Source organism: Bacillus sp. MYb209, from assembly GCF_002975175.1.
Taxonomy (GTDB): domain Bacteria; phylum Bacillota; class Bacilli; order Bacillales; family Bacillaceae_G; genus Bacillus_A.
In genome coordinates this window covers 226,333-341,675 of sequence record NZ_PCNZ01000003.1, presented here as the reverse complement: position 1 = coordinate 341,675, position 115,343 = coordinate 226,333, and the positions used below count along the sequence as shown (strand labels likewise).

The following is a 115,343-nucleotide window of genomic DNA, read 5'->3' as shown; positions in this document are numbered from 1 at the left end:
CGTTTTCTTATGTGATTATATGTGTGAATTACTTTGAGGTTTTCTGTGAGAAACAAGATGTGTTTTGGAAGATACCAATCTTAGTTTGGTATCTATACTCACAATATTTTATTAAGGTAATAATGTTCACATATAAATCTAGAGTTTTTTATCAAAAGTTTGTTTATTTATTTTTGAGGATGAAATAGTAATTGGAGAACTAGGATTTGATGCTGGAGATGGTAATCTAGTCGCTTCAAATTGAGATAAAACGGCAAGGAATTGACCAGCTACACTGCTACTAGCAGAGATTCTGACTACATCCCCTGCTTGCAATTGGACGATAGTAGAGGGGTTTACAGCATTTAGAAAACCAGAATTTCCACCCATAAAATTATCGCTACCAGCTATAAAACTATTATTAACGGATATTAATGCTTGAGTTACATAATTTACTGATATATCTGTTGGTTCAAAAGTTACAGCAGCAATAATTAAATATACACCATCTTGTTGTGGTGAGAAAGTTGACATCCTATCATATTCGTTATTTAAATCAAATTCTATGGTTTCAAATGTAATTATCGAAAGGGCATTTGCGGATATGGACTGATCAGTAGTTTTAATGGCCCTAAATGCCGATTCAAGACCAGTATTTCCAGTTGGTCCACTTTCAGGTAATGGGATTAAACATTGAAAAGGTATATGTGGTTCTTTTTTATATCTACTCAAATATTTCACCTACTTTAAAGGGGCAGTTATTAATTTACATGATATAAGATATGAAAAAAATATATAAAAGATTGAGACAAGCGTTTATTAACAGCTTACTTGGAGTAAAGAGACAAGCTTTTTTTTTATGAAAGAAAACAAAGCTTAAGAATAAAAGGAATCAATTTAAGTTGGTAAATTGATTGTGGGTAGCTGGGATGTTGAAGGGGAAGACATTTAAAACAAAATCCTTATTTAAATAAAAGAAACCCCGTATGTCTGCGGGGCTCCTAAGGGTAATCGTCAAGTAATGACGTACTCGACTAATTAACAATATCATGAATTTTTTGGTGAAAATACTGGTAAATTTGTCCAAATAAATAGGGTCATCATTTGAAAAAAACGTTATTTTAAAAGAAGAGAGTATTAAATTCTTAAAAATAAATATGCCCTAGTATGGTATAAGACTAGGACATAAAAATTAGTTGGTAAATATCTTCGTATTAATACTAACATACTATTTATACGTAATGTTTAGAAGTTTGGATATTTAAATTTTTTTTTCGAGAAACGGTATGGAAATTTCATTTTTTAGAAAAGGAGAAACTAAAAAAGAGCACTTACTCACGGTGCTCTTTAAGATAGGAGGTAACTCTATGAGCGAAACGTCTAGGTTAGAAGTATATGGTGTGAAAAAGAAATAAGAACAAAATTTTATTATTAGATCAATACAAAAGAGCAGATAGCAAAAGCTAACTGCTCCGTTTTGGAGGAAAAATCAATTGTTACAGATTGGCGTATTCACAGTATATACGGGATTCAGATTTTTATTCTTTCAAACCTAAAAGCGCACTTTTCAAAAGGTATTCTTTGGATTAAGACTCTTATTGTAAAAGAATACATGATATCTTATGCAGGTATGCTGATGAAGCGAATTGTTTGAGCCAATACAGCTGAACCTTCCCCTCAGTCTTTTGTATTGGTTCAAACAAGGTGCCAGAAGAAATATACGCGTCTTGATATAAATCCTTTAAACGTTTTGTAAAAGATAGGTGAAAATAACATTAAGTAGCCGAAGTGTTTTGGGACTTGCTCTTCGCACAATTGAGTGCAAACTCCATGGAGTATAAAAGAGAAGACAAGAGAAAGAAACCTGATTAGGCAGTGGAAGTCTGAATTAAAGATTCTTGCTCTTTTCCCAGTCACCGATACAGGGCGTATAGACATACTATTGATGTGGTGGTTTGGAGAAGATTGAGCGTATCTAGAATACCAGTGACCTTAAATTGACTTATTTCGAAACCCCCTTTCGATAATATTTCTCCCATCCCATTTTGAGCTGTCACCTTACGGTGATGGCTTTTGCTTATTTAGATAAAAGGATGATGATGTTTTTTTGTCGAATAGATAGATAGTGGGAGGTGGAGAAAATTAAAAAATTTATAATAAGCTTAGAAGCAATCGATGGTAAACAACACGAATTTGAAGTTGAGTATAAAAAGACAGTAACCGTTACTGCTATAGAGAACTCTATACAAGCAAGAGAAGCTAGATTCTTCAGATTTGGAGACCGTATGATTAATTTGGACAATGTATTCTCTTTAGTGGTAAAAGAGAAGAAAGATTAAATGCAATAACATCTATAACAGGTGCTTTTCTTACGATTAGTCAACCTGTATTTATAGATTTTTGATGGATTGGGCAAAAATCTATATCGCACATGTATCTACGTATAACGCATACTAAATACCCCTAATATGGATTCGTTTTTTTACTAGGGGGAGATATGATGAATGAAACTATGATGTTAGGCCGTTAACCTATAATCATAGTGTATATCGTGTGTAATAAGATGAAAAAGAAGCTTTAGTAACTTATTTACACACGCAATGGACGCAACTATATGACATTTGTTATATGGTTGCGTTTTTAATTTATCGTAGTACTCTATAATGTGATTTCGCCCGTAACGTCGTTAGTTAATCATGTTTTGGATAATCAGGAAAAGTAGTTTTCGTAAATGTTTATTTCCACGTTTATTAATTTTATCTTTAAAAAAGTTTTACCTGATTGAAAGCTACGTATAGCAATATCGGCATACGCATTCAATTGCTTGTTATTGATATCAAATGCAATTACGTGTCTCATAAACTTCCTCCTGACGTATAGTTGAAGTCTTCACCTTACACTTATCGATTCCTATTTCTTATACACGATCTCGAGGACCAACATGCTAAAAACTGATTCAAATAAGGTAAGTGAAGAAGATCAGCTTTTTTACGGATTCAGAATCCAAAAGCACCCACGATCTTTTCTTCACTTCTACTATATAAAAAATAGTAGTGCAACCAAATGCCTTGGTCTGCACTACTATTCTTAGTTTAGTATGTTTTCTTTGTTATATAGAAATTACACATTAAACCAGTGAACATTCTAATAAGACAAACATATGATGAATTCGTGGGACGAGTTATCATATGAGGTGGAACTTGGAGCGCCATACTTATTTGTTGAAGAGTACCTAATGGCGGGTACTCTTTTTATTCATGATCTACATCAGAGATTTCAGGTTTATACTCTAAAAGATCCCCAGGTTGGCATTCTAATGCTTTACAAATAGCATCTAAAGTTGAAATTCTAATTGCTTTTGCTTTTCCATTTTTTAATATAGAAAGGTTAGCCATAGTAATTCCAACTTTCTCTGAAAGTTCAGTTACACTCATTTTTCTTTTCGCTAGCATTACATCAATATTCACGATAATTGCCATGTTATTCACCTCAGACCGTTAAATCATTTTCTGATTTTATATCTATCGCATCTTTTAAAAGTCTTTGGAGAACAGCAGCAAAGACTGCGATAACCATTGAAGAAAAGATCATGAGCATGCCAAGTATAATAATACCAGGTGCATCATCTCTTTCCGCCACAAGATAGAAGAGTGGCATACCTACCACATATAAAATACTGATTGTTACTGCGCAGTTTTTTATCTTTTTTAAAGCTCTAACAGATAATTTCGAGAAGGCGTTACCCTTGTCAATGAAGCTTACAAGTTTAAAAGCTTGATACAGAGCAAAATAAAAAGGTAGCACCGTTGCATACAGATTGATTAAAATAAGATATTTTATATATGCAATATCGGGATACAATTCCGCTGCATAATTCCCTATGTTAGGAACTAAAAATATACACAAAGCAAGAACAGGGATTCCAATCAGAATAATAGCTGTCTTTAAAAAGAGTGTTGATCCTTGTTTCATATAAAGCACCTCATTTATTAATTATCTATTTAATCTAACATGAAATTTATCGTTTAACAATAAATTTTTATTTATTATAATCGTGTTTTTATTGTTAAGCAAATTTGAATTTCAGATAAAAATAAAAAGTACTGCTCTTTATAAAAAAGGGCGACTTCCTGTAATAAAAAAGTATGATGAATATAACAAGGTGGTATATATCATTGTTCCTTTGACGAAATATAGTAAAGATAATCGTTCCTTCTTTCTGTAAATGATGTTATGTTAAAAGTAACGATTAAGTCTTTCTTATAATAAGAGTTTTTAGAAAATCAATATTTTTCGTAATTTGAAGAGGTGTTAATGAAATGAAATCGTACACGCAATTTGAACGAAGAAAACACATACTAGATGAGTTAGAAAAGTACAACCGAGTTATGGTAAATGATTTAGCGAAGGTATTAAATGTTACAACAGAAACGATACGAAGAGATTTAGATATGTTGCACAAGGAAGGGCAACTTACGAAAATACATGGTGGTGCAATTAAGAAAAAAGATCAAACACTAGAATTTCATTTTGATAAACGTCGAGCTGAGAATATTGAAGAAAAACGAAAAATTGCAATGGAAGCAAGTAAACTCGTAGAAGATAATGATATTATCGCAATTGAAATTGGGACAACCACAATGCAAATTTTAGATTACATACACGATAAAAAGAATTTGACGATTTTAACAAACTCGATACCAGCTGTAAATAAAATTATTGAGCTTAAAGAACAATATGATTCCTTTGATTGCAGGTTAATAGTCATTGGAGGAATATTGAATACAAATTCATTAGCATTGTCTGGAGAAATGACGTTAAACTATCTTGACCATTTCACTGTTAATAAGTTATTTGCTTCGTGTGACGGAATTTCTTTAGAAAAAGAACTAACATGTTCGTATATTGAAGATGCACAAATATATAAGCAGTTAAAGAATAATGCCAAACAAGTTGTAATGATGGTAGATGAGTCAAAGTTTAATTTAACAAAGTTTTATAAAAGCGGGAGTTTTAGTGACATAGATGCATTATATACAAATGCTAAGCTTGATGAAGAGTGGGAAAATATGTTAAAAAGTAATGGGATTGAAGTGATAATAGTATAGAAATAAAATTTTAAAGTAGACTATTTCTTAGTAGATAAGAAATAGTCTTTTTTGTTTATATGTTGTTTTATTTTGTTAATTTGTTGTTTTTACAATTAGTTAACAAATTAACAACATTGTGTTAATAATATACTCGTACAATATGAATTAGGAGGTGGCAAGAATGCAAATAAAACTATCAAAAGCTGTGTTCTTTTTAATACCAGTTGGAATACCTCTAATATTGTTTTGGATTATTCCGAATTTCATTAGTTTAGGTATTAGTTTTACTGATTGGGATTTTATGACGAATGATTTTAATTTTGTTGGTTTAGAAAACTATTTCAATTTATTTACACAAGATTCTTTTATGCAAGCATTGCTAAATACGTTTTATTTCGGAATTGGAACAGTCATTCCGACGATTGCATTAGGTTTAGGATTCGCATTATTCTTCCGAAATAAATTCAAAGGTTCTGCATTGTACCAATTAATGATTTTTTCACCTTGGGTAACGCCAACAATAGCTGTATCCATTGTGTGGTCACTTTTATATGAACCTCAATTTGGAGTTATTAATAAAGTTCTAAACTTTTTCGGGATACCAGGTTTGGATTGGCTTCAGAGTAGTCAAACAGCGATGTTAGCAGTCATTATTGTGACAGTTTGGAAATTAGTTGGTTGGACGATGATCTTCTATATTGGCGCATTAGAAAAAGTTCCAGATAGTTTATATGAAGCAGCTAGTATTGACGGAGCAAATTCATGGCAGAAATTTAGATATGTAACATTGCCAATGGTTTCATCAACAACTTTCTTTTTAGTTGTTGTCAATACAATTTCTTCAGTGCAGGCTTACGATCAAATAAAAATTTTAACACAAGGTGGACCTAGTGGTTCGACGCGTACGTTACTTTATTTATTCTTCCAACAAGGGTTTGAACAATTTGATATGGGATCTGCAACAGCAATCGCATTTATCATACTAATCATTACAATTTTACTATCTGTTATTAACAAAATAATAGGTGATAAGTGGGTGAACTATTAAGGTGAATAACATGAAAAAAGGTCCATTAATCGTAAAGCATCTCTTTTTAGCATTATCAAGTATACTATTTGTTTTTCCGTTCATATGGATGGTACTTGGCTCGTTTAAAACATCTAGTGAAGTATTACAAGGAGGTTTTTGGCCTAAAGAATTTCACTGGGAAAATTATCGGCAAGTATTAGACATACTACCATTTAACACATATTTATTTAATAGTTTTTATACATCTTTCATCATTACTATATATGTGCTTGTTTCATCTGCACTGTTTGCTTATATGTTGGCATTTTATAAGTTTAAAGGTAAAAATCTTACATTTAGTGTTGTGATGGCAACCTATATGATTCCTGGAGCTGTATCGTATGTTCCTGTATATGTAATGTTAGGGAAGTTTGGTCTACTTGATTCACATTTTGGATACATGATTTCTATGGCTGTTAGCGTATTCGGTATTTTCTATTTAAAACAAACGTTCCACAAAGTTGGTTTTGAAATAGTAGAAGCAGCCAAAATTGATGGAGCGAGTGATTGGCGAATTCTTTGGAAAATCATTTTTCCGATGACACGATCATCATTTGTAACATTAGGATTGGTCACATTTATTGGTAACTATAATAATTACATCTGGCCAGCTCTTATTTTGAAAGATAATACACAAAAGTTAATTACGAATGGAATTGCTGATTATTTCATTAATAGTTCTTTAGGACGAGATTGGTCACACATTATGGTTGCAAGTACAATCGCAACAGTGCCGCTCTTAATCGTATTTTTAATTCTACAAAAATGGTTCCTATCTGGTGTTACTGATTCAGGAATAAAGGGGTAATTAAATAGTAAAGGGGATATGTGGGATGAAAAAAATATTCATGCTTCTAACAGTTTTAACATTGTTTGTTAGTGCACTTGCGGGTTGTTCAGGCGGTAAAGGAAGTACGGTTAAAGCAAGTAAAGAAGGCGAGAAGGTTGTTGTTCCATTCATTAATGGAGTAGGTGGTTCGCTTGCAGATGGTGTAGACAAAATCGTGGAAGAATACAATAAAAGTCAGGACAAATATGTAGTGAAAACGACGAAAGCAGGTAACTACGATGAGTCTTATCAAAAGCTACAAAGTGGATTTGCAGCGAATAACCAAGAAGCAATCGCATTACTAGGTTCAGACGTCATTCAAGAATATGTTAAAAAACAGTTAATCGTACCTTTAGATGAATCTGTTAAAAATGATACGGATTTTAAAAAAGAAGATTATGGAAAAGGTTTTATGGAGCAAGCAACAATTGACGGGAAGTTATATGGAATTCCGTTTTACGGTACAACACAAATCTTTTATTATAATAAAAAAGCATTAGCGGAAAATGGCTTTACAAAAGATGATTTAAAGACGTGGGAAGGTGTAGAAAAGGTAGCAAAAACAGTCGCAAAACGTGGTGAAAACGGAAATGTTTCATATGCAGGCTGGATGCCAATGTGGGGGACGTCAAACTTAATTGATGCAGTCCGTAGTGCTGGTGGCAATGTATTAAGTGAAGATGGTAAAAAAGTATTAATTAACGATGATACTTGGGTTACGGTATGGGAGAAATTCCGTACATGGCTTCATGAAGATAAAATTATGAAAATACATTCAGGTGGTACTGGATGGGAATATTGGGATAAAACAGTAATTGATTTAGTCGAAGGTAGAACATTAGGGTTCACAGGATCATCTGGTGACCAAGCATTTGTTTTTAAATCATTAGGTAAAGGAATGACGGAAGAAGAACGTCTTAACACTTTTGAAGCATTACCTCAACCAGCTTGGGGGAATAATAAACCAGCGCCAAAATTAGAAACATACTTATTCACATTAACGAGAAATATTGACCCAGAAGTAGCAAAAGGTGCATATGACTTTATGAAATTTGCGACAAGTACTGAGAAAACGGCTGAATGGTCCATGGCAACAGGCTATATCCCTGTTCGTAACAATGTAACAGAGTACGGTCCATATGCTGAATTTGTTAAAAAACAACCACAAGCATTAGTTCCGTTAGAACAAGCAAACAATAATGGAGTGGGACCATTTGTAGATCCAACGGGCGGGAAAATTAATGACGCTTTAAATGTAGCTAAAGATAAAGTAGAGATTGAAGGAGTTCCAGCAAAGAAAGCATTAGATGAAGCAGCTAAAGTTGCGCAAGAAGAATTAGATAAAGTGCTGAAAAAGAAGAAATAAACCTGTTTGCAGTACGAACGTGAGGTGCTTTTGAACGAAGGAAGTGCCTCTAAAATACCTTCATTAAAACTTAAAAAGGTGTGAGAACTATGATCGAAATAACAAGTACGATAACACTTTCTCCATTCGTAAAAAATAAACATTGCTTCCAAATGGATGAAACTGATATTACAAACTTTACATTAACAATTGATCAAGGGGATAGCCGAAAAATTCCGCTTTTATTAATCTTGAGAGATCCTAACGGTTATGTACGTATACAATATCAAACGCCAATTATAAATGAAAAATTAGTCGTTTCGAAAGATTCAAAGTTTTGTTCCGCTGGTTGTATTGGAGGAGAAATACAGTCAGGTAATTGGGAATTAGAAGTCGTGTATATCCCTCATTGTGCAAAGAAAGTAGTAAAGTTTACCGGAGAAAAAGTTGACTATACAGTAAATATAGAAGTGAATGATCAGTTGGAGCGAAAGTATAATAGAGAGCATTTTTGTAAGGGAAATGTTTTTATCGATGATGACCGTTTTAATAAGGTAGTAAATGAAGAACATCGCTGGTACAAAGGGGATTTTCATGAACATACAGATTTAACAGATGGCGAGATAGATGATGAACTTGGAATGAAAGTATGTGAAAAACAAGAATTAGATTTTTTATATGCGACGGAGCATAATATCGTTATGCCATCTTATGAAAAAGGAAACACATTAATTATACCATCTATGGAACTTACAACTCCTTTCGGTCATTACAACATATTTGGTATAAGAGAATTCGTTGATTTTACAGAGTATGTAGATGAATCATTTAGCGCTGAAAAAATGAATGCACTATTTTCACTCATGAAAGAAAAAGGTTATTTATTGAGTGTGAATCATCCATTTATGAAGCCTTGGGCGAACCAAGTTAATATTAACTTAGAAAATGTTCATACGATGGAAATTATGTGTGATCCAACTTATAAAAAAAGTAAATCATCTACTTTAGAAGCTTTGCGTTGTTTCGATCAAATGTGGTCAAATGGTCTTAAAATCTGGGGGATAGGAGGAAGTGATTCTCATTTACATCCGTCTAAAACATTCCCGGGATCAAAAAAACCATCAATTTACGGTGATCCAGGAACATATGTATTATGTAACGGTTTATCTATTAAAAACTTAAAATTTGCGATTCAAAAAGGAAGAATTTATTTCTCTCGATTTAGAAAACTAGCGATAGATATTCAAAACGAAGGTGAAACGATTTATGTCGGCGATGAGGCTAAAGGAAATATTATTTATAACGTTCAAACAGATAAACCGTGTGAGTGGAGACTACTTATAAATGGACGAACGATTGAAAAAGAATACGGCAGCGACATAACCTTTGCATTCTCTTTAAATGAAGGGGCGTACGCTAGAGTTGAGGGATGGGAAGAGGACGAATTAGTAGCGTTTATTAATCCTATTCATAATAAAGTTCAGTATAAAAATATGAAAACATGGAATGAAGTTATAGGGGGAATAAAAGGTGAATAAAGCGATTATTTTTGATAAAGATGGAACATTAATACAGTTAGATTCAGTTTGGTACAAAATTGTGCATCGTGTGTTAGATGATATATTTCAAACGTATCCAAATGAAGAAAGTAAACGAGATGACTACTTAACGATTATTGGTATGAATGATAACGATTTTGAGAGTACGAGTTTACTAGCTTGTCGCACAAATTACTTTATTGCGGCTGCATGGTATTCGTTGCTAGAAAATCAACATGTGGATAAAGATAATTTTATTCATAATGTATGTCTTCTATTCAAAAAGTACTCTACAGCAGATGATCTTGTATTTACAGAAGTGGAAGGTGCAAAGGAAACGTTACGATATTTAAAAGACAATGAATATATTATTGGGGTTGTTACGGCAGATGATGTTGATGCAGCTATTCATTCTCTGAAAATGACTGAGTTATATGATTACGTAGATTTTTTAGGTGCAGATGATGGTGTGAATAGAACAAAGCCTGAAAGTGATTTTTATCATATGTTTAAAGAAAAATTTTCACTTACTGAAGAAGATGTGCTTATGGTAGGTGATACATTAACAGACGTTACATTTGCAAGAAATAGTAATATTAAAGTAGTGGGCGTCTTATCGGGTGCGAGCAGGAAGAAAGATTTAGAAGGAAAAGCGGATTATATTTTAGACAGTATGAAGGATATTTCGAAGATCTTATAAACTGTTTACTGAATATTTTAAATAGAACATATAAACATAGCTCGAATTCTAGGAGGATATTATGGCTCAACTATCATTCAAAAACATTTACAAAAAATATGATCATGATGTGACAATCGTAAAAGATTTTAACCTAGAAGTAAATGATGGAGAATTTATCGTATTGGTTGGCCCTTCAGGGTGTGGGAAATCTACAACATTACGTATGATTGCAGGACTTGAGGAGATTTCAGAGGGCGACTTTTATATTGATGGAAAGCGTGTAAATGATGTTACACCGAAAGATAGAGATATTGCAATGGTATTTCAAAATTATGCGCTTTATCCGCATATGAGTGTTTATGAAAACATGGCGTTTGGATTAAAACTACGAAAATATAGTAAAGAAGAAATTGACCAACGTGTGCAACATGCAGCAAAAATTCTTGGGCTTGAGCAGTATTTAAGCCGGAAGCCAAAAGCACTTTCAGGTGGGCAGCGCCAGCGTGTTGCCTTAGGCCGAGCGATTGTTCGAAATGCAAAGGTATTTTTAATGGACGAGCCTTTATCAAACTTAGATGCGAAGTTGCGTGTTCAAATGCGTGCTGAGATTACAAAATTACATCAACAGCTGCAAACAACAACTGTGTATGTTACACACGATCAAATAGAAGCTATGACGATGGCAACGCGCTTAGTTGTGCTAAAAGATGGTATTGTACAACAAGTCGGTACACCGAAAGAAGTGTATGATAATCCAGAGAATGTATTTGTTGGAGGATTCATTGGTTCTCCTGGAATGAATTTTTTCAAAGGAGTATTAAAAGAAAATGCAGTTATGATTGATAAGTGGAAAATTGAAGTGCCGGAAGAGAAGATGAAAGGCTTGCGAAATAAGGGCTATGTGAATAAAGAAATCATAATAGGAATACGTCCGGAAGACTTTTATTATGGAAAAGCAATCGAGGCTTTACCGTATAACGCAAAAGTAACGGTATCTATTGATGTAGCAGAATTAATGGGAGCAGAAACATATCTATATTCTAACATTAATGGACAATCTTTTGTTGCACGTGTGGACACATCTTTAGATGTGCAAAGTCAATCTAATATAGATCTAGTTTTGAATATGGATAAAGTTCATTATTTCGACTCTAAAACTGAGAAGCGAATTATTTTATCCCGCATTAACAGGCAGTAAACTCCCACCTCAAAATTCGGTGAATACGAGGAAGTCAGGTGGGAGATAACTGCCCGTAAAAGCCCGATTGGTTCAACTAATAATCAGAGGGGGATGGACCCCCCCCTCTGATTAAAGTTTCACTTTATAGATAATAATTAATATGATTATACCTTTAGAATTTCTTCAACTACTACAAATAAATGCATAGTAACACGGCCGATTATCCTTTAGATTACAGGAAATCGGTTTTTTTATATAAAAGATCGCTTAGCCTTTTTGTTGGCAGTGCCCTGTCACAATCAAGCCGAGAAAAACAAATAATCCAAAACGAGAAAATTCTTAAGTTGATGGATGTGTGATGCTACTCCTATGTTAAGATTCGAGTCATTTAAAAAGCAACCTCTATATTGAGTTGTGTTAAAGCGACGTATATGATAAAAAAGATGTATCACTTGTAAAAAATTTGCATCACCTTGAATGAGCTAATACGACAAGAATTCGTGTCGGGCCTAATTAGGGAATGCAGTATAGATCAGTATATAGTATACAAGCATTCCCTTTCTATAATACGGTATGTTTTTAATATAATTAAAAGAAAAGTTTTATGTTCTTTAATATGATGTGACATAATACCAGTGTTTTTCTATTTTTGTGATTTCTTTATATTCATTATTAAAGTCGTATTTGTTTGGTCTAGTATCATTTGGTGTGTAAATAAATCCTGAAAAATTATCTAATATACCACGATAAGTAAAAAAGAAAACAGAAATACCATTTTTATTTTGTTGAATAATTACATCCCCACCGTTTTTGGAAGTGGATGCAAACTGTTTAGGTAAATGAATTTGTCTACTATCATAATGAACATTAGGAGTTAACTCTTTATGTTCTATAAGTGCTATAACTTTTTCACGGTCTTCTTTATAGATAATAAAATCTAAATTTATATAAATCGCATTAAATGGTATACATATCCAAGTAATTACTATGATTAGTTGAATAATTAACGGTTTCCAATTTTTGTATTTGATGAGATGTATGATTGTGAAAATTAATATTAAGAAAAACAATCCATGAACTATTATTGAAAGAAATGGCATAACAAATGGGGTAAGGAATTCAACTAAATACCATTTGAAAAAATGATAAAGTATAAGAGCGATACCGCTTATTAATGTAATTTTGGTTAAATTCTTATTCAAATTTTGAATCTCCTTTCTATACTAAAAACTATGTGATTTTAGTATGAATATAATATATGTTTTTTCATAAATTGCCCTTGTTTTCATTTTATTAACTTTGTGATGATTAATATTTTGAATATATCATAGGTTTGAAATTAAATAAACGGACATTAAATTTTTATATTTTATATAGAATAACAGTTAAATAAAAGTGAGGGAAGTTTTCAAAATAGACTAGTTTTTTATTTTAAATGTAATTTGATTTGTTTCATAAAATAGATCCAGTTCCGGTAAAATCAGTTGCAACAAGTGAACATTACGTTCATTGTGTATGTTATTCGTTTTTTAACGTTTTAGAAAACTGGTTATTGTTAGTTTCGTGACAATGGGGAATTAATAACAAAAAAGAATAAATATAAGCTTGCGTAAATGTTATGTAAAATAAAATCCTTGTTTACATACGAATGTTACATTGAGGATGTTGAAAACAGCTTATGGAGGTACAACAATGAAGAATCTTCGTAAAAAGATAATGAGGCTAGCATTAATAGAAGCTATTCTGGACGTAAGCAATTTGTAAGGAATGAGTAAGAAAAAAGAGATTTTCATAGTATAAAATATTTATTATACCTGCGTATAACACCTACTACTAATAATGTGTTATAATACGAATTAGCAACATAAAGGAAAGGAATTAGAAAAAATGACCTTACAAAATACTAAAAATTTAAAAAAACAAGTTGCTCCTTTTGAAAAATCAACGGCAAAAAAAAGTGTTTGGCAAATCATCAATACGGTAGTGCCATTTATTATCTTATGGTACCTTGCTTATAAAAGTTTGTCCGTTTCTTATTGGTTAGCATTAGTTCCAGCTGTATTAGCCGCTGGATTTATGACACGGATTTTCATTATTTTTCATGATTGTACCCATCATTCTTTTTTTAAAAGTCGTCGTGTAAATAGAATAGTAGGGACATGTATGGGTGTTTTAACTTTATTCCCATTTGATCAATGGGGGCATGAACATTCCGTTCATCACGCTACAAGTGGTAATTTGGATAAGCGAGGTACAGGAGATATTTGGACGCTTACAGTGAATGAATATTTAGCAGCGCCATTTAGACTCCGTTTAGCATATCGTTTATATCGCAATCCATTGGTTATGTTTGGGTTAGGTCCGATTTATGTTTTCCTACTTAAAAATAGATTTAACAGAAAAGGTGCCAGAAAGAAGGAACGCATGAACACCTATTTGACGAATGTTCTAATCGTTGCTTTAGTAGGGTTACTATGCTGGTCACTCGGATGGCAATCGTTTCTTTTAGTGCATGGTACTATATTCTTAATAGCAGGTTCAGTAGGTATTTGGCTGTTTTACGTACAGCACACGTTCGAAGACTCTTATTTTGAAGAAGATAAAGAGTGGGAATATGTGAAAGCGGCAGTGGAAGGAAGTTCTTTCTATAAACTACCTAAAATTTTACAATTCCTTACTGGTAATATTGGATTTCATCATGTTCACCATTTAAGTCCAAGAGTACCTAACTATAAACTAGAAGAGGCACACAATAATACGATTCCTTTAAAAAATGTACCAACGATTACTCTTGCTACAAGTTTGCGGTCAATCCGTTTCCGTCTTTGGGATGAGCAAAACAACAATTTTGTTAGCTTTAAAGACGTCAAAAATTTAGTGAAAAACAATGTTTCTATTCCAGTAAAATCAGAACTATAACTTCATCATATATGACTGACTCCCCTTAACCATTTTCGATTTAAGGGGAGTCTTTGTTTGACTAGTAGATGCAAAACTTAAATGATTTAAATTGTAATTGCGGAGGATTAGGAAATAGTAGGTATTAATATAAGAGGACGATAAAAATATTATGTTAACAATTTGAGGCGATTGATATTACTTTTTTCAATAGATATTATACTTAGTCTCTGAGTATATTTCATCTGGTGTGCATCATGTCTTACAAGAAACGTATGATTTAAAACTTAATACAATCTGCAGCAAATACATATGAAAATGATGTTACCTTAATAATAAAAGGGTATTACGCTATGAAATAAATGATAATAAGAACAGCAAAATTATTTTAGAATAACAAAATACGAAACGGACAAACTCAATTATCCTTGAATTTGTCCGTTCAGTTATTGGTGAAAAAGGAGGAGTATGTAAATGAAATGTGCATATAGTCTAAAACTGTTTAAAGATATGTGAATGTATTTAAAGTGGGTTTCATTAGATTTATTTATTACTTTTTAGTTTGCCTAGATAGTTCAACAGACTTTTGCGTACAACGCTGCATAGCTGAAATGATGGCTGTTCGTAAGCCTTTTTCCTCTAATGTTGCTACAGCTTCTATTGTTGTTCCGCCTGGGGAACAAACCATATCTTTCAATGCACCTGGATGCATTCCTGTTTCTAGTACCATTTTTGCAGAGCCTAACACAGCTTGAGCTGCGAATTTATATGCTTGATTTCTTGGCATACCATCTAGTACAGCAGCATCTGCCATCGCTTCTATAATCATATATACGTATGCTGGCGAAGAACCACTTACAGAAGTTACAACATCCATTAATTTTTCGCTTACGATCTCTGTTTGACCAAAACTATTAAAAATGTTTAGTACATCTTCTAAATCTTTTTCTGTCACCATTTCATTAGGACATAACGCAGACATTCCTTCTCCAACAAGAGCAGGTGTATTAGGCATTACTCTTACAACCCTTAACTTTTTATGAAAGGCATCCTCAGTACTTTTAATGCTTTTCCCTGCAGCGATCGTTACGATGATAACATCGTTTTTAATCACTTCTTTTATTTCATTAATTATTGATGCGTATAGGTCTGGTTTAATTGATAAAATTAAAATATCAGCATTTTTAGCTACTTCATTGTTGTCAGTTGTTGTAGTTAGTCCATATTTTTCACTAGCATGTTTTAAATTAGTAGTGTTTAAATCTGAACAAATGATTTTATTTGAAGACACTATATTTTTGTTTATCATCCCGCCAATCATAGCCATTCCCATATTTCCGCATCCGATGAATCCAATTTGTTTGTCCATAATAACTCAATCTGGCTCCTTTTATCATAAATTATATCGGTCTGATATTGTTATTCTAAAATAATAATGATATCTCCATGCAATATAAAGAAACATTTTAAGAGAGTGTGTGCCTTTTTGCAATACAAAATATAAAAATAAATTATATTCGACATTATGTAAGTACACGCATTATATTTAAAGATTTTATGTTATATACCTTGGTATGGAGAACAATATATGTTATTAATCGCATGAATGACAGGAGAGATTTTTTAAAAGATTTTATGTTTATGAATATGAGTATAGTTATATCAATTTTCACTATCATCCAGTATGTCCATAATCTCATACAAGAAACTTGTCATCATATTCATTTTGCAAAATACCTCTTGACACAAAAACGAACTATATAGCATAATATAAAAAATTAAATTGAAAATCGTTGAAGGGAACTAGTACATATGTCTTCTTGCGAAAGAGAGTGGAATTCACCGGCTGAAAGATTCCTCGTATAGAAAGTATCGAACCTATCCCCGAGTCTTAAATGAAAGTTTAGGCGTACGCCTGCGTTATAGGCGCCAAGTGGATATCTATGTATATCAATTAAGGTGGTACCGCGGAACAATGACCGTTTCGTCCTTTTTATTTTATTAAGGGCGAAGCGGTCATTTTTATTTTGCTCTTTAATACTATAGGTGCAGCACTGAAGAGGATAGACAGAGCTGCAAACTGTATAAATAAAAGTGTAATTTATAAAAACCTTTGATTTTAGACTTGGGGGATACAAAAGTGAGAAAACAACGAATTGTTGTAAAGATTGGGAGCAGTTCCTTGGCAGCAAGTCATGGAGGCATCTGTAAAGAACAACTTTCAGATCACGTTGCCGCATTGGCACGATTGAAAGAGGAAGGGCATGAAATTTTGCTAATTACATCTGGGGCAGTCGCTGCAGGTTTTTCTGCTCTAGGGTATCCTAGTAGACCTGTGACAATTAAAGGGAAACAGGCTGCTGCCGCTGTCGGGCAAAGTTTATTAATGCAGGCGTACACGGAGGAATTCCGTAAATATGGTATCGTTACTGCACAACTTTTACTAACGAGAAGTGATTTTTCTAGAAAAGAACAATACAGTAACGCTTACGCTACTTTAGGAGAGCTATTAAACCGTTCCGCTCTTCCTATAATCAATGAAAATGATTCCATTTCTTTAGAAGAGCTGACGTTCGGTGATAATGATATGCTGTCATCTTTAGTAAGCGGACTTGTTTCGGCAGATATGCTCATGATTTTTACCGATGTGAACGGTTTATATGACCAAAATCCTCAGAAAAATACGGATGCAAAAAAATATCATTTCCTTCCTGAGGTAACGGAAGAAATTGCTTCTCTGGCAGGAGATGCTGGCTCAAAACTTGGGACTGGCGGTATGAAATCAAAAATCGATGCTGCAAAGACGGCACTATCTCTTGGGGTGAGTGTATTTATCGGAACAGGACGTGGACAGGAGAAGTTTTTAGATGTTTTGAAGGGCAAAGGTGATGGAACGTATATCGGGAATGCTCCTCAAAAAGTGATTAAGATGAACAAGCAATGGATCGCCTTGCATTCGCTTGTTAGCGGACAAATTGAAATAGATGCCGGGGCGGCTACTGCTATCATTCAGCATGGAAAGAGTCTTCTTCCTGCTGGTGTTACTAATGTGTCAGGATTTTTCCAAGCGGGCGAAGTCGTGGAAGTAATTACGCAACAAGGGCACGTAATAGGAAAAGGACAATGCAGATATAGTGCAGAGGAACTGAGGGATCTAAAAGGTATGCAGAGCCATGATATTCAAGCAAGAGGCGAAAGGCATAGTTATGAAGTTATCCATAGGGATCATTGGGTTTCAGTTTAAGAATAGAGAGCGCTCTAATTCTAATAAGCAGGAAAGATTTAGATGATAGTGCATTACTAGAGTTAAACGGCTCTCAAATTTTATACTGATTAACCTTAAAAAGGAGGAAATAAAAATGAATGAAGTGTTAGCAAAGGGACAAAAAGCGAAAAAAATCGCTAGAGAACTTGTGCTTAAATCTACAAATCAAAAAAACGAAGCACTTGCTGCGATTGCTGATCAGCTGATAGTAGAAACAGCTTATATTTTAGAGGAAAACAAACAGGATATCGAAGAAGGTAAGGCAAAAGGATTTTCTGATTCTCTTCTTGATCGTCTTATGCTGAATGAACAGCGTATCATTGATATGACTGAAGGTATTAAGCAACTAATTGATTTACGTGATCCTGTTGGAGAATGTGTAAGTGCATGGGAAAGACCAAATGGATTATCTATTCAGGAGATGCGCGTACCACTTGGTGTTGTCGGAATGATTTATGAGGCAAGGCCGAATGTGACAGTGGATGCTGCTACAATTTGCTTAAAAACAGGAAACGCAGTAATATTGCGTGGTAGTTCTTCTGCTGTCTATTCTAACAAAGCTATCGTTGCTGTTATTCACCGAGCGCTCAAACAAACAAGTTTGCCTCCAGAAAGCGTACAGCTTATAGAAGATACATCACGAGATAGTGCAAAGCAGTTGTTTACATTGAATGAGTACTTGGATGTTCTTATCCCAAGAGGCGGCAAGCAGTTAATAGATACTGTAGTGAGAGAAGCATCTGTTCCAGTACTTGAAACAGGTGCGGGAAATTGTCATATTTTCATTGATGAAACAGCGGATAAACAAATGGCATTTGATATTATTATAAACGCAAAAACGCAGCGTCCATCTGTATGTAATGCAATTGAAACGATTATACTTCATGAGAATTGGGCGCAGCGATTTGGTAGCGAGCTGTTTTCTTCCTTGAAGGAAAGAGGCGTGGAGCTACGTGGTGATAATAAAGCATTGGCAATTGATTCTTCTATTGCATCAGCTTCAGAAGAAGACTGGGAAACAGAGTTTTTATCTCTCACACTGGCAGTTAAAGTGGTTTCCACTCCAGAAGAAGCAATTCATCATATAAATACGTATGGATCCATGCATTCCGAAGCGATTATTACAGAGAACGAGGAAAACGTCAGCAAATTTTTCACATCTGTTGATGCCGCGGCGCTTTATCATAATGCATCAACGCGTTTTACTGATGGATTTGAATTCGGATTCGGTGCAGAAATTGGCATCAGTACACAAAAGCTACATGTAAGGGGACCAATGGGGCTACCTGCACTGACTTCCACAAAATATGTGATTCGTGGAAATGGACAGATTCGGAGATAAGAATTATAAAGGAACAATCAAAATAATTTAATGAAGACACCCAATTTAATTCGGGTGTCTTTTGTAATTAAAACGAAATCAATATTCATTTACCACACAAAAAGCCCCACGAGCATAGCACTTAATAAGGAAACAGCCATTCCGCTAACAAGAAGCTTCCAAACATTTTTACCGATTATTGATGATTTTTCCCCGCCAAATAATGAATTGTAAGTTCCATAAATCATACCAACTGTACTAAAGTTTGCAAAAGAGGCTAGAAATGTTGTTGCAACCGCAATCGTATGTGGTTGTAAAGACTTTAAGTTTGATTTTAAATCCATCATTGCAACAAATTCATTCGTTGTTATTTTTATCCCCATTAATTCTGCTACATACATAGCATCATTGCCTGATAAACCAAGTAAAAAAGCGAAGGGACTAAAGATAATCGAGAAGATTTTTTGAATTGTTAAACCTGCTACAAAAAAGCTTAAAATACCATTTAAACATGCTGTTAATGCTACATACCCAATTACCATCGCTAAAATAACAATAACCATATTCATCCCGACTAACATACTGTTTGAAATAGTAGAAAAGAAATCTTTTTTTTCATTTTTTGAAGGTGAATAAATAACATCATCTTCTTTAGTAACTTCTACAGGATTTAAAACATTAGCCAAAATTAATGCGTTAATACAGTTTAAAGGAATAGCGCTGAAAATATATGTTGCTGGAACCATTGATAGATAAGCACCAAGAATGGATCCGCTGACGCTACTCATACTCATAATTCCAAAAGTCAACAAACGATTTTCTTTTAACACAGATAATTGATCACGAACAACTGCAAGTGCTTCCGTATTTCCTAAAAACATCATTTGAATGGAAAAGAAGCTTTCTAACTTTGGTAAACGAGAAATCTTTGAAATGATTGCACCTACTTTATCAATAATCCAAGTTAAGATTCCAAAATAAGAAAGAATATCGAAAAAAGTGATAACAAAAATGATTGGAAGTAATGCGCTAAAGAAGAAATCAACTGTTTGATTTTCCATAGCTGAAGGAAATGCAAATCGAATACCTTCATTCGCACATGATAGTAGCCAGCTGAAAAATGACGCAATTTTATTAATTATGATACTGCCCAATTTGGTGCCTAACATAAACCATGTAATAAAAAGCTCCAATATTATTAGAATAATGATTGGTCTCCATTTTATTTTTCTTTTATTAGGCGAACATAGGAAAACGAATAATATTACAATGAAAACCCCTAACATATTTAATATGAAATGCATGTCAACAACTCCTTGAGCTTTATCCCGCTATTTGTGGGCAGTAAGACTCCCACCTCAAAATTCGGCGAATGCGAGCGAGTTAGGTGGGAGATAACTGCCCGATTGGTGAGGGCTAATAATCAGTGGGGGATGGACAAAACTCCCACTGATTAAAGTTTCACTTTATTATTTGTATATAAAAAAGCCCCTATTCTTCCAAATTTAGATTATGATTAGAAGTTATGAAGAATGTAAATTATGTTTGGGATCAATCTATTTCAATTTATATTGTTTTTAAATTCTAAAAAAATAGAGTTTAATACATAGCAAACAAGGAGGGAATCAAATGGACGTCTTTCACGTAACGAGTAGAAAAAGGGAAACATACAACGTTCACATGAGGTATTCGATACTTTTTGAATGTGCACTTGGCATTGCGGCAATTACTCATAAAAGGCTAATCGATATTCTTGAAAAGACTCAAAGTGAATGGGGATAAATTGGAAAATATTTACCTTGTGAAATGATAGAGCATTACAATTTTTCGAGAAGCATAATACAATGTAAAGCAACAAAATAAATCTATTGGTAGAACGAAGGACAACAATTATTCGAAGTATGATAAAATTTTCTAAACTAATAACTGTGTCCATTTTTAAATTGTTTAGGTGAAATACCAGTATGTTTTTTAAAGACCTTTGTAAAATGACTTTGGTCATGGAAATTTAATAGTGTGGAGATTTCTGATATAGAATGTTTTGTATAGGTCATTAAGCTTTTTGACTCATCTATCTTAGCACGCTGAATATATTCGCCTAATGAAATTCCAACCTCTTTCTTGAAAAGGGAAGATAGATAACTAGGATTTAATGCGACTATTTCTGCTAGATGGGATAGTGTAATATCTTCGTAAAGATGAGTAAATATATAATTTTGACATATGTTTATAGGCTTTAAATGTTTTTGCATTTTCCCGTTTTTAACTCGTTCTGAGAACTCAAGTAGAGCATTCTCTAAAAATGGGGAAATGGCTTCACTTTTTTTTATTTCTTCGAGTTTTTGAATTAATAAATCACTGAGGGTATATGCGATTTCAGGGAATAGTCCACCATCTATAGCCGACCTTGTCGCAAGTGTAATTGCTGCGATGGCAGAATTTTTCTGGCTTCGCAGGTGGCTTGTTTTTGACAACACCCCAAGATCGCCTGATTCAGGTAATTTTCTTAAATTTTTAATTAAATCATCCTTTTTTCCTTCCTTAATACACTCAAATATTTTCCTTTCAACTAGTGGATCGATATGAGTTAATGTACTTTGACGTTGCTCCGATATATGTATATCGGGCTGTTCAATCTCAAAATCATCCTTTTTTAACAGTATATTTTTTTGCAAAATATCAGCAATCTCTAATTTTTGTTGATACAGCATGTAATAAAGAATCATGCTTATATTTAAAAATTGCAAATTGCTTAAGACGGGGAGAGATTGATAATATCGAATCATTTCCTCTTTGTCTATTTTTAGTTGAAGATCATTAACAATTCCTTTAATTGAGGTTTCTGATAATCTGGAATAAAGGACTGGTCCAACGATGATATTCCCACTCAGTTGATCGTTTAAACGTAAGTTAATTGAGAAAAAATTTTCAAGAAAGGCAGTCTCTTCAAGTACCGGAAAAGTATAGGGTGGATTTCCCCTAAATAGTTGATTAAATAACGCCTCTTTTGAAGAATACAACGGGTTATACTGAAAATCGGGCGAGATTTCAAATGCCAAATTCCCTTTGTTATCAATGAAAAAGATAGGTGTTGTATGTATGTCAAAGACCAACTTACAAATATAATATAAATCTTCAAGTTTGGAGCAATTCATTATTTTAACCTCTATTCTTTAAAAATCAGTCAATATGTGTACAAGTTAAAAACAGCAGAAACACCTAGGAGGAAAAAGTATTTTTCCCTCTGCATAGTAACCACATATATAATAAGCTGAAATTTTTACAAGTATTCTAAAAAATATACCATAATATTTGAAAAATAATAACTATAATAATATTAAGAAAGCGTTTACTTAATTATTTTTAGGAGGGCTATCATGAAAAGGGATATTAAGAAAATCATTTCACAAATGACATTAGAAGAAAAGGCAAGTCTATGTTCTGGATTAGACTTTTGGAATACAAAAGGGATTGAGCGATTGGGTATTCCTTCCATTATGGTAACTGATGGGCCACACGGCCTTAGAAAACAGGCAGAGGGAGCAGATCACTTAGGGATTTATAATAGTATTCCATCGACTTGTTTCCCATCAGCAGTAGGATTAGCAAGTACATGGAATAAAGAATTAATAAAACAAGTAGGAGTTGCATTAGGAGAAGAATGTCAGGCCGAAAATGTAGGAGTTCTCCTTGGACCAGGTGCAAATATTAAACGTTCGCCGCTATGCGGAAGAAACTTTGAATATTTTTCAGAGGACCCGTATTTATCATCACAAATGGCTGCAAACCATGTTAAAGGCGTACAAAGTCAAGGGATTGGAACGTCATTAAAACATTTCGCTGCTAATAATCAGGAGCATCGCAGAATGTCAGTAGATGCAATTGTTGATGAAAGAACATTGCGTGAAATCTATCTTGCTAGCTTTGAAGATGTCATTAAGGAAGCACAGCCTTGGACAGTAATGAGCGCATACAACAAGGTAAATGGTGAATACGCTTCGGAAAATAACTATTTATTAAATGATATTTTAAAAGATGAATGGGGATTTGAAGGTTTTGTCGTTTCTGATTGGGGTGCAGTAAATGAGCGTGTTGCAAGTCTAGCGAACGGTTTGGAGTTAGAAATGCCTTCAAGCTTTGGAATTGGTGAGAAGAAAATTGTTGATGCAGTTAACTGTGGTGAGCTATCCGTAGAAAAGCTTGATCAAGCAGCAGAGCGTCTACTTTACATTATTTTTAAAGCTTATGATAACCAATTAGAAAACGCTGTGTATAGTAAGGACGCGCATCATCAGCTTGCAAGAGAAGCTGCAAGTGAAAGTATGGTTATGTTACAAAATGAAGATTCCATTCTTCCGCTGAAAAAAGAGGGAACGATAGCGGTAATTGGAGGCTTTGCAAAGCAACCACGATATCAAGGTGGCGGAAGCTCTCATATTAACCCAACAAAGCTTGAAAGTATTCTCGAAGAAATTGAAACTGTATCAGGTGAAAAAACGAACATATTGTTTGCACAAGGTTATGATATTGCAAGTGATGATGTAAATGAAAGCATGGTTAATGAAGCGAAAAAAATAGCAGAGCGAGCAGATACAGCGGTCCTTTTCGTTGGACTTCCAGATCGTTATGAATCTGAAGGCTTTGATCGAAAGCAATTACAGATGCCAGAAAATCACGTGCAATTAATTGAGGCGATCGCTGAAGTTCAAAGTAATATCGTTGTAGTTTTAAGTAACGGTGCTCCAATTGAAATGCCATGGATAGGTAAAGTAAAAGGAATACTTGAAGGCTATTTAGGTGGACAAGCATTAGGCGGAGCGATTGCTGATTTATTATTTGGTGATGCGAATCCAAGCGGGAAATTAGCGGAAACATTCCCGAAAGTGTTAAGCGATAATCCTTCTTACTTAAACTTCCCTGGTGAAGGTGACAAAGTAGAATACAAAGAAGGTGTGTTCGTCGGATACCGTTATTACGATGCAAAAAATATTGAACCGTTGTTCCCATTTGGTTTTGGTTTAAGCTATACAAACTTTGAGTATAGTAATCTTTCAATAAATAAGAAAGAGATAACGGATACGGACACTGTTTCTATCAGTGTAAACGTGAAAAATACTGGTAGTACGGCAGGGAAAGAAATTGTTCAGCTTTATATAAAAGATGTTGAAAGCAGTATGATTCGTCCTGAAAAAGAGCTAAAAGGATTTGAAAAAGTAGAATTGCAGCCGGGAGAAGAAAAAACGGTTAACTTTACTTTAAATAAAAGATCATTTGCTTATTATAATGTTGAATTAAAGGACTGGCATGTTGAAACAGGTGAATTTGAAATTTTAGTAGGAAAGTCTTCAAAAGAGATCGTTTTACATGATAGCATGTATGTTCAATCAACGACCATAATTCAAAAACCGGTGCATCGTAATACTTTACTTGGGGACATATTTACGAACCCAATCTTAGCACCAATCGCAAAAGGGCTTATGGAAAAAGCATTAAAAGACAGTCCGTTTGGTAGTATGACTGAAGGGGATAGTGATGCCTCTGAAATGATGGACGCTATGCTGAACTATATGCCATTACGAGCATTAGTGAACTTTAGCGCAGGTGCTTTTACAGAAGAAATGTTGAGTGAAATAATAGGGCTATTGAACGATGCGCAGATGAATTAATAAGTGTGAATGAATTGTATTAATGGGCGGTAAGACTCCTACCTCAAAATGCGGCGAATGCGAGGAAGTGAGGCGGGAGATAATGGCCCGGAAATGCCCAATTGATTTGGGTTAATAATTAGTGGGGGATGGACAAAATCCCATTGATTAAAGGTTTGCTTTATCAATTTGAACATTCTTTGTTGAGTTTTAATTAAGGTTAATAATTCATTGTAGGATGTTTCTCCAGTATACAAAAAAGGCAAATGAGAGTTAGAATCTCATTTGCTTTTTTTGTACTTATTCTGCTAAATGTAGAATCATATGCTTGTCTATCATCTTTAATCATTGTTTATAAATATGAACGATGAGCTGGCCATGAACCTTGGAGTTTACGAAGTTGTATAATTTGTCCTGTATGATAAGCATCATGCAAAAGGATATTCAGATATTGCTGCCAAACTGGTAGAGAAGGACTTGGTTGATCCAGTTCTGCTTCTTGAAGGGATGTTAATGAAGATTGTAAGGCATCATGTACTTGAAGCGTTCGCTTCACTGTCTGTTGCCAAGCATCATCATCATTAGGTCCACCTTGGACAAACGTGTCATCATTATTTCGTGGAGCAACAAATGTATCATCTTGATGTAAGCGGGAAAGTAAGCGCTCTTTAAAGGTTAGTAAATGGTTTGCATTTTCCCAAATCGTATTACTGGCCTTTCCTTCTGGTTGCCAACATGCTTGTGCAGCAGTAAGATTCTTTAACGCTTCTGATATCGGTGGGTACCATTCTTCTTCGTAAAAAACTTGATTGACTCCATTTTGTAACATTTCTTTTTTACTCATTCGTATAGCCTCCTTAACTATGAGATTGACCAACAATAAGTGTTAGAGAAAACGTACCTACTTATCATTTGATTGATGTTTGGAAGTTTTTAAAAGAACAATACGGCGTCGTTGTAGTAATTGCAGAAATAAACTTATGCTTTCTAAATGTAATAAATTCTCCTTTCTCTTCAATAAACCTGCCTCATAGTTGAACAAGGAAATCAACTGCAGCTTAAGTTTAAAAATTTGTAGCAATATAAAGTTTCGGAAGGTTTTAAAATTCTAAAAAATCAGAAGGTATAATTCGATAAATATAGAATTCAATACTTAGAAAATAAGGAGGGGATTAAATGGAAGTCTTTCACGTAACGAGCAGAAAGAGGGAAACGTACAACGTTCAAATGAGGTATTCGATACTTTTCGAATGTGCACTTGGCATTGCGGCAATTACTCATAAGAGGTTAATCGACACGCTTGAAAAATCTCAAAGCGAATGGGAAGAAATTAGACAATCATTATCGGTAGAGATGAAAGAGCATTTACAGTTTGTAGAAGGAAATAATACATGGAAAGCATTGCTTCAGTTATTGTATGAGGGAGATTTTCAGGATCTATCACAGTTTATTGCAAATATCGATTCACTTTCAGAAGAAGATTTAAAGTATATATGTTTACCGTTTTTAGGAGAGAAGTATGAAGAAAAAAGACGTTTAGCAGCAAGCGGAGAAGTATCTGTAATACATGAACTAAAGGAACTGACACATGATCATCAGTTTTTTTCTACGTATATAGAGTTTGTATGTCATGTCGATGTGCGAGAACTAAAAACGCATTTAATCGCCGTTATGACAGGGTGGTATGACAGTGTTGTTAAAAAAGAGGCAGAAGAAATTGTTTCTATACTACAGCGAGATTATGAAGCGAAAAATGAAATGAATAAAAAGATGAAACCGGAAGAGTTTGTCGAGTGGGCGACTGGTGGAGTGAACTATATGCCAGAGCCAAGTGTCCATCACGTACTTCTTATCCCGCAAATGACGTACAGACCGTGGAATATAGAAGCGGATATTGAAGATACGAAAGTATTTCATTATCCAGTCGCGAACGAAAGCATACATCCTGAAGATCCATATGAACCGAATTATTTTTTAGTTCATAAACATAAGGCGCTCGGGGATGAAGCGAGATTACGAATTGTAAAAGTGCTGTTTGAAAAAGAACGTACATTGCAGGAAATTACAGAAAGACTGCAACTTGGTAAATCGACAGTACACCATCATTTGAAATTGTTACGTTCAGCGAAGTTAGTAGATATATATGACGGGAAATATGTATTAAGAAAGAAAGCAGTGCAGTCGTTAGCGAAAGAATTAGATACATTTTTGAATAGATAATATACAACGAGAATGTACATAAAGGGAGGAATTTAATAGAAAAGTTGGTGAGCTATAGTGAAGAGTGTATTGAAAAATCGTTCGTTTTTTTATATGTGGATTGGTAGCGCGATTTCAGAATTAGGCGGGGCTTTCGGGACGTTATGTAATTCGATACTTGTATATGAGTTAACAGGATCGAAAACAGCATTAAGCAGTATGTGGTTATTATATTTTATCCCGTCTCTCATACTGCAACTAATAAGTGGCCCATTTATTGATAAATGGAGCCGAAAGTGGATTATGATTTTTTCACAATGGATACGGGCATCTGTTTTCTTACTACCTTTAGTCATGTTAGTTACTAGTAGTATAGAAGTTTGGCACGTGTATGTCGTTCAAATTATAATAGGGCTCATTACGCCGCTTTATACACCCGCCAGTCAAGCAATTACACCGAGCATTGTAAGTAAAGAGCAGCTTCAAGATGCAAATGCGTATATAGATGGAATGACCCGTCTTATGATGTTTATTGCGCCAGTATTAGGTGGCATCGTTATTAAATTCATTGGAATCAAATTAACAATGTTGTTCGTATGTGTTTGTCTATTCATTAGTGGAGGATTGTTACTTTTCATAAAAGAAAAAAGAGTAAAACAAGAATTGAGAAAAACGTGGCTAGAACAGTTTCTTCACGGTTTTACATACTTTTTTACAAAACCAATAATCGTTTGGCTCGGTGTATTTCTTACTTTCGTACAGTTTGGAGTAGGGGTAACGATGGTCACAAACCTTCCTTATATAAAAGATGACCTGGCAGCGGGATATGCGGAGTACGGTTACTTCATGGCAGGTTTCCCGCTTGGCTATGTAGTTGGTTCCATATTAGTCGGAAAAGTAACATATAAAAGTCGGCGTATACTTATGCTCGGAGGATTGTTTATAGGGGGCCTCACATACATTTCTCTAGGGTTCAATCATAGTATTATAATCGCGGTAATAATTGAAGTAATTGCAGGTATATGTATTGCATTTTTCAATGTCCACAACACGACGATATGCCAACAAACTGTCCCGAACAATATGATAGGAAAAGTATTTTCAGTGCGATTATTTTTCATACGATCGGCTATGCCATTAGGTGTGTTATTAGGGGGAATACTGAGTGAAATGTGGGGAGTGAGAGTGCTATACTTTATTATCGGTTCGATTATATGTGTCACGTCTTTAATAGGAATATTGCTTCCGTACTTTAAATTTTTAGATGAGGCGATTGAGGAGAAATCAGCATAATTCTAAAAATTAGAAACTTTATAATTGAAAATAATTATCATAATCAATTATGATAGAGGAATACTAGTATTCGGATTACAAAGAGGGAGTGGAATATATGTTTATCGAAACAAAGACATTTACAGTAAAAGAAGGTACATCTAATATAGTTGTAGAACGTTTCACTGGAGAAGGAATTATTGAAAAATTTGAAGGATTCATCGACTTAAGTGTTCTCGTAAAAAAAGTAAGACGCGGAGATGAAGAAGTTGTAGTTATGATTCGCTGGGAATCTGAAGAAGCATGGAAGAACTGGGAAACGAGTGAAGAGCACTTAGCTGGGCATAGAGCAGGCCGCGGTAAGCCAAAACCAGATCATATCATTAAGGTTGAGCACGGGGTTTATTATGTGAAATCATCGAAATCGGCTTATCAGAAGTCATAATAATATAAGCAGAGGATACATGTTGTAGAAGCTAACATGTATCCTCTTTTTTAGTACTGGGGGGATATAAATGAAAGAAAACCTTTCATTCATTACATATGAAAAACATAAAAAATTGGTACAAACAATATTAAATGAAAGTTTATATATGTATAAGGTAAATGGATTAATGCTCATCGGATCTATCGCAAGAGGTGACGCATACCCCGAATCCGATTTAGACTTATATGTTCTTTTAGAGAATGGACAAAAGAAGGATTTTCATTCAGAAATGAGAGAAGGTATTTTAATTGAATATAAGTATGCAGATTTTAATCAAATTCAATTAAACTTTAAAAATAATTCAATGGAATTATACTCTTTTTTAGAAGGGGAAATTGTATTTGATAGTAACGGTGAGTTGGAAAGGTTAAAGGAAATAGCTCAACATAAATATGAAAATTATTCTGTTTCTAGTGATAAAGTAAAAGGCATTTCTCATTGGTTAAATAGTTCGCTTATTAAAATTCAGGCTGCTTTGAAAGCAAAAGATGAGTTAAAAGCTTCATACATAGTTCACACATCAATGTGGACATTGCTAGAGGGAATATGGGCTATTAATAATAAGCCAGCCCCTCCAGCTGGAGCTGTTTTAAGGTATATTCAAGCATTACCTATTAGACCGACTAATTTTGATGAGTTACTTAATAAAGTGTTCTTAGGGGATACGACAGAGCGGATTTCTTCAGCAATTTTCTTGATTGAGTGGGTTTTAACCAATTTGGAGAATAAACAATAGGGCTACTACGATTCTCAATCTTTATCAGTAAAGTGATATTCCGTGTCGGATTGTTCATATAATTTCATTCATTGTATTCCAAATGTGGCATTAAAAAAACGTTCTAGACTATAGAAAAAAGTATTAGACTGTTAAAAAATAGTTGTAGACTGAACACTTGAATTCCTGCCCTTAAACATTCAAGTGTTATCTATATGGGTCAATATACTTCTGTATAATCCCTGTTTATAAGGAGATGAGTGAATGAGGTTGAACCATTTGAATCTTTGTGTTGATGATTTATCAGAAGCTAGACATTTTTTTGAAACATTTTTTGATTTTCAATTTTTGGAACAAAAGGGAAAGGCACTTGTAGTGATGAGTGATGAGAATGGATTTATACTTGTGTTAAGTGATCCAAAAGCGTTCAAGGGGAAAAAAGGCGTTACATATCCTGAAGCTTTTCATATTGGTTTTTTGGTGGAAACTTCAAGTGAAGTTGATCGAGCATATAATCGTTTAGTAGCTGGGGGCATTGAAATAGACAAGGAACCTTATACAATGAGAGGTAGTAGTTATGGCTTTTATTTTACAATATTTAATGGATTATTAATTGAAGTTTCTTGCCTTGACTATAGAGAAGGTAAAAAAGTTTCAAAACCCAATGGCACTCATCAAGAATAATTGTTTGAAGGTGTATATCAAGCCCCTTATCCAGTTTGGGAAGGGGCTTGATCATTTTATTTGCTTATTTAATGGAACACCAAAGTAAAAAATAAGCGTCTTTTAGTCAGAAATCTGACTTGTGAGACAGCTTCTTTATTTATCTATAATGTAAATGGTCTCCATTCTAGTATGAAACAATGGATAGACCGATTTAAAGGCGTGGTTACAAAATATCTCGATAACTACTCGCTTGGTTTTTATTTATTGATAGTTGCAGTAACGAAAGCACTAAACACAATATAAAAGAGTTTCTCCTATCGTCATTTGTGTATGAAATGATTGATACGTATGAGAGCTTACGTTTATCTAAGTTTATCGTGTAATTGTTCATTCTTATGCAACAAAAAATAATTATCGTTTAATTCTTAAAATGGTAAAATTATATTTGGAGGTAAAATTGTGAAAAAATTCAGTGTATTGTCAATAGTCTTGATGTTTGTAGGGATATTATTATTCGGATTAAATTGGATAATAGATGGATATTCTGAGCCGATTGTACTGTTTAGTTTTATTTCTTTTTTAGTTGGAATTGTACTAAGTTTTATAGCAGTTGCTAAACGGGAAAAAGGAACATTAAAATTCATATCACTGATTTCTTTCTTCGTTGTGATGTTTTTAATTACTTGGTTTGAACCATTTCAGGTACTTCGAATTATTACTTGGCTAAAAAATGTCTCTTAACAGCGAAAAGTCGAAAGTATAAAAACGAGAAACCCTTATATTTGGGTTTCCCTCTAATTTACTCAATTTTCAACATTAAAATTTAACAGAGCCAAAAATATAAATATTAAGCGTGAATATAGTAAGGATACACCGATTATGGCAGCAAATTATTGGGAGTTTATCATTATTTTAAGAAATAGAGGAAGATGTTTTGTAGGATAAGTGAAAATCTAAAACAAATCATTTATGAACGAGAGTGTAGTCACTTTAAACCAACTGTTGTAGATTTTAAATAAAGTTTGATAAAAAGGTCTATTTTGTAGGGGAATTACTTATGCATAAAAGAATACTAATTTTTTGTATACTGTTGCTATAAAATTTCACGAATCAACCGGGTTTCCGATCTGATGTGGTGATGAGGTGCGAAGCTATTATGAGTACAGTGACATAAATAGGAGGTTGCTACTATGACAGCTTTATTTAAAGCTATGGCGTTTCAACTGAAAACTGAACGAATTGACCTGAATATGTGGGAGGAATCCGATTCAGTCTGGATGAGAAAATTAATTGGCGAACGTGGTGTGGACACGCCATCCCTGGAATCCGTTCGTAGCGATCTTATCGAGATGCGCAAGAGAGCATATGAAAATGGTATTTCCCTTCTTACTATTCGCAGGCGAGACAAAGGCGATTTCATCGGGTATTGTGGCTTGATTATCGGTCGTTCCACGCTTGAAGAGCCGGAAATTGCATATGAGTTGTTCCGCAGTGTTCATCGTAATGGCTATGCGACTGAGGCAGCATCCGCTGTGCTAGAGGCTGCAATTGCTACCGGGCGCCACAGACTTTGGTCAACTGTAGGTGCTTGGAATGTTGCGTCCTTCCGGGTACTAGAAAAGATAGGATTTGAGCGGCATCACAGTACGTGGGACGAGCGCGGTGAGATTGTTTGGAACGTACGCGATCTTTAGAAATCCTGATCAAATTCGGAACAATGAAAAATGTAAAAAAGCCCATATGTTAGATTGTCAAGTAATCTAACATATGGGCTTTACCTTATAGTAGAATATTGACTTTGTATATATTGAAGTGTAATGGTCTATCTTTCACCTTAATTTTTCACATCATCATATAATTCAAGCGCTTCTTTCACATTCAATCTATTTTTCACAATACCATGTATCGCTTGAATCATTGCAGCAGGATGTTCGGACTGCCATATGTTTCGGCCCATATCTACCCCAATTGCGCCTTCTTGCAGCGCATTGTACGTAATGTTTAATGCGTCTTCGATTGAATCTAGTTTTGGACCTCCCGCGATTACGACTGGGGCAGGGCATGTGCTCGTAATTTTTTCGAATCCTTCGCAGTAATACGTTTTAATAATGTCAGCTCCCATTTCAACACATACGCGGGAGGCGAGTGCTAGAAAGCGAGCTTCACGTTTTTGTAGTTCTTTCGCAACGGCGGTAATACCGAGCACTGGCAGGCCGTAATCGTGAGCTTCAGAGACTACATTTGCGAGATTTGAAACAGTTTGTGTTTCATAGTCTGATCCAACGAAAACAGAAACGCCGACGCCAATTGCGTTTTGTTTTACTGCTTCTTTCACAGGTGTAACAATTGTTTCATTCGCTAAATCTTTGCCGACTACAGTTGCCCCGCCTGATACACGCATAACCATCGGTGTGTTGCAGTTTTCAGGAATGCAGGAGCTGAGTACACCGCGCGTTAAAAAGAGGGAATCTGTATATGGAAGCAAGTTTTTAACTGTTTCTAACGGTTGTTCTAGTCCGTGAATTGGTCCTAAAAAGTAGCCGTGATCTATCGCTAACATAACTGCTCTGCCGTCAGGTAAAATTGTGTTTAATCGATTTTTAAATCCCCAAGTCATTCGAAATCACTCCTTCGTTAATGTTGGATTTTCCGTTTGTACTGTATCTTTATTTGGTAAATGTGGTGACTTTATAAAAACAGCTTTAAAAGGCTTATCGGAATGGTTAATAAGATAATGAGATTCATGAGGTCGAACTTGCAAGACATCACCTTGTTTGATCGGAACTCTTTCGTTATTAACATAGAAATCTATTTTGCCTTCTAACGCATAGAAGACTTCTTCGCACGTTGTATGATAATGATTTTGAAACTCTTGCCCAGGCTGAATCACGACTAGGCCAAGATCGATATTTGGACCTTGTATTAAATATTTAGGACCGTTATCACCGAAGCGATAGGAGAAATCATTTTCGTTCACTTTAAGCATACCGTTCACTCCTTTATGTAATTTGTTACAATGCACCAGGCGCAATCCACATATGTGATGTAAGTCCTTTATCAGCTAAAGAAAGTTGACTTTCATACACTGTTTTCCATGTATCATAGTACCCTTTATATCGTTCATGATTTTCAGCGTTTGGCTCAAACGTTTTTTCCCACTGTACAAATTGCTCGGCGGTTTTCTCCATAGATTTATAAATCCCTACGCCAATTCCAGCTGCAATTGCCGTACCTAAAGCAGCTGCTTCTTTTACAACTGGTACTTTAACAGGGATTCCGAGGACATCTGCTAGTATTTGTGGCCAAAGTTTTCCTTTAGCAGCGCCGCCAGCAAAAATCACTTCAGAAGGAAATTTACCTGTGAGAGCCTCTATTAATTTCAAGTTTCCGAATGTAACGAAGGCGGCATTTTCTTCTATTGCACGGAACATTTCTTTTTTACCGCATTTTTCAGCATCTAAACTTAAATTTAAAAAGGATGGTGCAGCATGTCGCCAAGAAATATAGTTCATTACATTTGAAAAAGTGGGGATTATGCCATGTGAGCCTACAGGAACTTCTTTCGCTTGTTCTTCTAGTAATTCATAAGCATCTACACCGAGTTTTTCAGCGAGCCTTTTTTCTTCTTGGCAAAAAGCATCTCGAAACCATCTCATAACAAGGCCAGGGAAGAAAGCGATTGTTTCGTATTGCCATAGGTTAGGAATGACGTGGCAATTTACACGAATCGCCGCATTTGGATCAGTTTCTGGTTTTGTTATATTTACTTCTTGTTGCCAAAAACTGCCCCCGCATATAAATGTTTGTTCAGGCTTTACAACTCCAGTTCCAAGCGATGCCATTTGTGCATCTCCGCCGCCAGCAACGACCGGTGTTCCTTCATGTAATCCTGTTAATTCAGAACTTCGTTGTGTGATATTCCCGATAACTGTACCAGCTTCATTTACTTTTGGAGAAAAGGCTAGAGTAAGACCGCATTGCTCAGCAACCCAGTTATCCCAAGCTCTATTTTGTAAATCGAATATACCGGACGTACATCCATTTGAAGAATCAATTTGCAGTACGCCGCACAATTTATATAAAATCCAATCGTTTAACATCGTAAAGGAATGAATGTTTTTGTACACGTCTGGTTCATGTTTTTTAATCCAAAGTAAGCGAGGTAAAGCACCTAACGAAAAAGTTTGACCGGATTTTCTATATAAATCTTCTTCAATTTCGGAACGAATTTGTTTTAATTCACTAACTTCTGCTGATGCGCGGCCATCAACATTTGCACAAGCCCATATTTCTTGCCCGTTTTTATCGTATAAAACAAAACCTTCTCGCATACTCGTTGCACTAATACCTTTAATAGAAGAGGGGGACGTATTACTTTTTTGAATAACATCCTTCGTGCATTCTTGAACGAGCTGCCAGTTTTCTATTACATCAAAATTCATAGAACCAGAGTAACGACTATCTGATTTATGAATCCATTCTTTTTGACTAACGGCAAGTTGATTACCATTTAAATCAAAAAGAACTGCTCGAATGCTTCCTGTACCAGCGTCGTAAGCTAATAGAGTAGACATTAAGAGTCACCTTCCTTTCTTAATAAGGAGAGGGCAGTTTCTTCATCGGTAATTAATGTATGAATGAATTTTCCTTTTAAGGCGCCGTAAATTGCATCTATCTTTTCTGTGCCGCCAGCTACACCAACGACATGTTTCATATTTTGAAGAACAGAGAGTGGTGTGCCGATAAGACGGTTATGATGGGGAAGTTCTAATTGTTTTCCGTCAGTATTATAACATTGCCCTAAAATATCTCCGGCCCCGTTTTGACTACGTATATAAGTCATTTCACGTAGTGTTAATTTTTCTTCTTTCACAATTGTGGCGTCTTGAGATAAACCACCAATGCCAACTACTGCTGTATGAGCGAGTGAAGCGACATGAAGCATATCTTTCACGCTCGGTTCAGATAGAATAATTTGCGTCATTTCGTTTGTAGATGTTAGAAAAGGGGTAGGAATAATATGAAGATCGCCTTGCATGTAGTTTAAATAGCTTTGATTTCTTGGAATATAGTGATTTACGCCTCCCGTAAGAGAAACGATTGAAAGATTCATAGAGCTATCAAAATGAATGTTTTCTAGCATTTTACTTATCGTCTCTCCCCAGCCAATCCCAAGTAAATCACCTTGTTGCAATTGAGTTTCTAAATATTGTGCGGCAGCTTTTCCGAGTGAAGATGCATAATCCTCAGTTGGCGTTGGAATAACGAAAGCATCTTTTAGATGGAATTTTTTCATAAGGTCACGTTCGATGCTTAAACAGTGCAAACCAGTACCTTTTACGTGAAATGTGACGACACCTTCCGTCCGTGCTTTATCTAACAACCGGACGACTTTATTTCTTGAAATGTGAAGAAGTGAAGCAATTTCTTGCTGGGTTAATTGATCTTTATAATAGTACCAAGCTACTTTTGTTAACAAATTGTCTTCAAAGTTCAGCTGTGACATGCTCTTCATCCCTTTCAACAATTGACCACTGCTTAAACATATGTGTTCGCTATTTTGTTTATTCCAGTTGAAGCGATAAATAGTCCAGTGAAAATAAAGCGCAAAAATCTTTATCAGTAGGGGAGAGTATTTTAAAAACATATCCGGATATTAACGCAGTAATATGTCCAGATGCAACAGCACTTCCAGCGATGGCGCAAGCAGCTGAGAATTTGAAAATGGATAAAAAAGTAGTCGTAACAGGATTTTCAACACCAAATGTTATGCGTGATTATGTAAAACGAGGAACAGTACAACAATTCGGTTTATGGGATGTTAAACAACAAGGTGCACTCGCAACGTATGTTGCAAATGAAATTGTTGTAAAAGGGAAGAAGTTAAAAGTAGGAGATAGCTTTGAAGTAAAAGGAATCGGCAAAGTGAAAGTAGAACCAAATTCTATTCAAGGGTATGACTATGAGGCAGAAGGAAACGGTATTATCGCACTTCCTGAACGAGTTGTATTTACGAAGGATAATATTGATAAGTATAATTTCTAGTTGAGAGTTAATGGATGTTTGTCATTTATTGTCAGTAAATCGATATCCTTTGTCGAATCGCTGGCATATTGAAAAAATCGCCGATATAATTTTAGTCACTATATTTCTTCGTCAGACATAATAAAAACGTCCGGATATATCGGACGTTTTTATTATGTCGTTTTTTTAATCTATTCATTAATTGTGAACAGCTTCTTTTTCATTTAACCCAAGTGTGCGTCCTGTTGAAGCGTGAAGTTCTTGGAACAGTCTTGGATTTTCCGTAAGTGATATGCCATATGAAGGGATCATTTCTTTTATTTTTGGCTCCCATGCTAGTATACGTTCTGGGAAGCATTTTTCTAATACTTCAAGCATAACGTGAACAGCAGTAGAAGCACCTGGAGAAGCACCAAGTAACGCAGCGATTGATCCGTCATTTGCACTAACAACTTCTGTACCAAATTGAAGTGTTCCTTTACCACCTGCATCAGTATCTTTAATTACTTGCACACGTTGACCAGCAACGACAATATCCCAATCTTCACTTTTAGCGCTCGGAATAAACTCACGTAATTCTTCCATACGCTTTTCGTGTGATAACATAACTTGTTGGATTAAGTATTTTGTTAATCCCATTTCTTTGACACCAGCTGCTAACATCGTTAAGACGTTATTCGGTTTTACAGAACCGATTAAATCAAGATTTGAGCCAGTTTTTAAGAATTTAGGTGAGAAGCCAGCAAATGGTCCAAACAGTAAAGCTTTTTCGTTGTTTATATATCTTGTATCAAGGTGAGGTACAGACATTGGCGGAGCACCAACTTTAGCTTTACCGTATACTTTTGCATGATGCTGCTCTATAACTTTTTGGTTTTTACATACCATAAATAGTCCACTTACTGGGAATCCACCGATATGTTTTGATTCAGGAATACCAGTCTTTTGTAGTAGAGGTAGACTACCGCCACCGCCGCCGATAAAGACGAATTTTGCAGTATGATGTTCGATTTTACCACTATTCATATCATGTACTTTCACTTCCCACAAACCATTCTTCGTGCGTTTAATATTTTCAACACTATGTTTGTAGTTTAGCTCGACATTTTTACTTTTTAAGTAATCAAACAACATACGCGTTAACGCACCAAAGTTAACATCTGTTCCAGAGTCAATTTTCGTTGCAGCCATCGGTTCATTAGAGTTACGGCCTTCCATAATGAGTGGAAGCCATTTTTTTAATGTGTCAGGAGCGTCAGAAAATTCCATTCCTTGGAATAGCGGGTTTTTTGAAAGCGCTTCAAAACGATTTTTTAGAAACTCGACATTTTTTTCCCCTTGTACCAAACTCATATGAGGTAGTGGCATAATAAAATCTTGTGGATTACGAATTAAGTTTCTCTTTACAAGATACGCCCAAAATTGTCTTGAAAGTTGAAATTGTTCATTAACTTTTACAGCTTTACCAATATCTATAGACCCGTCAGATTTTTCGGATGTATAGTTAAGCTCACATAGCGCAGAATGTCCTGTACCGGCATTATTCCATTCGTTAGAACTTTCTTCTCCGGCATTTGCGAGTTTTTCAAATACTTTAATTTCCCATTCAGGTGCCAATTCTTTCAGTAATGATCCTAACGTTGCGCTCATGATTCCCGCGCCAATTAAGATAACGTCTGTTTTTTGCTGCATGTTGCTCATGATAATCTCTCCATCCCCTATATTGGCAAAAAAGAGTAGGTGTTTTTATATCTAAGCCGTAAAAAGAAAACACCGCCTAGGCCCCACCTAGGTATTTACCTTTTTTGTCTCAATTATATAACCATCTCATAGTCTATTATAATAATTAATAGACTAAAATATCTAGTGTTATCTGATAATTTTAAACTATTTAACGTTTTATTTCATAGAATTCTTCTGTCATAAGGGTAAAAAGCATAGTAGTAAAGCGGGATTTGGAGAAGAATTCCAGTTTGATGTTATCCCAAAAAAATTTCTATTTTTATGTTTTATCTTTGGAAACTAGTAAAATTCTATTTTTGTAACATCTAATTTGAAAAAATAGAGTAAATAATAAATTAATGATAAGATTATTCTGAAAAATAAACAGGAGGGATACCAATGCTTACAAAAGAACAAGTCGTAAACTTATTTCGGGGTTTTTCCGTAAATGAATGTAAAGGATCGAGTCCTTTATACGAATACTTATCAATAAAAATTTCTGAAGATGAGGAAGTTCTTACGTTAGCTTCCTACGCACAACCTGGTCAACCGGTTCCGAACTTATTATTAGGTGCGGTCCATTATTTATTGTTAAAAGGAAAAGAGCACAGTTTAAAAAAGTATTATCAAAGTTTAGTTGAAAATGCTGATATAAATTTTGAAAATGCCTTTTACCAATTTAAAGATTTTTGCCACGTATATCGAGAAGAAATTATCTCTTTATTACAAACGAAACTTGTTCAAACGAATGAAGTAAGACGATGTGCCTATTTATATCCAAGTTTCTGTTACATATTTAATAAAGTGAACAAACCATTGGCGTTAATAGAAATTGGTACAAGTGCGGGATTACAACTGTTTTGGGATCAATATCGTTATTCATATGGAACGGAAGAAGTGTATGGAAATAGACAATCAAATGTTCATTTACAATCAGAAATAAAAGGGGAGAAGAAGCCCTCCCTTTTAAAACAAAGTCCACCTGTCGTACAAAGAATCGGAATAGATTTACATGTGAACGATTTAAATGATGAAGAAGATTATTTATGGTTACGCGCGCTTATTTGGCCAGAACATAAAGAAAGACTTGAAAAGTTTGATCAAGCAGCAGCTCTCGTAAAAGAAAAATCAGTAAGATTAATAGAAGGAGACGGTGTAGTACTTTTTCCGGCCATTGCAGATCAAATCAGCGAAGATGCTGTTATTTGTATTTTTCATACACATGTGGCAAACCAAATACCTGGAAATGTAAAACATACGCTAGAAAAACAAATTAAAGAAATTGGTGCAAAACGTGATGTATTTCACCTATATAACAACATGTGGGATCGGGACCTTCATATTGATTATTATATTCACGGAAACGAATATTGTGAAACTTTTGGGGAAACGGAAGGGCATGGGAGATGGTTTAGTTGGAGGATTGGGAATGAGTCGTTTTGTTAATGTGATCTTAATCACTGCGGGCTCCATCACCTATATTTCTAATCAACAAGCTGAGGGAAGAATCGTAAGTAGGGCGAACAACGTGGAGAAAAAGCTAAAACAGGGTATAAATAGTTACAGGAATAGAAAGATACTTAGCATACAAAAATACTTGGGAGAAATCCCAAGGGGTTCTCAATCATTTTCTGAATTATTATGTAGTTCTTTTGAATTAAACCAATCGTTGAAGAGTCAAATTGTATTAAGTAATCGTACAGGATAAATACTGGAGGAAAAAACATATCAATTGTTGCTTTGAAAGAGTCAAGCGTTCTAGTTGTTGCGAAAGTACTAGTTTCTGTGATATCTATAAATGAATCTTTATAGATATCATTCGATTAGGATGTGGACCTTTTGTTTTAGAATTTAATTTTTCAGATTAATATGATAATATCATTATAACAAGTTGTATATAAAGATAAAATAAAAAGGATGATAAGCATGCAAAAGAGACCAGAAGCAAATGAATATAACCCGTATTATTCAAAGTACATAAACTTAATATCAGATGGAGATATCATACATATTCTAGAGCAACAAATGAAGGAAACGAATCTTTTATTGAAGGATATTTCTGATAGTGAGGGACATTTTCGATATGCTCCTAATAAATGGAGTATAAAAGAAGTAATCGGTCATATTGCGGATACTGAACGTATTATGGCATATCGATTGCTTTCCATAGCAAGAGGCGAGACAGCAGAACTTCCTGGATATAACGATGATATGTATGTTCTTAGAGCAGCGTTTGATAAGCAATTTATGCAAGATCTTCTTGAGAATTTAACAGTTGTTCGCCAATCTACTGTGCAATTGCTTAAAAGTTTAGATAAAGAAGCTTGGGTACAAAGGGGAATTGCGAACAATTCTGAAGTCACGGTTCTTGCATTAGCAAACATTATCGCTGGTCATGAGCTTCATCATCGTCAAATTATAAAAGAACGTTATTTGGGTTCTAATGCATATCCAGTATGTTAAAATATAAAAATAAAAAGAGGATGATTAGAAATAAAATTCTGAATCATTCTCTTTTTTATTTTTCTGCGTATCAGTGGAATTATAAATGCTTTTTTACAACAGTCGCTAGTCCATCAATTGATTTACGTAAATCTGTTTCTCCTTGTGCAAGATATACTTTTTCAATTGCGATTTCTGACATCTTATTTATTAGTAAATTCATCGGGAGTCCAAGTAGCAATTTCATTACCAGGTGTAGCAACTACAAGCCAATCCTCACATTGGACCCCAGCTTGCCAACATTCAAAATAGTCATGAAAACCATTTACAAATATGATTTTTCCGTTCTCAAGTAAGATAAACAAATGTGGAGTTTCCTTACCTAATTGCAGGTCTATAACTTTCTGCCTTCTCATGTTAAAAATTCTATTATATTTTTCTTCCTCGGAATAATCGTCAAATTCATCTTCATTAGAAGGGTACTTTTCTGGTGGATTATTAAATAAACACCATTTCGATTCGATGTTGACATATAACTGTCCATCATAATTAACTGCAGCATCAAAATTTGTAAAATGGATCTTTATAGTCGTTGGAGAAAGACCAAACTGTAGGCCATCAACTTGCGATCCTATAAAGAGATGTTTTAATACATTTTCAGCATGAATTTTGTCCTCTTTGTTCATTATACGAATCCTCCTTTCTGTAAAATATATATTATATTTTTATTGTAATAAATAAATTTTTATGTAAAATGAACTTTTTGTGAGAAACGGACGAATATAGTGTGAAGGATCATGAGAGGGGAACGTAATTTTGGATGAAGTAGAATTAAAAGAATGGCTGTATAAAATGGAGTCTGGGGACAAAGAAGCCTTTCAAGTTATTTATGAATTAACAAGTAAAGATATTTATAGAACAGTAGTATTTTTATTAGGGAATCAACACCAAGATGTAGACGATATAGTTAATGAGGTATATATCAAAATGTGGAAGTCTGTAACGAATTATGATATGAACCGTTCATTTCGTTTTTGGTTACATGGACTAGTTGTCAAGCAAGTACAGGATTGGCGTCGTAAATCGTGGCGGCGATTTCGAATCTTTGAAAAGAAGAAAATGTATGAACAAGATCGGTCTTACATAATGGATGAAGGTATTTTACATAAAGAAACACGAAGTGAAATAGTGGAAGTTGTACAAAAATTATCTTATAAGCATCGTGAAGTTGTTATTATGCGTTACTTCCATGAATATAGCTTGGATGAAATTGCTGCACTTCTTCAAATCCCTATTGGTACAGTGAAATCTCGATTACATATAGCACTAAAACGATTAAGAACAGAAATGGAGCATATGCCAGCCGTAAGGGAGGGAGAAGTAAATGGATTTTGAAAAATATATAACGGATGAATTGAAAAGAAAAGCAGAGACACTCGAACCCACACCTAATCTAGAAGATAAAGTACAAACCTCTTTTCATAAATACCAACAAATGAAAAAGAAAGGGAAAACTTCTATGAAGAAAAAGTTATTACTTGGCTTTGTAGCTGCGGCTGTTCTTATACCAACTGGTACTTTTGCGGGTACAACAATAATGGATAAGATTGTAGGTACACCAGAAGAAGCGAGAAAAGATATGGGGATGTCAGAGGACGGTTATATAGGATTAATGGAAAGGATAGAAGTCGCTAAAAAACTATTTGCAACAGAGGACTTTGAAAAATATGTAGAGTTATTACAAGAAACATATCATTTTTATAAGAAAGTTAGTGTCGTAGAGAATGAGGAAAGAAAATATACAGCTACAGACCGTCTAAATGCTGATGAAGAGAAAAGAGATAGTGAGGTAATGGAAGAGTTAAACAAATATGAAGAAAGATTAGATCAACATTTTACATATACATATGAACAAGCCGAACAAATAATTGGTTTTCCAATAAAGCGTCCTACATATATTCCTTCTGGGTATCAACTAGTATTTGAAGAAGCAAAAGCAAATGCAACGGTTGGAAAACCAATCCCTCTAATTACGATGAGATATGAAGATCGTAATGTGAAAAAAAAGCCATCTACATCGAATGCGGAATTAGGATTTACAATTCATCAATTAGAAATACTTGAAGATGATAAAAAAGATTATTTTATTGAAGAACCATTTGATAAAGCAACTGAAAAAGGACCAAATTTTTATAAAGACATTGTAACATATAAATTAAACGGATATGACATTACATTCGGTGAGTATAAAGAGTCAAATGTACGGGCTATGAAAATAGTTGTGCCAGCAAAAGAAGGAAGAAATGCATATCAAGTGTATGTAAACGATAGTATGTTGTCTAAAAAAGACCTTGAGAAAGTTTTACTTTCGGTGGTGGAATAGTGCATGGTATGTAGAGACTAAATGCAAAGCGATGAAAGTAATAACGGTAATAATGTTTGGATTTTAAAAACATAATATTATTATGTAAACAAATTTAATAGATGTACATTTGATAAATGATTCAATATTTTTGATTTTTCTATGGTCGTATAAGTATGATGTTCGTAGGGGGCGATCATATGAGCAAACACAAAAAGGTTATAGCGATTTCAGGCAGTATTAGGGAAGGGTCATCTAATACAAATGTATTAAAAACTTTAGCAGCATTTATTCCAGAAGGTATAGATTACACTATTTATAAGGGAATAGAGGAACTTCCTCATTTTAATCCGGATGTAGATCGAGTTGGAGCTCCTATTGTTGTTGAAGAATTTCGAAAGACATTAAGTGAAGCACATGCACTTATTATTTGTACGCCAGAGTATGCAAAAGGTATACCAGGAGTTTTAAAAAATGCGTTAGAATGGCTTGTTTCATCAGCGGAACTATATAAAAAACCAGTGGCTATCATAACAGCTTCACCGTCAATTGCGGGAGGGGATAAAGCCCATGAATCTTTGTTACTTACACTAGGCATGTTAGATACAGTTGTCGTTCAAAATGGCTCGTTATTAATCCCGTCTGTACGCACTAAATTTAGTGATGATGCAAAAGTTACAGATGAGGGAACAAAACAAGCTCTAATTTCTTTAATTCATAGTATAGTAGACGAAATAAGGGAATAATGATTTATTTTATATAAAGGCAATACTACTGTTAGTTTAAAGTAGTATTGCCTTTTAATTTTCTTTTGGTTGAAATTTTGTAATAACGATTAGGAAATCATGTCACCTATTTTAAGGTTTAGACAAAATATATATTAATTAAGGCTCGGGCTCGCGTCTTTTTTCGTCTTGGTCAAATAAATAACTAAGCTCAAGATTGTTAAGAGGAAGATTACGCTTGTTCCAACCGTACCGAGACCAAGACCACCGGCATCGTGAGGCTGTGATAGGTAGTCGCCAAAAGAGGCGCCGAAAGGGCGAGTCAAGATATAGGCGATCCAAAAGGCCAACACTGCATTTAGCTTGAAGCGGTAGTAAGCGACGGTTACAGCCCCAATTAATGCGGCGAATATGAGTGCTGAAATCCAGTAACCTAAGTTGAGACTCTCTGCTACGAGATCACCAGCTGCAGTACCTAAGGCGAAGGTGAATAGGATAGCCAACCAGTAGAATGCTTCTCGCTTTGTCGTGTAAATAGAGTGAATGGACAATGTCTTCTCACTCGCGTACCAAGCGGCAAAAGTCGCCAGTAGCGCGAGGGTGAAAACGATGGTGGTCGTCTTTAAAGCGACCCCGAAGTTGTCCGTAAGATTGTCGGTGACTAGCGTGCCGACAACACTAATCAGCAAGACAGTGAACCAGTAAATCCCTGGAACATACTTCTTCAACCTGAACTGGAAGAACAGTGTGATGAACAAGAGAGCACTCATAACAAAAGTCGTTTTGGTCAAGCCAAAGTTCAGGTTTGTATTTAAGAAGTCTGCGCCTGTCTCGCCCACAGTAGTTGCCATGATTTTGATAATCCAGAAGAAAATCGTGACTTCTGGAACCTTGTTCAGCATCTGCCAGCCTCGTGATGAAACGGAAGCGACTTCATCAGAAATGGATGGATTTTCTCTATTATTATCCTGATCCTTCTCATAATATTTCATGTAGGATTCCTCCTTACTAGTTTTTTATGGCCAACGCCAATTTATATACAGAGTGAAACTAATAAGAATGAGATTCAGATGAAATTTGGATGAAAAAATCATTAAAAGAGGATGAAAAAAGAAATTTCTAAAGTGTCTTTTTCATTTAACAAATACAGTTAAAAAAGTATATATTTTCTTTGTTCGCGACATAGAAAATACAGCAAAATTGACACTCTTCATTTGATATCCTAAGTTGGTCGTTTTCTGCAAAATAAAAGTACAGAGCGATATTAGTTTGACATGGAGTCTCTACAAGCATGACTCGCATGCCAAGAACGTCATAATAACAAGCATGTGGCGCTATTATACTTGTTTCTCCATGTTAAAGCATGTGTGACTTGTTGGTTAAGTTTCTTTTGTATTTAGGGGGACATTAAGAATATCTTATGTATTTCTCATCGTATTCTAATATTTTTTTAGTAGAGTATACCTTGTATCCTACAAGGAAAGAGGAAGAAGACTATGCATGTACTACATTTTTTAAGTGAATATATAAAGCACCCAAGAACTGTAGGAGCAGTATTGTCAAGTTCTAAGCAACTTGCAAAACAAATGGTAGCCCCTATAAATTTTGAACAAGCAAAATGCATTATTGAATATGGACCAGGAACTGGAGTGTTTACGGAACAGCTCATTCAACATAAACATAATGAAACAGTATTGCTAATCATTGAGAATAACGCACAGTTTTACCGTATACTTCAAGAGCGATACTCACACATGGAAAATGTGTACATTATTCATGACTCTGCCGAATATACGGAAAAGTATATTCAGCAATATAAAATTACCCAAGTGGATTATATTATTTCAGGATTGCCATTTACCAGTTTATCCCTTGATACTTCTACAAAGATATTACAGGTAACAAAAGAAGTATTAGGGGAAGATGGGAAATTTATTACTTTCCAATATACACGTTTTAAACACCAATTTTTCCGGTCTTTTTTTGCAAATATTGAGGTGAAGAAAATAAACTGGAATATTCCACCGGCTTTCGTGTTCACTTGCTTTATGTAAGGTGATGGGGAGGTACGAAACCAAATCACTATCATGCAAAAGAAATATAAACGATAACGGAATACTTTGCGGGAAGTTGAAAATATTTTTCGGATCATATTTAGCCTTTACTTCCATTAACCGGTCAAAGTTATAGCCTGTAGTAAGCATCTGGCCAATCTTAAATAGAGAGGTCGGGTGTATTAACGTAAACGCCTTTTGTGAGTGGTAGCATCGCCTTTTTATATAGTTAAATATATTTACTCAAAATCTCCCCAGGCAATCCATCAATTTCACAAACTTTCTCTGATGTAAAACCAACGTTTATTAAAATTTTTCGAGAGGGGATATTGTTTGGATCGATAATTGCTTTTAGTACGTTTACATCTGTTTGCTTCGCTATATCCATTAATTCTGCTGCAATCCCGCTACCGTATCTTTTTCCCCAGTGCTCCGGCAATATCATATAACCAAGTTCAGCTTCGTTTGTAGCATCCTCATTTGCTGTTACATGTCCAAGACCGATAAATTCATTTGTAATAGAATCATACACTTTGTAGGAGCCGAATAATTTATGTTTTTCATTGCGCGTTAACAGTTTTTTATAGTCGTTTTGCGCTTCGTCTAACGGAATTGCACGCTCTGTAATTTGTGCCATCACTTTTTCATTTGATACGAGCTGAAAGTATTGATTGAAATCTGTTGCTTCAAATTTTTTGAAATGTAGCTTATGCATAGTATTCCTCCAAACTAATCTTCATTTGTTCTTCAGAAAAGATAAAAGATAACTAAATAGTGATTTCTATTTGATTGCCTTCTGGATCGCTTATTACACTTTCGTAATAGCCATCTCCAGTGAAACGTGGTCCATTTAATAAAGAATAGCCTGCTTCTTTTAACGTTTTTGTCAGTTCATTTACACGTTCTTCACTTCCAACAGAGAAAGCCATATGTGCATAGCCAGTTATATTAAGATTAGGCTCGTTCTCTATACCTTTCTTACGCATAATTTCAAGGCGCGCTCCAGATTCGAACGTAATAAAATAAGATTCAAATTGTTTTGCTTCATTATGATATAAAGAGTTTGCTTTGCCGTTGAAATACTTCGTATAAAAAGTACGCATTAATTCTAAATCATTTACCCAAATTGCGATATGTTCGATTTTCATTCGTTTCACCAATCCTATCTTTATGTAAATTTAAAAATATTTACTCTGTAATAATTAGCGAAGGTGAACAACACTAATTAGATGTTCACTTTATTAAATCTGCAACCATATTGCAAGAAATAAGCATGGACGTTAGGGAAAATCAAGTAATAACGAAAAAGTTTTAATAATAATATTTGTTAATTTTTAGGTTGTATCATGCATACAATGTCTAATTAAGTGAATTAAGTACATACCAATTGTAAATAAGGAGGGGCTAATTTGTGGGGCAAATTGAACAAATGCTGATTGTCGGTATTTCCATGTCTTTTATACTGTCTATTATGATATTAGGGTCTTTGTATTATAATCCCCGTCTTTGGTTAAATGATTATCCGAAAGATATTCAAAAAATAGTTTTTCCAAAATCGATAAATGAAAAAAGGCAAACGATTTATTTCGGACTTATATATAATATTATTCTCTTCGGTACACCTTTTGTTTCTACATATATACTACATCACCATGAAAAATTATTGTATATTGAGGCTTATTTACATACTTTTGGCATTTTAATGATTTTCAATTTAGTAGATTTACTTATAATTGATTGGCTTATATTTTGCTGGATTACTCCGCGGTTTGTAGTTATTCCTAGTACAGAAGGGATGCAGGGATATAAAGATTACCAGTTTCATTTAAGAGGGGCTGTAGTGGGTACGCCTTTTTTAGCGATCGTAAGTTTATTTCTAGCAGGAATTGCGACAACTATTTAGTATAAAGAAGAAAGATATGAAACGTTTATTTTAAGGAGAAAATAATGAACCTTTTAATTAGAAAATTAGAAATAAATGATTTAGACTATTTACCTGCAATTGATGATAGTTTTACAGTGAATACCCGGTTAGTTCTTTCTGTTTCAAAAATAAATAACAAAATAGAATATACAGTCGAAAAAGTACCTGGCTATGAAAAAAGTTATTTAGAAGATAAGTATGATGACGATGAAGAGCTAGCGTACAATGAATATATGAATAATCCTAATCAAGTAATTTACATAGCGCTCTTATATAACCAGATCGTAGGAGTTATGATATTGAAAAAGAATTGGAATCGCTATGCATACATAGAAGATATAAAAGTGGATAAAGAATGTCGAGAACTCGGAATTGGTAGAAGGTTAATAGTACAAGCAAAGAAGTGGGCAAAAGACGGTAATATGCCAGGCATTATGCTTGAAACACAAAATAATAATGTGGCAGCATGTAAGTTTTATGAGAAATGTGGATTTGTAATTGGGGGATTAGATTTTCTTGTTTATAAAGGGATAAATGAGCAAAATGATGAAGTTGCGATTTATTGGTATTTAAAATTTGAAGTGTAATTATGTTATAAAGGTTAAAGGATAAGAATTTATTGATTTAAATGAAGCGAGGATTAAATATGACAATGGAATTATATGGCACACATTGCAATCAAATGAAAGGGTATAGAGTAATGGAAGGGAAAGATTCATATAATCATTATTTCGGTGGTCAAGATTGTGAATTACCACTATGTAAGTTATGCGGTGAGAAAATGCATCAAATCTTTAGTTTAGATTTGAAAGATGAGAGGCTTGCTGAACTTAAAAATGATGAAATGAATGTTTTACCATTCGTCTCTTGCTTGAATTGTGCGATGGTGTGGGAGCCGCAATATTTTCAATTAAGTAATGGTGGTAAAACGGTACAAATAATAAAGCAAGACAATACGGAAAAGTGGATTATGGAAGATGAGGATAAGCTACCGGTCAATCTTCCAAAAACTAATGTAAAGCTAACGAATATGAAAAATGAAGATATACCTACTGATGAAGATAGTTACTGGGAAGCTTTTGACTTATTCGGTTCGGAATATGTATGTAGATTGTTAGGAGCGCCCCTATACGATGATGTTCCAGAAGATTTAGGATGTCCAACTTGTTCGAAAGAGATGAAATATGTTGCTACAATTACACAAGATCTTGAGGAACGGGAACTTATTCCAGTAGTTGATTTTCAGTTCGGGGAAATGAATATACATTATTATTTATGTAAAGAGTGTTCCGCTATGAAAACTGAAATTCAAGGAACATAAAAAATAAGACTGACATAATGAGGTAGTCTTATTTTTTATGCGTCACATCATTAAGAATCGCATGAAATATGTCCTTTTGCGTGAAATCATCTGTAAAGACAGTCTCGCTACCGACCGCAATTGTATCGTTCGGATTATACCATTTACTTAATGAATCCTCTCCAAATTCATGTCGTTTTTCTCTCGTATTATGCCGTCTAATCGTTTCTTCAAGCGATAAATTGAAGTAATATGTATACGCGTTGCCGTCAAAATAATGTATTAATTCTTTCAGCATATCTCCATATCTGCGATTGTTTAGTATACCTTCTAAAATAACAAATTCGCATTTTCCTTTTCCGTACTTCGTAATTTCAAATAGTAAATCATGAGATAAGTTACCCATTGTGTCGTGCACTTTTAGCATATCTCTACGCACAACGTCTTGTGAGACTAGAAGTGTTCCCTGACCGAAATGTTCTTGCAGTTCTTTTGCGATTGTTGTTTTGCCACTTGCGGAGTTTCCTCGAAGAATGATTAATGTTGATTTCAAAGTCTCATCTCCAAATTGTTTTAGTTTTTTAGATTTTGTTACATAAGAACATCATTATGGGAAACATTCTTTTAGTTTGTTAAGTAATAGTTTATGATAATCAGTTTGAGTTGAACAGAATAATTTCTTATTTGGGGATTATGCGAGTAGAAGCAATTTTAAAAGTTTAATGTCCACATATAGAAAAGTTATTATAAGAGTAACTAATAAGGAGGTGACCTATGTTATTCCAAAAGGGACAATTATTAGTTAGATATGTAATAGAAGAAGATGCACCTATCATTTCAAAATGGTTAACAGACCCAGAAGTTTTACAATATTACGAAGGAAGAGATAATCCGCAATCTGTAGAAAAGGTACTTGATCATTTTATACATAATCCAAACAGTCTTGAAAAAAGATGTTTAGTAGAGTTCGATGAAATACCTATTGGTTACATACAAATGTACCCGGTGAATTCTGAATGGAAAGCGTTATATGGGTATAAAGAAACGCAACATGTATGGGGGATGGACCAATTCATCGGTGAAGCGACATATTGGGGAAAAGGAATTGGAACAAATCTTGTGCAAGCTGCAATTACATATATTCTAGATGAACTGAAAGTTGAAGCAATAGCGATGGATCCTAGAGTAAATAATGAACGTGCGATAAGTTGTTATGAAAAGTGCGGCTTTAAAAAGGTAAAAATATTAAAGAAACATGAACTTCACGAAGGGAATTTAGAAGATTGTTGGATGGTGGAATATAAACAATTATAATGAATATGCAGGGGGCTTATACAAACAAAGGGAGCTGTGTGAAATGAAAAAAGCATTAATAGTAATTGATGTGCAAGCGGGTATGTATACAGCAGGAATCCCAGTACATAATGGGGAAAAGTTATTAGAAACATTACAAGAGCTTATTGGGGAATGTCGTTCGAATAGTATTCCGGTTATTTATGTCCAACATAATGGGCCAAAAGGTCATCCGTTAGAAAAAGGGACAGATGGTTGGAAAGTACATGCGGCGATTGCTCCGCAAGAGGGTGATAGTATCGTTGAAAAGACGACACCCGATTCATTTAATAAGACGAACTTGAACGAAGTTTTACAAGAAAAAGGCATTGAGCACGTTATTATTTCAGGAATGCAAACTGAGTACTGTGTTGATACAACAACGCGTAGAGCGTTTAGTGAAGGATATAAAGTAACATTAGTAAGTGATGCGCATAGTACGTTTGATACAGATGTATTACGTGCTGAAGATATTGTGAAGCATCATAACGTAGTGTTTGGAGCATTTGCGGATGTTATTGCATTAAAAGATTTAAAAGTAGAAGCTTAATATAAGAAAGGACGTCATTATAGAATGGCGTCCTTTCTTTTACTTTTTCTTATCTTTAGCTAATATGTTTTGTTCTTCAGCAAACTCAGTACCATATGCCAAGCGGCGATTAACACGAATATTATCATTGTTGTGCCTTGTGTGGGCATTAGAAAAACGATGGACGATTACTTCTGATAATGTAAAGACGATGGCAGAAAGGATACTGCCCCATGCAATTTGCATGTAGTTGTCTAATAAAATATTACCGAAAATCCAAACGCTTAAATACGTAAGTAAGAAATCCGTCATAATGGCAGCGGAATTGCCAATTCGATTTAAAATAATTTTATCAACAAACATATAAGAAACGATTGTGACGAAGAGACTAAAAGAAATGATTTGGACGAGCGTTGCTGGGAAAAATAGAGCTAGTCCGATACTAAAAGCGATGATGCATGATATAAATTTGATAAGTATTACAGTAATATCACTCAATATTTACACCTCCCATTTATACATAGTTTTACAATAAATCCAGGAGTTCATACATTGGAACGGTTTAATTTAGATAAAACTTTATCACGTCGAAATTTTATCTAAATATTAAAAAAACAATTAAAAAATGTTATAGTAAAATGAGAGCGTATGACATTTTTAGGTAAGGGGGAATCCGGGATGTGGATTACTTCAGAAGTAGAAATTCCAGATGAGTTAATCGATCACCTTGAACAAGGGAAGTTAGTATTATTCGTTGGAGCAGGAGTTTCTATGAAGGGGAAATCAAACTTACCGAATTTCGATGATTTAGTTGATGAAATTTCGAAAGCTTTATATGTCGAAAGGCGTGAGATGACAGAACCCCACGATTATTATCTCGGTAAAATTGCGAAAACGAAAGATGTGCATCAAGTTGCAAGAGATCTAGTTCATATAGAAAAGTCAAAACCAAATCCGCTTCATTATGCAATTCCGAGGTTGTTTCCTTTAGATACAGAAGTCCGCATTGTAACGACAAACTTTGATCGACATTTTACAACTGTGATGAAAGAAATGAATAGAGAATTAAACGTTTATTACGCACCTGCTCTACCTACAGGTAGAGCGTTTAAAGGGCTGGCTTACATACATGGCAATATAGAACAGGAAAAAGAAGCTTTAATTTTAACAGATGGTGATTTTGGAAGGGCTTACTTAACGGAAGGATGGGCGAGAAGATTTTTAGTTGATTTATTCTCAAATTACACCGTTTTATTCGTTGGATATAGCCATAATGACCCAGTAATGAAATATTTAGCAACTGGTTTACCACCAAGTACAAGGCGTTATGCATTTGTCGCACAAGGGGAAAATACGTACCACTGGGAACATTTAGGGATAAGACCGATTGTGTATCCGAATAAAGCAAATAATCATCAGTCCCTTGTCAAAGCGGTGAAACGTTGGGCGGAATTAATGGGTGATAATTATATTACAAAAAGAATGCGTATTCGTGATATTGTAACCGTACCTCCATCAGTAGAGCAGGAGCAATTATCCTATATAAAACAGTCAATAAAAAAAATTGAAACTGTTCGGTACTTCGTTGAATTTGCCCGTGATTATGAATGGGTCGAATGGCTTGAAGCAGAAGGGAAATTACAAAATTTATTTTTACTTACGCCAAACTATGATGAAGTAGATGAGTTACTTGCAGAATGGTTAGTAGAACAATTTCTTTTTAGCCATCAGAAAGAATTATTTCAATTGATTTTTAAAAATCATTCTAAAATATCTCCATTATTATGGAAAACGATTTGTAGCTACTTAAGCGAAACGAAGATCAAGATGGACCCGTTGTTGTTTGCAAGGTGGACACTTCTTTTATTAGAAACAGCTGAAAAAGATAGTAGATCTATAGAAAAAATCTCTTACTTACTTCAAAAATGTTCTTTTCCTGAGCATAAAGAAATTGCTTTATTGTTACTCACGTTTATTTTGGACGGAAAACTTAAGTTGAAGCGTGAAAGAAAGTGGGGAAATGATACGCAAGAATCAATTGAACTCGAGGAATCGAGTCGTTTACCAGTGTCTACCTTTTCTCATGTGGAGCAAATTTGGAATGAGAAGATGAGACCGCATATCTCTTATTACGCTGTTCCAATTATGATGATGGGATTAGAGAAGATGCGAATATTGTCATTAAGACAAACAGCACTGAAAAAAAGAGATAAGGAAAATGTAGAGAAAGAGTTTCATCAAAATGACCTTGCATTTTTAATTCAAATTGTAAAAGAGTGTCTAACCTATTTATGTGAAAACAATGAGAAAAAAGGGAATTATTATATTACAGAAATGATAGAAGCAAATAGTGTACTTCAAAAGCGAATTGCAATTGATGCGATGAATAAAAATATATTTGTTAGCGTAGATGACAAAATGGAATGGTTGTTACAGGAAGGATTTCTTTTAGATGTCACATATAAACACGAAGTTTTTCAACTTTTAAAAAATCATTACGCACATTCTTTAGAAAAAACAAAGGAAGAAGTCATTCAAACTGTAATGAAGCACCTTGCAGAGGAGAGGGCATTTGATGTTTGTTTAGTCTTAGATGTATTATTCACTTGTGATTCGAATAGTCCAGCTACAGCAAAAGGGTATGAGTTAATGAAGCAAAAACATCCTCACTTCAATTCTGATCGATACAGTGTACAAAAGAAAGAGACTACAGAACAAAGCATTACTTGTAATGTAACTGCTGATGGATTATTACAACTGAAAGACGATGAAATTATGAAGCAAGTTCGTCAATTTTCTCAAGACGGTGTTTTTGAACAACGCCATTTTCTAGAGATGTTATCGAAAGCATGTAAATTGAATACAGAATGGAGTATTTCATTTGCATACCAATTAGTAGGTGTGCATGAAATAAGTAATGAAGTATGGTTCGTTTGTATAAGAGAGTGGCGAAATAACCGGGGACTGACAAATGAGCAAATCCCAAAAATTATTCCGCTATTGCAGAAATTTGTTAGAAATACTGCCTTTCATTGGTTAATTAGTAGTTTTCTATATGAAATTAGTAATCGATTAGAAGAGTTAGAGGAGAATAGTATACGGGTTGTAAAACGATTTGCTTTTTCAGTATTTCCTCAAGTTATGAAAAGCGATACAGATTTTAAGCTTGGAAAACAAGACTTTTACAATGAATCGATTCAGCATCCTGTCGGGAAAATGACAGCTGTATTATTAAAACTGTTATCATATGATCATTTATACGATCGTAATGTGTATGAATATTTATTTTTGTTTGAAGAACAAGTAAGAGTTAGTTCAGAACGGACAAACCTTATGTTTGCTCGATTAATAGCAGATATTACATTTTTATATCATATTGAGAAGCAATGGTGCCGAAAATATATGTTACCGTACTTAGATTTAAAGAAGGAAAATGAAATTACGAAATATGCGTGGGCGGGCTTATGTTACACGCAAATAAATTTACCTTTATTTACAGAGATGAAGCGATTTATTAAGTATGCGGTAGAACATTTGGAAGTATTACATCCGCATACGAGGGAAGCTTTTTTGAAGTGGCTAAGCTTTGTATTTATTAAATGTGTACTGTATTGGGAGCAAAAAACAGATTGGTTATATCCTTTACTCATACAAGAAAATGAAGAAAATAAAATTAAGTTCATGCAGTATTTATGCTATTACGTCAAAACGTTAAGTGTAAAAGAACAACAAAAATTTTGGACAGCTTGGCTCAGTATATTTTTACGAGAACGACCAAAAATGGGTGAGATAAAAACGAGAGAATATGTAATGCTTTTACGCATTATTTTATACATGGATGAAATTTTAGAAAAAGGATTATGTATTATATCTCGTACATTTTCGGGTGTAAATGGAAAATGTACGGGGGAGGAAATGAAACAGTTATTTATCGAAATGCTTGATAAGAAAGAGAGTATGAAAGCGCATAAAGAAATGTTTGCAAACGTGTTTTTTATTTTACTGCAAACATGTCAGGAAGCCGATTTACTTGAAAATGAAATAATACAAATAAAAGAATTGTTAATCCAATATGAAGTAGAGGAATGTGTTTTACATTTACTTGAAAATGAAATAATACGTATCGGAATTGTTATGGAGAATTTACAAGAGGAATCATAGGGCGAAAACGGAATTTTAAAAAATAAATAAAAAGTTGTTGACAGTGTTTTGAAAAGCGTTCTATAATACGAATCATACTTATTCAATTTCAAAAACATTTGAATAAACAAAGTGCAATGAAGAGATCACAGTAGTGGTTAGTCTTACTGTAACAGAGAGCTGGTGGTTGGTGTGAACCAGTACAGGGATAATCATGAATTACAGTCTTGGAGCATCTTTTTCATAGTAAAGATAGTATTGTCTTTATGAAGAAAAAGCGGTCAATTGATCGTTAACAGTGAAGAGAGGTAGACGGAAAGTTAGTCTACAACTAGGGTGGTACCGCGATAAATATCGTCCCTACTGATTTATTCAGTAGGGACTTTTTGTATTTTAGTGGTCCAACTTGAAAATAAAATAGTCATGCGTTGAAAGGAAAAGCAGTAGTTGTTGTTTCCCTGTAACAGAGAGCTGGTGGGTGGTGCGAACCAGTACAAAAACAAGAGCGAATTACAGTCCTGGAGCATCTTTTTCGTAGTAAAGATATGTATCTTTATGAAGGGAAAGACGGTCACATTGATCGTTAACAATGAAGAGAGGTAGACGAAAGAAGTCTACAACTAGGGTGGTACCGCGATAAATATCGTCCCTACTGATTGAATCAGTAGGGCTTTTTTGTACAAAAAAAGTGCCTTATTAACTAGTAGTTAGTGTCTTTATGGTAATTATTAGTTTAAAATAAGAAGAGGTATCGATTCCACTTTAAATTTGTATAATTAACCAGTTCAGAAAATAGAGAATTTTTTATTCTCTTACTATACTTTTAAAACATTAGAGGAGGATTTCCAAATGGCAAATCACGAATTAGATCAATTACGTAAACAGGTAGATGAAATTAACTTACAACTATTACACCTATTAAACAAACGCGGTGAAATCGTTCAAAAAATCGGGGAGCAAAAACAAGTACAAGGTACGAAACGTTTTGATCCAGTACGTGAGCGTGAAGTACTTGATATGATCGCAGAGCATAACGAAGGACCATTCGAAACGTCAACGGTTCAACATATTTTCAAAACGATCTTCAAAGCAAGCTTAGAATTACAAGAAGATGATAACCGTAAAGCGTTACTAGTATCACGTAAAAAGAAAAAAGAAAATACAATCGTTAATGTGAAAGGCGAATTGATTGGAAACGGAACACAAACGTTCATTATGGGACCTTGTGCGGTAGAAAGCTTAGAGCAAGTTCGCCAAGTAGGGCAAGCGATGAAAGATCAAGGGCTTAAATTAATGCGCGGCGGTGCTTTCAAACCGAGAACATCTCCATACGATTTCCAAGGTTTAGGAGAAGAAGGCCTGCAAATTTTACGCCAAGTAGCAGATGAGTTCGACTTAGCGATTATTAGTGAAATTTTAAATCCGAATGATGTGGAAATGGCGTTAGATTACGTTGATGTAATTCAAGTTGGCGCACGTAACATGCAAAACTTCGATTTACTACGAGCTGTAGGTAAAGTTAACAAGCCAGTATTATTAAAACGTGGATTAGCAGCAACAATTGATGAGTTCATTAATGCAGCGGAATACATCATTGCACAAGGAAACGACCAAATTATTCTATGTGAGCGCGGTATTCGTACATACGAAAGAGCGACACGTAACACATTAGATATTTCAGCAGTACCGATTTTAAAGAAAGAAACACATTTACCAGTTATCGTTGACGTAACACATTCAACAGGACGTAGAGATTTATTATTACCAACAGCGAAAGCGGCATTAGCAATTGGAGCGGATGCAGTAATGGCTGAAGTTCATCCAGACCCAGCAGTTGCATTATCAGACTCTGCACAACAAATGGATATTCCAGAATTCCATAGATTCATGGATGAGTTAAAAGGTTTCAAAAATAAATTATCTTAATTCCATATCATATATGCGCTGAAGAGGAAACAGTAGTGCTTATCTCACTGTTAAAGAGAGCTGATGGCCGGTGTGAATCAGTACAAAGGTAAGCATGAATTACAGCCTTGGAGCATCTTTCCCGCCAACTTTTGGAGGGAAAGACGGTCAAACGATCGTTAAAGAAGAAGAGAGGTAGACGAAAGTTGTCTACAACTAGGGTGGTACCGCGATAAACATCGTCCCTACTGAGCGCTCAGTAGGGACTTTTTTGTACAAAAAAATAGTAAAGGGGCAAGAGAAATGAGATACATTACAGCTGGAGAATCACATGGGCCGCAGTTAACAGTTATTTTAGAAGGTGTACCAGCAGGTTTAACATTAACAGCGGAACATATTAATAAAGAATTATTAAGAAGACAAAAAGGGCATGGACGCGGAAGACGCATGCAAATTGAAACAGATACAGTTGAAATTGTAAGTGGTGTTCGTCACGGGATGACACTTGGCTCGCCGATTACGTTAATCGTAAAAAATGATGATTTCAAACATTGGACGAAAGTAATGGGTGCAGACCCGATTTCGGAGCAAGAAAGTAAAGAAATGAAACGTACAATTACAAAACCACGTCCAGGACATGCGGATTTAAACGGAGCAATTAAATATGGCCATCGTGATATAAGAAATGTATTAGAGCGCTCATCTGCAAGAGAAACGACAGTTCGTGTAGCTGCTGGTGCAGTTGCGAAACAAATTTTGAAAGAATTAGGCGTGGAAATTGCAGGACATGTTCTTGAAATTGGTGGAGTACAAGCGAAGCGTATTTCAAACTTACCAATTGAAGAAATTCAAACGATAACTGAAAATTCACCAGTTCGATGTTTAGATAAAGAAGTAGAACAAGAGATGATGAATGCAATTGATAACGCAAAAAGTAGCGGAGATTCTATAGGCGGTATTGTCGAAGTCATTGCAGAAGGTATGCCAATTGGCGTTGGTAGCTACGTTCATTACGATCGTAAATTAGATGCAAAACTTGCTGGTGCTATTATGAGTATTAATGCATTTAAAGGTGCTGAAATTGGTGTTGGTTTCGAAGCGGCAAGACAACCTGGAAGTAAAGTGCATGATGAAATTATGTGGGATGAAGAAAAAGGATACACGAGAAATACGAATAATGCCGGCGGTTTAGAAGGCGGTATGACAACAGGTATGCCAATTGTAGTAAGAGGTGTGATGAAGCCAATTCCTACATTATACAAACCGTTAGCAAGCGTAGATATTGATACGAAAGAATCATTCCAAGCGAGTATTGAAAGATCGGATAGCTGTGCAGTACCTGCAGCAGGGGTTGTAGCTGAAGCTGTTGTTGCGTGGGAACTTGCAGATGCACTAGTCGAACAATTCGGAAAAGATCGCATGGAATTACTAAAGCAAAACATTTCGCAACATAACAAATACGCAAAAGAATTTTAATGAAAAGGTGGATTTAACATGCAAGTAAAAGATCAATTATCATCATTACAACCGTATAAACCAGGTAAATCACCAGAGCAAATGAAAGAAGCATACGGGAATCATTCATTTGTTAAGTTAGCATCAAATGAAAATCCATTTGGCTGTTCACCTCGTGTTTTAGGAGAGTTACAAAAATCGTGGCAGGAACATGCTTTATATCCTGACGGAGGTGCTGAAGTACTCCGTCAAACAATTGCAGAGAAATTACAAGTGCAAATGGAACAAGTGCTTTGTGGTAGTGGGCTCGATGAAGTCATTCAAATTATAAGCCGTGCAGTGCTCTGTAAAGGAGATAATATCGTAACTGCTGGCGCGACATTCCCTCAGTACCGTCATCATGCAATTATTGAAGGCTGTGAAGTGAAAGAAGTTGCTTTAAATAACGGTGTATATGATCTAGACGAAATTTCTTCAGCAGTTGATGAATATACAAAAATCGTATGGATTTGTAATCCGAATAATCCGACAGGCACATATGTTGATGAGCAAAAATTGACTCAATTTATTGAGGGAGTTAGTGAAAAGACGTTAATTGTCATTGACGAAGCATACTATGAATACGTAACCGCGAAAGATTTCCCAGAGACGTTACCACTATTAGAAAAACATAAAAACCTTCTTATTTTAAGAACGTTTTCTAAAGCGTACGGTTTAGCATCATTTCGCGTTGGGTATGCGATTGGACAAGAAGAATTAATCGAGAAATTAAATGTCGTTCGTTTGCCGTTTAACGTGTCTTCATTAGCACAAAAAGCTGCAACGATTGCCTTTAGTGATGAAGCGTTTATTGAAGAAATAGTACGTGTTAACGAAGAGGGATTACAACAGTACGAAAGTTTTTGTACAGAAAATGAAATCCCGTTTTATCCGTCGCAAACGAACTTTATCTTCTTACCAGTAGATGATGCTGGGGAAATTTATGAAGCTTGTGCGCACGCGGGGTTTATTATTCGTCCGTTTCCAAATGGTGTCCGTATTACAATCGGAACTAGGGAACAAAATGAGGGAGTGATTTCAGTGTTAAAACAGCACTTTGAAAATAAAAAAGGTAAGTCTCGGGATGAGGCAAATGTGTAAAAAGGTAGTATTAATCGGTACTGGATTAATAGGAGGCTCTCTTGCATTAGCGATTAAAAAAGAGCACGATGTAACGATTATCGGTTATGACATATTTAAAGAGCAAGTAGAGCGCGCAAAAGAATTACATGTAGTTGATGAAGTAGCAGTAGATTTACAGAGTGCATGTGAAGAGGCACATTTAATTGTTTTTGCCTCTCCAGTTGAAGAAACAAAAAAGTTATTACACAAACTTGCATCATTTCATTTACGAGAAGATGTTATTGTTACCGATGTAGGAAGTACGAAAGGGACAATCATGAATGAAGCGGAAGCTTTATTATCAAAGAAAGTTTCTTTTATCGGTGGACATCCAATGGCAGGTTCTCATAAAACTGGTGTTGAAAGTGCAAAGGCGCACCTTTTCGAAAACGCATTTTACATTTTAACGCCAATGAATCGCGTGCCAACGGATCAAGTAGATGAGCTGAAAGAATGGTTAAAAGGAACCGGATCGCATTTTCTCGTTTTAAATACAAAAGAACATGATTATGTAACAGGAATTGTTAGCCATTTTCCGCATCTAATCGCAGCAGGATTAGTAAAACAAGTTGAGAAACATGCAGGGGATAACCCGCTTATTCACCAACTAGCGGCAGGCGGATTTAAAGATATAACGCGTATCGCATCAAGTAGTCCGAAAATGTGGAGTGATATTGTAAAACAAAACCGTGAGCATTTATTGGAACTATTAGAAGAATGGGTTTCTGAAATGGAAGATTTATACAAGACGGTTTCTAAAGGAGATGCAGGTGAAATACAAAACTATTTTGCTGACGCAAAAGAATACCGTGATTCTTTACCGGTGCGAAAGAGGGGCGCAATTCCTGCTTATCACGACTTATACGTCGATGTTTTAGATAAAGTAGGGGCTTTAGCTCATATTACGAGTATTTTAGCAGAAGAAGAAATTAGCATTACAAACTTGCAAATTTTAGAAGCCCGTGAAGGATTACTTGGGGTGTTACGAATTAGTTTCCAAAGGGAAGAGGATCGCACGCAGGCAAAAATCGCACTAGGAAAAGCAGAATACCAAACGTATGAAACAATTTAATGAGGAGGGTAGCAACGTGAAAGAAAAAACAGTACAAACTGTAAATAACGGATTGAATGGCACAATTACAATCCCTGGCGATAAATCAATTTCGCATCGCGCTGTTATGTTTGGCGCAATCGCGGAAGGAAAAACAACAATTAAAGGATTTCTTCCTGGTGCGGATTGTTTAAGTACTATTTCTTGTTTTAAAGAAATGGGAGTAGAGATAACGCAAAATGGAGACGAAGTTACGGTAATTGGAAAAGGATTAGAAGGTTTACAAGAACCAAAAACTGTATTAGATGTAGGTAATTCTGGTACAACGATACGATTAATGTCAGGAATACTTGCAAACACACCATTCTTTTCTTGCGTGCAAGGTGATGCTTCAATTGCGAAGAGACCGATGCAACGTGTCACAAATCCACTAAAGAAAATGGGCGCAAAAATTGATGGCCGAGAAGAAGGAACGTTTACGCCGCTCACAATACGAGGCGGGAATTTAAAGGCGATTGAATATACTTCACCGGTAGCAAGTGCACAAGTGAAATCAGCTATTTTACTTGCAGGTCTTCGTGCAGAAGGTGTAACAACTGTTACAGAGCCTCATATTTCGCGTGATCATACAGAAAGAATGCTTGAGGCGTTTGGCGTTACAGTAACTCGCGTGGGGGAAACTGTAAAACTAGCTGGTGGACAAAATCTAAAAGGAACAGACGTTCAAGTTCCGGGTGACGTATCATCTGCGGCATTTTTCTTAGTAGCGGGCGCAATTATTCCAAATAGTAAACTACTATTACAAAATGTAGGAATGAATCCGACTCGTACAGGTATTATTGATGTTCTTGAGAAAATGGGGGCTACGTTTACTGTAGAGCCAATTAACGAAGGTGCATCAGAACCTGCTGCAAATATTACAATTGAAACATCGTCACTGAAAGGAATAGAAATCGGCGGGGATATTATTCCGAGACTAATCGATGAAATTCCAATTATCGCTTTAGCAGCAACACAAGCAGACGGAATTACAGTCATTAAAGATGCACACGAGCTAAAAGTGAAAGAAACGAATCGTATCGATACAGTCGTTGCTGAACTAACGAAACTAGGAGCTCGTATTGAAGCGACCGACGACGGAATGATTATTTACGGTAAATGTAAGCTAAAAGGAACTACAGTACATAGTCACGGTGATCACCGCATTGGAATGATGCTTGCGATTGCTGGCTGCATTGCTGAAGGAGAAACAATAATTGAAGATGCAGAAGCAGTAGGTGTATCGTATCCTACATTTTTTGAAGAGCTTCAAACGTTAGCTAAATAAATTGATGAGAAGCAGATGCGTAATGTATCTGCTTTTTTATATAAGACAGGTGTCGATATTTATCGGTAAGTCGATATTCTTTGTCGAAGCGTCGATATAATTTCATTCACCGTACTGAAATATTAAGAATTATGATATAATTCAAACAAAGGATGGAGGAGAAATATATGAACGTTATACAACTAAAAGAAGATAAATTCAGAGAAGCGCTAGCTTTATCAGAATACTCTTTTCAATATAAAGTAAATGAGGAACGATTGCAGCAGCAACTTACTCGAATGAAGGAAAGCCATCAAATATACGGCATCATGGAAGGTGACGAGTTAGCGGCAAAACTCCATCTTATACCGTTTCATATCTGCATAGGAAAAGAAAAGTTTAAAATGGGCGGCGTTGCAGGGGTAGCGACGTACCCAGAGTATAGAAGAAGCGGATATGTAAAAGAGTTGCTTCAGCATTCCCTTCAAACGATGAAAAAAGATGGATATAGTGTATCGATGTTACATCCATTTGCAGTTTCATTTTACCGCAAATACGGCTGGGAACTTTGTGCCAATCGCCATATATGTCATATGACGAAGAGCGATTTAATAATGAAAAAACAAGTGAACGGTACAGTGAAACGTTTTAATAAAGAAAACCATCTAGAAGAAATAGAGAAGATCTATGAAACATTTGCAGAACGTTTTTCTGGTATGTTAGTTCGAGACCGTAAATGGTGGCTACAAGCGGTATATCATGAATTAACATTGGCTGTTTACTATGATGAAAATAAAAATGCGGCGGGTTACATTTTATACAAAATAGAGAACTCTAAAATGACAGTAGAAGAGTTTGTTCCACTGCATAATGAAGCAAGAATTGGTCTTTGGAACTTCATCTGCCAACATGATTCTATGATAAAAGATCTTGAAATGATACTAAGTGAAACAGAGCCACTTCTTTACACATTACAAGAACCACGAGTAAAAGCAGAAGTAACTCCATATTTCATGGGAAGAATTGTAGATGTAGAACAGTTCTTCAAACAATATGAATGGAATGGGAGCAACGAAGAACAAGAAGTGATTTTACATATTACAGATTCATTTGCACCGTGGAATAACGTAACGGTTCAACTTAAAAATAATGAAATAACAATCATTAAAGAAGAAACAGCAAAAGAAAAAGGGATTCAAATGGATATTAACGCGTTATCTACTATTATGTTTGGTTATAAACGTCCGTTAGAATTAAATGAATTAGAGTTAATAAGCGGAAGCGAAGAGGAGATACGTGCATTTGAGAATTTAGTGCCCGTGCGTAAGCCGTGTATTTATGATTTCTTTTGATGTTTAAAGAAATTATTTTGTACCCAATACAATGATGATAAGATATACCTTTAGTTTGTTAAATATGTTATAGTAATTGAAGTATGTATATAAAAGTATCGAAATTGGAGGAAACACATGATTACAGTAAGTAACGTTAGTTTGCGTTTTGCGGATCGCAAATTGTTTGAAGATGTTAACATAAAATTCACGCCAGGTAATTGCTACGGTTTAATCGGAGCAAACGGTGCTGGTAAATCAACATTTCTAAAGATTTTATCTGGTGAAGTTGACCAATCAACAGGTGACATACATATTACGCCAGGTGAGCGTCTAGCAGTATTAAAACAGAATCACTTCGAATATGAAGAGTTCCCTGCACTAGAAACAGTAATGATGGGTCACACACGTCTTTATAAAGTAATGCAAGAGAAAAATGCAATTTACATGAAAGAAGACTTTAGTGATGAAGATGGCATGCGTGCTGCAGAACTTGAAGGTGAGTTCGCTGAGCTAAACGGTTGGGAAGCTGAGTCAGAAGCTGCAATCCTTCTAAAAGGATTAGGCATCGGTGAAGATATTCATGATAAAAAGATGTCTGAATTAACAGGGGCAGAGAAAGTAAAAGTATTACTTGCTCAAGCTTTATTCGGTCAACCTGACATTCTATTACTAGATGAGCCTACCAACCACTTGGACTTAAAAGCGATCCAATGGTTAGAAAACTTCTTAATGAACTTTGAAAATACAGTTATCGTTGTATCCCATGACCGTCACTTCTTAAATAAAGTATGTACGCACATGGCTGATCTTGATTTCGGTAAAATTCAATTATACGTTGGTAACTATGACTTCTGGTATGAATCAAGCCAATTAGCATTAAAACTAACGCAAGATTCTAACAAGAAAAAAGAAGAAAAAGTAAAAGAGTTACAAAACTTTATTGCACGCTTTAGCTCAAATGCATCTAAAGCGAAACAGGCAACTTCTCGTAAAAAATTGTTAGATAAAATTACATTAGATGATATTAGACCATCATCACGTCGTTATCCGTTCGTTGGTTTCACACCAGAACGTGAAGTAGGAAATGACCTATTAACAGTTGAAGGTATTTCGAAAACGATTGATGGCGAAAAAATATTAGATAATGTGTACTTCACTTTAAATAAAGGTGATAAAGTTGCATTTATCGGACGTAACGATATTGCGATGACAACATTATTTAAAATTCTTATGGGTGAAATGGAGCCAGATAGCGGTTCATTCAAATGGGGTGTAACAACATCTCAAGCTCATTTCCCAAGAGATAACTCTGAGTACTTCGAGAACAGTGATTACACTTTAATTGATTGGTTACGTCAGTTCTCTCCACAAGATGAATCAGAAAGTTTCTTACGTGGTTTCTTAGGCCGTATGCTATTCTCTGGTGAAGAAGTAAAGAAAAACGTTTCTGTTTTATCTGGAGGAGAAAAAGTTCGTTGTATGTTATCTAAAATGATGTTAAGCGGTGCAAACGTATTAACACTTGATGATCCGACAAACCATTTAGACCTTGAGTCTATTACAGCATTAAACAACGGTTTAATCACATTTAAAGGAACATTACTATTCACTTCTCATGACCATCAGTTCGTACAAACAATTGCAAACCGTATTATCGAAGTAACGCCAAACGGTGTAGTTGATAAGGTAGCAACGTATGATGAGTTCTTAGAAAGTGAAGAACTTCAAAAACAAGTTGATGTAATGTACAAAGGTCAATAATAAATGATTAAAACCCTCGCTTTCTTTTATGAGAGCGAGGGTTTTGTGTATTTTACTTCAAATAAAAAAATCTTCATTTTTATATGAAGTGGGGAGTATGCAAATGAATAATTATTCAAAAATAACATTAACGATGGTAAGGGATTTTGATGTTGCTCCTGAAGAAATTTTTGAAGCATGGATAAACCCTGAAATGATGAAGAAATGGTTTTTTACATTGGAAGGAACGAATAAAGTAGCGAAAAATACTCCTCGAGTAGGAGGAAGTTGGGAAATTGTTGACCATCGCGATGGGAATGATTATCGAGCTATAGGAGAATATATTGAAATTGACCAACCTAAAAAATTGGTGTTTACTTTCAAAATGCCACAATTTAGCGAATTAGAAGATATAATTACAGTTGAGATAAAAGATCATCAACAAGGATCTGAAATGATATTTTCACAAAACATTATCGTTCCTCATGAAGAAGATTGGACAGAACTTCATATTGAAAAAGCGCTTAAAGAGCATCATGACGGGTCTGAGCATGGTTGGAATTTAATGTTTATGGGGTTAAAGGAATTAGTTGCAATTGGGGAAGTTAGTTACAAAGGATAAGATTGTAGGAAAAGTGTAGTTTGAGCAATTACTGCAAACTACACTTTTTCTTATGTGAAATATGTACCAAAATTGGAGAAAGATTAGTTTGCAAATGAGGAAATAAAGGATTATAGTTTGTGGAGTCATAATTAGTGGATGAGCCTTGGGAGAAAACAGGAAATGTTACAAATGTATTTTGTAAAATAGAAACCAAAGTCAAACTGTTTAAAAAGAAATAGTTGAATAAATAAAAGCTACAAATTATAATTACTAATATTCTTCATATAGTTAAACAAATAAAATCTATTTGAAGAAGAAAAATTGAGAGAGACAGACTTATATAAAATAAGCCTTGGATGATCAAAAGAGGTGGAGAGATGCAACAATTTTTATTAAAGAGTAAACGAGTATTAAGTAATCATTTTGGATTTTTCGTATTTGCCGTTATTTTACTTTGGTTAAAAACATATGCAGCATATGTGACAGAATTTAATTTAGGGATATCGAACACAATCCAAAAGTTCTTACTGTTTTTCAACCCGTTAAGCTCAGCAGTTCTATTTTTAGGGCTCGCACTATTCGCAAAAGGGAAACGAGCTTACATTTGGTTAATTATTATTAATTTGCTAATGTCTATACTTTTATACGCAAACGTAGTATATTATCGCTTTTTCAGCGACTTTATTACGTTCCCGACATTAACACAATCGAATAACTTTGGAGATTTAGGTGGTAGTATTTTTGCATTGCTACACTTATATGATCCACTATATTTCTTAGATACAATCATTTTAATTGTTTTAGTCGCAACGAAATTTGTAAATCCTAAACCAATCCGTGTTGCGAAGCATAAATTATCTCTAGTATTTGTAGCAGGTATTTTATTCTTTAGTATTAACCTAGGTCTTGCAGAATCTGACCGTCCTGAATTGTTAACAAGAACATTTGACCGCAATTATATCGTGAAATATTTAGGGGCGTACAACTTTACGATTTATGATGGTATTCAAAGTGCGAAAGCTTCAACAGAACGAGCATTAGCTGATGGCGATAATATGACAGAAGTTAGAAACTATCTTACATCAACTTATGCAAGTCCAAATCCTGAGTATTTTGGTAAAGGAAAAGGAATGAACGTAATTTATATTCATTTAGAGTCATTCCAAAACTTTTTACTAAACTACAAGCTAAATGGTCAAGAGGTTACACCATTCTTAAACTCATTTACAAAAGATGCGAATACGTTATACTTTGATAACTTCTTCCATCAAACAGGGCAAGGTAAAACATCTGATGCGGAGTTCATGTTAGAGAACTCAATGTTTGGATTACCGCAAGGATCTGTTTTTACAAATAAAGCTCATAACACGTATCAATCAGCACCAGCTATTTTAGGTCAACAAGGATACACATCAGCAGTGTTCCACGGTAACTACAAAACGTTCTGGAACCGTGATGAAATTTATAAATCGTTTGGTTTTAATAAATTCTTTGATGCGTCATACTATGATATGAATGAAAAAGATGTAGTAAACTATGGCTTAAAAGATAAACCGTTCTTTAATGAATCAATTCCGTTATTACAAACGTTGAAACAACCGTTCTATACGAAGTTCATTACGTTATCGAACCATTTCCCTTATCCGATTGATAAAGCGGAAGCAACGATTGAACCAGCTAAAACAGGTGATTCATCAGTAGATACGTACTTCCAAACAGCACGCTATTTAGATGAATCTGTAAAAGGATTCATTGATTACTTGAAACAATCTGGTTTATACGATAACTCAATTATCGTTATGTACGGTGACCATTACGGTATTTCAGATAATCATAGTGCAGCAATGTCTCAAATAATGGGTAAAGAAATGAACTCATTTGAAAATGCTCAATTACAACGTGTACCTTTAATCATTCGCGTACCAGGAATGGAAGGCGGCGTACAACATCAATACGGCGGAGAAATTGACGTTCTTCCAACGTTATTACACTTACTAGGTACAGATACGAAAAATTATGTCCAATTCGGATCAGATTTATTATCACCAGAGCATAAACAAGTCGTTCCGTTCCGTAACGGTAACTACGTAAGCCCAACAGTTACAGCACTTAACGGCAAATATTATGATACAGCGACTGGGAAACCTGTAGAATTTACAGATGAAATAAAACAAAATGAACAAATGGTTCAAAAATCACTAAAATACTCCGACCAAGTTGTTAACGGTGACTTATTACGATTCTACACACCAGAAGGATTTACACCGGTAGATCGTTCTAAATATAACTATAACAATAAAACGAAGGTGAAGATGACTGAAGACGGGGAAACAAAATAAATAATAAAAAATCCTACTCGTATAGAAAACGAGTAGGATTTTTTATTTTAAGATTTACTTTCGGATTTTTGGAGTGCTACTTTTTTAGGCATGAAACATGCAAATATCAGTGCTACAAAGGATAAGACTAACATAAATGCGTAGGCATCACTTGAGCTGAAGATAGAAGATAATTTCGTTACTTGCATAGCTGAAATGCTTCCATTCTCACTAGATAACTGTGAAGTATGTGAAGTGGATTGAATTGTATACACAGTGATAATAACTGCTGTTCCAATAGCACCTGCTAATTGACGAAGGGTATTATTCACTGCGGAGCCATGTGAACCCAATTCTCTTGGTAAAGCGTTTAAACCTGCTGTATTTAAAGGCATCGAAATGAAACTTAGTCCAATGCGTAGAATAATGGTGCGAACCATTAAATACATATAAGTGGTGGATTCGGTCAAATCAATTACACCCCACATCGATATAATGATGCATATTAAACCTGTAATAAAGAGTGGTTTTGCCCCGTATTTATCAAACATTTTACCTGTGATAGGTGATAAGAAGGCATTAATTACAGCGCCAGGTAATAGAAGTAAACCTGATTCAAAAGCAGTGAAACCTCGTCCGTTTTGCAAGTAAATTGGTAAAAGAATTAAATCAGCATACATAATCATCGTAATGAGTACGTTAATGACTGATGTAAGAGTGAAAATTTTATACTTAAATACGGATAAATTTAATAGTGGATCGCTAGACTTTATTTGACGTAAACAGAATAGAGTTGTAACAATTATGCCGATGATAATTGTAGTAATAACAACTGGATGATCCCATCCTTTGCTCCCCGCACTACTAAATCCGAATATAATACAACCAAATCCAATCGTTGATAAAATGACACTTACGATATCTAATGTTGCTTTTGTTGTCTCAGCAACATTCATTAAATATTTTAGCGCGAGAATAATAACGATTAATACAAAGGGAGCTAATCCAATAAATAACCATCTCCATGATACATATTCAATAATAAAGCCAGATAATGTTGGAGCGATGGCTGGCGCAAAGGTTATGGCGAAGCCGATGGTCCCCATAATACTGCCACGCTTTTCACTAGGGTATAAATATAAAATAACTGTCATCATTAGTGGCATAATAATTCCTGCCCCAACTGCTTGAATCATTCTTCCTGTTAACAAAATGCCAAAATTCATGGCGCATGCACAAAGAACAGTCCCGATCAACAAGGAGAACATTGAGCTAATAAATAGCTGCCTTGTAGTAAATCGTTTCATTAAAAATGCAGTAATCGGCACTAGTACACCGTTCACGAGCATAAAGCCTGTTGATAGCCATTGCACTGTAGCAGCCGTAACATCAAATACTTCCATTAAATTACTCATCGCTACATTTAATAGCGTCTGATTTAATGTTGATAAAAAACAGCCGGCAATGAGCACAACTAATATAATTTTTTTATTTCTTTCTGATATTTCCTTTTGCATTGGTAAACTCCTTCATTGTTTTCTTGATTTATCGACATAGTGTCTATAAAATTAATGGTAACAAAATAAATTTTCTTTGACCATGAACAGTTTTGTTGAAAATGTTCACTACTCGACATAGAAGGTATGCACTGTCGAGTAAGTAAAGAGAAAATCTATAAAGGAGTTTCAAAATGTCTACACCTAAAAAAGAAGATTCTCGTACAGTTCGTTCAAGAGAAATGTTTAAAAATGCTGTTATTTCACTCTTATGTGAGAATTCTAGTATTTCAAGCTTAACAGTTCAGAAAGTCGCAACAAAAGCAGGATTAAATCGAACAACATTTTACTTACACTATCAAGATATTCAAGATTTACTAGAACAAATCACGAATGAGATTTTAAATGAGCTGTCTAATAAAATTGTTGATTTAATGCATGCAAAAGATTTATCAGAAAAACAAAAACTAACACAATTACTTGATTATTTATATCTCCACCGAAATTATTTATTTATATTATTTAAAATGAATCAATTTGAGGAGCAATTATTTTTATTTTTAAAGCAATTAATAGAAACGAGAAGAGAGAATACGAAAAAGGATTTGCCAGATGATTATGTTGCGGTTGATATTAAAACAGCTTCATTGGTAGGTATTATCATGTGGTGGATAAGGAATGGACTTCACTTTAGTTCAGATTATATTGCAAATCAAATTTATTTTATGTACAAATGATAATAAATTTAAACAATTCATCCGTATTAAAAAACGATTAGAATAACCTAGTATAATTTTAAGTATCGGGATTAATAAAACTTTATAAAACAAAAGACTCAGAGATAGAAGGGGGCTACTCATGAATTTTCAAAATAAAAAAGTATCATTACATTTAGAGGTTGTAAAATACCAATTTAAAGATGAGAAAGACGAGTGTGATAGAAACTGGTTAATAGTAAAGGCGAAACTGTTAGAAGAAAATAAAGTTTTTAAAACGATGGATCCTTTTTTACAAACTTATGACTTGCAGTACATGATAAAATGGTTTGAATCTTTACCAAACCCTACATATAATGAACTAGATTTCATAGAACCAAATTTGGCGTTTGAATATGTCGGAGAAAATGAAGAGGAGTTTCACATTGTTATTCGCTTATCGCAAGAACTTAATCCTGCATGGTGTAAGGAAGAGGAGTACGAATTTTCTATCAGTATAACTCAAGATGATAGAGAGAATATTATTCGTGCTATTGAAGAGCAGCAAAAGAAATTCCCAAAACGATAATAAAAAGACTTGATAACCTACTAGAGGAAATCAAGTCTTTTTCATTAAATACGATTATCATGCCAGAAGTTTAATGGGAAGTGTTCGTTCTCATGATAGCTTTCTAATTCATATCCTCTTTCTTTCAGTCCTTTAATAATTCCAGGTACTGCTTTAACTGATTGTGGATGAATATCGTGCATAAGAATAACTTCTGTTGGATTTGTAGCACCAGCTAGAACGTTTTCTACGATTTTAGCTGAAGCAGCATCAACTGGCATTTTGTTGTATTTCCAGTCTAATGAATCAATTGTCCAATCCCATACTTTTAAACCATTCTCAACAACTTTGTTGCGAAGAGCTTCATTTAATCCTGGCATTGAGCCGTAAGATGGGCGAGTTAATACTGGTGATTTACCTAGAACTCCAGCGATTAAGCCTTGGTCTTCCTTCATCTCATCAACGTAGTGACCTTCTGTATACAGTTTTTTGTAGTTATGAGTCATACTGTGCATCCCAACATAGTGGCCTTCAGCATCTTCACGTTTTACAAGATCAGGGAAAGCTTTCACGTTTGAACCAATTAGGAAGAATGTTGCTTTTGCATTTTCGCTCTTTAACATATCTAAAAGCTCAGCTGTGTATTTTCCAGGACCATCGTCAAATGTTAAGTAAGCGACTTTTCTAACTTGCCCGTTATAGTGCTTTGGAGCTTCTTTCGGAGCAAGGGATGTTTGAATTTCACTTACAAGTTGAACAGATTTAGCTTCATCCTCTGTACTTGCTAGAGCGATATGTGTTGATCCGTAAGCAGCTTCGTATGTAAATAATACCCCAGCGCAAATCAACAGAGCCCTTTTCACTAAAGTTGTCATCCGAATTCCATTGTGCATAATTTTCCTACTCTCTATAAAAGTTCTACTCTACTATATTAGCAATTTTAGAGGGGGAAATGCAAAAAAACTTTTTTACAAGCGCAAAAAAGTTTGTAAAAAAGTATGCAAGATTTCACTGTTTTGCAGGTTTGAAAAAATGAAACAAGAATTAAATGAATGGAACTGTATGTAAAATGGTTCATTCATGTTTTTTGCTTTAGAAAGGGAGGATAAGTATGGAAAAACTAGCTTGTTTACATGCTCATCATTCAAATATTGAATACATTGACCGAGCATTGCAATCTTTTGGAATCGAAATACTCCATTTTGTAGATCCCATCTTATCACGCATATTAAAAAAAGATTGTGATTTTGAAAAAGAACAAGCACGAAATAATTTAAAAGATATTATAAAGTATATAGCCAAAAGTGATGTAGATACACTTTTATTAACTTGTACAGATTATATTACGCTATTAGATGAAAATTTCGAAATAGACATTCCTATATTGAAAATTGATGAGCCATTCTTTGAAATGATTTGTCAGGTTGAAGAGCCACAGACCATACTTTTTACAAATAACCGCACTGTTTCAGGAACGATGGAACGTTTAAAACAATACGCTCGGCAGAATAATAAATCCATACATGTAAAAGTAGAAGTGATAGAAGGGATATTTGAGTTAATTATGCAAGGTCGTAAAGAAGAGCATGATGCTAAATTAGAAAAGTATTTATATGAAATTATGAAAGATAGAAACGAAATGCTTTCAGTTGCACAATTATCTATGGTAGACGCTGCTACAAGGGTAGAAAGTATAATAGGAAGGAACATAATAAACCCGTTGAATGCGCTAGAGGATGTTTGTTGTTTTAAAATACATCAATAAAAATTTCACATACCGCATTTGAAAAATAAATATAGGAAAACCAAAAAGTAATGTAGAATATATCGTACATGCATATATGGAGTCAACATAAAACATAAAAGAGGTGGGCATATGTTACTTGAAGAAGTAATGCAGCAACTAGAGGAATGTGGAACAGAACAAAATCGTAAAACGTTTAAAAATCATGGGGCGAAAGAGCCGTTATTCGGAGTTAGTTTTGCGAATTTAAAATTGTTAAAAAAGAAGATAAAAAAGGATCATGATTTAGCAATCTCATTATGGGAAACGAAAAATATGGATGCAATGACTTTAGCAACGATGATTTTAGATCCGAAGAAACTAACGCCAGAACAGCTAAATAGATGGGTTCAGGATGTTGATTATTATTGTTTAATGGACGTTCTTATGACAGCTATATGTACGTCGCCAATCGCGATAGAAAGAATGGAAGAATGGACGAAGTCTGATGATGAATGGATTGGAAGAGCAGGTTGGTCATTATTAGCGAATATCGCTATAAAAAATAAAACGTTAGACGATGACTTTTTCTTACCGTATTTAGAAGAGATTAAAGTTCATATACATAATGAAAAAAATCGAAAAAGAGAAGCGATGAATAGAGCTTTAATTGCGATAGGGGTTCGAAATGAAAGTTTAGAGCAACAAGCAATTGAAATCTCACGTGAAATTGGAAAAGTAGAAGTTGATCACGGTGCAACGTCATGCAAAACACCGGATGCAGAAGCTTATATCAAAAAGACACGAGAAAGAACTGAAAAAAAGAAACTAAAATAAGAGAAAGGGAAAGGATATGGAACCAATTGAAGCGGCATGAAGCATAATTGCATCACAATTTCCGAATTGTGATGTTGCTTTACTAGGGGGAAGTGTTGCTAGAGGAGAGGCTACGAAAACATCTGACCTTGATATTGTAATTTTCGACCAAAGTTTGTCATCTTGTTATAGAGAATCTTTCTATAGTAATGGGTGGCCTGTTGAAGTGTTTGTACATAATTTTGAAACGTATAAAACCTTTTTTAAAATGGATTGTGACCGCGGAAGACCTTCTTTACCGCAATTAGTATTAGAAGGGTTTGTTTTAAAAGGGAAGGTTGAAATTGTTGAGCGGTTAAAAAGAGAAGCGAATGATCTATTAATGAAGGGACCAGATAAATGGACCGAAGAAACGAAGAAGCAAAAGCGTTATTTTATTACGGATGCTTTGGATGACTTGATTGGTGCAACAAAGAGAGAAGAAGAGTTGTTTATCGCAAACTTATTAGCTGATTTAGTACATGAATATGTTTTGAGGGTAAATGGACAATGGCTTGGAAATTCAAAATGGTTCATTAGAGTGTTGAAAAGGTATGATGAAGTATATGCAGAGAAATTTGTTATGGTTTTCGATCACTTTTATAAAACAGGTGAGAAAAAGGAATTAATTGCTTTTATAGAAAAAACGTTAGAAGAGTATGGGGGAAGAATGTTCGAAGGATTTTCTATAGGGAAATGAGAAGGGGTAGCAAAATGAATTTACCAATTGTTCAATTAAGAGAACTATTACTAGATGATGTAGAAGATCGGTACAGGTGGTCATTAGATACAGAAGTAACAAAGCACTTAGTTGTACCAGATCAATATCCACCGTTCACTCGTGAAGATACGAGAAGGTGGATTGAAACGTGTATAAGTCGAAAGAATGGATATGAACAACGAGCTATTCTAACTGATAAGGGTATACACATTGGATGGGTAGATATTAAAAATTTCGATAAAACGAATAAAAATGCTGAACTAGGGATTGCTATTGGAAATAAAGAATATTGGGGTAAAGGATATGGAATGGCAGCTCTATACAGTATGTTACAAATTGGCTTTTCTGCATTCGAATTAGAAAAAATATGGCTACGAGTAGACGAAGATAATTTACAAGCTAGAAAGAGTTATGAAAAAGCAGGATTTGTTTGTGAAGGAATAATGAGAAATGATCGATTACGTCATGGTAAATTCATTCATCGCTATCGTTATAGTATGTTAAAAGAAGAATATCAATCAAATAGTCTATAAAAATATTATGTAAACTTAAAGGGGATAGAGAAATGATTCGATTACTTACTAAAGAAGATGCGGAAAAATATTGGGATTTACGCTTACAAGCATTACAAGTAAATCCAGAGGCGTTTATAACAACTTATGAAGAGGCAATCCGCCAGGAAAATCCTCTTGATCGAGTTGCAAGTAATTTAACATCTGCTACTAGTTGTACATTCGGTGCTTTTAATAAAGAAAATCAATTAATTGGAGTTGTCACTTTACTGACTGAAGAGAAAGAGGCATATAAGCATAAAGGTCATATCGTTGCGATGTATGTAGATGCACAAAACAGGCGGAACGGATTGGCACGTGAGTTAATAGCAAATGCCATTCAAAGAGCGCGAGATATAAAACTAGAGCAATTAACCTTAGGTGTTGTGTCCACAAACGAACCAGCAAAAAAATTGTACAAATCATTGGGCTTTAAAACGTATGGAATTGAAAAAAAAGCTATAAAGGTGAATGGTGTGTATAGTGATGATGAAAATATGGTGTTGTTTCTTTAAAGGAAGGATATTATCATGAAAGATCTCCATTTAGAAAAAGATATGAACCCCAACGTGGCAATTTTGTATGCGACTGTTCGGGATACATTTGAAAGATTGCAAAATTTAGTAGAAGGTACTGAAGAAAAAGAACTATCATATAAAGGGCCAGAAAATGATGAAAATAGTATTGGGCAATTACTTCAGCATTTAGCAGTTGTCGATTTGCATTGGGTATATCGTTTAAAGGGGGAAGAAGTGCCATCAGTATTTCAAAATACATATGGTCCTATGCTGAATGAAGAAGGAGAGCTTCCAAAGCTAAGAAAACATACGCTACAAGAGTTGATGCAAGACTATAAAGAAGTACAGATTATGTTTTATAAGGAATGTATGAAACTAATAGAAAATGATTTGCTTCGGGAGGTGTCCTATGAAAATAGCGAAACAGCGACTGTAAGATGGGGAATATGGCATATAGCGGATCATAATCGGTATCATCAAGCTCACATTAGTCGATTACGGAAGTTATATAAGAGAAGTAGACTACACGTGTGATGAGATTTTTGAATATTAATTATATTCATTTTGTTATATAGTAAAAGGAGAAACTATATAAGGGGTTTTAAGATGAAAGCTATTGCAATAGGGATATTGGCATCGTTTTTCTTTGCCTTTACCTTTGTGTTAAACCGATCGATGGACTTAGAAGGTGGAAGTTGGATTTGGAGTGCATCATTACGGTATTACTTTATGGTTCCCATGCTATTACTAATTGTCATGTATAGAGGGAACTTAAAGCAACTCTTTCAATATATGAAAAACAATCCGAAAGAATGGTTGTTATGGAGTATTGTTGGATTTGGTCTCTTTTATGCACCGCTTAGTTTTGCTGGTGCGTTTGGACCGGGGTGGCTCGTCGCTTCAACTTGGCAAATAACGATAGTTGCAGGGATTTTGTTAACACCATTTTTCGCGGTTGACCCATTACATAAAAAACTTCCAATGAAGGAATTAGTAATGTCAGGCATTATTTTATTCGGTGTTGTTCTTATGCAAGTAGAACACGCTTCTTCTTTAGGAATTCGTGAAACTGTTTTATGTGTAGTTCCTGTACTCATTGCAGCCTTTGCATATCCACTTGGAAATAGAAAGATGATGCAAGTTTGTAAGGGTGAATTAGATGTCTTCCAACGAGTTCTCGGTATGACATTAGCAAGTTTACCATTTTGGTTTTTACTATCTGGATATGAAGTTTCTACAAGTGGATTACCGTCAAGTAGCCAAGTTATCCAATGTTTTATTGTAGCGGTTAGCTCAGGTTTAATCGCAACAGTATTATTTTTCTTTGCAACAGATCTTGTAAAAGACGATCCGCAAAAATTAGCAACCGTTGAAGCGACACAGTCCGGTGAAGTTTTATTTGCACTAGTAGGAGAGCTTATCTGGCTATCTGCCCCAATTCCGTCTTCTTTATCTTGGATTGGAATGAGCCTCGTTATTGTCGGAATGATACTTCATAGCTATGTAGCTGTAGTTGTGAAAAAAGAAGAAAAAAGAACAGCGTAAAAAGATTAGCTCTTTTTTAATAAAGAGCTAGTCTTTTTTCATAAGAAAGGATATGGAAGTATGATGTTACAACGTGTTGAGCATTTAGAAATAGATCCGATTAAGAAAGTATTAAAGCATGCGACCGGTCCGAGTGAAGTAAGCTTAATTAAAGCAGTTTCATTGTATGAAAACGATCATGCAGTACTATATAAATATGGGAATATGGGGTGCATAGGTATTGTATTAATTGATACAAATAGAGCGAGAATGTGTCACATAGCTGTTGATGAAATATATCGTCATCAAGGAATTGCACTTCAAATGATAAGAGAAATAATTAGGAAGTATGAGTTGACATATATAGAGGCAGAGACAGACGAAGAGGCAGTCGAATTTTATAAAAAGTGTAGGTTTAAGATTAAAAGTCTGGGAGAAAAATATCCGGGGGTGGAAAGATTTCATTGCTATCTCGAGAATGAACAGTTTAAAAGTATGCGAAATATGTAATTTTACATATTTGGTTTAGTTTGAAAAAAACGATGATTACATTATATAATAAAGGTAATTGGTAAAATATAGATAAACAAGAAATTAGGTGTATAACACATGAGAATGGATAAAAGTAAATTTGTGAAAATTGCAGCTTCAATAGGAGTGTCATCTTTTTTATTAACAGGATGTGCTGATAATGATGAAGAGAGCGCACAAAAAGAAAGTAGTGCGGTAAAAACAGATGGTACGAAGCAAGAAAGCAAACAAGAAGCATTAAATTGTGATGATAAAGCGCCAACGACAGAAAATATAGAAAAAGAAGAATTATGTAGAGATAATAATTCACCTGCTTCATTTAATAATGAGAGCTCCCATCTGCCAATACTTCCGTTCGTTGCTGGCTATTTACTAGCAAGTAAGACGTCGAATATGTATAGTACTGCGAAACCAAATCTTACAAAGAAACCATATGCAAATAATATTATTCCATACCGTGAAAAAGATGAGCGAAGAAGTGGTGGGTATTACGGTGGCACTAGTAGAAATAATGATTCTTCAAAAAAAGTAGATTTAAATAAAGAACAACCGAATAGTTCAAATAAAGTAACAACAGATTCAAACACGTCAAAATCATCTACTACGCAAACGCCGAAAGTGAATTCTGGTTCAAGTGGAATTGGAAACGCAAAAGCACCAGCTGGATCCTAATTTGAAAGGATAATGGAGAAATGTATACAGAACAAGAACAGGAAGCGTATATGAAAGTATGGTTTTCTCTTGCAGAAGAGGCTAGTAGAAATGGATTTACGTGGCCAAGTCTTTTAGAGAATGAAGAATGGAATCAATATATGGCAACTGGTATGTACCGGATGCCAGTACGTACATATACTGCAATTTCTAAAGCGACGGAAGAAATTATGTATGTGTTATATAGAACGTATCAATATATTGTAAATACGACTGAAGATTTTCAAAAACTTGGATTCCCGCCTGAAACGTGGGAAATTGCGAGAATGAAACATACTGGTTTATTTTCATATTTTACAAGGTTTGACTTTATCGTAAATGGTGATGATATTAAATTAATAGAAGTAAATTGTGATACACCAACAGGTTATTTAGAACCGTCTGTCGCAAATGAAGTGTTGTGCCGTTATCACGATGTGAATCACCCGAATCACATTGAGGAGCATATTGTGCAGGCATGGGAACAAATTAAACACGACTATAATATAGGACATGAAGAAACGATATATTTTACTAGTTATGATTGGCACGATGAAGATCATCAAACAGTTCAATTTTTAAGAAGTTATTGCTTAGATCAGTCCACGGAATATGTTGGCATACAAGATATCGTCGTTGCAGATGATGGAATATATACGCCAAATGGAGAGCGAATCCATTATTTATATCGACTGTATCCAATTGAATATTTAGTTTCAGATGTTGATAAAAATGGGAAAAGAATCGGTCTACAATTTTTAAATCATATCGCACAAGGAAGAGTGCAAATTATCAATCCACCGGCTGCTTTTGTTATGCAAAACAAAAGTGTACTCGCATTAATTTGGAAGCTTTATGAAGAAGTGGTTTTCTTTGAAGAAGAAGAGCGTAATATTATTAATAAATACTTCCTACCAACATATTTTACAAATAAGCCATTTTTAGAAAGAAATGAATCATATGTTTCTAAACCTTTATACGGTCGAGAAGGTGGAGGAGTATCTATATACGAAAATGATGAACTATTAGCTGAAGATCAAACAGAGTATTATTTTGAACAACGAAAAATATATCAGCAATACGTAGACATGCCTGATTATACAATTGATACATGGGATGGACCGTATACTGGTAAACTTCTTATCGGTTCGCATTGTATTAGCGGAAGAGCAGCAGGACTGTTTTTACGAGTAGGAGAAAGAATAACCGGGAATTTATCAATGTTTACTGGGGTTACGATTGAAGGGTAGCAACAGTTGAATTAAAAAGTAATTAACAAATAGCCCATCATTTGTGATGGGTTATTTCATATTAGTATAAAGTATAAATTAAGATTGCTAGAGTGAAAATTTTTCATTGCTGTGATGTAACGCTTTCATTTTGTTTCATTTCAAAAATTTTCTTACCATCTTCATCTACTATTTTAATAAAATCTCTAAGTTTAGGCACACCGATATACATAACAGGGTTTTTATCTTTTCCTTTATTTTTTTCAATACGTAAGACGATAACTGATGTATCTTTTTCGTCTTTAACTTCTTTTACTGTAATTTTATCGTTTTTATACTTTTCTCCAAATGCTAAATATACCATTCTCTTTCCTTCACTAATACTATCATTTGAGTAATGAATCATAGTTGGATCTTCTTGTGCTTTTTCGTATAAGTTTGAAGGACCATATCCACCTTCGTTATATCTAGACTTTTCTAACACCCAAAAATCTTCATATTCATTATTAGAAAAAGTACAACCACTTAAGCTAATCATTCCTAATATGAAAAGGGGTAATATAATTTTCTTCATTGTGTTCACCTTCCTTTATTAATTTTAAATAAATATACCATAATTTAACTGTTTCAGATATGATAAGAACGATAGGTGTATAGTAATCTATATGATTATGTTAAAAATTAAGAAAAATATGATAATATATTTATGTATTAGTTTAAAGCAAAATGGGGGAACCATCGTGAAAATGAATGAAATAGTGGCGAGTACACAATTTCCAAATACAATTGAAACAATTACAAACGATTTAAAAGCATTAGGAGTAGAAAAAGGAATGACAATTATTGTTCATTCATCATTAAGTTCTCTCGGCTGGATATCCGGCGGGTCGGTGGCCGTAGTAGAGGCATTAATGAAGGTTGTTACGGAAGAAGGAACAATAATTATGCCAACACAGTCTTCGGATTTATCCGATCCGAAACATTGGGGAAGACCACCTGTACCAGAAGAATGGTGGCAAGTTATTAGAGATAGCGTTCCGGCATTTAACCCAAATACAACACCAACAAGGGCAATGGGGAAAATAGTTGAGTGTTTTCGTACATATCCGAATGTATCGCGCAGCAATCATCCGCTAGGAAGTTTTGCCGCATGGGGGAAAAATGCAGAGGAAATTACAATGAATCACTCGCTATCAATGAGCTTGGGAGAAGAATCACCGTTAAGAAAAATATATGATTTAGATGGATACATATTATTAATTGGAGTCGGATATGACTCCAATACGTCTATGCACCTATCTGAAGTACGTACAGGTGCACGGGAATTAATAAAAGTAGGTGCACCTATTATAGAAAACGGTGTAAGAGTATGGAAAGAGTTTGTTGAAATGGATTACGAGTCTGATACGTTTGTAGAAATTGGAGTAGAGTTCGAACGTAAAGGAACTGTTACTCTTGGGAAGATAGGAAATGCAACGTGCCGCTTTATGAAGCAACGTGATGTAGTTGATTTTGGTGTAGAGTGGTTTCGTACGAAAAATCAGTAAGGGATGGTTATGATGAAGGGGAAAAAGATATTAATTACGAGTGGTGGCTGCCTAGAAAAATGGGATCAAGTACGCGGACATACAAATTTAGCAAAAGGTACGATTGGGAGAATTATGGCGGAAGAGCTTATGGAAAAAGGAGCACATGTTATATATTTACACGGTTATTTTGCGGAGAAGCCAAGTGATGTAAATAACCAATTAGAATTGCACCCATTTGAGGGGATTATTGATTTACAAGATAAGATGAAAAGTATTATCACACATGAAAAAGTAGATGCAGTTATTATGGCTGCTGCTGGTTCAGATTGGGTTGTCGAAAAGATTTGTGACCAAGATGGAACTGTTCTTAATATGAACGGAAAGATTTCAAGTGATATCGCACCAATTATTCATTTTCAAAAAGCACCAAAAGTATTAAAACAAATAAAGAATTGGGATCCAGAAACGATACTCGTTGGCTTTAAACTTGAAAGTGATGTAAATGAAGCAGAACTTATTGAAAGAGCAAGCAAAAGGATGGAAGATGCAAAAGCGAGTGTAATGGTAGCGAACTCACCGCATTCTTTATATTCTCGCGGGGCTGTGCATCACGTTATTGGACAAGATGGTACTGTGAAGTTATGTAATGGGAAAGATGAAACTGCAAAAGAAATTGTCAATATGTTAGAGCATTTATGCAATCGTATTACTGCTATGGAAATTTAAGCTTTTAGAAAGAGCTGTAGTCGCATAGTATATAATGGAGTTAATATTAAATTAGTGGGGGAACGTATCTCTCATTAATTATTAAATTGAATCAATAGAATAGGCCATTAGCTGCTCGTAAATGTGTAATACATGATATATGCATAATGAACATTTTGTGAGGAGTGGATTCTATGGAACATTTATTAAAGCAAGCTATTAAACTTAGAAATGAAAAGAAATATGCGCAGTCTAGAGAGATCCTTATAGGATTAACAAACTTTACGAGGGATGCAGAAGTGCTATATCAATGCGCTTGGATACATGATGCCATGGGCCTTGAAATGGAGGCGGTTCCGTATTATGAACAGGCAATTGCGAACGGACTTGATGGTGAATCCCTTCGCGGTGCGTATATCGGTCTTGGCAGCACGTATCGTTGTATTGGGGAATACGATAAAGCGATCACAGTATTAGAAGCTGGGATGAAGAAGTTCCCAGAAAATGATGTGATGAAAGTGTTTTTATCACTAGCAAAATACAACGTGAAAGATCATGAAGAAGCGATGAAATTACTTTTAGAGACAGTTGTGAAAGCAGATGAGGTAAAAGAATTTGAACGTGCTATCTCATTTTATAAAGATAATTTAAATGAGGTCTTTAAATAAAGGAGAGAAGGAATGAATTCTTCAATTTCACGAAGGCGAAAAGGTGTGTGGATAGGGCTCGTAGCTGTAATTATGTTGTCGAATTATTTAGTATATGCCCTTCCAATTACACCAGCTGTACCAGAGGAAGTAGCGCTCGGTTCATTATTGGATTTTATATTTGTAATTCCAGTTATTACATATTTCATTATTATCCGAAAGCGATATTCGTTAACGTATATCTTTCCTGTCGTAATTGCTGGATACATATTCGCAAGATTTATTATCCCAAGCGATTATTTACAAGCCTATTCATTTGTTTCGTATATTATTGTGGCTGGAGAAATTGCCTTTATAGGGTTAGAGCTTTTCATCGTATATAAAATTATTAGAGCTCTTCCTAAAATAATGAAAATATATAAAGAGTACATAAGAGAATATCAATCATTCTCTTATGCGATTGATAAAGCATTTGACGCTACTATGAAAAGAAGTACAGCGGTGAATGTTATTCTTTCAGAGTGTAAACTACTTTATTATGCGTTTTTATCGTGGCGTGTAAAAGTACCAGAAAATGAATTCATATATTCATATCATAAAAAGACCGGTGCAATAGGTGTGTATATCATGATTATTCATGCAACATTAATTGAAAGTATCGGTTTTCATTATTTACTTCATCAATGGAATCCAATAATAGCTTGGATTTTACTCATCTTAAACATATATGCGATGTTTTATTTTTTAGCTGAAATACAAGCGATGCGTAAAAATCCAATTATCATTGCGGAAGAAAAAGTAATTATTCAAATTGGATTAGGAAAGAAAATCGTTATACCATTTACACAAATTGATAACATTGTGTTTTATAAAGGCGAACCTTTAACGAAAGAAGAAGAGAAAGAGGTTCTTGACGCAACTGTTATGGAATTTATAAAAGAACCTGCAACTTTTGAAATAACGTTAAAAGAGCCAATTAAAGCACAGTTGTTATATGGATTTTCTAAAACAGTAAGTCGTGTTCACTTAAATGTAGATGATGAACGGAAATTTTATGATGTTCTTAAGGGAAAGTTAAAACATGAGTAAAAATAGTGAGAAATAAAAAAACTCGCAGGTTACTAGCTTGCGGGTTTTCGTCGTAAACAATTAAAAAATATGATAAAATTAAGAGGTAACTTATGGTACGGTTGGTTGTTCAATTATCACTTCTCTGAGTAGGAGGGGGGTGATAATAAGTGAGTGAAATTGCGTTGTTACTGCAAGGTGGACTGTTTCTCATTGCATTGTTAACGTTTATTGTCGTCTTAATTGACAAGCTCAAAAAATAACAACCCACCTATGCCTATAGAATGTGGGTTGTTGTGTTTGTACGAAACAAATAGGATAAATGAACAATCCAATCTGCTAAGTTACGTGGACTAGTGTGTAGCCGCACACTAGTCTTTTTTATTTATATACAGTTTTTAATTGTTTTATGTGATTGTATTGTTCTTTTCACACTCATTATAACACAGTGTCTTTTCATGAAGAAAGGAGACCGTATGTTCTCGTATGGATTAAATGGAACGTGTAGTTTCTTTAAATAGCCCATCCATATACTGTTTTAAACTTTCCACAAAAAATCCTTTTTTGTCTACATTATTTACGCCGACAATTGGTGATGGAAGATTGTATCTCTCTTCTGATAAATGAACAACAACATCAAAAATATCAAATAGGCGAATGAAGCAGAACAGACCGTCTTTATCACTAAGTAAAATAAAATAATGGTTTTCGCTCGTTGTATTTAATGTATTCCATAAAGAGCTTTTGCTTAAGTCACGAACGATACTCTTTTCCTTTAATTCCATGAAATCGGCATTTAATAGAATGGTAGAAATATCAATCGCATCTGGATCGTCAAAGTAGCCATCAATTGTTTGTACAGCAAAAGTATAAGCCATTTTTAATACACTCATTTTATATTTACGGTTATCTAAAAGCAATTCACGTTGAATAGAACTAGCTACTTTTGTTACGCGCTCTTCTTTCCAAATTTCATTATGTAATGAAATATCGTGCTTTTTACATAGCTTCATAATTAATGCATTAGAATAAAGTATCTCATCACTTACTTCGACTACATCTGTCTCAGCGGCTGCTAGCTCCTCACCATGTTCATTCGTATAGAGAGGGGAGTCGATTTGTTTTTTCATTTGCTCAATCTTATATTGACTTAATTTATGTCTAATTAAAGGACGGTCAATATTTGTTGTCATATGTTCATGACAGGAATCACAAATTGAGTTTGTGAAATAATATCCACATAATATCTCTGGAATGACATATTGTTCACTAAGTTCTTTCGTATCTTTTCTGCAAATGATGCATTGTGTCATATTTATCACCTTTACCTGCAAATTTGTCTGTAATCTCATTGTAGTGTATTTAATGGGATTTTGGAATATTGTAAAAGAAAATATTATGTGAAATCTAAGTTTAATTTGGTACAATGAAGAGAAGTGCTAGTTTAAAGGAGGACGTTTTTTTGAAATCGAAAGTGCACTTTTGGACATTAGAAGTGCTGATGGTTGTAGGAATTATATTTATTTGCACAAAAATATCGTTTCTATTTCAACCGATTGGTATCTTCATATCAACATTATTTTTCCCAATTTTAATCGCGTTATTTTTATACTTCATATTTAACCCATTGTTAGTCTTTTTGGAGAATAAAAAAGTTCCTAGAGGTTTAGCGATTTTACTACTGTATCTCTTTATCATCACATTAACTGGAGTTGCTATTGGAGTAGTTGTTCCAACCATCTCACAACAGCTAATGGATTTAGTGAAAAACATGCCGACTTATATAAAAGAGGGAAAAGTATACATACAAGATCTATCCCATCATAGGTTATTTGAATGGTTATCTACACAAAACTACGTTTCCATTGAAACAATTGAGAAAAATGCGATTGAATACTTAAAGGGTATACCAAACACAATTACGTCGAGTGCAACGGCTTTATTTGGTATTATCACGAACGTGGCGTTAGTTATCTTTACAGTACCGTTCATTTTATTTTATATGTTTAAAGATGGACATGCATTTCCAGGAAAAGCTGTTAGTGTATTACCAGAGTCTTACCGTGAAGAAGGACTTCGTATCATAAAGGAAACGAACGAAACATTATCTGCATATATTCAAGGTCAAGCGCTCGTTTGTTTATTTATAGGTGCTTTTACATTTACTGGTTATTTAATTATCGGTTTACCGTATGCTTTCGTTTTAGGAATTATCGCAGCATTTACAAATATAATTCCGAACTTAGGTCCATTTATCGGAGCAGCACCAGCTGTCATTATAGGTCTGTTCGTATCTCCGATGCAAGCTTTGTACGTAATTATTATAGTAACAATCGTACAACAGTTTGAAAGTAACATCATTTCACCGCGTATTATGAGTTCAAAATTAAATATCCATCCGTTAACAATTATCATCCTTATTTTAGGGGTAGGTAATTTCGCGGGAATTATCGGAATGATTTTAGCAGTACCAGCTTATGCGGTAACAAAAACAGTTGTTTCGAACTTAGTGAGATTGTTTAAGACGAAACGAAGTAAACGGAAATAGAATATGTTGAGAAAGATACACCGCTTAATAAAAAGAGGTGTATCTTTTATTTTTTTGAGTGTATGAAATACTTATTATTATATATTTTTTACACATCAAATCAGGTGGTGAATTTTTGTTAAATAAACTATGTGGAATCCCTCTGAACTATCCAAATCATTTCTTTACACCGCGTTATTAACATCATAATCGACTCCTTTCATTTCTAATATAAGTTCAAACAATTATAGGTGAGTGTAGTACTTGCTTCTACGATCACGAATTTCATCTATAATCTTTTTATACTGTTTCTCTTGTTTTGCTTCATTTGCAGATATAGTTTCTTTTTGAATCGTAATGGTTAAAAAGAAAAGGTGAAACTTCATACATGAATTCCTCCTTTCGAATAGGAATTACAGGTGACTACAATAATGACTTTGTCGTTCTTTTACGTTGTCCATAGCCTGTTCAATTTGTCGGTCATGAAGCATATCAGACTCAGACAGTTTATTTTTTTGAATGGTAATAGTTAAAAATAATACTCTGAATTTCATTGGATATTACCCCTTTATAATTTATTTAGTAAAGACGATTGTAATAAGAGGACTGACGCTCTTTTACTCCGTCCATAATATTTTTAATTTGTTGTTCGCGAGAAATTTCATCTTTTGAAAGTTTACGTTTTTGAATGGTAATCGTTAAAAAGAAAGCTTTAAATTTCATTAGGTTTTTGCCCCTTTAAAAAATATTTTTAATACATTTGTGTATAATACGAACTTTTAATGTCCGTTATTTTATCCATAGTTTGTTTTAATTGTTGTTTACGAAAGATTTCAGCTTCAGATAACGTTTTTTTCTGAAGTGCTGTCGTAAAAAAGAAAATATGAAAAGTCATAGACGAATTCCTCCTTTCGAAAAGGAATTACAGGTGATCACAATAAAGCACTTGGCGTTCCTTAACATCATTCATAGCTTTTGCAATTTGCTCATTATGAAGAATTTCAGCTTTGGAAAGTGCATTTCTTTGAATCGTAATACTTAAAAACAATACGCTAATAGTCATCGAATGTTGCTCCTTTCTTAAAAAAATAATGTAAGAGACTAAAAAATCGCACAAAAAAGCCACAGGAAGATATCGTTCTCCTATGGCTAGGCGTGAAAAAGCCACAGGAAAGTATACGACCTCCTGTGGCGAATTTATGAATTAAAAGAAATAAAGTACGATTTTTAATTCTCCATTAGGGTGGTCGAATTCATATTTAATTGTCCGAAAAACACAGGTGCAGTTAACGCTAAAGTTAAAGCATGTAATTGTAATTTCATCATTTCCTTCGACCTCCTTTTAGAATATTTTTCTTACGTTAGTAAGTATATACAATTAATGGATAATTGTAAACATAAAAATTGAAAATTTTTAATTTTGATTAAAATGCGTATATTTTAAAGGGTTTTTAAGGGATACATTGTATAGATTGGATAATTAATAGAACTTGGGGGTGTCTAATGAAGTATATGAATAGAATAGCAGGTGTTATGCTAACAATTTTTTTATTTGTTACTGCTTGTTCTAATGGGGAACAAATAAAAGAAATATCACATATTGAACCTGGGGCTTTTAAAAAATATACGGGGACATACGTTGGAAATAATTCCGACGTGTTTGCGATTGTTAAAAACTTATCTGGTGGTGAAACAGTTCAAAGTATAAGTTTAGAAAATGAAAATATTAAAGTGAAATATGGTGCAAAAGAGAATGGAAATCTTACAGATGACATGATTGAGACGTATTGGTTTGATGGGAAGGATACGATGAAGAAGAATTTTCTCTTTAACGCTATTTATCTTGCAATTTTAGTACCAAATGCGAAAGGATATGAGTTTCAGGTTGAAAATCAAAGTTTTGCATTGAAAAGAGAAGAACTTTTACCCATACTTTATAAAGAATTTAATGATTTGCCAAAGGATGATCTTATATGGAATAAGGGAATCGTAATGAACTTCTTTTACGGTAATCAAGAAAAAATAGAAAAGCTAGTTAATAATAAAGATTTTCGGAAGCAATTTTTTGATGAACATCCTGTGCGGGAATCTAAGTGATATGGAGGAAGATAGGGTTATTTCACGATTGAAAATACGAACATTTTTTAAAGGGAGTCATTCATTATCGAATGATTCTTTTTTTGATGAAAATTATGGAAAAAAATAAAACGATGTGCTATGGTTAATTACATAAGTAATGAACCTAGGAACCTAAGGTGGTGAAATCGTGAAACCTACTCTAGAACAAAATAAGTTAATATACATACAAATTGCAGAAACCATTGAATCTGATATTTTAAAAGACATATTACTTGAAGAAGAACAAGTTCCATCGACAAATCAATTTGCGAAGATGTTACAAATTAATCCAGCCACTGCAGCTAAAGGGGTAAATGTATTAGTGGATGAGGGGATTTTATATAAAAAGAGAGGGATCGGGATGTTTGTTGCAAAGGGAGCAAAAGAAGTCGTACTAAAAAAAAGACAAAATACTTTTATGACTCAATATTTACCTAAAGTGTGGGAAGAAGCAAAGGTACTAGAAATATCAAAAGACGAATTGATGGACATGATACAAAAAATTACAAAGGAGGGGAAAGAGTGATGTTTGCACTTGAAACGAAAGATTTAATGAAAAAATATAAAAAGAAACTAGCTGTAAACGAAGTAACAATTAAAGTAGAAAATCATAAAATATATGGTTTGCTTGGAAGAAACGGAGCAGGGAAAACAACTTTATTAAACTTACTTGCTGGACAAATTATTTCAAGTAGTGGAAGTGTATCTATATTTGGCGAAAATATTTTTGAAAATAGTAAAGCGATGCGAAGCATTTGTTTTGTTAGAGTGAAAGAAGAAGCGCATTTAAGTTATAAAGTAAAAGAAATTTTTAAGTTATGTAACATGTTTTATAAAAATTGGGACCAGAAGTACGCGGAAGAACTGGCAGGGAAATTTCAGCTTAATATGAAAGAGAAATATCATAAATTATCACACGGAATGCAAACAGTTGTAGGGATTATTCAAGGTCTAGCAAGTAGGGCACCAATTACAATTTTTGATGAACCAACTACTGGTTTAGACGCAGCACATCGAGAGTTATTTTATAGTTTACTATTAGAAGATTACGGTGAGTATCCTCGAACAATTATATTATCAACACATTTAGTAGAAGAAGTAACCCATGTTATTGAAGATGTAATTATCATAAAAGAAGGAAGACTAGTTGTTCAATCATCGGCGGAAGATTTATTACAACAAGGTCATATTATATCAGGGCAAAAAGATAAAGTGGATGAGTTCTCGATCAATAAAAAAGTTATAAATCGAGAAATTTATGGAAATAAAGGAATTGCTGTTATATGGGGAAAATTTACTAATGAAGATTATTACTCTCTTGAAAAAGAAGGATTAGCAGTTGATGAAATCACATTACAAAAACTATTTATTCACATAACTGGTGGTGAAGTGAAATGACGATGTTAATGAAGCAGTTGAAGTTACATATAAATTTTCATTATAAGGCAATTTTAATATTTTGGATCGCAGCTTTATTAATAAAAGGGGCTATGAATGCTGTTAATTTATATGGAATGAAAATTGGTTATTTACCTGAATTTATCAATAATCCTTCTATAGCAATTATGATGTTTATAATAGGGAGTACTTTCATCATACAAGATGATTTATTTCGTTTAGCTATTTCATTTGGTGTGACAAGGATACAATATTTTATCGGAGCGATTTGTTATATTGTACTGCAATCCGGACTATTTTCATTTCTTCAAGTAATGCTTTTACAAGATATAAAATATAATATGGGGAATGCTAGTTTTGGAGAACTATTAGCACAACAGTTTATTTTACAATTTTTATTTTATGTTACGACAGCGTGTTTCTTTCAAGTAGTAGTTGTTTTTAAACAACGATTTAAGTGGATCGGTCTTATGATTGGTGGAACACTTTTTTTAACAACAAACAGTGTGCTTTATGGTGAGGTAGGAATAAAAGGTTTATTATTTACAAGCGATCTATCTTTAATAGATATTCCCTATTTTACTGTGATTTCAATTGGATTAACCATTCTATATATCATAACTAGTAGTATATTTATTCGTAAAGTTTCATTCGAACAAACGGTTTAAAATATTGTTAGATTATTATAGAAAGAGGGAAGACAATGGGAGATACATCTTCACTAATAACAGTCTTTTTATGTGTTGCACTGCTAATATTTTGGCGTCGTTTTCGTTCTATGTATAAGCCGATAAAAGGAAATGGGAAACGAATTTTGTGGCCATTATTATTTTTAACACCGGGTATTTTATTGTTTTTTGGTCCAGTACATCCAGCTATATTACAAGTGACTATAGCAGCATTCATTGGGGTTCTTTTCGCAATCCCACTTATATTTCTAACAAGCTATGAGCGAAGAGAAGACGGAAACATTTATACGAAAAAAAGTGCTGCCTTTTTAATTACTTTTATCGGAATTGTTATTTTAAGATATAGTTCAAGACAATATATTGTTGGCTTAGATCCGCAAACAATTGGTTTATTATTTTACGTCGTTGCGGTGTCTTATATTATTCCGTGGAGAATTGCTTGTTATATAAAATTCAGAAAAGTTTGGCGGGAAAATAATAATCATGCTATATGAAAACTTCTCATTTGAGAAGTTTTTTATTTTTCTATGTAAGTGAAATAACTTGTTGAAGTGCAAGCTACCATGCAATATAAAAAATTGAGGAGAGTGGGGGATATAAAAATGCGTACAATTTTACTTTTTCTAAATAACATGTCTACTGATGAGATAGAAAGTATTCGAGAAATACACGATCCTTTATTTGGTTTAATTCCTCCCCACATAACAATTGTATTTCCTTTTGAAAGTAATATTTCAAATAATGAATTGAAATCACATATTTTGAATTTGTCAAAAGGGATAGGTACAATTGAAATTGAGTTTGCAAGTGGTGTAACTAGTATAGGAGACTATTTATTTTTAGAAATTGAGCAAGGAAAAGAACAAATAGAAGAGCTACATGATAAATTATATACAGGACCATTACTACCACTTTTGAGAAAAGACATTCCGTACATACCCCATGTAACAGTCGGAAGAAAAGAAGGTTCGCAGTTAGCTACTGAACTAGCAAGGGATCTTCCTTGTTTTCATAAGAAGCTGCACTGTGTAATCGATAGAATTAGTGTGGAACGAATTGGAGAGAATGGAGAATCAATAATTGAATTTGAAGTATCGCTTTAAAAAAAGCTGACAAAAGTCAGCTTTTTTATTTCGTAACATGAAGTAAAGCACCAATCGCACCACTATAACCACCATCTTGTAAAAAGACTGGAATTTTGTTCTGATATTCTGTATAGCTATTTATAATATTTTGAAGGTGGATGTTATTACATAGAGTAGAACCGATGTAAATGATATGGTTAATATTTTTTGCTTCGGCGAATTGAAGGCTTAATGCTGTGACGACTTCACCGACAAGTCCTTGAACGGTAGCGAGTATATCTGAACTACTATAATTTGAGTCTGTAATGGTCGCTTTTCCGAAATTGCTAGCAGTTAAGTTATTATCAATAGGGGAGAGGATCCCACCATAAATATCTCCAACTGTAATATCTAGACTTTTTCTTGAGCCTATATTCGTAAGTGGAATCACATCTTCAAAATGATCTATATTTGTTAATAGTTTTGAAAGACCCATAATAGTACCACCGCCAACTCCAGTTCCACCAGCGCGAACGTATTGCTTGTCGTGAACATAGTGAATAGAAGTACCTGTACCGATATTTGTTAATACAAAGTTGTTTATAGCACGTTTTTCTTCTTTTAGTATGTATCGTACTCCTGCTAAAGTAGCTTCAAACTCGTTTAACTCTACTATTTCATATGAACCTGAAAGTAGTTGTTCTAACTGTTTAGCTTTACCACCTGTAATGCATAATTGTGTAATTGAATTATTATTATTATAAAGCCATTCTTTAATTCTTTCTTGTTCATATGAATAAAATTTTTTAAAAACTAATTTGTTCATTTCGTTAAAGTAAGCAATTTTTGTTAATGTTCCCCCAGCATCAATACCAACAACATTCTGCATTTTCCTACTCCTTACTATGTAATCTGTTTAATCAGCTTGATATATTAATAGCTTTTCAATGGTAACGATTGATTGACCGTTTACAGAGGCAATTCCTTTCCCAAGAATAAAACCTCGTCTGTTACGTGTTAATTCATAATGTAAGTCAAGTTTATCACCGGGATACGCATTTTCATGAAATTCCACCCCATCCAAAGAGGAGAGGAAACCAAGTCCTTCAGATTCACTTGTACTTACAAAAGCACTAAGTTGAGCCAGTGCTTCTACAATTAGCATATGAGGCATATAGTTTTGATTTTTATTAATAAACCACTCGTTATTTGTGATCAGTTTGTATCCTGTAGCTGATTGAGATTCTTTAACATTTGTAATTTTATCGATCATTAAAAATGGATAGCGATGGGGAAGAGTATCTTTAATATTCATATCGTACCTCCAGGAATAATAATACCCCTGCTAAAGTTAAGCAGGGGAGTTATTATTAATTTTTAACTAATTCTTCTATTTTTTCAATAGAGAAAATACCGCTATTTTTAATGTTTTCAACTGCTTCTTGTAATACTACTTTATCTTGAACAAGTGCAATACGTACAAAGCCTTCGCCATGAGGACCAAATGCATGGCCTGGTGTGACAACGACATTTGCACGATCCATAAGTGCATAAGCGAACTCTAGAGAAGTCCATCCTTTCGGAATTTCAGCCCAAACGAACATACTTCCAGCTGGTTTATCGACATTCCAACCGAATTTGCGGAATCCGTCCACTAAAGTATCTCTACGTTCTTGGTAAATGCTTCGGTTTTTCTCGCAAAACGCAGCGCCGTGTCGTAATGCAGCGGATGCAGCTTTTTGAATTGGTAAAAACACACCGTAATCTGTATTAGACTTAAATTGCGTAAGCGCGCCGACAATTTCTTCGTTACCAATCATATAACCAATACGGCTACCCGCTAAACTATAACTTTTAGATAAAGAATTAATTTCAACGCCAACTTCTTTTGCACCAGGTACAGATAAGAAGCTAATCGGCTTTTGGCCATCAAAATAAAATTCAGCATAAGCAAAATCATGGACAACGATAATATTATGTTTTTTCGCGAATGCGATTACCTCTTTAAAGAAATCTTCATGAGCCATTGCTGGAACTGGATTTCCTGGGAAGTTCAAAATCATCATCTTCGCTTTATCAGCGATTTCTTCAGGGATAACTTCTAAGTTAGGTAAGAAATCATTTTCTTTTTTTAATGGCATGTAGTAAGAGGTTGCACCGGCCATTTGAATTCCTGTTTCATAAGCTGTATATCCTGGATCAGGAACTAGTATTATATCTCCCGGATTTGCAAAAACCATAGGTAAATGAACGAGTCCGTCTTGTGAACCCATTAATAATAAAACTTCTTTTTCAGCATTTAATATAACGTTATGAGTGTTGTTGTAATATTCAGTTACAGCTTCGTGAAATTCTTGAATACCAGATAACGTATATCCGTAACTTTCTTTTGCACTTGCCGTATGTACCATTTCTTCTCTTACAAAATCAGCAGGAGGCATATCAGGATTCCCGATACTTAAATCGATCATTTTATGACCTGCTGCAATTTTCTCTTTTTTATAGGACCCTAATTCACTAAATATAGAAGATTGGAATGCTTTCATTCTAGTTGCTAACGTGTAAGTCATCAAAACCCCTCCTAAAAACAGTGTTTTCTTTCTGCATTTTTAATTATTCTGAAAACACATGTTTACATTTTATCATTTTTTTATGAAAATTAAAACGATTGACAAATTTAGAGGGAGGATAATAAGGAAAAATATAAAAATAACGCAGAAAATATTTTCTACGTTATAAATGAAGATTAATTGTTTATTTTTTTATATGTACATGTTTTTTCAGTTGTAAAAAAGTATACATTTAATTTATTATCGACAACTTTTAAAGATTGATCCGATGTAAACGAGTTACCATAATCAATACGATACACGTTAGAATTTTTAACAAACGATCCTTTAAATAAATCCTCTTTTTTAGTTGTTGTTTGCATTTCCGCTAAATTGTGAACAACCTTTTCTTTCTTTTCTTCTTTTACAACTGTTTCAAATTTATAATACACAGGGCATTCACCTTTTTTATTATCAATGACTTCCCAAGAGCCGTATATATCATTATTGCTACATCCACTAAGTAGAACGATTAATATAGGGAAAATAAGTAGAAACTTTTTCATTGTGTACTCCTTTCTTATTATTTTTTATAAACGTGCGAATACAATAAGAATATTGTAATGAATAAAGTTTAAATTTTTATAAAGAATTAATAAATTTCACATAAAAATTTGGAGAAGGGTGGGATTTCAAAATAAAAAGGCATGAATCTAGTGTAATGCCAGATTCATGCCTAGTACTCTATCTTATGTTATGTCTTTTGAGGATAAATGAAGCGGAAAGAAGAATGACAATTCCATTTACAACATACATATTTGCAATAATAAAGGCTAGGTTAGCTGATCCAAAACCACCTTTATTGAATATAGAAACGAATGCTGTAGTAGTCAAAAAGATAATGGGAGTTAACAGTAAAAATAAGAAACCTGCAACAATCCTTCTTTTAAAGTTATTTTGGGATAGGGAAATGGCTAGAAAATTAAGGACGCAAAACATAACTAATGAAAAAAGAAGGGTAATTAATAATTGCATACCAACAGACATTTCCACAGCTCCTTTTTGAAAAATCTATTGTTTATTGTATTCGAAAACAGTAAGCGATACACCTTTAAATATTTGGACTATACAAAGGATATAAAGTTTAATCTTAGAAATTGAAAAGAATGGATCAAGTAAAATACTGGGTCCATTCTTAAGAAGTATTAGTTTTATCCCGCTATTTGCGGGCAGTAAGACTCCCACCTCAAAATTCGGCGAATGCGAGATGGTTAGGTGGGAGGTAACTGCCCGTAAAAGCCTGATTGGTGAGGGCTAATAATCAGTGGGAGATGAACAAACCCCCCACTGATTAAAGTTTTACTTTATAAATTAGCAGATTGTGACGTTTGTTTTTCGAATTGTTTCTGCTTAGATAGGGAAATAAATATAATTAACAATGAAATGACTCCGAAAATTAGAACCATATACTGTAATCCAATCGTATCTAAGAAGAAGCCTGTGCCGAGTAAGACAATTTGGAACATAACTCTTTCAAACATATTACGGAATGAGAAGAGACGTCCGTGATAGCTTTTTTCGACTTTCGTTTGGAAAATTGTCGACATAATAGGGAAGAAGCAGCCAACACTAAATCCAAACAAACCAAATGAGGCAAGTGCCATCCATTTAATATCGCTAAAGAACAACGAAAGGTGTGCAAAAGCGGTGCAAAATGCGAAGAAATATAGTAACTTTTCAGGTTTGAAATGATCAGATAAACGTTTAATAACGAATGCACCTAACATAAACGCTACACCTTCAATTGTATATATGAATCCTTTAATTGTTGGGTCATGTTGTATTTCGCTAATGTTAATAACCATTAAATTGAATCCAGCTATAAATAAAAGAGGGATAATACTTAATATAAGTGCTTTAAAAGCAATAGGGATTCCTTTTAAAATACGAAATACTTCCATAAAACTATTATCTTTAGCGGATTGTTTACTTGATGTAGCGGATTTTTTATCTTCAAATTGTAGGAAGAAAGTTGAGAGGAATAATAAAGCGTATGCTGCCATTGAGAAGGCATACATATACTGTAAACTCATTACAACTAAAAGAATTCCACCTAGTGAAGTACCTGCAATACGAGCGATTGTACCGATATTCATATGTACACCGTTCATCTGCAATAGTTCATGTTCCCGAACGATGAGTGGGATTACAGATTGTAATGCAGGGAAATAAAATGCCGCTGAAATTTGAAGTGCAATCATAAAAGCAATCATAAAGGCGATACTTTCATATTGAATAGCGAAAAACATGAAAATAACACTAAGAACACGACCAAATCCAGCGTAAAGAAGAACTTTCTTTTTTTCATACTGGTCAATGACACGACCAGCCATTGGACCAACTAGAACGCCAGCTAACAGTCCGATAAATAATATAACGGATTTCATAAAATCAGAAGGGACGTATTTTTGCATAAATTCAAGGTTACCAAGAATACCAAGCCATAATCCAAGACCAGCAATAAACTCCCCAATTAATACGATCCAAACATTTTTATTACGCCACATAATTAATACCTCTCAGTCTTTTAAAATTAAAAACTCGTATATAAAACCTCCTAATTTATTCATTATTTTTTAACGCGCCTTTTTTAGAGTCAGAGTCTATATTACGTGTTTCATTAGTGGATTTCAATCTTTTTGATTTGTCGAAAATTTGATTAATTATATGATGAAATAAGTAATTCAAAATGTGAAAAACTCTTGATTAAATACAAATTGAAAATAAAGAAAAACATAGAGAAAATAAAAAAGTGAGAACGTAGTTACTACGTCTCACTTTTCTCAAATGCAACATCAAACAATAGATTCCTTTAGCAACACTTATGATCTTGTCCAATAGCTAAACCACTAAAAGATAGAGGGCCAACAACGTCTGCACTTGCAGCACTTGTTAGATTTTCCACAGTTAATGAATATTCGTGAGTCCCGCAGCTTACATCTTTATCAATAGCTTGAAATGTTTGAGCGTAGAATTGCTCTGAATCTGTAGATTCAATACCTACTTGCGTGTTGAAAATTTCAGTGTTGTCACGGAAAATTCTAAATAATATTTGTGATATATCAGTTATACCTTTAACTCCAACTGTAGCGATTAATTCTACTCGATTATTACGTGAATCGCTTCTTGAAATTTTCAATTTAATACTTGCTAGAATTGCTTTGTTTGGGGAATGGGGAATTACAAAAGTTGTTTCACCCGTTTTATTTATTGGTTGAGTAGCTTGGTAATCAATGATATGAGTCATGTTCGTCACCTCCTCATATACTAAAATATGAAAGTAACGATGAATTAGCTTGGACATATACTAGAAGATGTTAATAGAATTGAGAATAAAGTTGAATATGGGGCGATAATATAAAAGCATCAAGAAAGAATCACAATACTGTGAGTTGTTTCTTGATGCTTTTTGTACATTAGGCAGAATATTCTTCTTTACGCACTTCAAAGAATTCATTACGGCGTAAGTAATTAAAAATTTTCTCCGAAACTGCTTCTTCTTGAGATATTAAAAAACGATGATCAAAAGCATAGAAAGATTGACCTTTAATTAATTTTACGTAGTATATTTTACACGCCTCCTTTAAATTAGGATTCTTAAATACTTTATATTATGATGACCTATCTGGTTGTTAATAATACTTAAAGTTTCAAAGGGGAGAAGTATAAATTCACAAAACCGTTGAAATAGCTTACAAATCTGTAATGTTTTTGTCACCTTTTCCGATAGTTAAAATTAACCAATATCTCCTATACTACAAATAAGTTACATAAAACAAGGAGGTAGAAAGATGGAGGAAGTAGTTGGAGAAGTTGTAGTAGGGATTTGTGAATTTGTAGTTGAAGTTACTGCGGATGCTATAGGGAACTTAATGTCTGGAAATGACGAAGAAAAAGAAACAATATAAATAGATTTGTCAAAAATTTAAATATTACAAGTGTATAAAAGCTGATTTCCTATTAGAAATCAGCTTTTATAATTTTACATTATATTAATTTAATTTTAATATTTAAATGTTATGATGTTCATGAAACTACTAAAGGAGCTGATCAATATGCATATGCTGAATTCTGGATTTGATGTTTCTATTTCTCGTTTGATTGTAGCAACTAAAGATGAAAAGGAGTATCATTTTATTGTTCGCGAACATCCAATCGCTGGGAAGTTTATCTCATTATTAGAAAATGGGATAGAATATGGATTAATAGATAAGCAAACGGTTAATAAGAATAGATTTATGAGATTGGAACTTGTTAAGTTAGAAAATGTAAAGAATGAGGTACTTGATGGTTCAGCAGAATGGATATGGGTTGGTATGAATCAATCTGAAATGTTTGCAAGATTGGCAACTAATAATGAAATTGAATTCTATGTGGATTTGCAAGAGAATATTCATATTTTAGACGAATGTGAATGGACCCTTATGTAAGGGGCGTTTTATGAGGTTGTGGGGATAAGTTCTCACAGCCTTCTTTGTTTTCTCCTAATAATTTAAGTCTTCAATCACTCCAATACTACGATTTGTATAGAAGAATAAAGTTTTGAGTATGTAACAAATAAGACTAAAAGAGGATTTGAAAATATGTAAAGAGAACTTATTAATTAAATGAATCGTATATGTAAATAACAATAGAAAGAAGATGATAAAAATGAGTAAAGAAGAACTTGTGAAACAACAATTTGGTAGTAATGCAGAGAAGTATGTGAAAAGTAAAATTCATGCAAATGGACCGGATTTACAATATGTAGTTCAGCAAGTTGAAACTCGTCATAATACTCGTCTTCTTGATATTGCTACTGGTGGTGGACATGTTGCAAATTTGTTAGCCCCAATGTTTAAAGCGGTAGTCGCTCTTGATTTAACAGAAAAAATGTTAGAAAAAGCAAAAGGTTTTATAGAAGGGAACGGGCATGAAAATGTATCATTTGTAGCAGGAAATGCAGAAAATTTACCATTTGCTGATGAATCCTTTGATACAATTACATGCCGAATTGCAGCACATCACTTTGTTGATCCTTTGCAATTTATTTTTGAAGTAAATCGTACGTTAGAATATAATGGATTATTTATATTAATTGATAATGTTTCACCAGAAAATAATGAATTTGATACATTTTATAACTTTATCGAAAAGAAGCGAGATCCGGGCCATGAACGAGCTTTGAAAAAAACAGAATGGATTACTTTATTAGAAAAACATGGTTTACAAATGCAGTCATGTCATACTTTTGACAAGAAGTTCGATTTTGACTGGTGGTGCGATATGATGGATGTGCCTATGCAAAAACGCGTAAAGTTAACAGAGTGTATGATGAAAACATCAAATGAAATGCAGGAATTCTTCAAAATTCAATTTGAAAACAATAAAATAGAATCGTTCTATACTGAAATGGCACTGTTTGTATGCAAAAAAAGTTCAACATTAAAAAGATAAATTTCTTGCAGTCTTTCTGATGTACGATATACTTAGTACAGAGAAAATGAGAATTGAGGAATAGTAATAATGATTCGTGTACGTATTGAGGGAACTGAGGAAGAGATGCTTGAATTTTTAGAGAAAATGCCTGACATTCCTGGGTTTGAAAAAACACATATGAGAGAACCGAGAAAAGGGAATAATCCGAAATATGATTCAAGCAAAAATGTACTAGCGTATTTATCGTATAAGAAGATTGAAGTCGCCAATAAATAAATAGGCGGCTTTTTTAATTATCTCCGTTTCACCACCTTGTCTTTTTCGCATAATAATGATAGTAGATTATGCTGGAGAGGGGGGAGGAAAGTTAATAAAAAAATAATTTTTTTCGGAGATTTTGGTATTGATGATGCAGTAACGTTAATTTATGCGAATAAAACATGCAAATTAGATATTATAGGTATCGTTGCAGAGTATGGTAACGTGTCGCGGGAAATTGTCACGGAAAATGTTTATTTTTTAGAAAGATACTATGCTACAAAAGTGAAGATTATTGAAGGTGCCAGTAGACCAATGACAGCTGAAGAACCTTTATTTTTCCCCTGAAATTCATGGGGATCACGGTTTAGGTCCAATTATTCCACCGAAAATGAGAATTTGTGACAGAGAAAATTTTTGTGAATTGATTAAATTAATTGAGCCTTGTCCAGAAGATATTATTATAGTGGCGACGGGACGATTAACAACACTTGCAACATTATTTTTGTTGTACCCCAATTTAATGAATCGAGTATGTTCTTATTATATAATGGGTGGTGCTTTTCTTTTTCCGGGAAACGTTACACCAGTATCGGAAGCTAATTTTTACGGCGATCCAATTGCGGCGAATATCGTTATGAAATACGCGAAGAATGCTACTATATATCCGTTAAATGTAACGCAGCGCGCTCTTATCACCCCTGAAATGGTCGATATTATTGATAAAGAAGGAACAGGACAGGCGAAACTTATTAAGCCAATGATCGATTTTTATTACGAGAACTTTTACAAAAAAGAATATCCAGGTATTGCTGGGAGTCCGATTCACGATTTACTTCCGTTCATTTCATTTATAAATGATGATATTTTTGAATATAAAAAATCAGCAGTTTGGATAAGTACGACAAATGATGTAACGAGAGGTCAAAGTGTTGCAGATTTTAGAAAAATAGCTGAGCCGACGAGGTTTGATGATCGTCCTATACAAAGAATTGCCGTTGAATTTAATTATCAAGCGTTTAAAGACGAATTTATGAGAACAATATTGAAGCCAGATTGTCCTTAAAAGGTTGAGCAGATTTGAATGATTTTCATAAGACGAATAACTTACGAAAAATGAAACATAACTAATGGTAAGCAATTGTTTCTAATTATAATTTTTATCGTTCAAAAATAAAGGAGGTAATGATATGATTTGGTATTTAATAGTCGGTGGTATATTAGGATGGTTTGCAAGTTTGATTACTGGAAAGGATGTACCTGGCGGTGTAATTGGTAATATTATTGCGGGTATTATCGGTTCTTGGCTTGGTACGTTATTACTTGGTAAATTCGGTCCTGTTATAGGGGGATTTGCAATTATTCCAGCTTTAATAGGTGCAGTAATATTAATTTTCATTGTGAGCTTCTTATTACGAGCTATACGGAAATAAATAGTAATGGGCTGTTTACATTTGTGAGCAGTCCCTTTGTATTATGTTGTTTAATCTGTTATGCTACTTTTATACAATCAGGAGGTGTCAGCATTGAAATCATTTACAGTAAATTTTCATCAAGAGGATAATGCAAAGGCAACAACAGTACATAAATTAAGTGAAGAGGACTTCGATAAAGCAACAGAAAAAGGTACTCGTCATCTATTTGATTTAGATACAAACGTTGGTTTCTTCGTATTCTTTGATGCTGAAGATGCAGAAGGAAACGAGCAATACTTAATGTTACAATATGAAGGAGATCATGAAGAACCAAGTGCTTGCTACGGATTTGATTTGAAATTGTTCTATCAATTTTTAGCACTATACTTAAATGATCTTGAATTCCAAGGTGAGACAAATGAAGAAGAGGAAGAAAATGGTCCAATTCATCATTTAGCACATTTACTTTACCATATCGTTGAAGATGGTAAATCTATCGAAGTGTAAAAATACATATTTGAAGCTGTCCTTAAATAGGACAGCTTTTTTAATTATATAAATAGGGAATCTTAATGGAGTTCTGATGGCGACAGGTTGTTTAATTATATTTCAGAAAAAATTAAACCAGCAAGGAAGATTAATCACTTCCTGCTGGTTTTTAGCATTTAAAGGAGCTTTTGTGACAGTTTATTTTAAGTTATAAAAAAGGATATAACGAGTATGGAGAGAAGGTGTATACAAGGAGATGAATAAGATGATTAACAATACAATCCCAAGCTTTTTGAAGCTTTTGGAAAGCGATGATATAGGATTACATGACTTGAACAAATATCATGCTATGTACCGAGAAGTATTCGAAGAGTATTTTAATTATCACTGTCCTAAGAAGGAAGAACGTCTTTCTAGTGCAATTAAAAAGTACCCTGAAAAACTAGAAGACATTCGTATTATTTCGGATACAACCGACTTGGTTATTATTTCGGAGCATCATATATAGTCCATACTTTTGGAGAAACGGAAGCACTTACTTTTTGGAGAAAAAATAATTTGAAGAGTAGTGTAATGGAATGGTTACAAAAGTGAATATGTTGAAGAGGGAGGCTGAAAATGATGAAAGTATGTATGAAAGTGCTTATATTTTTCCTAACTTTAACGTGTGTAGCGGCTCTAACCGCGTGTAATAACGCTGAGGAAAAGAAACAAACTAACCCAACATCAGAAAATAGTACAGAAGAAAAGAGTGATTCGTCAGAAATGAGTAAAAAGAACGAGGACACCGCTTCGAAAAAAGAGAAAGAACCTGTGGAAAAACCAAAAGGTCAAGATTCAGCAAAACCATCAACAGATTCTAATTCAAAAAATACAGTAGTTAATCAAAAATCAATTAACCATATTAAAGATTTATTTGAGCAAGCGAAAGAAGGAAAAGTACCTAACGTACCATATGCAGCACATACAGGTGACATCGAGGAAATAGAAAAAGCGTGGGGAAAAGCAGATAAGACTGAGCAAGCAGGGAACGGGATGTACGCGACTTTTACAAATAAAAATGTATCATTTGGCTTTAATAAAGGATCGCAAGTCTTTGACGTTCGCTCTTATCATTCAGAACTCAAAGTGATTACGTTACAAGAAGTTGAAAAGGCTTTAGGAAAACCGGCGTCGGTTAAAGTAAATGGAAATGACAAAATATACATTTACAAAGTAAATAACCAGTTTGAATTGAAATTCATTATTCCGGAATCAACTGGTAAAGTACATCATATTTCTGTGTTCTCACCGGAGGATAGTATTAATAAAATGGCAGGTTAAATAAAAGAGCTGTTCCTATAGGGACAGCTCTTTTACTTTGTTTTTTTCTAACGATTGAACAAAAAAAGCTTGAATAATACCGCCAATTATTAATAAGAAGGCACAAATATAAAATAGAGTACTGCCGCTAAATTTGCTTAATAATAGTGCACCTACAAAAGGCCCGCAAGTCCTTGAAATATCCCAATGTATACCGTAAATAGAAAAGTACAATCCACGTCTATGACTTGGAGCCATTTGTGAAACGAATCGTAGTAAATGATTTAAAGCAATACTTTGCCCAATTACTAAAAAGAGTAATGTAAAGAGTAATGACCATATTGTTGTGGAATAACCGTAGCCAATAGCAGCTAAAGTAAAGCAAGTATAGGAAATAACAATGATTTTAGCCATAGAAAACTGTTCAGACCATTTCACAAGGAAAATTTGAAGAATAACTTCCATGACTGCTTTACAAGTTGAGATAAATACGAGTACGAATAGAAAATCTGGAAATACACTTTCGGCGAATATACGATAGTTCGATTCGGTTTGAGCATAGAAAAAACTAATAGGTAGCGTAGAAACCATAAGTCCAAACACAGCGTAATGTTTCGAAATAAAATGTTTTGGTGAATATACTTCTTTAGTTTTATTAACGTTTTTTATGAGTGGAGCTGTTTCAGGAAGCTGAGTCCATACGAGTACAGCATAAAGAGTAAGAGTCACACCTTGTGCAATAAATAAGTACTCAGGATGACTATTATAGAAAAAAGCACCGATTAATGGGCCGATTACAGAGCCAATTGCTCCCATCGTTTGCAGAACCGCAAATATTTCGGCCTGTTGTTCTTCCTTCGTTAAGTCAACGATTTGAGCGCGCTGTGCCGGAATATATAAAGAGCGGCCAATACCATTTACGACATACAATAAGGCGAAAAAGGCGACGGATTCAGCAAAAACGAATCCACTTACGGCGAAAGCTTGTAAAACTAAGCCGAGTAACATGATTTTCTTACGACCGTATTTATCTGTTACACCTCCAGCAATTAATGTAAACACAATATCAGCGAGAGGCTGTAATCCGAAAAGAAGCATTGTAACGATGACATTACTATTTAACACTTTATTAACGTGAACAATAAAAATGATAGCTAACATTGCTTCAGTCGTCCGGACTAACAATTCACCGAACAACCGAATGAGGATTGGCCTATTATAACGTTTTAAAAGATGATTCATTTCTAATTCCTCCTTTCTATATTAAAATGATAAGGTGGAAGCTAAAAATGAAAAAGGGTAGAATGAAAGGGGAAGATTTTTCATCTTTTAGGGGGGCGTTTTATGAGCATTTTGGAGCAATATATGCACCTATGGCTCCAGTATGGAAAAGGGAGAGCAGAGGGAGAAAGAGGAGAAAGATTAGAAATAACAATACAAAATATATCTGAAACTTTATTTTGTACAGAGCGAAATAGTAAACTAATCATAAAAAAATTGGAAGAATTAAGTTGGATTATGTGGTTTCCAGGCCGAGGGAGAGGGAATCGTTCAAAGGTATTGTTTCAAAAACATCCACTTTTATTAATTTTAGAAAGAGGAAAAGAAATAACGAAACAAGGGGACGTAAAAAGCGGGATCGCGTTTATCGAACGGTATAGCTCGTATTTTCCATCGCTCCAACCACAATTTCAAACTTGGATTGATTCAATATTTGGTTATCAAGTTGAAAGGACGTCTCAAGGGAGAAGAGATGTGCTACGTTTGCAAGTTCAAATGAATCTAGACATTGCATTAGATCCTGTATATGCCACGATGCGTTCGGAATGTCATATGGTCAAACATATATATGACACGTTAGTGTATGTAGACGGAAGTACAAAAAATGTAGAGCCAAGACTGGCGTTTTATTGGGAATATGATAATCAGAATCATATATGGACCTTTTACTTACGAAAAGGTGTTCAGTTTCATAACAGGAAAGAATTTATCGCTCATGACGTTATACATACATTTGAACGGTTCTTGAAAGCTAAAAATAATCCGCATGCTTGGATGTTACAGCATGTTGAAAGTTTACATATACTAGATGACTACATTGTGGAGATTCATTTATCTACAGATAATAAGTTATTTTTACATGTTTTAAGTTCAGAACAGTGTTCTATTGTAAGTGAAGATGAAAAAGGTAATTTAATTGGTACAGGACCGTTTCGATTATGTGAAAATAATGAGGATGTATTCGTACTAGAAGCACATGATTATTATTTTCGAGAGCGACCTTTTCTCAACCGAATTGAATTATGGAATGTAGAGCACAGTGTTAATCCGTACGATGTTTTAGCGAAAGCACGATATAAAGATATAGAAAAGCATCATAAAGAACTAACTCGACTTGAGTCGAATGTAACATACATTACGTTAAATACTGCAAAAGAAGGGCCCATGCAAGATAAGATGTTTCGGAAAGCTCTATATAAAATCATTCATAGCAATGCGCTTATTGCGGAATTACAAGGAGCGCGCGGAGAGATGGCCGAAGAATTAGTGCTAACAAAGAGTGGTACAATACATATAAATGAGGATATATATGCGCTTATTAAAGAAAGCTCTTACCGTAATGAAACATTGCGACTATACACATTTACAGGACAAGATCATGTCGAAGACTCCAATTGGATACAAAAAGAGTGTGCGAAATACGGAATTATAATTGATATTAAATTTCTTGAAACAAAAGAGTTATTGCAAACAAGTACGATACAAAAGGCTGATATAATGCATGATAGTGCGACAATTAGTGAGCGTATTGAAGAAAGTTTACTATATATGTTTCTTACAAAAAACAGCTTTATTCATCAGCATAGCAATATAAAATTTAACGAAGTATTGCAGTCTTATTTTATAGAAAATCAATTAGACAAACGGGTGACACTGTTACGCGATATTGAGGGCACACTGTTACGTGAAATGCATATCATTCCTTTATATCGCAATAAACAGCGAGTAAGTTCACACGAAAAAATACAAAATATAATGATTAATTCACAAGGCTGGATTGATTTTTATGATATATGGTTTAAACCTTGATATATATAGGTTCTTACGCATTTTAATGAGATGCGTAAGAACCTTTTTTTATGAAATGGAGAGTTGTTTTGCACGTTGTTACGCTACGTGTTATTAAATCTCATTTACAACGTAACAGTGTTATGTTACATTGTTATTAGGAAGGAGTGTTACACAGTTGAGTACAGACTTAATTTCAAAAAAAGATTTATTAGAACTAACTGGTATTTCATACGGACAGTTATATAGGTGGAAGAGAAAAAATTTAATACCGGAAGATTGGTTTGTAAGGAAGTCAACTTTCACAGGTCAAGAAACATTTTTTCCGAAAGAAAAAATATTAGAGCGTATTGATAAAATTCAAACGCTGAAAGAGGATTTGTCTCTTGATGAATTAGCGAATATGTTTTCACCGAGCGTAACAGAGATTCTTTTAATAAAAGAAGATCTCATCCGTAAAGGGATTGCTTCAGAACCCGTTTTGCAATTTTTTATAGAGCAAACGAACAAAACGACAGATTTTCAATTTGTAGATATTCTTTATGTGTACATGTTAGAAGAACTTCTTCAATCGGGAGACGTTAGTTTAGAAGAAGGAAAAATGGTGTTACAAGTTTTACGTGAAAATTATGAAGCGATAAAGCATAAAAATTGTGACTTAGTTATCATTCGTAAGCTAGGAATTTCCACGTGTTTCTTAGTTTCAAATGTGGATGACTTAATGTTTGAAAAGGGAACAAAGATCGTTTTACGAGTAGCGATTATGAATTATACAGAAGCATTAAAAACAAAACTGTTGTAGTGGAGGAGAAATAATGCGTACCGAAAATTTAATCATAAATGGTTACGGTTCATCGAATGGTGGCGAGTTTCATAAAGTACAATTAAACGGAAAAGGGACTGTTAACGGAAATGTTGAATGTGATGAATTTGAATGTAACGGTTCTGGAAGTGTAAACGGAGATTTGAAAAGTGATCGTACAAGAATAAGTGGATCGGGTAAAGTAGATGGCACAGTAAATACAGATAGTATGCGAATTGATGGGAAAGCAACAATAACGCAAGATGTAAAGGCGAATACTTTAAAAATCGCGGGTAAAGGGACGATAGGTGGTAATGTAACTGGTGAAGAATTTAAGGTCAGTGGCCAAGCGACGATTGATGGTAATTGCGAGGTTGATGTTTTTTCTTCAGAGGGACAGTTTACGGTAGGTGGTTTATTAAGCGCAGATGAAATTAATATTAATATTCATGGTACATGTAGAGCGAAAGAAATTGGCGGTCAAACAATTAAAGTAAGACATAAATTGAGTGCTTTTAGTAGATTAGTTAAAACGGTATTTGGTTTGCAGTTGGAAGCTGAACTGCTAGAAGGTGATAATATCGATATTGATTATGCTCACATTAAAACGGTAAGAGGAAACAATATTACAGTAGGACCGAACTGTGAGATTGAACTGATTGAATATACCGGTGTTCTTAACGTTGATAAAAACGCAAGTGTGAAAGAAATCAAGCAGGTGTAAAGGAAGGGAGCAATCGATATGGAAAATCAACATAGTCTTACTGTTAATGGATCAGGTAGCTCGGCAGGTGGAGATTATAATAAAGTGAAGATTCGCGGCGACGGAACAATCTCTAATCATATGAGTTGTAATGATTTTAAAACGTACGGTACGAGTGAAGTACGTGGCAATATGAAAGCAAAGAATTATGTCGTGTATGGAGATAGTGAAGTGCTAGGGAATATGAAGGCGGAATATGTAAAAGTATATGGTAATGCCCAAGTACAAGGCGACGGACAAATTAATAAAATAAAAGTTAGGGGTATGATAGAATTTAAAGGGAAGCTATCTGGTGATTTTGTAGATGTGACAGGCGCTTTAAATGTGACGGGAGATATAGAAGTAGAGGAATTATTACTAACTGGCGGTCTTGAAAGTGATGGTTTACTTAATGCTGAAAATATTGAAATCTCACTTCGTTATGAAGGAAGTAAAGTAAAAGAAATCGGCGGGAAAAAGATTACAGTACGTAAAAAAGCGAGATTTATTCCTTTTACAAGTCATGCAGGAAGCCTTCAAACATCAATTATTGAAGGGGATGATATTTATTTAGAACATACAATAGCAGACGTAGTAAGAGGGAATCGTGTTATAATTGGCCCTGGCTGTGAAATTAGTATTGTAGAATATCATACTAGTTTTAACCAAAAAGGAAATGCAGTCGTAAAAGAACATAAACAAATATAAGTAGTATGAGGGAGAGCAAGAGATATGGTTGAGAAGAATAATAAACTCGGCTTCGTTGTTGCCGGTTTATTGCTAGGTATCTTAATGGCATCAATGGATAATACCATTGTCGTAACAGCAATGGGAACTATAGTTGGTGACTTAGGAGGTCTTGAAAACTTTGTATGGGTTGTTTCTGCCTATATGGTTGCAGAAATGGCAGGTATGCCGATTTTCGGTAAGCTATCAGATATGTATGGTAGAAAGAGATTCTTTATTTTCGGTTTAATCGTCTTTATGATTGGTTCGGCACTTTGTGGTACTGCTGAAAATATTACACAGTTAGGTATTTATCGTGCCATTCAAGGTATTGGCGGCGGGGCACTAGTGCCGATCGCATTTACTATCGTTTTTGATATTTTTCCTCCAGAAAAGCGCGGGAAAATGGGTGGTTTATTCGGAGCAGTATTTGGTTTATCAAGTATTTTCGGACCATTACTTGGCGCATATATTACGGATTACATTAGTTGGCACTGGGTGTTTTATATTAACTTACCACTTGGCATTTTAGCACTTATTTTTATTACATTATTTTATAAAGAGTCACGAGTTCATAGAGAACAAAAGATTGATTGGTTTGGCGCAATTACTTTAGTTGGTGCAGTAGTTTGTTTAATGTTCGCCTTAGAATTAGGTGGACAAAAGTACGATTGGGATTCTAGCTTTATTTTAAGTTTATTTGCTGGATTCGCTATTTTAGTAATTGCTTTTATTGTTATTGAACGAAAAGTAGAAGAACCAATCATTTCATTTGAGATGTTTAAACAACGTCTGTTTGGAATGAGTACAATTATTGCTTTATGTTACGGAGCGGCATTTATGTCAGCAACTGTGTACATTCCGTTATTTATTCAAGGTGTATATGGTGGTACGGCAACAAACTCAGGATTATTGTTATTACCAATGATGTTAGGATCAGTAGTTACAGCGCAGTTAGGTGGATTTTTAACATCGAAACTTAGCTACCGAAACATTATGATTATTTCTGCTGTTATTATGCTAATCGGATTATTCTTATTAAGCACGTTAACACCAGAAACAAGTCGTATATTATTAACAATTTATATGATTATAATCGGTTTTGGAGTTGGTTTCTCATTCTCTGTACTAAGTATGGCTGCTATTCATAACTTCGGTATGGAGCAACGCGGGTCTGCGACTTCAACGAGTAACTTCATTCGTTCATTAGGTATGACACTTGGTATTACAATCTTCGGAATGATTCAAAGAACTGGTTTCCAGGATCAATTAGAAGAAGCGTTTAAAGGTATGAGCGGGGGAATGAATACAAACGCTTTAGGAGATTCAAGAGCTATTCTATCAGAATCGGCAAGATCTCAAATTCCGCCGCAAATATTAGATAAAATTATTGAAGCTCTCTCTAGTTCAATCGTTCAGACATTTATGTGGGCGTTAGTCCCAGCAAGTTTAGCGTTCGTATTCGTTTTCTTTATGGGAAATGAGCGCATGGTATATAAGAAAGAACAAAACAAGGTGAAAAGTGAAACATCAAAAGCGTAAAGAAAAAGCTCCTTTCAATTTTGAAAGGAGCTTTTTCTTATGTACGGAGTCGAATTAGCCTTCGATAATTTCGTATTCTTCGTCTGCTAATAATAAAATGTGTGTTTTCTTACCTTTGTTTTGAACTTCGATTACATCATATGTACCTAAGTCTCTTAGCTTGCTTTGAGAAGCGTTAACCATAACTTCCATCGAATCAATTAAGATATCTTCTTCAATGTATGATTCAGGCAATGCCATATCTTCAGTATCTAATACACATGTATATAGATTTTGTAAGTTTTCAGCAGTTGGGTTTTGTTCCTCAACATCAATAATGTTTTTTACTGCTTCCATATTTTCTTCTTTTACTTGATATACTTTAATTTTAGTCATTGTTTTAATCTCCTTTATAACGTAATCTTAGAGGCTGCAATTCATCCCGCAATAACGAGCAGTAGACTCCCACCTCAAGATGAAGAAGCAAATGATGAGGACGGCGGGAGATAACTGCCCGTAAGAGCCCGATTGGTGAGGGCTAACCATTAGTAGGAGATAAAGCTCCCTGCTAATAGAAGTTTCACTTTATTATAACGCTTTTTTATTGAAAGATGAAATTGTTATATGCATTTATAGTGAAAAATATATTTTATTACTTATTTGAGGAACGATTAGTTTCTTAATTTGACAGGCATATGTCGGTATACTTATCTAGACTAATATTAGAGTTATATTGTCCAAGCTTTTCTTACATGCCTTTCATATTATATTTATTAGGTAAAACATATAGGAAAGGAATGGAGAATCAGTGGATTGTGAGCCGAAACGTGATTGTCAATGTTGTCAAAATAGTATATGTGAATTTTTGAAAAGTTTAGATCCTTATTCTAGGGTGGAGAGTATCGTAATAGACGGAAACGAAATAGTTGTATCCTATTTTATTTCATTTAATGAGATAAAAGGTATAGTGTCGTTTGCACAAGAAGACAGTGAGGTAATATTTGTAGATTGTTCAAGGATTGATGCGATTCGAATAGGAAAAGTTTGTAGTTGTAAAACGAAAGTTAAATTTATTGAAGAGGATTTTAGTCTACTTGGAAATGTTTGTCCACAATGTTTAACAGAGGGAAGCACACTCTTTTTCGATTTTCATAATCCAGAATTGAATTTATCTTTACAAGCTAAAACAATTGATGCACCTAGTTGTATTGAATTTACAGATGAACTTGGCAATTTAGTAAAGCAAATTACTATAGTAGGTGAAGCGATTGTTTCTAAAGATTACGTTCAGGTACCTGAACTGTTAGATTTTCGATTAATCTTATCGGATACAGCTGGGAATCCTTTGAAATTCGGATTACTATTTATTAATTTCCCTGATATTACGTTTATCATTCTTTTCGCATCAAGTGGATACCTCAACATTTCAAACTGTTTAAAAATAGAGAGTGGAACTGGCAATGCCGAAATAGAAGAGATGAAAAAAATGATAATCAATGACAATAGTAACATGTACAAGTCAATTATTAAGGTAACTAAAATATATAAAAATGGTGAGACGGAATCTTACACTTCTAAGAAGGAGTTATAACGTATCTATTTCAAGTGACCCTCATACACTACACTATGCTATGTATGAGGGTTGTTACATAAAAATATATTAATCGATTACATGCATGGTGGAGCTCTTCGTTTTAATTCTATATTTTTTTACTGAAACTGAGTAATGCTTGCATAAAGTAGGAATATTACTTTTAAAGTAATGAGTAGATAAGTATGTAGCATTTTTTGATAGGGCAATCATTTCAATAGAATTAGATGTTATAATAAGCTTGTATTTGCGTATGATTTATAATTTTTTGATATTTAACAATTGAGTTTAATAGACTTTTACTTACATGATGAATAAACGCATGTGTATAGAAAACTTGTACAAGTTTACTTATGAAAATTTTGAGTTAATTTGATTTTAAGGAAAGCAGGAATGTAAATGATATATGAAGCAAATATACATGCAAGAAAAAAATTAGTTTCTATGTTTGAGGATTTTAACAATGTTGTTCTTCTTTCTTATTTACAAGGACATATGGGTAACGCGTGGGTGAACGATCTTGAAAATCCGAAAGTAGCACAAATTACCGTAGGGATTTTTACATTTTACGCTGGAGACTCAAATGCGAAAGAAATAGAAGAGTTATTACGTAACATTCCTGAAAGAATTTTAGTAATCGTTAATAGTGATGAGTGGAAAAAGCGTTTAGAAACATTCCATGAAAGAAAAATAGATAAGTTTTTACGATATAAATTTAAAAGAAATCCAGAAGTGTTTAATCGCTCAAAATTACAATCTTTTATAACTGCACTTCCAAAAGGGTATGAATTAAGAAAAATAGATGAGCATATTGCGAATAATCCAACATTACACAACGTTTCTGAAGATTTTACAAGCCAATTTCGATCGATTGATGATTATGTAAATCGAGGTATAGGTTATTGTATTTTGTATAATGGAGAAGTCGTATGTGGTGCATCATCCTATAGTATTTATGATAATGGTATTGAAATTGAAGTTGCTACTAATCTTGATCATAGAAGAAAGGGATTGGCAACTGTAGTTTGTGCGGCCTTAATATTGAATTGTTTAGAAAAGGGGAAGTATCCAAACTGGGACGCAGCGAATAGTACTTCTGCTAAACTAGCAGAAAAGCTAGGATATGTTTTTGATAAGGCGTATGATACTTATTTTGTAAATAATAGATGAATTAAAGAGAACGCTTACAAAGCGTACAACGTCTTACGGCTAACTGTAGCAATTGAATCAGAGAAAGAAGAAGTAGCAATTGAATTAGAGAAAGAAGAAGTAGCAATTGAATTAGAGAAAGAAAATGTAGTAATCGAATCAGAGAAAGAAGAAGTAGCAATTGAATTAGAGAAAGAAGATATAGCAAATGAATCAAAGAAAGAAAGTATAGATTCAGGATCAAAAGTAGAGACTTCAGTGCGTTCAATAGTAGTGAAAACTCCATTTTCTATTATTTCGGATGTGACTAGTTTTATAAAATTTCCTAATATTAATGTAAAAAAACAAGAAGCATTTGTATTTCGTAATGAAAAAGATGCTAGGGGTCGTGAACTGGATGCTAAGTTATTAACTACAGTGCAACACTATCATGGAGAAGTTAATTGTAATTTAGTTTCTTCAAGCCTTCATGAAAAGAGAGTGCTTTTAGAATTTTCTAATCAAAAAGTAAAAGGGAATATGGAAGAGAATTGGGTAGGCACATCTTCGTGGATTCCTATCCACGGTATAATATTAGAGAAGGAAGATGAAGCAGACGTAAATAATTATATAACTGGGAAACTATCAATAGAAATAGGGAGATATAAAGGTGAAATTAGTTTACAAGAAAAGGTGGTATTCAAAGAAAAAGTTTTAGGAATAAAAGAGGTATCACAGGAAATTATTTTGACAAAAAAATAATTCTTATTGCCAAAAGTAATAAAGAAAGGACATAATCCATCTATAATTGAAAAAGGGAGTTTACTTGTGGAAGGCTATATATTTCAATGTATTGAATTTATATCAGAACAACGTACATCTCATGATAAGCTTTATCAGTTGATACAAAATATTGTATTGGAATTGACTATCCAATTATTGCAAGAACAGGAAGTTCGTGTGCGGATTACATAAATAATCATATCTCCATCAATCAGCTAAAATCTTTTTTAGGAGTATGTAATAGAGAAACTTAAAAATAGTGCTAGCAAGTTTGCAAACGAGCTAGCTAATAAGGGGTGGGAAAAGATGTGAACTATAACTGATAGGTAGGTTAAAAATACTAGTTATTAAGATAGATGAAACGGATAAATCTTTGCTAAAACATGAGGTGTAATACAATGTGTATCCCCTCTAATTATAGAAAATTCACAACTTAAATAGTAATACATGGTTATCATAAGTTTTTAAACACCAATTATATTTTTTTAGAATAATTGGATGGACAACCTCTTGCGTAGTATCGACTTCAGTAAAACCGTATTTTTTATAAAAGTTTTTAATTCCTTGAAAGGAAGACAATATACATTTTGGATGTGTATTTCTTTCGCTGTTTGTACTAAGAATGAAACGAGCTCTCCTGCTAATTGTAATCCCCTAAAGTTAGGTAGTATGAAAATACCACCCAATTTGATTGTATTTTCATCTATTTGGACTAAACGTCCTATACCTGCATACTCATCGTTGTATGTAATAAGCGCAACTTTGTCCCGCTTTAAATCACTCGGTACAAATCCTATTGATTCATATTGATTATTAATCCACTCTAAATCATTAGATGTAGCTAGTCGAATACTCATATTTATTCTCCTTTACAAAAGTTCTAATATTCTCATTATATACAGCGCAACAACTAGCGAAAAGAGGATAAATCGAAATCATTTTTCTTAACAGTTCAAATTTTAAAGAAGAGTGCATACAATATAAAGTACTTTCACTTTCTTCATTCTTGTTTTACGTATATAATTTAAAAGTAATATTTTTTATTTTATTTTCTTATATATTTATAACAGAATAGAGGTTTAAAAATGGGCGTTAAAATCATTACGGATAGTGCGGCGGATTTACCGGTAGAATTGCTGCAAGCATATGATATAGATTTAATTCCACTCCGTGTATATGATGAAGCAGAAACAGAGTATTTAGATGGGGTTACATTAAAATCAGTTACATTACTGCAAAAAATGAGAGAAGGCGCCGTTTATAAAACGTCATTGCCTTCACTTGAAACATTCCAAGAAAAATTTGTTTCCTATGCAAAGGAAGGTAACCCTTGTATATATTTAGCCTTTTCATCTGAATTGTCTGGTACATATCAATCGTCAGTTCTCATTAAAGAAGAAGTGAAAGAAACATACACTGATTTAGATTTAGAAATTATTGATACAAAATGTGCCTCACTCGGTCAAGGTATTGTCGTATTAGAAGCTGCCAAAATGGCAAAAGAGGGCGCGTCAAAAGAAGAAATCTTAAACCGTGTCGCTTTTCTAATGGAGCATATGGAGCATATCTTCACTGTAGCTGATTTACAATACCTTGTTAGAGGTGGACGTTTAAGTAAAGTAGCTGGTTTCATCGGCGGCTTACTAAACATTAAGCCAATTTTAAATGTGGATGAAGGAAAACTTGTACCACTTGAAAAGGTAAGAGGGAAAAAGAAAGTATTAAGCCGAATTGTTGATATTATGGAAGAGCGCGGGAAAGACCTTAAAGGTCAAACAATCGGTATGACTCACGGTGATGATTTAGAAACTGCCGAAGCATTAAAAGCATTAATTACTGAAAGATTCGGCTGTGAAGTATTTATCGTAAATACAATTGGAGCGGCAATCGGAGCGCATACAGGACCAGGTGCGTTAACGTTGTTCTTCTTAAATGAAGTAGAGTAAAGGATTGATCTTTTGATCAATCCTTTTTTAATTCTAATATAATTGTTTTTTGTGAATGAAAAACATGTAATTTTTTACTAGTTAGTAGCTTTCTTTTTAGTAGGTAAGAAGGTAGATAGGAAACCAGTGAAGGCTAACATGAAACCAAATGTTTCAGTATCATCAACTACTAAACCATTGTTCCACTGATAAAGGAAGGATGCTAGTATTAAAAGAGTAGCGGCGCCTCCAACATATCTTACTATTTTTCGTGTTGAATCGTTTTTAGGTTTTACAATCATATTTATCGCCCTTTCATATTTAATAAATAATTCGATGAACTAACTTATAGGATGTGATATTTGGAATTCATCTATTAAGCCTATTTAAATCAAGAAAGATAGTTAACATTTGATGAATCTTTTTTAAATTCTAAAATAAATGTTTTATGCGAATGAAAAATATGTAATTATTTATTAACTTTCTCTTTAAAAGGTAAGAAGGTAGATAGAAAAGTAGTGATGGCTAGTGCGAAGCTGACTCTTTCAGTATGATCAATTACTAAGTCATTTTTCCACTGATAAAGGAAAGATGCTAGTATTAAAAGTAAAACGGCGCCTCCAACATACCTTACTATTTTTCGTGCTGATTCGTTTTTTAGTCTTACAATCATGTTTATCAACCTTTCTTGTTTAATAAATTATTCGATAAACTATATAGGATATGATATTTATAATTCGTTTATTAAGCTCATTTAATTTATTTTTGATTTACAATAGATGCCTTCTATGTACTAGGCAAGTGTAACCAACAATACTATCTAAATTAAGATTGCTAGTTTACATTTGATTCAATCCTTTTTATTAAGTTTATCGTAATTCAAGTATATGGCGCTGCCTTTGTTAATAACAAGTAGTAAAATTGTATGAAAAATATAGCCGGAAAACCGATTTTTTACCATTTAATTTAACAAGCAGTATAGAAATAATCAAAGTATGAATGTACAATTTAAATAGTTGATACATTTTTTTACATATGCGAGAATGTCCATATTATTTAGTATGAAAAATCTGTAGATACATAATGACTTAATTAGTAAAAAGTATGAAGT

The 115,343-nt window shown here is 34.2% G+C and carries 119 protein-coding genes, 10 pseudogenes and 4 other annotated features; of the genes and pseudogenes, 85 read left to right on the top strand and 44 right to left on the bottom strand.

The features are described 5' to 3' along the window. Positions 1-138: 138 nt before the first annotated feature. Positions 139-720 carry an exosporium leader peptide gene (locus tag CQZ94_RS08865; protein WP_258166012.1) on the bottom strand — a complete coding sequence of 194 codons (582 nt, stop codon included), beginning with the start codon at positions 718-720 and terminating at the stop codon, positions 139-141. A 1,400-nt stretch (positions 721-2,120) separates the two neighbouring features. Between CQZ94_RS08865 and CQZ94_RS08850 the strand changes: the two genes are divergently transcribed. Beyond that, a complete protein-coding gene (locus CQZ94_RS08850; RefSeq protein ID WP_033716458.1) occupies positions 2,121-2,318 on the top strand; it encodes a hypothetical protein in 198 nt (65 codons plus the stop codon). Between the two features lie 179 nt (positions 2,319-2,497). On the opposite strand, the pseudogene CQZ94_RS08845 reads toward CQZ94_RS08850, so the two are convergent. From CQZ94_RS08845 to CQZ94_RS08830, 3 genes and pseudogenes are all read right to left on the bottom strand, one after another. Next, positions 2,498-2,811 (bottom strand): annotated as a pseudogene (locus tag CQZ94_RS08845) (transposase); the annotation flags it as partial. Between the two features lie 419 nt (positions 2,812-3,230). Beyond that, positions 3,231-3,458 (bottom strand): helix-turn-helix domain-containing protein, encoded by a 228-nt coding sequence (locus tag CQZ94_RS08835; protein ID WP_105585086.1) that lies wholly within the window; start codon positions 3,456-3,458, stop codon positions 3,231-3,233. A 10-nt stretch (positions 3,459-3,468) separates the two neighbouring features. After that, positions 3,469-3,951: a DUF2975 domain-containing protein gene (locus tag CQZ94_RS08830; RefSeq protein WP_105585085.1), complete on the bottom strand. Its 483-nt coding sequence runs from the start codon at positions 3,949-3,951 to the stop codon at positions 3,469-3,471. A gap of 347 nt (positions 3,952-4,298) precedes the next feature. Between CQZ94_RS08830 and CQZ94_RS08825 the strand changes: the two genes are divergently transcribed. The 7 genes from CQZ94_RS08825 (at position 4,299) to CQZ94_RS08795 (ending at position 11,730) form a co-directional block, all read left to right on the top strand. Continuing rightward, on the top strand, positions 4,299-5,087 hold the full coding sequence (locus CQZ94_RS08825) for a DeoR/GlpR family DNA-binding transcription regulator (protein WP_105585084.1): 789 nt from the start codon (positions 4,299-4,301) through the stop codon (positions 5,085-5,087). A 163-nt stretch (positions 5,088-5,250) separates the two neighbouring features. Then, the gene (locus tag CQZ94_RS08820; RefSeq protein WP_070143670.1) at positions 5,251-6,117 is read left to right on the top strand and encodes a carbohydrate ABC transporter permease; all 867 of its coding nucleotides are present in this window, start codon (positions 5,251-5,253) and stop codon (positions 6,115-6,117) included. Positions 6,118-6,127: 10 nt separating this feature from the next. Beyond that, complete coding sequence (locus CQZ94_RS08815) at positions 6,128-6,946, top strand: carbohydrate ABC transporter permease (protein WP_105585083.1); 819 nt, start codon at positions 6,128-6,130, stop codon at positions 6,944-6,946. A 25-nt stretch (positions 6,947-6,971) separates the two neighbouring features. After that, positions 6,972-8,333 (top strand): extracellular solute-binding protein, encoded by a 1,362-nt coding sequence (locus CQZ94_RS08810; RefSeq protein WP_105585082.1) that lies wholly within the window; start codon positions 6,972-6,974, stop codon positions 8,331-8,333. 89 nt (positions 8,334-8,422) lie between these two features. Next, on the top strand, positions 8,423-9,850 hold the full coding sequence (locus CQZ94_RS08805) for a CehA/McbA family metallohydrolase (protein WP_105585081.1): 1,428 nt from the start codon (positions 8,423-8,425) through the stop codon (positions 9,848-9,850). Beyond that, positions 9,843-10,550, top strand: coding sequence for an HAD family hydrolase (locus tag CQZ94_RS08800; RefSeq protein WP_105585080.1), 708 nt, complete (start codon positions 9,843-9,845; stop codon positions 10,548-10,550). The genes CQZ94_RS08805 and CQZ94_RS08800 overlap by 8 nt, the downstream gene beginning before the upstream one ends. Before the next feature lie 61 nt (positions 10,551-10,611). Next, positions 10,612-11,730, top strand: coding sequence for an ABC transporter ATP-binding protein (locus CQZ94_RS08795; RefSeq protein WP_105585079.1), 1,119 nt, complete (start codon positions 10,612-10,614; stop codon positions 11,728-11,730). A 593-nt stretch (positions 11,731-12,323) separates the two neighbouring features. Here CQZ94_RS08795 and CQZ94_RS08785 read toward each other — a convergent pair. Further along, positions 12,324-12,914 (bottom strand): hypothetical protein, encoded by a 591-nt coding sequence (locus tag CQZ94_RS08785; protein WP_105585078.1) that lies wholly within the window; start codon positions 12,912-12,914, stop codon positions 12,324-12,326. 685 nt (positions 12,915-13,599) lie between these two features. Between CQZ94_RS08785 and desA the strand changes: the two genes are divergently transcribed. Beyond that, on the top strand, positions 13,600-14,631 hold the full coding sequence (desA, locus tag CQZ94_RS08780; RefSeq protein ID WP_105585077.1) for a Delta(5) desaturase DesA: 1,032 nt from the start codon (positions 13,600-13,602) through the stop codon (positions 14,629-14,631). A gap of 529 nt (positions 14,632-15,160) precedes the next feature. Here the strand turns inward: desA and proC are convergent. Beyond that, positions 15,161-15,979, bottom strand: a complete 819-nt coding sequence (proC, locus tag CQZ94_RS08775) for a pyrroline-5-carboxylate reductase (protein ID WP_105585076.1) — start codon at positions 15,977-15,979, stop codon at positions 15,161-15,163. A gap of 415 nt (positions 15,980-16,394) precedes the next feature. Beyond that, positions 16,395-16,605 (top strand) — a binding site (T-box leader). A gap of 145 nt (positions 16,606-16,750) precedes the next feature. On the opposite strand from proC, the gene proB reads away from it, so the two are divergent. Both proB and CQZ94_RS08765 read left to right on the top strand, forming a co-directional pair. Continuing rightward, the gene (proB, locus tag CQZ94_RS08770; RefSeq protein WP_142395789.1) at positions 16,751-17,854 is read left to right on the top strand and encodes a glutamate 5-kinase; all 1,104 of its coding nucleotides are present in this window, start codon (positions 16,751-16,753) and stop codon (positions 17,852-17,854) included. A gap of 115 nt (positions 17,855-17,969) precedes the next feature. Further along, entirely contained in the window at positions 17,970-19,217 is a 1,248-nt protein-coding gene (locus CQZ94_RS08765) for a glutamate-5-semialdehyde dehydrogenase (protein WP_105585075.1), read from the top strand. Between the two features lie 89 nt (positions 19,218-19,306). On the opposite strand, the gene CQZ94_RS08760 is transcribed toward CQZ94_RS08765, so the two are convergent. Next, complete coding sequence (locus CQZ94_RS08760; protein WP_105585074.1) at positions 19,307-20,500, bottom strand: nucleoside transporter C-terminal domain-containing protein; 1,194 nt, start codon at positions 20,498-20,500, stop codon at positions 19,307-19,309. A 325-nt stretch (positions 20,501-20,825) separates the two neighbouring features. On the opposite strand from CQZ94_RS08760, the pseudogene CQZ94_RS08755 reads away from it, so the two are divergent. Then, positions 20,826-21,040: pseudogene (locus CQZ94_RS08755) on the top strand (ArsR/SmtB family transcription factor); the annotation flags it as partial. Positions 21,041-21,115: 75 nt separating this feature from the next. Here the strand turns inward: CQZ94_RS08755 and CQZ94_RS08750 are convergent. Continuing rightward, positions 21,116-22,351, bottom strand: a complete 1,236-nt coding sequence (locus CQZ94_RS08750) for a helix-turn-helix domain-containing protein (protein ID WP_105585073.1) — start codon at positions 22,349-22,351, stop codon at positions 21,116-21,118. Positions 22,352-22,573: 222 nt separating this feature from the next. On the opposite strand from CQZ94_RS08750, the gene CQZ94_RS08745 reads away from it, so the two are divergent. Continuing rightward, positions 22,574-24,862 carry a glycoside hydrolase family 3 C-terminal domain-containing protein gene (locus CQZ94_RS08745; RefSeq protein ID WP_105585072.1) on the top strand — a complete coding sequence of 763 codons (2,289 nt, stop codon included), beginning with the start codon at positions 22,574-22,576 and terminating at the stop codon, positions 24,860-24,862. Positions 24,863-25,193: 331 nt separating this feature from the next. Here CQZ94_RS08745 and CQZ94_RS08740 read toward each other — a convergent pair whose 3' ends face one another. After that, on the bottom strand, positions 25,194-25,685 hold the full coding sequence (locus CQZ94_RS08740; protein ID WP_105585071.1) for a DinB family protein: 492 nt from the start codon (positions 25,683-25,685) through the stop codon (positions 25,194-25,196). Between the two features lie 332 nt (positions 25,686-26,017). Between CQZ94_RS08740 and CQZ94_RS08735 the strand changes: the two genes are divergently transcribed. The 8 genes and pseudogenes from CQZ94_RS08735 to CQZ94_RS08700 all read left to right on the top strand — a co-directional run bounded on the left by CQZ94_RS08735 (position 26,018) and on the right by CQZ94_RS08700 (position 31,874). Further along, positions 26,018-27,061 (top strand): ArsR/SmtB family transcription factor, encoded by a 1,044-nt coding sequence (locus tag CQZ94_RS08735; protein WP_105585070.1) that lies wholly within the window; start codon positions 26,018-26,020, stop codon positions 27,059-27,061. A 57-nt stretch (positions 27,062-27,118) separates the two neighbouring features. Then, positions 27,119-28,333: an MFS transporter gene (locus CQZ94_RS08730; protein WP_105585069.1), complete on the top strand. Its 1,215-nt coding sequence runs from the start codon at positions 27,119-27,121 to the stop codon at positions 28,331-28,333. A gap of 97 nt (positions 28,334-28,430) precedes the next feature. Next, positions 28,431-28,757, top strand: coding sequence for a heme-degrading monooxygenase HmoA (hmoA, locus tag CQZ94_RS08725; protein ID WP_142395788.1), 327 nt, complete (start codon positions 28,431-28,433; stop codon positions 28,755-28,757). Positions 28,758-28,827: 70 nt separating this feature from the next. Then, positions 28,828-29,535, top strand: coding sequence for a nucleotidyltransferase domain-containing protein (locus tag CQZ94_RS08720; protein WP_105585067.1), 708 nt, complete (start codon positions 28,828-28,830; stop codon positions 29,533-29,535). Positions 29,536-29,778: 243 nt separating this feature from the next. Beyond that, the gene (locus CQZ94_RS08715; protein WP_105585066.1) at positions 29,779-30,198 is read left to right on the top strand and encodes a VOC family protein; all 420 of its coding nucleotides are present in this window, start codon (positions 29,779-29,781) and stop codon (positions 30,196-30,198) included. Positions 30,199-30,339: 141 nt separating this feature from the next. After that, positions 30,340-30,563: pseudogene (locus CQZ94_RS08710) on the top strand (IS1595 family transposase); the annotation flags it as partial. Positions 30,564-30,639: 76 nt separating this feature from the next. Further along, positions 30,640-30,921 carry a hypothetical protein gene (locus CQZ94_RS08705; RefSeq protein WP_105585065.1) on the top strand — a complete coding sequence of 94 codons (282 nt, stop codon included), beginning with the start codon at positions 30,640-30,642 and terminating at the stop codon, positions 30,919-30,921. Positions 30,922-31,370: 449 nt separating this feature from the next. After that, on the top strand, positions 31,371-31,874 hold the full coding sequence (locus CQZ94_RS08700; protein ID WP_105585064.1) for a GNAT family N-acetyltransferase: 504 nt from the start codon (positions 31,371-31,373) through the stop codon (positions 31,872-31,874). 140 nt (positions 31,875-32,014) lie between these two features. Here CQZ94_RS08700 and lsrF read toward each other — a convergent pair whose 3' ends face one another. From lsrF to CQZ94_RS08680, 4 genes are read right to left on the bottom strand one after another with little or no spacing between them, the layout of a single operon-like run. Then, complete coding sequence (gene lsrF, locus CQZ94_RS08695) at positions 32,015-32,797, bottom strand: 3-hydroxy-5-phosphonooxypentane-2,4-dione thiolase (protein ID WP_105585063.1); 783 nt, start codon at positions 32,795-32,797, stop codon at positions 32,015-32,017. 6 nt (positions 32,798-32,803) lie between these two features. Next, positions 32,804-33,166 carry a cupin domain-containing protein gene (locus tag CQZ94_RS08690; protein WP_105585062.1) on the bottom strand — a complete coding sequence of 121 codons (363 nt, stop codon included), beginning with the start codon at positions 33,164-33,166 and terminating at the stop codon, positions 32,804-32,806. A 25-nt stretch (positions 33,167-33,191) separates the two neighbouring features. Next, a complete protein-coding gene (gene lsrK, locus CQZ94_RS08685; protein ID WP_105585061.1) occupies positions 33,192-34,754 on the bottom strand; it encodes an autoinducer-2 kinase in 1,563 nt (520 codons plus the stop codon). Further along, positions 34,754-35,686 carry a sugar-binding transcriptional regulator gene (locus tag CQZ94_RS08680; protein WP_142395787.1) on the bottom strand — a complete coding sequence of 311 codons (933 nt, stop codon included), beginning with the start codon at positions 35,684-35,686 and terminating at the stop codon, positions 34,754-34,756. Before CQZ94_RS08680 ends, lsrK begins: the two co-directional genes overlap by 1 nt. Positions 35,687-35,775: 89 nt before the next feature. Between CQZ94_RS08680 and CQZ94_RS08675 the strand changes: the two are divergent. Beyond that, positions 35,776-36,225, top strand: a pseudogene (locus CQZ94_RS08675) (substrate-binding domain-containing protein); the annotation flags it as partial. Between the two features lie 177 nt (positions 36,226-36,402). Here the strand turns inward: CQZ94_RS08675 and CQZ94_RS08670 are convergent. Then, the gene (locus CQZ94_RS08670) at positions 36,403-37,905 is read right to left on the bottom strand and encodes a malate:quinone oxidoreductase (RefSeq protein ID WP_105585060.1); all 1,503 of its coding nucleotides are present in this window, start codon (positions 37,903-37,905) and stop codon (positions 36,403-36,405) included. 420 nt (positions 37,906-38,325) lie between these two features. Here CQZ94_RS08670 and CQZ94_RS08665 point away from each other — a divergent pair, with 420 nt between their 5' ends. From CQZ94_RS08665 to CQZ94_RS08655, 3 genes are all read left to right on the top strand, one after another. Beyond that, positions 38,326-39,372 (top strand): DUF2332 domain-containing protein, encoded by a 1,047-nt coding sequence (locus CQZ94_RS08665; protein WP_105585059.1) that lies wholly within the window; start codon positions 38,326-38,328, stop codon positions 39,370-39,372. Beyond that, the gene (locus CQZ94_RS08660) at positions 39,356-39,634 is read left to right on the top strand and encodes a hypothetical protein (RefSeq protein WP_105585058.1); all 279 of its coding nucleotides are present in this window, start codon (positions 39,356-39,358) and stop codon (positions 39,632-39,634) included. The genes CQZ94_RS08665 and CQZ94_RS08660 overlap by 17 nt, the downstream gene beginning before the upstream one ends. A gap of 218 nt (positions 39,635-39,852) precedes the next feature. Further along, a complete protein-coding gene (locus tag CQZ94_RS08655; RefSeq protein WP_142395785.1) occupies positions 39,853-40,389 on the top strand; it encodes a DinB family protein in 537 nt (178 codons plus the stop codon). Between the two features lie 79 nt (positions 40,390-40,468). Here the strand turns inward: CQZ94_RS08655 and CQZ94_RS08650 are convergent, their stop codons facing one another. Then, entirely contained in the window at positions 40,469-40,591 is a 123-nt protein-coding gene (locus CQZ94_RS08650; protein WP_142395784.1) for an IS66 family insertion sequence element accessory protein TnpB, read from the bottom strand. Continuing rightward, entirely contained in the window at positions 40,572-41,054 is a 483-nt protein-coding gene (locus CQZ94_RS08645) for a hypothetical protein (protein WP_105585055.1), read from the bottom strand. Before CQZ94_RS08645 ends, CQZ94_RS08650 begins: the two co-directional genes overlap by 20 nt. Before the next feature lie 130 nt (positions 41,055-41,184). Here CQZ94_RS08645 and CQZ94_RS08640 point away from each other — a divergent pair, with 130 nt between their 5' ends. From CQZ94_RS08640 to CQZ94_RS08630, 3 genes are all read left to right on the top strand, one after another. Then, positions 41,185-41,763, top strand: coding sequence for a sigma-70 family RNA polymerase sigma factor (locus tag CQZ94_RS08640; protein ID WP_105585054.1), 579 nt, complete (start codon positions 41,185-41,187; stop codon positions 41,761-41,763). Then, complete coding sequence (locus tag CQZ94_RS08635) at positions 41,753-42,751, top strand: hypothetical protein (RefSeq protein ID WP_105585053.1); 999 nt, start codon at positions 41,753-41,755, stop codon at positions 42,749-42,751. Before CQZ94_RS08640 ends, CQZ94_RS08635 begins: the two co-directional genes overlap by 11 nt. A 179-nt stretch (positions 42,752-42,930) precedes the next feature. Then, complete coding sequence (locus CQZ94_RS08630; RefSeq protein WP_105585052.1) at positions 42,931-43,476, top strand: NADPH-dependent FMN reductase; 546 nt, start codon at positions 42,931-42,933, stop codon at positions 43,474-43,476. Between the two features lie 134 nt (positions 43,477-43,610). On the opposite strand, the gene CQZ94_RS08625 is transcribed toward CQZ94_RS08630, so the two are convergent. After that, entirely contained in the window at positions 43,611-44,447 is an 837-nt protein-coding gene (locus CQZ94_RS08625) for a COG4705 family protein (protein WP_105585051.1), read from the bottom strand. A gap of 504 nt (positions 44,448-44,951) precedes the next feature. Between CQZ94_RS08625 and CQZ94_RS08620 the strand changes: the two genes are divergently transcribed. Further along, positions 44,952-45,509, top strand: coding sequence for a class I SAM-dependent methyltransferase (locus CQZ94_RS08620; protein ID WP_105585050.1), 558 nt, complete (start codon positions 44,952-44,954; stop codon positions 45,507-45,509). Between the two features lie 54 nt (positions 45,510-45,563). Here CQZ94_RS08620 and CQZ94_RS32220 read toward each other — a convergent pair. The 3 genes and pseudogenes from CQZ94_RS32220 to CQZ94_RS08605 all read right to left on the bottom strand — a co-directional run. After that, positions 45,564-45,735, bottom strand: a pseudogene (locus CQZ94_RS32220) (BBE domain-containing protein); the annotation flags it as partial. 3 nt (positions 45,736-45,738) lie between these two features. Continuing rightward, a complete protein-coding gene (locus CQZ94_RS08610) occupies positions 45,739-46,224 on the bottom strand; it encodes a GNAT family N-acetyltransferase (protein WP_105585049.1) in 486 nt (161 codons plus the stop codon). Between the two features lie 52 nt (positions 46,225-46,276). Beyond that, positions 46,277-46,657, bottom strand: coding sequence for a VOC family protein (locus tag CQZ94_RS08605; RefSeq protein WP_105585048.1), 381 nt, complete (start codon positions 46,655-46,657; stop codon positions 46,277-46,279). 263 nt (positions 46,658-46,920) lie between these two features. On the opposite strand from CQZ94_RS08605, the gene CQZ94_RS08600 reads away from it, so the two are divergent. Genes CQZ94_RS08600 through CQZ94_RS08590 form a run of 3 tightly spaced genes read left to right on the top strand, consistent with a single transcriptional unit; the run spans position 46,921 to position 48,754 of the window. After that, positions 46,921-47,412 (top strand): nitroreductase, encoded by a 492-nt coding sequence (locus tag CQZ94_RS08600; RefSeq protein ID WP_105585047.1) that lies wholly within the window; start codon positions 46,921-46,923, stop codon positions 47,410-47,412. Between the two features lie 44 nt (positions 47,413-47,456). Next, a complete protein-coding gene (locus tag CQZ94_RS08595) occupies positions 47,457-48,020 on the top strand; it encodes a GNAT family N-acetyltransferase (RefSeq protein ID WP_105585046.1) in 564 nt (187 codons plus the stop codon). Between the two features lie 59 nt (positions 48,021-48,079). Then, the gene (locus CQZ94_RS08590) at positions 48,080-48,754 is read left to right on the top strand and encodes a hypothetical protein (RefSeq protein ID WP_105585045.1); all 675 of its coding nucleotides are present in this window, start codon (positions 48,080-48,082) and stop codon (positions 48,752-48,754) included. A 28-nt stretch (positions 48,755-48,782) separates the two neighbouring features. Here CQZ94_RS08590 and CQZ94_RS08585 read toward each other — a convergent pair whose 3' ends face one another. Further along, on the bottom strand, positions 48,783-49,286 hold the full coding sequence (locus tag CQZ94_RS08585) for a kinase (RefSeq protein WP_105585044.1): 504 nt from the start codon (positions 49,284-49,286) through the stop codon (positions 48,783-48,785). A gap of 221 nt (positions 49,287-49,507) precedes the next feature. Here CQZ94_RS08585 and CQZ94_RS08580 point away from each other — a divergent pair, with 221 nt between their 5' ends. After that, positions 49,508-50,047 carry a GNAT family N-acetyltransferase gene (locus CQZ94_RS08580; RefSeq protein ID WP_105585043.1) on the top strand — a complete coding sequence of 180 codons (540 nt, stop codon included), beginning with the start codon at positions 49,508-49,510 and terminating at the stop codon, positions 50,045-50,047. Positions 50,048-50,090: 43 nt separating this feature from the next. Continuing rightward, positions 50,091-50,615, top strand: a complete 525-nt coding sequence (locus CQZ94_RS08575; RefSeq protein WP_105585042.1) for a cysteine hydrolase family protein — start codon at positions 50,091-50,093, stop codon at positions 50,613-50,615. A 39-nt stretch (positions 50,616-50,654) separates the two neighbouring features. Here the strand turns inward: CQZ94_RS08575 and CQZ94_RS08570 are convergent, their stop codons facing one another. Continuing rightward, positions 50,655-51,092, bottom strand: a complete 438-nt coding sequence (locus CQZ94_RS08570; RefSeq protein WP_105585041.1) for a YndM family protein — start codon at positions 51,090-51,092, stop codon at positions 50,655-50,657. Positions 51,093-51,272: 180 nt separating this feature from the next. On the opposite strand from CQZ94_RS08570, the gene CQZ94_RS08565 reads away from it, so the two are divergent. The 10 genes from CQZ94_RS08565 (at position 51,273) to ltaS (ending at position 67,629) form a co-directional block, all read left to right on the top strand. Further along, positions 51,273-54,755, top strand: a complete 3,483-nt coding sequence (locus CQZ94_RS08565) for a DUF4020 domain-containing protein (RefSeq protein WP_105585040.1) — start codon at positions 51,273-51,275, stop codon at positions 54,753-54,755. A gap of 107 nt (positions 54,756-54,862) precedes the next feature. Beyond that, positions 54,863-55,099, top strand: a binding site (T-box leader). Positions 55,100-55,153: 54 nt separating this feature from the next. Then, positions 55,154-55,388, top strand: a binding site (T-box leader). Positions 55,389-55,583: 195 nt separating this feature from the next. Continuing rightward, positions 55,584-56,660, top strand: coding sequence for a bifunctional 3-deoxy-7-phosphoheptulonate synthase/chorismate mutase (locus tag CQZ94_RS08560; protein ID WP_105585039.1), 1,077 nt, complete (start codon positions 55,584-55,586; stop codon positions 56,658-56,660). A 9-nt stretch (positions 56,661-56,669) separates the two neighbouring features. Beyond that, positions 56,670-56,889 (top strand) — a binding site (T-box leader). Positions 56,890-56,942: 53 nt separating this feature from the next. Next, positions 56,943-58,115: a chorismate synthase gene (aroC, locus tag CQZ94_RS08550; RefSeq protein WP_105585038.1), complete on the top strand. Its 1,173-nt coding sequence runs from the start codon at positions 56,943-56,945 to the stop codon at positions 58,113-58,115. 18 nt (positions 58,116-58,133) lie between these two features. Further along, positions 58,134-59,234, top strand: coding sequence for a histidinol-phosphate transaminase (hisC, locus tag CQZ94_RS08545; RefSeq protein WP_105585037.1), 1,101 nt, complete (start codon positions 58,134-58,136; stop codon positions 59,232-59,234). Further along, positions 59,227-60,327 carry a prephenate dehydrogenase gene (gene tyrA, locus CQZ94_RS08540; RefSeq protein WP_105585036.1) on the top strand — a complete coding sequence of 367 codons (1,101 nt, stop codon included), beginning with the start codon at positions 59,227-59,229 and terminating at the stop codon, positions 60,325-60,327. The genes hisC and tyrA overlap by 8 nt, the downstream gene beginning before the upstream one ends. A gap of 16 nt (positions 60,328-60,343) precedes the next feature. Continuing rightward, positions 60,344-61,633 carry a 3-phosphoshikimate 1-carboxyvinyltransferase gene (gene aroA / locus CQZ94_RS08535; protein ID WP_105585035.1) on the top strand — a complete coding sequence of 430 codons (1,290 nt, stop codon included), beginning with the start codon at positions 60,344-60,346 and terminating at the stop codon, positions 61,631-61,633. A gap of 167 nt (positions 61,634-61,800) precedes the next feature. Further along, positions 61,801-62,964, top strand: a complete 1,164-nt coding sequence (locus tag CQZ94_RS08530; RefSeq protein ID WP_142395783.1) for a GNAT family N-acetyltransferase — start codon at positions 61,801-61,803, stop codon at positions 62,962-62,964. A gap of 117 nt (positions 62,965-63,081) precedes the next feature. Further along, positions 63,082-64,707: an ABC-F family ATP-binding cassette domain-containing protein gene (locus CQZ94_RS08525; RefSeq protein ID WP_105585033.1), complete on the top strand. Its 1,626-nt coding sequence runs from the start codon at positions 63,082-63,084 to the stop codon at positions 64,705-64,707. 103 nt (positions 64,708-64,810) lie between these two features. Further along, the gene (locus tag CQZ94_RS08520; protein WP_105585032.1) at positions 64,811-65,308 is read left to right on the top strand and encodes an SRPBCC family protein; all 498 of its coding nucleotides are present in this window, start codon (positions 64,811-64,813) and stop codon (positions 65,306-65,308) included. Positions 65,309-65,667: 359 nt separating this feature from the next. Continuing rightward, positions 65,668-67,629: a lipoteichoic acid synthase gene (ltaS, locus tag CQZ94_RS08515; protein ID WP_105585031.1), complete on the top strand. Its 1,962-nt coding sequence runs from the start codon at positions 65,668-65,670 to the stop codon at positions 67,627-67,629. 47 nt (positions 67,630-67,676) lie between these two features. Here the strand turns inward: ltaS and CQZ94_RS08510 are convergent, their stop codons facing one another. Next, positions 67,677-69,125 carry a DHA2 family efflux MFS transporter permease subunit gene (locus CQZ94_RS08510; RefSeq protein WP_105585030.1) on the bottom strand — a complete coding sequence of 483 codons (1,449 nt, stop codon included), beginning with the start codon at positions 69,123-69,125 and terminating at the stop codon, positions 67,677-67,679. Between the two features lie 173 nt (positions 69,126-69,298). Between CQZ94_RS08510 and CQZ94_RS08505 the strand changes: the two genes are divergently transcribed. Further along, positions 69,299-69,841, top strand: coding sequence for a TetR/AcrR family transcriptional regulator (locus CQZ94_RS08505; protein WP_105585029.1), 543 nt, complete (start codon positions 69,299-69,301; stop codon positions 69,839-69,841). A 121-nt stretch (positions 69,842-69,962) separates the two neighbouring features. Further along, positions 69,963-70,388, top strand: coding sequence for a WapI family immunity protein (locus CQZ94_RS08500; RefSeq protein ID WP_105585028.1), 426 nt, complete (start codon positions 69,963-69,965; stop codon positions 70,386-70,388). 44 nt (positions 70,389-70,432) lie between these two features. Here CQZ94_RS08500 and CQZ94_RS08495 read toward each other — a convergent pair whose 3' ends face one another. Further along, entirely contained in the window at positions 70,433-71,260 is an 828-nt protein-coding gene (locus CQZ94_RS08495) for a peptidoglycan-N-acetylglucosamine deacetylase (protein ID WP_002110445.1), read from the bottom strand. A gap of 218 nt (positions 71,261-71,478) precedes the next feature. On the opposite strand from CQZ94_RS08495, the gene CQZ94_RS08490 reads away from it, so the two are divergent. From CQZ94_RS08490 to CQZ94_RS08445, 10 genes are all read left to right on the top strand, one after another. Beyond that, positions 71,479-72,132 carry a hypothetical protein gene (locus CQZ94_RS08490; RefSeq protein ID WP_105585027.1) on the top strand — a complete coding sequence of 218 codons (654 nt, stop codon included), beginning with the start codon at positions 71,479-71,481 and terminating at the stop codon, positions 72,130-72,132. 111 nt (positions 72,133-72,243) lie between these two features. Continuing rightward, on the top strand, positions 72,244-72,927 hold the full coding sequence (locus CQZ94_RS08485; RefSeq protein ID WP_105585026.1) for a DNA alkylation repair protein: 684 nt from the start codon (positions 72,244-72,246) through the stop codon (positions 72,925-72,927). 43 nt (positions 72,928-72,970) lie between these two features. Next, positions 72,971-73,645 carry a nucleotidyltransferase domain-containing protein gene (locus tag CQZ94_RS08480; RefSeq protein ID WP_258166013.1) on the top strand — a complete coding sequence of 225 codons (675 nt, stop codon included), beginning with the start codon at positions 72,971-72,973 and terminating at the stop codon, positions 73,643-73,645. A gap of 14 nt (positions 73,646-73,659) precedes the next feature. Then, positions 73,660-74,199, top strand: coding sequence for a GNAT family N-acetyltransferase (locus CQZ94_RS08475; RefSeq protein ID WP_105585025.1), 540 nt, complete (start codon positions 73,660-73,662; stop codon positions 74,197-74,199). Between the two features lie 32 nt (positions 74,200-74,231). After that, complete coding sequence (locus tag CQZ94_RS08470; protein WP_105585024.1) at positions 74,232-74,732, top strand: GNAT family N-acetyltransferase; 501 nt, start codon at positions 74,232-74,234, stop codon at positions 74,730-74,732. A gap of 15 nt (positions 74,733-74,747) precedes the next feature. Beyond that, positions 74,748-75,269 carry a DinB family protein gene (locus CQZ94_RS08465; protein ID WP_105585023.1) on the top strand — a complete coding sequence of 174 codons (522 nt, stop codon included), beginning with the start codon at positions 74,748-74,750 and terminating at the stop codon, positions 75,267-75,269. 72 nt (positions 75,270-75,341) lie between these two features. Next, positions 75,342-76,280 carry a DMT family transporter gene (locus tag CQZ94_RS08460; RefSeq protein WP_105585022.1) on the top strand — a complete coding sequence of 313 codons (939 nt, stop codon included), beginning with the start codon at positions 75,342-75,344 and terminating at the stop codon, positions 76,278-76,280. Between the two features lie 63 nt (positions 76,281-76,343). Further along, positions 76,344-76,769, top strand: a complete 426-nt coding sequence (locus CQZ94_RS08455; RefSeq protein WP_105585141.1) for a GNAT family N-acetyltransferase — start codon at positions 76,344-76,346, stop codon at positions 76,767-76,769. A gap of 99 nt (positions 76,770-76,868) precedes the next feature. Then, on the top strand, positions 76,869-77,462 hold the full coding sequence (locus CQZ94_RS08450) for a hypothetical protein (RefSeq protein WP_105585021.1): 594 nt from the start codon (positions 76,869-76,871) through the stop codon (positions 77,460-77,462). Between the two features lie 20 nt (positions 77,463-77,482). After that, positions 77,483-78,730: a glutathionylspermidine synthase family protein gene (locus tag CQZ94_RS08445; RefSeq protein ID WP_105585020.1), complete on the top strand. Its 1,248-nt coding sequence runs from the start codon at positions 77,483-77,485 to the stop codon at positions 78,728-78,730. A gap of 103 nt (positions 78,731-78,833) precedes the next feature. On the opposite strand, the gene CQZ94_RS08440 is transcribed toward CQZ94_RS08445, so the two are convergent. Continuing rightward, positions 78,834-79,283 carry a hypothetical protein gene (locus tag CQZ94_RS08440; RefSeq protein WP_105585019.1) on the bottom strand — a complete coding sequence of 150 codons (450 nt, stop codon included), beginning with the start codon at positions 79,281-79,283 and terminating at the stop codon, positions 78,834-78,836. Positions 79,284-79,455: 172 nt separating this feature from the next. Here CQZ94_RS08440 and CQZ94_RS08435 point away from each other — a divergent pair, with 172 nt between their 5' ends. The 5 genes from CQZ94_RS08435 to CQZ94_RS31510 all read left to right on the top strand — a co-directional run bounded on the left by CQZ94_RS08435 (position 79,456) and on the right by CQZ94_RS31510 (position 82,921). Beyond that, the gene (locus CQZ94_RS08435; RefSeq protein WP_181149465.1) at positions 79,456-80,256 is read left to right on the top strand and encodes an AAC(3) family N-acetyltransferase; all 801 of its coding nucleotides are present in this window, start codon (positions 79,456-79,458) and stop codon (positions 80,254-80,256) included. 12 nt (positions 80,257-80,268) lie between these two features. After that, positions 80,269-80,964: a phosphopantothenoylcysteine decarboxylase domain-containing protein gene (locus CQZ94_RS08430; protein WP_105585017.1), complete on the top strand. Its 696-nt coding sequence runs from the start codon at positions 80,269-80,271 to the stop codon at positions 80,962-80,964. Between the two features lie 173 nt (positions 80,965-81,137). Then, positions 81,138-81,611, top strand: coding sequence for a tetratricopeptide repeat protein (locus tag CQZ94_RS08425; RefSeq protein WP_142395782.1), 474 nt, complete (start codon positions 81,138-81,140; stop codon positions 81,609-81,611). A 12-nt stretch (positions 81,612-81,623) separates the two neighbouring features. After that, the gene (locus CQZ94_RS08420) at positions 81,624-82,679 is read left to right on the top strand and encodes a hypothetical protein (protein ID WP_105585015.1); all 1,056 of its coding nucleotides are present in this window, start codon (positions 81,624-81,626) and stop codon (positions 82,677-82,679) included. A gap of 149 nt (positions 82,680-82,828) precedes the next feature. Further along, a complete protein-coding gene (locus CQZ94_RS31510) occupies positions 82,829-82,921 on the top strand; it encodes a putative holin-like toxin (RefSeq protein WP_001289318.1) in 93 nt (30 codons plus the stop codon). Positions 82,922-83,149: 228 nt separating this feature from the next. Here CQZ94_RS31510 and CQZ94_RS08410 read toward each other — a convergent pair whose 3' ends face one another. Continuing rightward, a complete protein-coding gene (locus tag CQZ94_RS08410; RefSeq protein ID WP_105585014.1) occupies positions 83,150-83,971 on the bottom strand; it encodes an HNH endonuclease in 822 nt (273 codons plus the stop codon). Positions 83,972-84,120: 149 nt separating this feature from the next. Between CQZ94_RS08410 and CQZ94_RS08405 the strand changes: the two genes are divergently transcribed. Then, the gene (locus CQZ94_RS08405; RefSeq protein ID WP_105585013.1) at positions 84,121-85,206 is read left to right on the top strand and encodes an AI-2E family transporter; all 1,086 of its coding nucleotides are present in this window, start codon (positions 84,121-84,123) and stop codon (positions 85,204-85,206) included. Positions 85,207-85,430: 224 nt separating this feature from the next. On the opposite strand, the gene CQZ94_RS08400 is transcribed toward CQZ94_RS08405, so the two are convergent. From CQZ94_RS08400 to CQZ94_RS08380, 5 genes are read right to left on the bottom strand one after another with little or no spacing between them, the layout of a single operon-like run. Next, complete coding sequence (locus tag CQZ94_RS08400; RefSeq protein ID WP_002142199.1) at positions 85,431-85,571, bottom strand: YrzI family small protein; 141 nt, start codon at positions 85,569-85,571, stop codon at positions 85,431-85,433. A 27-nt stretch (positions 85,572-85,598) separates the two neighbouring features. Next, positions 85,599-85,739, bottom strand: a complete 141-nt coding sequence (locus CQZ94_RS08395) for a YrzI family small protein (RefSeq protein ID WP_002147207.1) — start codon at positions 85,737-85,739, stop codon at positions 85,599-85,601. Positions 85,740-85,764: 25 nt separating this feature from the next. Continuing rightward, complete coding sequence (locus CQZ94_RS08390) at positions 85,765-85,908, bottom strand: YrzI family small protein (RefSeq protein ID WP_016100548.1); 144 nt, start codon at positions 85,906-85,908, stop codon at positions 85,765-85,767. A 28-nt stretch (positions 85,909-85,936) separates the two neighbouring features. Further along, entirely contained in the window at positions 85,937-86,080 is a 144-nt protein-coding gene (locus CQZ94_RS08385) for a YrzI family small protein (protein ID WP_000142704.1), read from the bottom strand. 27 nt (positions 86,081-86,107) lie between these two features. Next, positions 86,108-86,248, bottom strand: coding sequence for a YrzI family small protein (locus tag CQZ94_RS08380; RefSeq protein WP_105585012.1), 141 nt, complete (start codon positions 86,246-86,248; stop codon positions 86,108-86,110). A 440-nt stretch (positions 86,249-86,688) separates the two neighbouring features. Between CQZ94_RS08380 and CQZ94_RS08370 the strand changes: the two genes are divergently transcribed. From CQZ94_RS08370 to CQZ94_RS08345, 6 genes are all read left to right on the top strand, one after another. Continuing rightward, complete coding sequence (locus tag CQZ94_RS08370) at positions 86,689-87,282, top strand: DUF4825 domain-containing protein (protein WP_105585011.1); 594 nt, start codon at positions 86,689-86,691, stop codon at positions 87,280-87,282. Positions 87,283-87,451: 169 nt separating this feature from the next. Next, entirely contained in the window at positions 87,452-87,829 is a 378-nt protein-coding gene (locus tag CQZ94_RS08365; RefSeq protein ID WP_105585010.1) for a GntR family transcriptional regulator, read from the top strand. After that, positions 87,829-88,701: an ATP-binding cassette domain-containing protein gene (locus tag CQZ94_RS08360; RefSeq protein WP_105585009.1), complete on the top strand. Its 873-nt coding sequence runs from the start codon at positions 87,829-87,831 to the stop codon at positions 88,699-88,701. Before CQZ94_RS08365 ends, CQZ94_RS08360 begins: the two co-directional genes overlap by 1 nt. Further along, positions 88,698-89,369 carry a DUF4052 family protein gene (locus CQZ94_RS08355; RefSeq protein ID WP_105585008.1) on the top strand — a complete coding sequence of 224 codons (672 nt, stop codon included), beginning with the start codon at positions 88,698-88,700 and terminating at the stop codon, positions 89,367-89,369. The genes CQZ94_RS08360 and CQZ94_RS08355 overlap by 4 nt, the downstream gene beginning before the upstream one ends. A 35-nt stretch (positions 89,370-89,404) precedes the next feature. Continuing rightward, positions 89,405-89,884 carry a CcdC family protein gene (locus CQZ94_RS08350; protein WP_105585007.1) on the top strand — a complete coding sequence of 160 codons (480 nt, stop codon included), beginning with the start codon at positions 89,405-89,407 and terminating at the stop codon, positions 89,882-89,884. A gap of 108 nt (positions 89,885-89,992) precedes the next feature. Next, entirely contained in the window at positions 89,993-90,493 is a 501-nt protein-coding gene (locus CQZ94_RS08345; RefSeq protein WP_105585006.1) for a 2'-5' RNA ligase family protein, read from the top strand. Positions 90,494-90,518: 25 nt separating this feature from the next. Here the strand turns inward: CQZ94_RS08345 and coaW are convergent, their stop codons facing one another. The 8 genes from coaW to CQZ94_RS08305 form a co-directional block, all read right to left on the bottom strand. Further along, positions 90,519-91,343, bottom strand: coding sequence for a type II pantothenate kinase (coaW, locus tag CQZ94_RS08340; RefSeq protein ID WP_105585005.1), 825 nt, complete (start codon positions 91,341-91,343; stop codon positions 90,519-90,521). Between the two features lie 27 nt (positions 91,344-91,370). Further along, entirely contained in the window at positions 91,371-91,769 is a 399-nt protein-coding gene (locus tag CQZ94_RS08335; protein ID WP_105585004.1) for a 3-hydroxyacyl-ACP dehydratase FabZ family protein, read from the bottom strand. A 55-nt stretch (positions 91,770-91,824) separates the two neighbouring features. Beyond that, a complete protein-coding gene (locus CQZ94_RS08330; RefSeq protein WP_142395781.1) occupies positions 91,825-93,024 on the bottom strand; it encodes an LL-diaminopimelate aminotransferase in 1,200 nt (399 codons plus the stop codon). Between the two features lie 176 nt (positions 93,025-93,200). Further along, entirely contained in the window at positions 93,201-93,569 is a 369-nt protein-coding gene (locus CQZ94_RS08325; RefSeq protein WP_105585002.1) for a hypothetical protein, read from the bottom strand. Between the two features lie 178 nt (positions 93,570-93,747). Continuing rightward, positions 93,748-94,050 (bottom strand): hypothetical protein, encoded by a 303-nt coding sequence (locus CQZ94_RS08320; protein ID WP_105585001.1) that lies wholly within the window; start codon positions 94,048-94,050, stop codon positions 93,748-93,750. A gap of 317 nt (positions 94,051-94,367) precedes the next feature. Next, on the bottom strand, positions 94,368-95,570 hold the full coding sequence (locus tag CQZ94_RS08315; RefSeq protein ID WP_105585000.1) for an MFS transporter: 1,203 nt from the start codon (positions 95,568-95,570) through the stop codon (positions 94,368-94,370). A 305-nt stretch (positions 95,571-95,875) separates the two neighbouring features. Then, complete coding sequence (exsC, locus tag CQZ94_RS08310; protein WP_105584999.1) at positions 95,876-96,310, bottom strand: exosporium protein ExsC; 435 nt, start codon at positions 96,308-96,310, stop codon at positions 95,876-95,878. A gap of 169 nt (positions 96,311-96,479) precedes the next feature. Further along, on the bottom strand, positions 96,480-96,632 hold the full coding sequence (locus tag CQZ94_RS08305; RefSeq protein WP_080018204.1) for a YqbF domain-containing protein: 153 nt from the start codon (positions 96,630-96,632) through the stop codon (positions 96,480-96,482). Positions 96,633-97,124: 492 nt separating this feature from the next. On the opposite strand from CQZ94_RS08305, the gene CQZ94_RS08295 reads away from it, so the two are divergent. The 8 genes and pseudogenes from CQZ94_RS08295 (at position 97,125) to CQZ94_RS08260 (ending at position 101,966) form a co-directional block, all read left to right on the top strand. Next, positions 97,125-97,493 (top strand): hypothetical protein, encoded by a 369-nt coding sequence (locus tag CQZ94_RS08295; protein ID WP_142395792.1) that lies wholly within the window; start codon positions 97,125-97,127, stop codon positions 97,491-97,493. Between the two features lie 220 nt (positions 97,494-97,713). Continuing rightward, positions 97,714-98,499 carry a class I SAM-dependent methyltransferase gene (locus tag CQZ94_RS08290; protein WP_105584996.1) on the top strand — a complete coding sequence of 262 codons (786 nt, stop codon included), beginning with the start codon at positions 97,714-97,716 and terminating at the stop codon, positions 98,497-98,499. Positions 98,500-98,568: 69 nt separating this feature from the next. Further along, entirely contained in the window at positions 98,569-98,757 is a 189-nt protein-coding gene (locus CQZ94_RS08285; protein ID WP_002110407.1) for a DUF3970 family protein, read from the top strand. Positions 98,758-98,793: 36 nt separating this feature from the next. Then, a pseudogene (locus CQZ94_RS08280) lies at positions 98,794-99,805 on the top strand (nucleoside hydrolase). Positions 99,806-99,929: 124 nt separating this feature from the next. Beyond that, complete coding sequence (locus tag CQZ94_RS08275) at positions 99,930-100,172, top strand: GlsB/YeaQ/YmgE family stress response membrane protein (RefSeq protein WP_070143465.1); 243 nt, start codon at positions 99,930-99,932, stop codon at positions 100,170-100,172. 93 nt (positions 100,173-100,265) lie between these two features. Next, complete coding sequence (locus CQZ94_RS08270) at positions 100,266-100,661, top strand: hypothetical protein (RefSeq protein ID WP_002110404.1); 396 nt, start codon at positions 100,266-100,268, stop codon at positions 100,659-100,661. A 247-nt stretch (positions 100,662-100,908) separates the two neighbouring features. Beyond that, positions 100,909-101,130 (top strand): annotated as a pseudogene (locus CQZ94_RS08265) (aminopeptidase); the annotation flags it as partial. 131 nt (positions 101,131-101,261) lie between these two features. Further along, on the top strand, positions 101,262-101,966 hold the full coding sequence (locus CQZ94_RS08260) for a YjgB family protein (RefSeq protein WP_105584995.1): 705 nt from the start codon (positions 101,262-101,264) through the stop codon (positions 101,964-101,966). Between the two features lie 15 nt (positions 101,967-101,981). Here CQZ94_RS08260 and CQZ94_RS08255 read toward each other — a convergent pair whose 3' ends face one another. Further along, on the bottom strand, positions 101,982-103,187 hold the full coding sequence (locus tag CQZ94_RS08255) for an MDR family MFS transporter (RefSeq protein WP_105584994.1): 1,206 nt from the start codon (positions 103,185-103,187) through the stop codon (positions 101,982-101,984). 62 nt (positions 103,188-103,249) lie between these two features. On the opposite strand from CQZ94_RS08255, the pseudogene CQZ94_RS08250 reads away from it, so the two are divergent. The 5 genes and pseudogenes from CQZ94_RS08250 (at position 103,250) to CQZ94_RS08230 (ending at position 108,826) form a co-directional block, all read left to right on the top strand. Next, positions 103,250-105,035 (top strand): annotated as a pseudogene (locus CQZ94_RS08250) (ABC transporter substrate-binding protein). 157 nt (positions 105,036-105,192) lie between these two features. Further along, the gene (locus CQZ94_RS08245) at positions 105,193-105,816 is read left to right on the top strand and encodes a YhbD family protein (RefSeq protein WP_105584992.1); all 624 of its coding nucleotides are present in this window, start codon (positions 105,193-105,195) and stop codon (positions 105,814-105,816) included. A 13-nt stretch (positions 105,817-105,829) separates the two neighbouring features. After that, positions 105,830-106,540 carry a polymer-forming cytoskeletal protein gene (locus CQZ94_RS08240; protein ID WP_105584991.1) on the top strand — a complete coding sequence of 237 codons (711 nt, stop codon included), beginning with the start codon at positions 105,830-105,832 and terminating at the stop codon, positions 106,538-106,540. A gap of 18 nt (positions 106,541-106,558) precedes the next feature. Continuing rightward, positions 106,559-107,266, top strand: coding sequence for a polymer-forming cytoskeletal protein (locus tag CQZ94_RS08235; protein WP_105584990.1), 708 nt, complete (start codon positions 106,559-106,561; stop codon positions 107,264-107,266). Positions 107,267-107,290: 24 nt separating this feature from the next. Continuing rightward, positions 107,291-108,826, top strand: coding sequence for an MDR family MFS transporter (locus tag CQZ94_RS08230; RefSeq protein WP_105584989.1), 1,536 nt, complete (start codon positions 107,291-107,293; stop codon positions 108,824-108,826). 54 nt (positions 108,827-108,880) lie between these two features. Here the strand turns inward: CQZ94_RS08230 and CQZ94_RS08225 are convergent, their stop codons facing one another. Further along, positions 108,881-109,201, bottom strand: a complete 321-nt coding sequence (locus tag CQZ94_RS08225) for a hypothetical protein (protein WP_105584988.1) — start codon at positions 109,199-109,201, stop codon at positions 108,881-108,883. Between the two features lie 412 nt (positions 109,202-109,613). Between CQZ94_RS08225 and CQZ94_RS08220 the strand changes: the two genes are divergently transcribed. The 3 genes and pseudogenes from CQZ94_RS08220 to CQZ94_RS08210 form a co-directional block, all read left to right on the top strand. Then, on the top strand, positions 109,614-110,396 hold the full coding sequence (locus tag CQZ94_RS08220; protein WP_105584987.1) for a BC_2878 family exosporium-associated protein: 783 nt from the start codon (positions 109,614-109,616) through the stop codon (positions 110,394-110,396). 399 nt (positions 110,397-110,795) lie between these two features. After that, positions 110,796-111,566, top strand: a complete 771-nt coding sequence (locus CQZ94_RS08215) for a GNAT family N-acetyltransferase (protein WP_105584986.1) — start codon at positions 110,796-110,798, stop codon at positions 111,564-111,566. 54 nt (positions 111,567-111,620) lie between these two features. Then, positions 111,621-112,499: pseudogene (locus CQZ94_RS08210) on the top strand (BC_2427 family protein); the annotation flags it as partial. Positions 112,500-112,733: 234 nt separating this feature from the next. Here the strand turns inward: CQZ94_RS08210 and CQZ94_RS08200 are convergent. Continuing rightward, positions 112,734-113,164 (bottom strand): annotated as a pseudogene (locus CQZ94_RS08200) (GNAT family N-acetyltransferase). Between the two features lie 228 nt (positions 113,165-113,392). Here CQZ94_RS08200 and CQZ94_RS08195 point away from each other — a divergent pair. Further along, complete coding sequence (locus CQZ94_RS08195) at positions 113,393-114,253, top strand: DegV family protein (RefSeq protein ID WP_105584985.1); 861 nt, start codon at positions 113,393-113,395, stop codon at positions 114,251-114,253. Between the two features lie 77 nt (positions 114,254-114,330). Here CQZ94_RS08195 and CQZ94_RS08190 read toward each other — a convergent pair whose 3' ends face one another. Further along, positions 114,331-114,534 (bottom strand): hypothetical protein, encoded by a 204-nt coding sequence (locus CQZ94_RS08190; protein ID WP_105584984.1) that lies wholly within the window; start codon positions 114,532-114,534, stop codon positions 114,331-114,333. Between the two features lie 167 nt (positions 114,535-114,701). Beyond that, positions 114,702-114,905 carry a hypothetical protein gene (locus tag CQZ94_RS08185; RefSeq protein WP_105584983.1) on the bottom strand — a complete coding sequence of 68 codons (204 nt, stop codon included), beginning with the start codon at positions 114,903-114,905 and terminating at the stop codon, positions 114,702-114,704. Between the last annotated feature and the right edge of the window lie 438 nt (positions 114,906-115,343).

What these genes read in the sequence shown, in the direction of transcription:
- CQZ94_RS08465 (WP_105585023.1), top strand. Translation starts at nt 74,748, where the DNA reads ATGAAAGATCTCCATTTAGAAAAAGATATGAACCCCAACGTGGCAATT.
- CQZ94_RS08670 (WP_105585060.1), bottom strand. Translation starts at nt 37,905, where the DNA reads ATGAGCAACATGCAGCAAAAAACAGACGTTATCTTAATTGGCGCGGGA.
- CQZ94_RS08325 (WP_105585002.1), bottom strand. Translation starts at nt 93,569, where the DNA reads ATGAAAAAGTTTCTACTTATTTTCCCTATATTAATCGTTCTACTTAGT.
- ltaS (WP_105585031.1), top strand. Translation starts at nt 65,668, where the DNA reads ATGCAACAATTTTTATTAAAGAGTAAACGAGTATTAAGTAATCATTTT.
- CQZ94_RS08370 (WP_105585011.1), top strand. Translation starts at nt 86,689, where the DNA reads ATGAAGTATATGAATAGAATAGCAGGTGTTATGCTAACAATTTTTTTA.
- CQZ94_RS08385 (WP_000142704.1), bottom strand. Translation starts at nt 86,080, where the DNA reads ATGACTTTTCATATTTTCTTTTTTACGACAGCACTTCAGAAAAAAACG.
- CQZ94_RS08750 (WP_105585073.1), bottom strand. Translation starts at nt 22,351, where the DNA reads ATGAATTGCTCCAAACTTGAAGATTTATATTATATTTGTAAGTTGGTC.
- CQZ94_RS08495 (WP_002110445.1), bottom strand. Translation starts at nt 71,260, where the DNA reads ATGCACAATGGAATTCGGATGACAACTTTAGTGAAAAGGGCTCTGTTG.
- CQZ94_RS08225 (WP_105584988.1), bottom strand. Translation starts at nt 109,201, where the DNA reads ATGACTAAAATTAAAGTATATCAAGTAAAAGAAGAAAATATGGAAGCA.
- CQZ94_RS08815 (WP_105585083.1), top strand. Translation starts at nt 6,128, where the DNA reads ATGAAAAAAGGTCCATTAATCGTAAAGCATCTCTTTTTAGCATTATCA.
- CQZ94_RS08660 (WP_105585058.1), top strand. Translation starts at nt 39,356, where the DNA reads ATGAGTCGTTTTGTTAATGTGATCTTAATCACTGCGGGCTCCATCACC.
- CQZ94_RS08410 (WP_105585014.1), bottom strand. Translation starts at nt 83,971, where the DNA reads ATGACACAATGCATCATTTGCAGAAAAGATACGAAAGAACTTAGTGAA.
- proC (WP_105585076.1), bottom strand. Translation starts at nt 15,979, where the DNA reads ATGGACAAACAAATTGGATTCATCGGATGCGGAAATATGGGAATGGCT.
- CQZ94_RS08260 (WP_105584995.1), top strand. Translation starts at nt 101,262, where the DNA reads ATGATGAAAGTATGTATGAAAGTGCTTATATTTTTCCTAACTTTAACG.
- CQZ94_RS08380 (WP_105585012.1), bottom strand. Translation starts at nt 86,248, where the DNA reads ATGACTATTAGCGTATTGTTTTTAAGTATTACGATTCAAAGAAATGCA.
- CQZ94_RS08395 (WP_002147207.1), bottom strand. Translation starts at nt 85,739, where the DNA reads ATGAAATTCAGAGTATTATTTTTAACTATTACCATTCAAAAAAATAAA.
- CQZ94_RS08715 (WP_105585066.1), top strand. Translation starts at nt 29,779, where the DNA reads ATGAGGTTGAACCATTTGAATCTTTGTGTTGATGATTTATCAGAAGCT.
- CQZ94_RS08430 (WP_105585017.1), top strand. Translation starts at nt 80,269, where the DNA reads ATGAAGGGGAAAAAGATATTAATTACGAGTGGTGGCTGCCTAGAAAAA.
- CQZ94_RS08275 (WP_070143465.1), top strand. Translation starts at nt 99,930, where the DNA reads ATGATTTGGTATTTAATAGTCGGTGGTATATTAGGATGGTTTGCAAGT.
- CQZ94_RS08235 (WP_105584990.1), top strand. Translation starts at nt 106,559, where the DNA reads ATGGAAAATCAACATAGTCTTACTGTTAATGGATCAGGTAGCTCGGCA.
- CQZ94_RS08740 (WP_105585071.1), bottom strand. Translation starts at nt 25,685, where the DNA reads ATGAGTAAAAAAGAAATGTTACAAAATGGAGTCAATCAAGTTTTTTAC.
- CQZ94_RS08470 (WP_105585024.1), top strand. Translation starts at nt 74,232, where the DNA reads ATGATTCGATTACTTACTAAAGAAGATGCGGAAAAATATTGGGATTTA.
- CQZ94_RS08240 (WP_105584991.1), top strand. Translation starts at nt 105,830, where the DNA reads ATGCGTACCGAAAATTTAATCATAAATGGTTACGGTTCATCGAATGGT.
- CQZ94_RS08255 (WP_105584994.1), bottom strand. Translation starts at nt 103,187, where the DNA reads ATGAATCATCTTTTAAAACGTTATAATAGGCCAATCCTCATTCGGTTG.
- CQZ94_RS08460 (WP_105585022.1), top strand. Translation starts at nt 75,342, where the DNA reads ATGAAAGCTATTGCAATAGGGATATTGGCATCGTTTTTCTTTGCCTTT.
- CQZ94_RS08455 (WP_105585141.1), top strand. Translation starts at nt 76,344, where the DNA reads ATGTTACAACGTGTTGAGCATTTAGAAATAGATCCGATTAAGAAAGTA.
- CQZ94_RS08650 (WP_142395784.1), bottom strand. Translation starts at nt 40,591, where the DNA reads ATGAATTTACTAATAAATAAGATGTCAGAAATCGCAATTGAAAAAGTA.
- CQZ94_RS08665 (WP_105585059.1), top strand. Translation starts at nt 38,326, where the DNA reads ATGCTTACAAAAGAACAAGTCGTAAACTTATTTCGGGGTTTTTCCGTA.
- CQZ94_RS08765 (WP_105585075.1), top strand. Translation starts at nt 17,970, where the DNA reads ATGAATGAAGTGTTAGCAAAGGGACAAAAAGCGAAAAAAATCGCTAGA.
- CQZ94_RS08700 (WP_105585064.1), top strand. Translation starts at nt 31,371, where the DNA reads ATGACAGCTTTATTTAAAGCTATGGCGTTTCAACTGAAAACTGAACGA.
- CQZ94_RS08575 (WP_105585042.1), top strand. Translation starts at nt 50,091, where the DNA reads ATGAAAAAAGCATTAATAGTAATTGATGTGCAAGCGGGTATGTATACA.
- tyrA (WP_105585036.1), top strand. Translation starts at nt 59,227, where the DNA reads ATGTGTAAAAAGGTAGTATTAATCGGTACTGGATTAATAGGAGGCTCT.
- CQZ94_RS08360 (WP_105585009.1), top strand. Translation starts at nt 87,829, where the DNA reads ATGTTTGCACTTGAAACGAAAGATTTAATGAAAAAATATAAAAAGAAA.
- CQZ94_RS08450 (WP_105585021.1), top strand. Translation starts at nt 76,869, where the DNA reads ATGAGAATGGATAAAAGTAAATTTGTGAAAATTGCAGCTTCAATAGGA.
- CQZ94_RS08630 (WP_105585052.1), top strand. Translation starts at nt 42,931, where the DNA reads ATGAGCAAACACAAAAAGGTTATAGCGATTTCAGGCAGTATTAGGGAA.
- CQZ94_RS08610 (WP_105585049.1), bottom strand. Translation starts at nt 46,224, where the DNA reads ATGCATAAGCTACATTTCAAAAAATTTGAAGCAACAGATTTCAATCAA.
- CQZ94_RS08635 (WP_105585053.1), top strand. Translation starts at nt 41,753, where the DNA reads ATGGATTTTGAAAAATATATAACGGATGAATTGAAAAGAAAAGCAGAG.
- CQZ94_RS08320 (WP_105585001.1), bottom strand. Translation starts at nt 94,050, where the DNA reads ATGTCTGTTGGTATGCAATTATTAATTACCCTTCTTTTTTCATTAGTT.
- CQZ94_RS08230 (WP_105584989.1), top strand. Translation starts at nt 107,291, where the DNA reads ATGGTTGAGAAGAATAATAAACTCGGCTTCGTTGTTGCCGGTTTATTG.
- CQZ94_RS08335 (WP_105585004.1), bottom strand. Translation starts at nt 91,769, where the DNA reads ATGAATATTAAAGATACTCTTCCCCATCGCTATCCATTTTTAATGATC.
- CQZ94_RS08795 (WP_105585079.1), top strand. Translation starts at nt 10,612, where the DNA reads ATGGCTCAACTATCATTCAAAAACATTTACAAAAAATATGATCATGAT.
- CQZ94_RS08295 (WP_142395792.1), top strand. Translation starts at nt 97,125, where the DNA reads ATGCTGAATTCTGGATTTGATGTTTCTATTTCTCGTTTGATTGTAGCA.
- CQZ94_RS08595 (WP_105585046.1), top strand. Translation starts at nt 47,457, where the DNA reads ATGAACCTTTTAATTAGAAAATTAGAAATAAATGATTTAGACTATTTA.
- CQZ94_RS08805 (WP_105585081.1), top strand. Translation starts at nt 8,423, where the DNA reads ATGATCGAAATAACAAGTACGATAACACTTTCTCCATTCGTAAAAAAT.
- CQZ94_RS08655 (WP_142395785.1), top strand. Translation starts at nt 39,853, where the DNA reads ATGCAAAAGAGACCAGAAGCAAATGAATATAACCCGTATTATTCAAAG.
- hisC (WP_105585037.1), top strand. Translation starts at nt 58,134, where the DNA reads ATGCAAGTAAAAGATCAATTATCATCATTACAACCGTATAAACCAGGT.
- aroC (WP_105585038.1), top strand. Translation starts at nt 56,943, where the DNA reads ATGAGATACATTACAGCTGGAGAATCACATGGGCCGCAGTTAACAGTT.
- CQZ94_RS08605 (WP_105585048.1), bottom strand. Translation starts at nt 46,657, where the DNA reads ATGAAAATCGAACATATCGCAATTTGGGTAAATGATTTAGAATTAATG.
- CQZ94_RS08510 (WP_105585030.1), bottom strand. Translation starts at nt 69,125, where the DNA reads ATGCAAAAGGAAATATCAGAAAGAAATAAAAAAATTATATTAGTTGTG.
- CQZ94_RS08760 (WP_105585074.1), bottom strand. Translation starts at nt 20,500, where the DNA reads ATGCATTTCATATTAAATATGTTAGGGGTTTTCATTGTAATATTATTC.
- CQZ94_RS08390 (WP_016100548.1), bottom strand. Translation starts at nt 85,908, where the DNA reads ATGAAATTTAAAGCTTTCTTTTTAACGATTACCATTCAAAAACGTAAA.
- lsrK (WP_105585061.1), bottom strand. Translation starts at nt 34,754, where the DNA reads ATGTCTACTCTATTAGCTTACGACGCTGGTACAGGAAGCATTCGAGCA.
- CQZ94_RS08690 (WP_105585062.1), bottom strand. Translation starts at nt 33,166, where the DNA reads ATGCTTAAAGTGAACGAAAATGATTTCTCCTATCGCTTCGGTGATAAC.
- CQZ94_RS08680 (WP_142395787.1), bottom strand. Translation starts at nt 35,686, where the DNA reads ATGTCACAGCTGAACTTTGAAGACAATTTGTTAACAAAAGTAGCTTGG.
- CQZ94_RS08580 (WP_105585043.1), top strand. Translation starts at nt 49,508, where the DNA reads ATGTTATTCCAAAAGGGACAATTATTAGTTAGATATGTAATAGAAGAA.
- CQZ94_RS08820 (WP_070143670.1), top strand. Translation starts at nt 5,251, where the DNA reads ATGCAAATAAAACTATCAAAAGCTGTGTTCTTTTTAATACCAGTTGGA.
- CQZ94_RS08195 (WP_105584985.1), top strand. Translation starts at nt 113,393, where the DNA reads ATGGGCGTTAAAATCATTACGGATAGTGCGGCGGATTTACCGGTAGAA.
- hmoA (WP_142395788.1), top strand. Translation starts at nt 28,431, where the DNA reads ATGTTTATCGAAACAAAGACATTTACAGTAAAAGAAGGTACATCTAAT.
- CQZ94_RS08625 (WP_105585051.1), bottom strand. Translation starts at nt 44,447, where the DNA reads ATGAAATATTATGAGAAGGATCAGGATAATAATAGAGAAAATCCATCC.
- CQZ94_RS08215 (WP_105584986.1), top strand. Translation starts at nt 110,796, where the DNA reads ATGATATATGAAGCAAATATACATGCAAGAAAAAAATTAGTTTCTATG.
- CQZ94_RS08560 (WP_105585039.1), top strand. Translation starts at nt 55,584, where the DNA reads ATGGCAAATCACGAATTAGATCAATTACGTAAACAGGTAGATGAAATT.
- desA (WP_105585077.1), top strand. Translation starts at nt 13,600, where the DNA reads ATGACCTTACAAAATACTAAAAATTTAAAAAAACAAGTTGCTCCTTTT.
- CQZ94_RS08190 (WP_105584984.1), bottom strand. Translation starts at nt 114,534, where the DNA reads ATGATTGTAAAACCTAAAAACGATTCAACACGAAAAATAGTAAGATAT.
- exsC (WP_105584999.1), bottom strand. Translation starts at nt 96,310, where the DNA reads ATGACTCATATCATTGATTACCAAGCTACTCAACCAATAAATAAAACG.
- CQZ94_RS08330 (WP_142395781.1), bottom strand. Translation starts at nt 93,024, where the DNA reads ATGACTTACACGTTAGCAACTAGAATGAAAGCATTCCAATCTTCTATA.
- CQZ94_RS08720 (WP_105585067.1), top strand. Translation starts at nt 28,828, where the DNA reads ATGAAAGAAAACCTTTCATTCATTACATATGAAAAACATAAAAAATTG.
- CQZ94_RS08345 (WP_105585006.1), top strand. Translation starts at nt 89,993, where the DNA reads ATGCGTACAATTTTACTTTTTCTAAATAACATGTCTACTGATGAGATA.
- CQZ94_RS08440 (WP_105585019.1), bottom strand. Translation starts at nt 79,283, where the DNA reads ATGAAGAAAATTATATTACCCCTTTTCATATTAGGAATGATTAGCTTA.
- CQZ94_RS08425 (WP_142395782.1), top strand. Translation starts at nt 81,138, where the DNA reads ATGGAACATTTATTAAAGCAAGCTATTAAACTTAGAAATGAAAAGAAA.
- CQZ94_RS08420 (WP_105585015.1), top strand. Translation starts at nt 81,624, where the DNA reads ATGAATTCTTCAATTTCACGAAGGCGAAAAGGTGTGTGGATAGGGCTC.
- coaW (WP_105585005.1), bottom strand. Translation starts at nt 91,343, where the DNA reads ATGCAGAATGTTGTTGGTATTGATGCTGGGGGAACATTAACAAAAATT.
- CQZ94_RS08400 (WP_002142199.1), bottom strand. Translation starts at nt 85,571, where the DNA reads ATGAAGTTTCACCTTTTCTTTTTAACCATTACGATTCAAAAAGAAACT.
- CQZ94_RS08355 (WP_105585008.1), top strand. Translation starts at nt 88,698, where the DNA reads ATGACGATGTTAATGAAGCAGTTGAAGTTACATATAAATTTTCATTAT.
- CQZ94_RS08520 (WP_105585032.1), top strand. Translation starts at nt 64,811, where the DNA reads ATGAATAATTATTCAAAAATAACATTAACGATGGTAAGGGATTTTGAT.
- CQZ94_RS08745 (WP_105585072.1), top strand. Translation starts at nt 22,574, where the DNA reads ATGAAAAGGGATATTAAGAAAATCATTTCACAAATGACATTAGAAGAA.
- CQZ94_RS08590 (WP_105585045.1), top strand. Translation starts at nt 48,080, where the DNA reads ATGACAATGGAATTATATGGCACACATTGCAATCAAATGAAAGGGTAT.
- CQZ94_RS08490 (WP_105585027.1), top strand. Translation starts at nt 71,479, where the DNA reads ATGGAAAAACTAGCTTGTTTACATGCTCATCATTCAAATATTGAATAC.
- CQZ94_RS08315 (WP_105585000.1), bottom strand. Translation starts at nt 95,570, where the DNA reads ATGTGGCGTAATAAAAATGTTTGGATCGTATTAATTGGGGAGTTTATT.
- CQZ94_RS08530 (WP_142395783.1), top strand. Translation starts at nt 61,801, where the DNA reads ATGAACGTTATACAACTAAAAGAAGATAAATTCAGAGAAGCGCTAGCT.
- CQZ94_RS08620 (WP_105585050.1), top strand. Translation starts at nt 44,952, where the DNA reads ATGCATGTACTACATTTTTTAAGTGAATATATAAAGCACCCAAGAACT.
- CQZ94_RS08285 (WP_002110407.1), top strand. Translation starts at nt 98,569, where the DNA reads ATGATTCGTGTACGTATTGAGGGAACTGAGGAAGAGATGCTTGAATTT.
- CQZ94_RS08525 (WP_105585033.1), top strand. Translation starts at nt 63,082, where the DNA reads ATGATTACAGTAAGTAACGTTAGTTTGCGTTTTGCGGATCGCAAATTG.
- CQZ94_RS08810 (WP_105585082.1), top strand. Translation starts at nt 6,972, where the DNA reads ATGAAAAAAATATTCATGCTTCTAACAGTTTTAACATTGTTTGTTAGT.
- CQZ94_RS08475 (WP_105585025.1), top strand. Translation starts at nt 73,660, where the DNA reads ATGAATTTACCAATTGTTCAATTAAGAGAACTATTACTAGATGATGTA.
- CQZ94_RS08485 (WP_105585026.1), top strand. Translation starts at nt 72,244, where the DNA reads ATGTTACTTGAAGAAGTAATGCAGCAACTAGAGGAATGTGGAACAGAA.
- CQZ94_RS08445 (WP_105585020.1), top strand. Translation starts at nt 77,483, where the DNA reads ATGTATACAGAACAAGAACAGGAAGCGTATATGAAAGTATGGTTTTCT.
- CQZ94_RS08505 (WP_105585029.1), top strand. Translation starts at nt 69,299, where the DNA reads ATGTCTACACCTAAAAAAGAAGATTCTCGTACAGTTCGTTCAAGAGAA.
- CQZ94_RS08350 (WP_105585007.1), top strand. Translation starts at nt 89,405, where the DNA reads ATGGGAGATACATCTTCACTAATAACAGTCTTTTTATGTGTTGCACTG.
- CQZ94_RS08290 (WP_105584996.1), top strand. Translation starts at nt 97,714, where the DNA reads ATGAGTAAAGAAGAACTTGTGAAACAACAATTTGGTAGTAATGCAGAG.
- CQZ94_RS08185 (WP_105584983.1), bottom strand. Translation starts at nt 114,905, where the DNA reads ATGATTGTAAGACTAAAAAACGAATCAGCACGAAAAATAGTAAGGTAT.
- CQZ94_RS08435 (WP_181149465.1), top strand. Translation starts at nt 79,456, where the DNA reads ATGAATGAAATAGTGGCGAGTACACAATTTCCAAATACAATTGAAACA.
- CQZ94_RS08830 (WP_105585085.1), bottom strand. Translation starts at nt 3,951, where the DNA reads ATGAAACAAGGATCAACACTCTTTTTAAAGACAGCTATTATTCTGATT.
- CQZ94_RS08645 (WP_105585055.1), bottom strand. Translation starts at nt 41,054, where the DNA reads ATGAACAAAGAGGACAAAATTCATGCTGAAAATGTATTAAAACATCTC.
- CQZ94_RS08835 (WP_105585086.1), bottom strand. Translation starts at nt 3,458, where the DNA reads ATGGCAATTATCGTGAATATTGATGTAATGCTAGCGAAAAGAAAAATG.
- lsrF (WP_105585063.1), bottom strand. Translation starts at nt 32,797, where the DNA reads ATGACTTGGGGATTTAAAAATCGATTAAACACAATTTTACCTGACGGC.
- CQZ94_RS08825 (WP_105585084.1), top strand. Translation starts at nt 4,299, where the DNA reads ATGAAATCGTACACGCAATTTGAACGAAGAAAACACATACTAGATGAG.
- CQZ94_RS08735 (WP_105585070.1), top strand. Translation starts at nt 26,018, where the DNA reads ATGGAAGTCTTTCACGTAACGAGCAGAAAGAGGGAAACGTACAACGTT.
- CQZ94_RS08500 (WP_105585028.1), top strand. Translation starts at nt 69,963, where the DNA reads ATGAATTTTCAAAATAAAAAAGTATCATTACATTTAGAGGTTGTAAAA.
- CQZ94_RS08565 (WP_105585040.1), top strand. Translation starts at nt 51,273, where the DNA reads ATGTGGATTACTTCAGAAGTAGAAATTCCAGATGAGTTAATCGATCAC.